Below are 115,343 nucleotides of genomic sequence, written 5' to 3'. Positions count from 1 at the left end.
CAATATCGCAATCAAAATAGCCACTTGAGTCACGAGTCTTAATTGTTTAATTGTTTCTCCTAAAGTTTGCGTTAAATAATCATCCGTATCTGTTATTTTTGCAGAACTAAATTTTTGTTTATACTCCTTCACTTTTTCTTGCAAATCAACATTAGACTTTAAATCTACATTTACTACATACCATAATATGTTTTCGTTATTATAAGAAAAGCTCGCTTTAGCTGTTTTCCCGCCATTTGTTACATCTTGATACATACCACTAATCGTTAGTGTTTTCTCTTTCCCATCAACAAATAAAACGATATGATCCCCTACATTCTTTTTTAATTCATTTGCGTTCATATAAGAAAGAGCAATTTCATTTTCATTTTTTGGTGCCCTACCTTTGATATAGTCTAATGGAAATGTAGTGAAGTCTCCCATTTCTACATGTAAGTTTTCATGTGTACCATCAGCGTTTACCATTTTAAATGTACTCGTAACAAATGTTGCATATTTTTCTACTTCTTTATCATTTTTTACATATGAAATAACACCCTTAAAACGTTTCTCTATATTTTCAGTTTGCTGTAAATCTATTCGAATATCACTTTTTCCTGTCCCCATATAATTTACAAACTTCGGTGACTGAATCGTATGCAAAAAGTTAACAGGTACAACAATCATAAACACAGCTATTATTAATACGATACTTAATACGCGATATAACTTAAATCTTTTTATAACATCTTGTATACCAATAAATATATTTATATTTTTAAATTTAGATTGATTGAGTGAAAAAAAGTTTCTAATTTTTCTTTTCCCTAGTTTATCTCTTGATCGTAAAGCATCTATTGCTGTAATTCCCCTAAATTTCCGTAAAATGATACGACAGAACAAGATAACGACTAAAAATAATAGTGTTGTAATTATGAATGGCACAACATTGTGTAAAATACTTTTATCTGCCGCTCCCATATAAAGAGTGATATTCGAAGTGAATATCTTTGTAACAAATAGTGAAAGTATATATCCACATATACACCCACCAGCTGAAATAACAACATATTTTGTTACATATAGTTTTTGAATATCTTTACTTGTAATGCCGATAGCTTTCATAACACCAATTTCCCGATAATCTTCTTCCATCGAAGTAATAATCGTAAATCTAATACATAACATTGCAATTAACATTAATAATGCACTTATTATGATAAGTACTGCAGCTATTATTCCATCTGTTAATGAATTGAGTGTTTTAAATAGTGAATACGTAATAGAGGGACCTTTTTGTGGTAAGTTCGATGACTTATATAGATTTTCAAATTCATTTATTTTATTTTCGTCTGTTAGCTGGAATTCAATAAGATATTCGCTTTCTCCAAAATTTCTTTTTATTCTTTCAAAATCTTTATTGCTTATTACAAATCGTTTTGAACTAACGATTGATGGGTTCATTTGAACATCACGAACAAATGCTGAAATCGTAAATTCTAGTTCATTATTATCTTTAATAACCCATATTTTATCTCCCATACGCAAATTATATTTTTGCATATAATAAATGGGTACACCTATTTCCCCTTTCCTAACATCAACCACTTCATTATTTAAATTTAATAAAAAATCAAACTTACTATTTTGTTTAACGAAACTAATGTCCATTACACTATTATGTTCTGCTTGATTTTTCTTTTTAATAAAAATGTTAGATCCATTTATTTGAACCATCTCAGCCGTTTGCTGTTTTTTTACAAACGGATTTTTTTCTACAAAGGAATCAATTGACTTTTGATTTACTTCTCCGGCATGCATTTGTACGAAGTGCGGTGCGTTTGATACTTTAACCAATTGATCCATTGAGTTCAATAGATTTATAACATTACTTGAAGCACTAGCCATTAAAAGACTTGATAACATGATAAACATAAATAAAATAGTAATTATCATTTTATTTTGAGAGAAATCTCTTTTTAACATTCTCCTAATCATATAAAGCTAGTTCCCTTCATTGGATAGTATTTTCTTCGTTACAACTGCTATTAATAACATTATGAAACTAATAACTAATATAGGTAAATAAATTTTCATACTGAATTCTTCAAACATAAAACCATAAACGACTTGCCCAATCGGTGCCATGCATTGGGATACCGCTGTTATAATTGCCATTACTTTTCCTAAGTTCTCATTTGGTGTTTTCTTTTGAACTACAGTAATCACATAGATGGATACAATTGTCATGATCATTGCAATTAAAATAGAAGAAAGTATAAAGAGGATAAATGGTGGATAGTGTCCTAAATTAAGAATAAATGGTGTAACTGATAGTGCCATCGGTATTACTGATAAAGCTATTAAAATCATCCAATAATACAATGTTTGCATCTGTAGCTTTTTCGCAAAAAAACCTATTGATAATGCACCTATAATAGTAGCAAAATCGATCAATCCCATTCCAATTCCATATAACGTGTGGCTACTTTCCATTGTTACTCGTATAATAATTGGAGCACCAACAACAAATAGCGGCGTCAGTATTAAATTTAGTAATGCGGCTAAAAGCATAGATTTCAAAATAAATGGTTGTTTTAAAACATATATAAACCCTTCTTTCATATCCTTTACAATTGTCGGTATGATATGGCTTTCTTGCACTCTCTTTATAAAAGGTATTGTAATAAACATTTCTAAAATCGCAGATAAAAAGAAAGCAAGACAACTTATTATCAAGAGCATTTTCAAACCAATTATGCCGTACAATATTCCTCCTAATACAGGGGCAACTATATTAGATAATGCTTGCACACCATTTACGATACCGTTCGCTTGTTCTAATTTTTTCTCTGGAACTAATTGCGGAATACTTGCCATTACAACTGGTGCGTACATTGCATTAACGATTGCTAGTAAAAACATAATTGTTCCAATCAATAGAATAGATACAGATCCAGTAAATAACAAAACTATAAAGCTTAATACAATCGCAGTATTTATAAAATCAAAAATAACCATTAATTTACGACGATTGAAACGATCTGCTATCGCTCCGCCAAGAGGAGCTAGCAAAAACGGAATACTCGTTATCGCATATAATCCTGCGAATATATCAGCACGCCCTGTTAAATCTAGCACATATAATGACAGAGCAAAACGTAAAAGTGTTGAACCCAAAATAGTAATAATTTGCCCACTCACCATTAAATAAAAATCTTTCATCGAAGGTTTTATACTAATAGATATCATAATCACACCCTTCCTTTAATTTAGACCGACTGTCGGTCTATAATAAACAAACAGAAAAAATATTATTTCTGTTTCATTAAAACCTCCAGCATATAATTAAAGGATCCTTCTTTCGCTCCAACAGATACTTCCATCATTTTAATATAAGCTTTCACTCTCCTCATCATTTCTTCCGGCTTCCATTGGAATAACCCATCATCAAATATGACTTGCGCTGATGATAGTAATAGTTCAATCGTTTCTTGTGGATATGAAGTCGAAAATATCCCTTCTTCAATTCCTTGTTCTAAAATTTCTGTTAATACAGGAGATAAATGAATAATAGATTGTACTAAACTTTTTTGATGCATTTCTGCATTATTTGGTTGATGAAATTGCTCAATCATTTTATCTTTTACATCCCCTGATTTTGGCGATTGCTCCATTAAAACTCGAAATAACTTTTCTAATACTGGTATATTTGGATTAGAAACGATTACTTTCGCTTTAGCAACATCTTCTTTAATAATCCTCATAATAATCTCATCCATTACTTCTTCTTTCGATTTAAAATAGTGATAAAACGTCCCCTTTGCTATTCCTATCTCTTTTAAAATGTCATTCACTGTTGTTTTCGTATAACCTTTCGTAAGAAATAATCGTTCAGCCGTTTCTAAAATTTCTTTTCTACGCTCCTCATACTCCTTAATTATTCGCATTCACGTTCTCCTTCCAACCAGACCGACTGTCGGTCTATTTTAATTATATGTTTAATTAGTAAAAAGTTTCCTATTTTATACATATACAACATCCTACTTCCAATTTCCTTTATAAATTTTTATTTCTTAACGTCCGTTCAATTTGTTTAAAACGTATCTCACGCTTCTTATCATCACCTTTCATTTTAGGAAAAAAGGTTTTCGTATTGGTTAACACCACAAATTACATTGATTAAACAACTACTTATATCTTTACGAAAAAATAGAACAGCATGTACTAACATCCAAAAGCAATTCGAAAAAATTTTAATTAATCCCAAAGCTTAAAAGATTACATATATTATCAAATATTTTTTAATATTGTTGTGATCGAAGAGCGTTCCCTTAGGTGCTCTTTAATTTTAAAATAATGATTTGATTAAGCCTTTTCACCTTTTAATCGGACAAGCATATATTATTCTATGGAGGAATCCACTCATAAAAATCTACTTTTCTTGTCAAAGAGTATGCTTATATGCGTGCTCTTTTTTATTTGGTTTTCTTTCATTTCTAAATAACATTTTCAACTCTATTCATACTATTTTTTCAACTTTAGGTTACAAACTATTTCTGTAAGCGTAGTGTTTCTTTTGTACTAGAGGCAGTTAGTTTTATCCATAACAGTACACCTCTGCACTATTCACTATAAATTTTCATATATTATATTGTGCTTGTCCAAAACGTGTGGTTATCACTCACGCAATATAAATGAAAGAAAGGAGTGAAAATATGCGATCATCTAGTCGTAAGCTCACAAACTTTAATTGTAGAGCACAAGCCCCCAGTACACTACCAGCTCTCGGCTTTGCTTTTAATGCTACTTCACCTCAATTTGCAACACTATTTACGCCACTACTACTACCTAGTACAGGCCCAAATCCAAACATTACTGTCCCTGTAATCAATGATACAATTAGTACAGGAACTGGTATTAGAATTCAAGTAGCTGGTATTTATCAAATCAGTTATACATTAACAATCAGCCTCGATAATGTTCCAGTAGCCCCGGAAGCAGCGCGCTTTTTCTTAACACTAAACTCATCAACTAATATTATTGCAGGATCTGGAACCGCAGTCCGTTCTAATATTATTGGCACTGGTGAAGTAGATGTATCCAGCGGTGTCATTCTAATAAACTTAAACCCTGGTGATTTAATTCAAATTGTACCCGTTGAAGTAATTGGTACAGTAGATATTCGTTCTGCCGCTTTAACAGTTGCACAAATTCGTTAATAAAAACAATATGCTTAACTAATTAACATTCAACATTTAATATTCCTTATACATTCCAAAATATATGTTATAGATTTAACACACATTTATATTAAACAAGCATATTTTATTGTATGGTGACTATGTAGTCACACAAATCTAAAGCGTTCATAAAAGCACACTTATATGTGTGCTTTATTTTTTATGAAAATCAAGCTTTAATATAACTATTTTGTATCACTTTATACTCATCACTCTTTTAAACATTTACCTTTTTATTGTTATATTTGCTCATTGTTTTTCTCTTTGTTTTACTAATTAGCTGATTAATCTCACAACACCATTTATTAAACATGTTTCTTCACCCCTTGAATATTTTTTAAATAAAAATACATACTATTTTCAAGCCGCCGTGTCCACGGCTAATACTTCTTTCTTTTGTTACAGCAGAAGCAGGTAGGTTCTTCACTTATCTGCTTTCTCTGTATATTTTTTAAGAAATCGAAAATAATACCAACAAGCTGTTTGAACTAGCAGCTTCACTCTTCTCGTAATGGGGATGCAATTTATTACAATTAGCTAACTCATTGAACTCACTGGCAGACAACCAAAATCGTTGTCTGCTTTTTGTATGAGATTTTTTGTTTTACATATACTACTTTTGAACCTGCAGACCAATACGAGCCATTTTGGTGCTTGGGAGTTCCCTTCCGGGGATAAGTATTTTTTACTTATCCCTTTTTTTGTATAGACACGTATATTTATGGCAAAACTAATTACAAGCAGATTTTCTGTTTATGCGTAGTTCTAAACAAGATTACTTTTTCTCCTATTAAAGGACGGCAGGTACGACTGCTAGTCCTTTTTTCTTATTTCGCATACTATCCTATCCCTTTTGTTAACTTCACACTGCATTATCTTCATCGTCGTAGTAAGCAATTTCCCAATAAGGATGGCAGTTGTGCATCTCGAGTTCCCATCGAACAAAACTAACAAAGTTACAAATTTCTTTTACCAAATCGGCCAATTCTTTGTTTGCAAAAGATGTTTTCATATCGTTATACCAATTGATTTTTTCATAATTCGTATCATCATCAGAGGAGCTAGTACGAATTGCTTGCTCTCGATTTTTTCCGATTAAATATTGTCCATACGTAAGTTGCACTTGTTCTTGAATTACGACATGGTTGTAGTACCCTTGTTCTACTGGTTTTGGACTATAAAATTCCCCTTATAAGTTTTAAATACGGTGAATGAAATTTTTGTTTTTTTCTTGCCATCATCCTTGTTCTATACAAACAAAAAAAGAGCCACAATATTTTGCGACTCTTTACAATTATAAATATTTAACGGCCACGTCTTTGCTGCCCTTGCTTTGTACTACCTTTTTTATTACTTGGCTTATTAAATGATCGGTTGTTTTCATTTCTTGAACTATTTCTTGAATCGTTTCTTGTGCGACCTTTAGAACCACTTCTTGAACCTTCACGGCTATCTCTTTGACGATACTCGCCTGATTTCTTCGGAGCCGGCTTTGGTACCGGTTTTCCATTTTCATCTACACGTTTTATCTTCGGTTGTTCGATTATTTCTCTTTGTATTGGTGCACCAAGCGTTTTTTCAATTTCTTCTAAATGTTTTTCATCTTTCGCTGCAACAAACGTAATTGCAAGACCTGATCCACCTGCGCGTCCTGTTCGGCCAATGCGGTGAATGTAACTCTCTACATCTTCAGGGATATCATAGTTAAATACGTGCGTTACACCATCTACATCAAGTCCACGAGCTGCTACATCCGTTGCGATTAAGTACTGAATTTTAGCTTCGCGGAAACTCTTCATAACTCTTTCACGTTTCGCTTGAGGTATATCACCATGAAGTTCAGCACAATTATAACCTAGTCCTTTTAAATTATCATACAATTTACTTGCTCTAACCTTTGTACGACAGAAAATAACTGCTAAAAATGGCTGATCACGATCCATAACAAAACGAAGTGCATCTGGCTTTGCACGATCTGTCGTCTCAATGACACGCTGCTCAATTGTATTTACCGTTACTTCTTCACTTTGTACTTGAATCATTTGCGGCTCATCCATATAACGTTTCGCCAATTTTTTAATATCTTTTGGCATAGTTGCTGAGAATAACATCGTTTGTTTACTACCAGGTGTCTCATCTAATATATCTTCAATATCATATAAGAAACCGAAATAAAGCATTTGATCCGCTTCATCTAATACAATCGTTGACAGATTACTTAAATCAATTGTTTCACGTCGTATATGATCTAATAATCGTCCTGGTGTCGCAACAACTATATGTGTATTTCCTTTTAATTTTCTCAATTGCTGTGCTACATCTTGTCCACCATAAATCGCTAATACATTAATATCTTCTCTTTGAACAAGCATTTTTTTAATTTCAGTTGTAATTTGCAGCGCTAGTTCCCTTGTTGGTGCAACAATTAAAGCCTGAACATCGCTACATTCTGGATCGATTTTTTCTAAAATTGGTAACACAAATGCTAACGTTTTACCCGTTCCTGTTTTCGCCTGCCCAATAATATCTTTACCTGACAGTATAACAGGAATTGCCTGCTCTTGAATTGGGGTTGCTTCTGTAATTCCATTTTCACGTAATGTATGATTAAACGTTTCACTAATTCCTAATTCTAAAAAGTTTTTCAAATAGACCACTTCTTTTCCTTATTTTTCACATTAGCTTTCATTGTACCATTTGTTTCGCCAAATATGAAAAATAAAAAATTTCTTATCTTCTTTTTTTATATTCGTCGTGTACTAGATGAACAAATTCTTTTTGCTTTTTCTCGGATTTTATTAATGTTTCCATTTTGTTAATTTGATATAACTATAAAACAACATAATATTCCATCCACTCGATTCGTTGTATAAGATTTTCTACTTTACCACTACAAAAATTCTTATACGCAGTTTGCAAATTGAATTACGCATTAGCCAATGCTAATGAATCGACCTCTTTCAACTATTCATAATAAAAAAAGTATGTGGAAAGATACCACCGCTATACTGAAAGACATCGCGAAGGAAAAAAATATTAGTGAGGTTGTATTCTTGAGGGATTTTGAGCTTGAAGATACATACGGAAATAAGAAAAATAAAAATGTCATGAAGATTAATTACAATCGTAAAACAATAAATAAATTTAATTTTGATAACTTTTCATCTAATACCATCCCTACTACAGCCAAACAATAATGGCAACATTCTGTTGTAGAAAACAAATAAAGCCGACTCATAGAGTCGGTTTTTTATTTTGATTATCGTTTCAAGGACTAATTTATTTGCATATCGATATAATTCGCAAACGCAAAAGCACAAGTTATCATTTTGTTCTCTCCAGTTCCTTCTCTTGTACCTTGAATTGTACAATTTTGAAGATTAACGCTTGTAACCGTAATTGTTATTGCATTGTTTGGAGTTTCATCATATTCCAAATGTACACTCACGTTGAAACCAGCTGCATTCAAATCACTCGCTAATTTTAAATTACTCGCTATTGCATTGCACAAGCTATTACAATTGTTAGTATTACCTCCACCTGGTGGTTTTGGTGGTTTTGGTGGTTTTGGCAACTTCTCATCAAATCCTTTTCTAATAAATTTTATATTCAATACATAATATTCTTTCTCAAAAGAATTGATTATGGAGTTTGTCCCATAAAAAATTAAAAATTTTATGAGTTTCACATATGGTATTTTACAAACAGGATTTAAACAAAAAAATGCCCCACAGGACGCCTCTTTTTTCATTCATTCTCTTGTATAATGTTTACGAAACATTTCCATAATGCTAGTGGCGGTGTTAGGTGATAGATGAGTATTTTAATAATGGAATGGAACTTTTACTCGATAAAGATTCCTTTTTAGAAAAATATGTTTGTATAAAAATAGAGTATAGAGAATATGTGAACCAAAGATATTATATTTATGCTTTTAATAACGACCTGCCAGAGTGGCATTTTAATATGGGCAAGTTAATCATAGTTATACAAGATAAAGAAATTATAGATTCAATAAAATCACAAGTATTCTCTCTTGAAATAGGGATTTTTTTGCAAATAATGTAAAAAAAGATTTAGAAAGACCGTCTAACACATAATATACCAAATACTGGATTAGTGAATTTTGGAAGCATATACCTGAAAAAACTAAATAATTGATTGTCGCTTTACGAATTGTACTATTTGTTCTCATGATTGCATCAGCTAGAGTAGCGGCTGTGACAAAAAGAAAAAGCACCACCTTTTTGGCAATCAATTCCTTTAAAACCAACTTTACTTTTTAATTTCCCGCTGTATCCCGCTGCGAATACACCTGCAATATAGTCGATGGCTACTATAATAACGAGAACTTTTAATGTCGTATCCCACTCTCCTAAAAAGTACTCGCAATAGCCACCAAAAGCAGTAATAAAAAATTTTAACAATATATTAACACGTTCCATTCCATCTCTCTTTTTTTACAACTGGGTAAAATTTTTTAATCGATTGCCAAAATTTCCAGATTACCAACCGTTGTTTTCCCTTTTATTTTTTTCAGCTTGCTTAATTCTTCTTTATCCTGTTTTAACGCTTCTACTAAAGGAGAATTATCATCAATGATATCATTAGCGATTTCCATAAAACTAATAATTTTATGATAGGTCAGATTATTCTCCTCGCAATATTTTTCTAAACTAAAATAGGATAACTTATTTAAGTCATTTAGCATTTTTATCGTTTCTAAAACTTTAGCCCATCCTAAAATACTCATTTAAAACAACTCCTTTAAGTTTATTGTTAACTTATTTCCCCCCAAAGAACCATATTTATTCTTTCAAAAATAAAAAGAGAGACTATAATAACGCCTCTCTTATTTTTTATTAGTTTAAAATAATAAACTCATCTTCTCCTATAACCTTTATTTAAATATATAGGTCTCTTATACATATATATTTAAATTTTACGGAAAATCGTTTTTTAATTGTTTTATAGAGAAAATCTTCCTCCATGATAGCAATAATACTGTGCTGCTTTAAAACTTTTAATCCTATTTAAAGACTGTTTCGCTTTTTCTATATCTAAACAAAAATTCGGATTAGCTATTACTAACTCACGATTCTCATGAACAGCCGCATCTCCCGTAATTACACAATCTAAATTCGGAAAATATAATGAAATATGTCCCGAAGTATGTCCTGGGGTTGCTACTATTTGACATTCATTATTCAAAATCATTTGATCATCATGTACTTTTTCATCGACGGAAATATGTTTTATATTTTTTAACTGTTGTATAAACCATTTACCAAATTCTTTTTCTTCATTTGGCATACGTTTTAACATTTTTTCAGCTTGAGCCAACCTCTCTGATTTTATATCACCACTAATATAGTTAGATTCAATTTCACTAGCAATAATATTAATGTGAGGATATTTCACTTTGAAATCATATAAAGCCCCTAGATGATCAGCATCATAATGGGTAATAATTATATTCTTTAAGTTTTTCATCTCATACCCATGTTTTAATATTGCATTTTCAATTAAAGGTAAAAAACTTGGATATCCTGTATCGACTAACGTTAATTCATTATGTAATATAATTAAACTTGGATAAACACATTGTGTTTGCCCGTTAAATTCGAATTCAATTGGTAGTTCTATTATTTTCATTTTGCTTCCCCCATACCGCTTATAAAATGCATAATAATAACTAAATCATCCACATACATTTTACAATATATATACTATGTAACGGAACACTATGAATCGTTGCATAATCCACATTATATTATTTTGAACAGATAATCCCCTATTTTTATGGAAATATATAATTAAGAAAAACAATAAAATTGATTAATCTCTCACTTCTTTGTCCATCCTTTTAAAAAATCTATGTTTTTGTAAAAGGAGTGTTTATATGGAGAAACAGACAATTTGGAAAAAGTTCAAAAAAAGCTCTGTAAACCTCGGTAAATCTAGCGTATATGAAAGTATTATTTTATTCTACACAATGAAAAAGAAAGAATTACCTACTAAGGCGAAATTCATAATATTAGCCGCTTTATCTTATTACATATTAACAATCGATTTCATTCCAGATATAGCTGCTATTATTGGGATTGGCTTATTAGATGATGTTTTAGCAATCGCTGTAGCGCATAAATACGTTATGAGACACGCAGATGCTGAAATTCGAGAAAAGAGCAAAGTAAAGATGGAGTCATTATTTACTTCAGCACAAGCATAATGAAATTATCTAGTCATTTACCTACCTTTTTACTTTCAAATAAAGCTAACTGTAATTAATAATAGTTCCACCTCACTGAATATTACCCTTCACCATGAGAGCATAGCAGAATAAATTCCTAAACAAAAGCATTTCCCTTAGCTCTCAAACCGTAAACAAATCGGGAATCAGCACTTGTTCCTAAGTTCTGACTCCCTTTTATTTGTTCTTATATCTATCTGTTATACAGTTTCATGCATTCCCTTATACAAAACTGACATTGCCGCTACTATAAGAATCATACCCATAAAAGCAGGTGCGGCATGACCAAGTGATACATAGATTTGTCCTCCAATAATCGGACCAATCATTCTTGCTAACGCTTGAATAGATTGGCTTCCACCTTGAATCCTTCCTTGTTCACTAGAACTGACAGACTTTGAAAGCATCCCGTTGAATGAAGGCCCAAAAATTGAATCCCCAAAACCAAACATTAGCATTCCAACGATAAGTAGTGGATAGAGTGAAAACAAAGCTGATGCCGCAATAAAACTGTATCCTATAATCTCCGAAACCATCCCAAGAATAGCTATTTGTTTATCACTAAGCTTGATTAAAAGCTTTGGCATTATAAAACTTTGTGAAACAATGTCTTGAAAGCCCAAAATTGAAAACATAAGTCCGATTAATGCAGGTTTCCAACTGAAAGTATCCATTGTAAATTGCGTGAAAATTGCTTGTAAAGATCCGTTAGGTATCCAAAGTAAAAACGCTGAGATAAGTAACCATTTTAGATTTTTCATGGAAAGTATATTTGCTAGCTGTGCAAAAGGATTTAACCTTACAAAAGTAATCTCTTTTAACCTGTTATTTTTGTCAAGGCTCTCTTGCATGTATTTCATACCATATAAAACATTTAATAAAGTTATGAACGCTCCAAAGTATAAAGGTACAGAATGACCAAACTTTGCAAGTAAGCCCCCAAGAGTTGGTCCAATAATAGTTCCCGTACCTACAACTGCACTCACCCATCCAAAGTATTTCGTTCGCTGCTCTTTCGGAATGATGTCTGCAAAATATGCGAAGATAGTACTTATGCTCCCACCTGTTATACCTTCTATTATGCGTCCAGCAAATAATACCCATAAAGCGCCTCCTATGCCAAAAACTAAGTACCCAATTGCAGAACCAAATAAGCATATTAAAAGTAATGGACGACGGCCATACTTATCGCTGAAAGCCCCGAGTGCTGGAGCAGCTAAAAACACGCAGGCCGCATATACAGAAGTTAGTAGTGTAACAACTAATGCTTGTTCTTCCGGATTACTTGTATATGGCTGTACTAAGAATGGGACTACAGGCATGATGATACTGAAACCTATACCACAAAGAAATACAGAAATAAGGCCGAATATTAAAGCATGTTTATCAATGTTTTTTTCAGTTTCGCTTTCATTTTGTGATTTTAAAATAGACATTTAACTTCTCCTCCTTAAATTTCGTTGCTTTGTCAACAAAACAATAACTCTATTTTGTTGAATCGTCAACAAAAATACATTAATAAAAAAGCAGCCTATTCTCATTAAAGTAAGGCTGCCATTTTATTATTAAAATGTATTACGATTTAATATGTATACCTTGTTTCTTTATTTCCGTATCCAAATGCTTACTATATTTTTCCACAAAGCTAATTATACTGTCGAATTCTTCTTCAGTTACTTGCTCAAATACGACTTTATCCCTCTCTTGAAACTCTTTGTGCAAGTCTTCATGGATTTTATAAATTTCTTTCCCTTGTTCAGTAAGCCTAAAATAAATTTCTTTTTTATTTTCCGACTTTTGATAGCTTTCAATAAGGCCTTTTTGTATGAGCTTCTTAGTCATTCTACTTATTGCACCGCGAGTCACATAAAAAGCCTCCGCAAGTTGTGTCACGTTAGAATCTGCATTGTTTTCAATATATTCAATGCAATGTACTTCAGAAGACTTAAAACCTTTAAGACCTTCTTCCATCTTATCTTTATTAAGCCAAACTAGCTTATTATATAATTCCCTGAAACCATTCATGACCTGTTCTTCCTTGTTCATGTTCTATCCTCCTAACAGCTCATTCATACGCTAAAACCATTATATTAAATTTATGTTTCCGTTTCGACAATATTGATATAATTATTTGAGGTATCTTTGAAAATAGACGATTAACATATGATAATTCACTATACAGTAGACAAAAAGTAAGAGCTAAGATTAGTTGCCTTAGCTCTTCTTCCATAAAATTTATGTTTTTTAAATACTATTTCACTTCATTCGCCACAAAAAATTGTTCACAAACACTCGATATGCGCTGTAAGTCTACATTCCCACCAGATATAACCGCTACTACTTTTTTCCCCTTAATATATGTATCCACTTTCCCTGCAAGTAGAGCAGCAGTAGCTAATGCCCCCGCCCCTTCTACAACAGCTTTCCCACGCTGTAATAAGTCTTTCATCGCTACTTCTAATTCGCCTTCTGATACTGTTACAATATCATCTACTAATTCTTTTACAACTTCAAAAGTTAAATTGCCTGGTATTTTTACTGCGCAACCATCTGCTATCGTAGGTGCCTCATAATGTTCTATAATTGTACCTTTGTCATAAGATGCCTTCATCCCATGAACATTTTCTGCTTGGACACCAATTATATGAATCGACGGATTAAAAGATTTTAATGCAACAGCAATTCCAGAAATAATTCCTCCTCCACCAATTGGTACAATGACCGTATCAACATCCCACATATCATCAAGAATATCTAATCCTATTGTACCTTGACCAGCCATTACTTCTACATCGTCATATGGATGTAAGTATGTTTCACCCGTTTCTCTAATAATCTCCTCACATTTTGCCTTCGCATCATCAAAGGTTTCACCATGTAAAACCACTTCAGATCCATATCCTCTCGTTGCATCAACTTTCGCTTGAGGGGCAGAAATCGGCATTACAATTTTACTTTTAATACCGAGTAAATGAGCAGATAAAGCAATTCCTTGCGCATGATTACCAGCAGAACAAGCAATTACTCCTCTCTCTTTTTCTTGATCTGTCAGCTGTGACATTTTATTAAACGCACCACGGAATTTAAACGAACCTGTTAATTGCATATTTTCTAATTTCAAGTGAATTTCTCCACCCGTTTTACTAGTCAAATAAAATGATTTTACTAATGGAGTTTTACGAACATTTCTGTCCAAAATAGTTTGAGCTTTTTTAATATCATCTATATGCAATGGTAGTTTTTTAGTTATCATACTAACACCTCTTCCAATGTTCTCTTCCTAAGTTTTCGTAAGTCGCAGCTCCTTTATACGAAATGAAAAAGTCTTTATATATGTACCCCACTCTGTAATACATACATTTGCAAGCAATTTAACATCCTCTTCATATCACGTTCTTTATAATGATTTAAGCATGCAATTTGGATCCAATTATTCTTTCGTAAATACGCTGATTCATAATGGACAATATATCCTTGTAACGCTAACGCATCACCGACCGCTTTAGAAGAAAGCCCTCCATTTAATTGAATCGTAAGTATAATTGGCGCGGCATATTCTTTAGGTGAAACAAGTTTTAACCCTATACTAGTAATAGCTTCTTCCATATAATCATATGTCTCTTTAATTTTTACAAATGCTGTTTCATCTTCAAATCTCTTCAACGCTTCTTGCAGTGCATAAATTAAATTCCATGAATGAGAATACGGAATACTTTCATTTTCTTCGTACATACCAATGTCCATATAGGCTGGTAATGTCTCGTTTACTTTTACATTGTGATTATAAAAAACGAAAGATAATCCAGTAAACGATTTCATTGCTTTTCCGCTAACACCGCTTGCAAAATATACATCCTTTAGATCTATCGGTATTGCTCCAATCGAACTGATACAATCTACACAAAGTTTCATTTCGTACTTGTTACAAAAGGTGTTCAGCTCATCTAAATCATTTAACATTCCAGTTGATGTTTCATGGTGAACAAACCAAAGCCATTCATAATTTCCAGTTCCCATTATTTTTTCTAATTCTGTATAAATAAACGGTTCTCCCATTTCTTTTTTATACGTATCAAAATGTAACTCTGCGCGCGTTGCATGTCCAACTAATCTATTACCAAATTCCCCATTTGTTAATACGAGTCCTTTTCCTTTTAAAGAACGTAACTGTAAAGCAATGGCATCATTTGCTAACGTCCCTGTTCCTAACATGATTTGCACACGTTTTGCTTTTGTCATTTGTAGCAAACGTTTTTTCACATTTTCCATCGTCACTTGAAATGACTTAGAGCGATGTGAAATAGGCTTAGTAGAAAATGCCTTTCGAACATTCTCTTCAATATCTACTGGGCCGGGTAAAAACGTATACTCTTTCGTCATAATTCCCCCAACACTCGACGCTTCAAACATAGCAGGGGTAACATACATTGGCTGGAATGCTGCTGCTTCTGTACCAACTAACGAATGGAAAGATTTGAATCCCATTTGCTCATATAAAGGTAGTTCACGTGTTGTTGCAGAAATGAGTGCCAATTCATATCCATTTAGAAGCAAATAACGATGTAAAAAGCGAATTAAACCTAACAATGCTCTTCCATTTCGATATTCACGTTCTACTGAAAGTAAACGAATTTCATATACATTACCCCCATGTTTTTCTAAATGAAAATCTAGGTTTGAAATTTTATAGTCTAATGAGAATGGTCGTTTTCCTCGCAATGCAACCATACCTACTAACTTATCGTCATCTAAACAAATTAAATATGTATTTTCTTCATGAAAACGATCTATACGAACACGATCTTTCGTTTCTTCATGTTGCGGAATTTCTTCTACAAATGTTTTATAATTCAATTTATGTATACTGTCAAATTCCCAATCTTGATCAGCAACTTTATAAATTAACCCCATGCCTTCACTCCTTTATGCATTTAATAAAAATGATAAGTGGAGATTAACTCCACTTATTAAAAATTCAGTTCATTCGCGATTTACATATAAAATAAGTACAATGATAAGTGCACTTAAAATAGTCGTACCAATAGAGTAAGAATACAAAATTATGCAAACTGGGAAACAAGCGATTGTAATTAACCCTGGCTTAGTAAATCCTTTAAAGATTAAATAAAATATAATGAAAACAACAATAAGAGTAAGCGCTATCAAGTAATCAAATGCGATTAATCCTCCAATAAATGTTGAAATTCCTTTTCCGCCCTTACCTTTAAATAAAATGGGAAAAATATGTCCAATTATAACAGCTAGTAAAGCTAACATTACAAATGTAGAATCTTCAAAAAGGTATTTTGCCATAGAAACAACGATTGCCCCTTTGATCGCATCGCCTAAAAATGTAGCGACGAAATACCCTTTTCCATACACACGGCCCATGTTTCTTGCACCAGGATTACCACTTCCTTCATCACGAATATCAACGTTATGTCTCCATTTCGTTACTATATAAGCGGTCAATATGTTTCCAAATAAATAAGAAGCGACCAAATACAAAAATTGCATACTATTAATCATGTAATCATTCACTTTCTACGTAGGAGTACTTATACAATATTCAAGAACAATGTATATTGTACGTTTCTATTCACATCTCTTTATACATTTTAACATCATATATTTACAAATCATACAAAAATTCTCATACAGCTATTTTTTAAAATATGTATTTTTCATTAAATAATATGTTCCTTTCACTGCAGATTGTGATTGTGATATAAATGTAACTTTTCCTATGCTTTTCTCACAGCATTTCTTAAATTCATCATATATTTCAGGAACGAAACGCAATATGCTGCCACTTACTGCAATGGAAGCTGATAAATCAAACTGCATCTTGTTATAAACATCTATTGTAATCCTTGCTAATTCCTTTCCAGCTTGCATCATAATTTCATGTGCAGCATCATTCCCATTTCTAGCTTCCCGAATAACTAATGGTGTGATTGCTGCAACTTTATCTTTTGCAGATCTATAAACTAGACTTTTTATATGAGACGATGTCAAAAGTTGAAACTCATCTTGAATTCTTAAGCTTAATGGACAAAGTGTAACCCCTTGATCCAATTGATTTACCATTCTCTTTAAAGCTTGTAATGCAATCCAATATCCGCTTCCTTCATCTCCTAAAATATGTCCCCATCCGCCGCTATACTCATGTACTTCTCCTTTTCTCCCTAGACAAATCGCACCTGTGCCACCAATCGTTAAAATTCCATCCTTTCCTTCTAAAGCGGCTGCATGTGCTATCATTGCGTCATTAAAAACTTCAATTTGTATTCCATACTTCTTTTTTAGACGTAATGTTAATTCATTTATATTTGCTCCGCTTATACCTGCTAATCCTAAACAAATACAAACACAATGCTCTTTCACTACACTTATCTGGCAATGATCAATCGCTTCCATAATATGCACAAGAGCTTCTTCAAAATCTATTAATATGCTTCCAAATCCACTAGTAGCTCTTACAAGTTCATTTCCGTCTTTATCAAATGCAATTGCTTCTGTCTTCGTTCCCCCGCCATCTATTCCAATCATATACTTCATATACGTTCTCCTCATTTTCTTCATATTGAAGGGTACGTTACATTCCCTAAAACTACAGTTTTCTTTGCACCTGTTGCACTCGGCACATTACTCGGATTACGATGATACGTTTCGTTTGCTAAAATGGCAAAGGCGATTGCTTCTTTCGCCTCTGAAGAATAGCCTATATCTTCTTGAATGAATATTGTACATTTTTCATCCTTCAATCCATACCGTATCATTTCAACAAGTGTGTTATTATAACTGCCGCCACCGCCTAAAATTACCTCATCAATTTCATAATACGGCAGAATAAACTCCTTATAATGATGAACAATTGAACTTGCTGTAAACATCGTGACAGTCGTTAATATATTTTCTTTACTATGCTTTTCATACCGCTTCAATAACTGACTTACAAACTCTTCACCAAACTGTTCTCTACCAGTTGATTTCGGTGGATTCATTTTCAAAAATGGATGATTCATACAATATGTCAAAATTTCATCTACAACTTCACCCTGTTCTGCAATTTCACCATTTTGATCATATGGCAACTGAAATAACCTTTGACATACTTCATCAATTATCATATTACCCGGACCAGTATCAAAAGCTATAACGTTCTGATCACTTTTTTGACTTGGTATTACTGTAACATTACCAATCCCACCAATATTTTGTAGTAGTCTATTTTTACTTGGATCACGATACAAAATAACTTCTGAATATGGTACAAGTGGTGCACCTTGTCCTCCTGCTGCCATGTCCATCGTTCGGAAATTTGAGATAACCGTCGTGTTCGTGTCATATGCTATTACTGCAGGCTCCCCAATTTGCAATGTGGAAGCTATCATATTCCCTTCTGGCTTTGGTTGATGGTAAATCGTTTGTCCGTGAGAACCTATCAAATCTAATTGTTCCAAAGAAAAATTGGCCTCTTTACAAACTTCTTTTACAGCGTTGGCGAAACATAAACCTAACTTAAAATTTAAACTACATATGAGTTGGACATTTGAATTTTCTATTGATAATGCTTGTTGTATTTCACTTTTTATATCATTACGAAATGGAACTGTAGTAAAATGGATGAGTTTAACCTTAGAATCTACACCACTCCCTTCTATACGAACGAGCGCTACATCTATTCCATCTAATGACGTACCGGACATTACACCTGCAATATACATAACATGCGTGACCTCCTATTTATTAAAAAACAATCATGTAAGTTACAAACGTACAACCGATCGAAAAGAATATAAATCTAAAAAACAACTGAGCTTTCGATGCAAACGATCCATCAATGAAAGAAACAACTACTGTAAGCAAAATGCTTGCCGCAATGCTTGTAACAAGCCATATACTGTGTATTTGTGATAGATGTAGCATTCTTAATAAAGGCACAAAAAGTAAATTCGCACATATCACTCCAAATAATAATAAAAATACACCTTTATAACTAAATTTTATATTCATTCCATTTCATCCTCTCTGGACTTCATGTGAAAGAAGTGATAGGCAAAATACCTATCACTCATAAATTAAAGCATAAAGATTATGGATTAACAGATTCGCCTTCACCATTCTTCTCAATTTCAAGCATATTTTTGTCGTACATTTTAAAGAATGGTAAATATATAAGGAACGATATTGCTATATTTATAAAAACTAATACAATCGCACGCCAATCCCCACCTGTTGCTAAATAAGCACCAATTGGAGCAGGTAATGTCCATGGCGGCATAATATGCGTTGGTGTTACAAATCCCATTGCAGTTGCAGAATATGCAACAGTTGCCGTTACAAGTGGTGTAATGATAAATGGGATAATTAAAATTGGATTTAGTACAATCGGTAATCCGAATATGACTGGCTCATTTATATTAAAAATACCCGGAACAATACAAGTTCTTGATAATGCTTTCGAATATTTTGATCGACCAAATACAATCATAGCTAATACAAGCCCTAATGTCGCACCAGAACCGCCAATCCATATAAACCATTGATATAACGGCTCTGGTGAAATAAATGGCAACTGATCTGCTCCACTAGCAACTGCTTCTCCATTTTTCCCTAGATATACTTCCCATAATGGCCGAGCAACAGTTCCAACAACCGACACACCATGGATTCCGAATGACCAAAAAAACGTAATTAAAAACACTGGAATCATTACACCGAAGTAACTATCGCCAGCTTTTACTAATGGTGCTGCTAGTTTATCAACAACATGGTGTAAATCAATGCTAAAAACGACAGTTACTAGACTCATTATAATAATAACGAATGCAGCAGGTATAAGTGCTTCAAACGAACGCGACACAGATGGCGGTACTTGTTCTGGCATTTTAATCATTACATTTTTCTTCTTACAAAACCTTAAAATCTCTACGGATAAAATAGAAACAATCATCGTCACGAATAATCCATGACCTCCGAGGTTTGTCATCGGAAGCATAAATCCTTTTTTATCAATTAATTCAGGAGTTAATGTTAATAGCAGTGAACATACTGCAAGCTGTGCTCCTGATAAAGCATCTAGTTTATAACTTTTCGCCAAATTATATCCTATTCCAAATGCTATATATAAAGACATAATAAACATCGTTAACCGATATGGTATTAATATACTTGTTTGATTCTTTAATGCCCAAACGGATATGAAACTATCTTTCGGTAAAGGTGGAAATGCTACGATTAAAAAGAAACTTCCTACGATGATAAATGGTAATGCTGAAATCACTCCATCACGGATTGCTTGTAAATGTCTCTGTTCAGAAAGTCTTGCCATCGGTCCAGATAAGTTTTTATCGAGAAACGTGACAAACTTATTCATAACGGTTCCCCCTAACGAATTAAATCATTTACAGTCTTTAATAAAGTCGGTCCACCAAGAGGTGTATATGCTTGCGGCGGTATAATACCGCACGGGATAGATTCCTCTTCTGCGAATTTTTTAACAGAATCAAATCGATGTCTAACTTGAGGTGCAACCATTACAACGTCCCAGCCATTCTTTACTTCTTCCTCTACCTCATTTGTTCCAATCGCATGCACTTCCATGTTCATACCCTTTTTCTCCGCCTCCTTTTTTAAAGCGTTTACAACAATTGCGCTGGACATTCCTCCAGAACAAACGAACAAAACCTTCATTTATGAATCCTCCTATACTTATAATTTATTCCCCTTCAAATGAAAGGAAGTTTCACTTTACTAACAAGCATATGAAGTAGTAAATGAATTTAGTTATACTGAAAGTAAATTTCATTAAAAATATTTTTCCTATTAAATTAATGTTTCAATATACAATTTTCTCTATTGCAAGGCCAACCTTGCCTCGTATATTATCTTAGATAATCATATGATAAGGAGGCGTATACATGATCGTTAAACGTTTATTTATGATATGTTGCATCGTCATCTTGTTCATCCCTTTCTCTTTCATTTCCCCTCACTTTACTTATGCTGAAGTAACTACTACGTACAAAAAACACGAATTACGTGCTGTATGGATCGCATCTGTTCTTAATATTGATTGGCCCTCAAAAACTGGCTTACCAATTGAAAATCAAAAACAAGAATTTATTAAATTATTAGACGATGTAAAAAACACTGGTATGAATGCAGTCATTGTACAAATAAAACCAACTGCTGATGCCTTTTATCCTTCCAATTACGGCCCTTGGTCTGAATATATTACCGGTACACAAGGAAAAGATCCCGGATACGACCCACTAGCATTTATGATTGAAGAAGCACATAAAAGAAATATAGAATTTCACGCATGGATTAATCCATATCGAATAACGATGAATCACACTGATATAAATCGATTATCAAATAATCACCCTGCAAGACAGCACCCGGATTGGGTTGTACCTTATGGCGGAAAATTATATTACAACCCCGGTATTCCAGAAGTAAAAAAGTTTATAACTGAAGGTGCTTTAGAAATCGTACAAAATTACGATGTTGATGCATTACATATGGATGATTATTTTTATCCATATAAAGTGGCGGGTGAACAATTCCCCGATCAAAAAACGTATGAAACATATAATAACGGTAAATTTACAAATATAGAAGATTGGCGACGTGACAACGTAAATGAGCTTGTAAAAGATTTAAATGCTACTATCAAACAAGAAAAATCATACGTAAAGTTTGGCATTAGCCCATTTGGCGTATGGCGAAATATAGCTGATGATCCGACTGGCTCAAACACAACTGCCGGCCAAAGAAACTTTGATGATCTTTATGCTGATACACGTGAGTGGATACAAAAAGGTTATATTGACTACATTACACCGCAAATATATTGGAATATAGGTTTCACTCCCGCTGCATATGACATATTAGTAGATTGGTGGGTAAAAGAAACAAATAATAAACCGATCCACCTATACATCGGTCAGGCGGCCTATAAAATTAATAATAATTCTGTCCCAGCTTGGTCTAATCCAGAAGAATATCCAAGACAAATTGAATTAAATCGGTTATATCCTGAAATAAAAGGTAGTATGCATTTTAGCTTGAAAGATATTAATAACAATCCACTAGGAATTAAAGATAGACTCTCAAAAGACATATATAAATATCCTGCATTAATCCCCTCTATGCCTTGGCTTGATCATGATCCACCAAAACAACCGACTTTAAAAGGTGCAATTCCAAGAGATGAAGGTATTGCTTTAGGTATCATTGATAATAGAGAGAATGATTCTGCTTATTACGCTATTTACCGCGCGAATGGAAAAAGTGAAGTGAATATAGAAAATCCGAAAAATTTACTTACTACTGTAAGAAAGACAAAACCTGGAGAAATTTATGTAGATAAAACGGCTATCCCTGGAGAAACATATACGTATGTAGTAACTGCGGTTGATCGATTGCATAATGAAAGTGTTGCATCTATTCATACTACCGTTACAGCAAAATAACAGGTAATAAAAAACGCCTTAAAGCTAAGTATTATAGCTTTAAGGCGCCTTTTTTATTTATTCTTAAACTTCTCAGTCGCTACTCTCATCTTCACATTCAAATCGTGATCAATCGAGTCACGAATATCTCGCTCTACTTCTTCCATTTCTTTTTGGAAATTTTGCAAGTAGACTTTTAATTCCTCTTCTTTTTCTGGCCGTTGTGAAGGTGGTAATTGTACGACTAACGATAGCATCGCTATTAAATCTTTCATTAAGAACGTTTCAAGTTTATGTTGCTGTTCAAACATACGCTGCTCTTGATAATATGGCAAAGCATTTAATACTGAAATTGTAATATCATCAACCGTTCGTTGTAATGAAGGATTTATTGAGCGTTTATACGCTTGAATTGTATTTAATGCATCTGGATATCGATCATAAAAATACAATTTATAAAACGATAAATCTGTCGGTTTTACTGTTTGCTGCGTTTCTTGTCTTAAAAAATCTTTTATTTTCATCGCTGCTACATCAATATCTTCATTAGTAAGCTTTTTCGTCGTTTTTGCCATTACATGTACTTTTTTCTGTTTTTCTTTCGGTAACATTGAGAATACTTGCTCTCTCGTACGTTGACCTGATGCACAGAAAAGCGTATTTAATATATGTTGTTCTTTTTTTCCTTCCGTACGAATCCAACGATAAAAGAGTGGATGTTGTGTAAATTCTTGTAGAAACGGTAATGATTTATTCGATAACTTATCTAAAGAATCGTGTGCTCTTTTATATGGCTTCGTCCACGAAAAATACAGTTTACGTCCGAAATATACAACTAAAACAACGACAGTAAATGCGATTAAAAACAATGTACCTAGTAGTAATAATACAGTTTGAATAAAACTCATTTTTTCACCTCCTCTAAAAGTCTGCTATTTTCTTGGGCGCTGAATGAGTTTTTGTTTCATTTCATCATTAAATGTGTCTAGTTCAATAACAAACTTCTTACTTGACTCGATAATACGTTCTGACGATTTTTCAGAAGCTTCAATTGCAGCAAATACGTTTTGGAATGATTCACGTAATTTATCCATGCTAATTGCAGGATTTTCAAGTAATTTCGTTGTTTCTTCTGTATTTTGTTTTAATGCCTGAGAATTACTTAATACCATAGACTCAATTGCTTCATTTGTTGCATTCACTGCATCAATTGTTTTACGCTGATTTGTTAATGCTAACTGGATAGCAGCAGAAACTGTTACAACGTTTTGCGTCATCGTAATTGCATTACGAATTGCCTCTGTTAACTTTTCATTATTTTTCTTAATAATGTCTACTGATGCGATAGATTGTAATAACACACTTTTCGCTTGCTGCATATTGCGCGTACGCACTAAAATCTTTTCTAATGCATCATTAATTAATGGAATATCCCTTTGACGTTCTGGATTTTGTTTCTCAGCTTCCAGCATGCCAGCAAGTTTTTTCCCTAAGTATACTTGCTTATCAAGCGCGTGAATTTTATCGTGTGATTGCTCTTTAAGCATTTCAAGACCGACTGTATCTTCTTGTAAATTATCACGACCAATTAGAAGCGATCTTATAATCTCCTCAATTTGCTTATCTATAGATTGATATTTATGCACGTATGTTTCAAGTGGATTTTTCTTGAATACTTTAAACATAATTTTTTTCATACCACTTGCTTTTAATGAATTCGGATCAAGCTCTGATACCACTTTTCGTAACTCTAACAATGTATTTGGAATTTCTTCGTTCTTTCCATTCATCATCGCTGTGACAGGACGTTTTAATGCTGATAACGTTTGTCCTGCTGCTTGTTGCTCTTTATCCCCTAAATCTCCTAGCTGAGACAATACTTTTGATAAATCTGTATTTTGCTCGCTATTTAACTTTTGTACATAAAGATCAGCTTCTTTATTCAGTTCCTCTAATTCTTCATCTTTTATAACTGTATCCACTACTACTTCTACATTATTATCTTTCACAACCGATACAGGTTCTTTTTTCTCGAGTTCAGTCAACAAAATCGCTCCTTTATTTATATGTGCGAATTTATATGCACTATATTTCATCTATTATATCGTATTTCATATGCATTCTGACTGCTTGAAATTGATTTTTTTAGAAATGTCTGTTTATGCAGTCATTCCCTGTTTCTTACTATAAGTATACCTGTAATCAACATAATTTTCCTCAGACTTAAGACCTAGAGAACAACATGCTGAAGGCCGATTCTTCGTATGTTATATAAATTATGTTCTTCCTATCCTTCTGTACTCAATATTTTGACATACACCTTTTACAATGTGATAATTATATTACGCTCAGTCCTATTTCTTCTTGCGCGCTACAAACGCTCCATTTTGGAATGCCAATAACACCGTTTCAAACATTTCATCTTCTTCAATCATTTTTCTAAACTCGGCTAATTCACTTGCATGAGAGGTTGCATTATCAACAACTAGAAAACCTTTTGGTTGTAAAATGCGTTTTATATGCTCAAGCCACCACATGTATTGCGTACGCTCTGAATCTAGGAAAATAAAATCAAATGAATGATCTAGTTGCGCATCTAAAAATGCCCCTGCTTCTTGATTATGAACATCAATCCTTTGCAACAAGTTTGCCTTTTCAAAATTGACAAGTGCCTCTCCAACTCGTTCTGAAGAAAGCTCCACAGTTGTTACATTTCCATTTGTTTCTTCTACCGCATTAGCTAACCACAATGTAGAATAACCATTAGAAGTTCCAATTTCTAAAATATTTATTGCGCTACACCCTTTTACTAAAATTGATAAAAACTGCCCCATCTCACGAGAAATATTCCGTAGTTTTTCTTCCCGTGTTTTTTTATTTCGATCATGCTCTTCTCCATATTGTTCAAGTTGAAGTAATAATGAATCTAACGTATCCATTCTTTTCATCGCCTTTCCAAAGCAATATGATGAGAAAGCTCTCGTTGCCCGTCTACTTTCATTATATGCGAAACGAAAACCTTTTTCTCGTTATATGATAAAGATTTGCAATTTTTTATAGCATATTGTTTCGTTTTTTGGTAAAGTTAATTTCTACGTGCAATTATTCCATTCATACTATTTTTATTTCAATTGCAGTTGTTAAATCATATAAACCTCATTTAAATGAATCGGTATTTCAAATTCAATTAAGCGCCCTTTCCGGACGCATTTTCTTTTGTTTATATATTTATTAGAAGAAAGGATGCTTACAATGAACGTGATTAGCTTAGATGCCGCTCGAAAGCGAAAGCAACATAAAAAATTAATGATTACTATACCGATTATTTCACGTATTTATGAAGAAGACGGGGAAATTAAATTTGAGGTAGCTGGCGAAAAAGACGTACCTCTTGAAATGTTAGAGAAATAATAAAAAGACGCACTTCTAAAGAAATGCGTCTTTTTTATACTATTCTATTTAAGTGCATAAGTTTTTCAGGATTAACCATCATATAAATATTTGAGATTTTCTCATTCTCAAATGTGAATGAAAGTACATAAGTCACTTTGTTTTTCACTTTAACAATAACACCTGGGGCACCATTTACTATCTTATAATCAACATTGTACGCTGATGGGAACTTACTTCTAATTCCAGAGAATAAACGAATAATTCTATCTGCAGAATAAATTGGATGAATTGCAGTTGTAACTTTGCCACCACCATCAGCTTTCAATATCGCATCTGTTTTTAATACTTCTAACATGCCTTGCGCATCTCCACATTGTAATGATGATACAAACTTTTCCACATAAGCAGCCATTTGTTTCGTACTTAACTTTGACTGCTTCGGCTTATCTAAAATACTTTTTCGTGCACGTTGAAAGATTTTCCGGCAATTCGCACTACTCCTATCAACAATCGAAGCGATTTCTTCGTACTCATAATCGAAAACTTCTCTTAATATGAAAACAACCCTCTCTACTTCAGACAATTGTTGTAAAAGTAATAAATATGCCGTAGAAATTGATTCTTTCATTACAAATGACTCTGATGGGTCATCAGTCTCTTCCACAAATGGTTCTGGTAACCACATTCCGACATATACGTTCCGTTTATGTGCTGCTGAACGTAATTTATCAATTGATCGATTTGTTACCATTTTACATAAATATGCTTTCATATTTTCTATAGATTGAACGTCCTCTATTTTATTTAACGAGATAAAAACGTCATGAACGATATCCTCAGCATCCATAACACTCCCAAGAATTCTGTATGCTAATGAAAATAATAATGGTTGATATGCTTCATATAAATGCTCCGTTTCCATGATGAACTACCTCACTTTCGGAATGCTTTAAAATGTGTAAAGCTGCACGTTTTCCGCTTGCCACTGCAGCATCAGCTAATATTTCATCATGCCCTACCCAATCTCCTGCTACATAAACACCTGGCATTTCAGGTATATTAGGACCTGGTTTTTCAACTCGGTTTATATGAAGAAAATCATATACTACTGTTATTTTCGGTAAATATTGCTGTGCAACAACTTCTCTTTTCCAATTTGGATGTAGCAAATCCATTGTACTTTCTAACAGTTCTTTATCTTCATGAGTATGTTTCATCTCTAGTACAGGATTATGGTACTTAATTAAACTCACTGTAATTGATCCATCATCACTTAATTTAGCTGCTCTTGATTGATTCGTAAAAAATATAGGCTGATCTAACCCTAATGCAAATTGATGTGTCGGATTAGGTAATCGTCTCAAACCAATATCTAATGCAGCAACGGTAACCGGTACTGATTGTTCACTCCACCTTTGCAAACTTGTTCCTTCAGCACCTCTTATCATTTTACAAGCCTCTTTCGGTGGGGTTGTTACAATAACTGCATCTGCTTCAAATACTGCATCGTCAAAACAGTATATTCTTTGTTCACCTTCACAATGCTCTATTTTCAAAACATGCTTTTTAGCTAGAAATTGCACACCATTCGTATTCGCTATATCCCTTAAAGTTGTTATTATCGTCTCCCAACCACCATCTACATAAAGTACTCCTTCTTTCATAGAAAGCTGTATCTGCTTTAGTACTGAAGATGCTAATTGTATTGTAGGAGCATACGTATATGTCGTTGTTCGGCATAATGCATAAAATATATTTCGAACCATTGGATCTTTAATTTCATTTTCTGCCCATGTAGTTAGACTCATTTGGGGAACTTTTCCTACATCTAAATTTCCTAAATGAATCATAAGACGAGAAAACTGAGTTTTTGCAGACCATGAAAGTAACGGTGTTGATAAAATTGAGCGAAAATCTGTTGGGATGGTGAAAATATCTCCTTTCCATATTCCGTGTGTTTTTGTAGATGGGATTCCACCTGGAAGATTTATACCTAACTCATTAAAAGTTATAAACGCTTCCCCTCCTCTATATAAAGCATGTGCACCAAGGTTCATACAAATGCCATTTTTATTTATAGTCATCCCTCGACCACCTAAATGATTAGACTTTTCTAATACAATAACTTTCTTTCCAGCTTTCGCTAAATATATAGATGCTGCTAATCCAGCAAGCCCACCACCAACAATGGCTACATCAAATTTCTTCATAATAAAATCCCTCCTTATCGTTCTACATACAAGACGAACGATTAAGGAGGGATGTGACATAAAAATATATTTTTACTCATCTATTTTATTTCATTATTTTTTTATTCGGTCATATTGCATACGAAATAACTCAATTGCAAATGGTATATCCTCTTCACTCTTTATATAATAACTTATCCATCCTGATTCAGGTAATACGTGATGTGGTTTGACCAATCCTTGTTTTACTAATTCATCCCGCTTTAACTTTGGAAATGGTAAATCAACTAACTTATCTCCATGCAGATGACCAAGTTCTTTCTTGCCATAATTTATTTCAATGCCGCCAAATCGATGCGGTTTTTCAGAGACACCTGCCCAGCCAAGCACTTCATTTCTAATCATTTCACTAAATGACATGAACCTTCACTCCTTATAAATAATTGATGTAATTTTAAATTAACATTTTCATTACTTTTTTCCATCAATCCAAAGTATGAATGGGAATACGAATATAGTTTGGTCTTAACACCTTATTCTTTATGGAATAAGTGAATTTATTAAGCTACCAACAACAGCACAAAACAAAGACTAGACACATATCCTAATTTTGTAACCTAACTTACCTATAGAAAGGCGGATAATACAATTGACTGCCAACATCGACTATACCTCCCCCTCAACCAATTTTACTTATGATTTAAATAAAAGTAATTTTTTTCGGAAAGATGCCCAAAACTATATAAATGTACTTGGTATTAAACAATTAAATACTTTAGAAAATACTTCTTTATTAGATATTTATTTAAGTACAGGAAATGTTGTAGAACCACATATTCATCAAAATGCAGCTGAACTTGTTTATTGTATTTCAGGGTCTGCTGTTGTTTCTTTACTTAATCCATTTACGAATCAAATATTAAACTTACCGATAAAACCCGGGCAAGTTGCCAACATTCCACAAGCGTGGTGGCATTATGAAATTGCTACAGCAGATAATACTCATTTATTAGCTATTTTTAATGCTCCAACTCCAGAAGTTATTTTCGGCTCTGACATTTTAAGGTTAACTCCAGCTCATATGATGGCCCATACTTACTGTCTCAATGAACAACAATGGAAACAAGCGGTTTCCCCTATTCAATCCACTACAGTAATTGGTCCTCCGGCAAACTGCAATCAAAACCGTGAAATGAAAAATTATCCAACCCAGCCCCTCGCTCAACAACATAATCCGTATCACCAAGATTCTTACTACTTTCCTCTTTACTGGGGCTATTAATTTGTAAATTTTCAAAAGAATCATCATTTATCTCCTAGGAAAATGCCGAGGAGATTTTTTTATTGTATCTTCTCTTCCTATTAAAAATAGTAACAATTGATAGTGTACATACATATAATATTTATATATTAAATTGGAGGTGATAGTACTATGAGTAATTATAACTATCGAAAAAACTACTCTTATAATAAAAATAGTAGCTCTTCAGCATCCTCTCAATCTTCCAATTCTCAATCTTCCAATTCCCAATCGCAAAGAGACTTAACTCAGCAAGGCTATGTAAAGAAAAAAGGATGTAACTGTAATAAAAATAAATAGTTTATTTTATGGATGAATTCTTTTAAAAGAATTCATCTTTTTTGCTGATTGGAAATTTTTAAAGTTACATAACTTATTCCTTAAATGAGATAGGGTAAATTATACTTTTTATACGAACTTAACAAAGAGTAATTGTTCAATTTATTTATTACTTATTTTCCCCAAAAAATATAGTCCTTCCTAAATTTATTAGGAAGGACTATATGCAAACCCCTGTTTAATTTCCTACTAAATGTAACAAATTAAACGATATTAATACCTGCACTTACAAATCCAGCAACTGCAGCTATTGGACTTGCTGCTGTTAATGAAACATATACTAATATTTTATCCCCAGCAACTACTGGAACATTATATGCTTGGATTCCTGTTGCTGTAGTACCAATTGCTATTGCTGGTAATGTTGGTGTTAATAATAGAGGTGGCGCTACTGGTGTAAACGTATTACTTGCAGCAGGTGCGATAAATATTTGCATCTGAATTTGAACAGGTGCTAATGGAGCTAACGCCGCTGTTGCACTAAAGAATCCTGCTAATGACGTGATAATTCCATCACGTGGTGCTACAAATGCATAATCACCTACAACACCTGGTAGTATTGTGAGAGTTCCTCCCACACCTGGAGCTATGCCAGGCTGACTAAATCCAAATCCAAGAAGAGTTCCTGTATTAGCTAATGCCGCATTAACTAAGAGAGCTGGTGTTGTACCTGAAGCGAATGGAATAATAGCTCCGCCACCAGTTGCACCAGTTGCTCCTGTTAAACCTGTTGCCCCCGTTGGGCCTGTTGCTCCCGTCGGGCCTGTTGCTCCTGCTAAACCTGTTGCTCCTGTTGCTCCTGTGTCTCCTGTTGGACCTGTTACTCCTGTTAAGCCTGTTGCTCCTGTTGGACCTGTTGCTCCTGCTAAACCTGTGTCTCCTGTTGGACCTGTTGGACCCGCAAGACCTGTATCCCCTGTTGGGCCTGTTGCTCCCGTCGGGCCTGTTGCTCCGCCTCCTGGACCTGTTGGACCTGTTGGACCTGTTGCTCCGCCTCCTGGACCTGTTGGACCTGTTGGGCCTGTTGCTCCTCCTCCTGGAGTAGCACCAATTAATTGAGTTAATAAGTTTAATAAAAGTTGTAAACTTGCAGGGTCAATAATTAAAGAGAAGAAGAATGGTGCAAGAGCACTGTAGAATTGTTGTAATAAAGAAAGTAATTGACCTAGATCTGGGTTAGGAGATTGTAGTAAATTAATAATACTTTGAATTAATTGTTTTAAGAAATTCCCTTCTGGAGAAGGTGCTAATTCATTTAGTAAGTTCAATAGTTGAGTAAACAAATTGAGTAAAGCTAATCTGTTTGCATCACTTGGATTTGCAAAAAACGCTGCAATAGCCGCTATTAAAGAGTTTAGTAAAGTAATTAATCTACCTAATTGCTCACTAGTAATTGGAACTGTTTGTGGATTGTTACAGCAATCTGGAGTGAAAACAATCGGATTATTGCAGTGGTTATGACCGAAACAATTATTGTTTGTCATTTATGTCCTCCTTACTTGTTTTATATTTGAGTGTTTTCCTATTATAAGAACTATAAAATTGTGTATCGGTTTCATTCACTTAAAATAGGAAACATGAATTATAATTAAACTGAAAGAACGATATTTAATTATGTTCATGACTCACATATTAATTATATGTTTTTAATAATTGACTGCTTAGATTAAACACCTAAACTTAAAAGTTTATTTTATTTTTCCACGTTTATCTCTTAGGTTTAAAAGCACATTTTAATATTAAAACTAAGCATTAGCATATAACCAATAACTTACAAATAATAAGTAATAACACCACCTTTTCAAATAAATAACAATAATATCTTTACTTAAATTGTGTTCCCTCTATTATCATAAAGCCGTTTCTATTATCAAAAACTCTCATACAATATAGTGGACAAGTTATTGTATACTTCGTTCCCAAAAAACAATATAGGGAGTGAGAATTAATTGCCAATTATTCAACCATTTATGGCATCTAGAAGATTTACATCTACATTAGGAGCTGGTACAGGAACAGGTGCAGCTTTTGCAATTGCTGCTACAGCTTGTTTAAACGATGCTGGCACTACTGCAACTGCTTTTCCGACTTTTACGTATTACAACTTATATGTAAACGGCATTCTTCAACCTAGTGTGAACTCCAGTGTTACTACTGGACCTACTGGTGCTATTACAATTCCTGGCGGAGATGCATTAGACGGTGGAATTCCAATTACAATCGAATTTATCGTCACTTAGTTTTAACTATTTTAATGTAGAGCAAAAAGACAGATCCTTCTTATTTAAGAATCTGTCTTTTTTAATTAATAATGATAAATTGTAAAATAATTGAAGAACCTTGTGGTGGTGGTTGATTATCTAATAAAGTTAGCTGGCCAGTACTAACCTGATATAATGGCTGTGGTTGAAGTATTCCATTAATAAACAAATTAATGTACGAAACCTCATCAGGAGATAATATGTGAGTTGTACCATATTGAGCTAGCCCATCTGAATCTGTATATGTAAGTTTTTCTCCATCTGAAAAAGTGTAAAATAATAAATTAGTTGTTGTTATGGGGCCAATAACGCCAGTTGGACCTGTTGCCCCTGTTACTCCTGTTGCTCCTGTTGTCCCTGTTGTCCCTGTTGTCCCTGTTACTCCCGTTGCCCCTGTTACTCCTGTTGCTCCTGTTGCTCCCGTTGTCCCTGTTGCTCCTGTTACTCCTGTTACTCCTGTTGCTCCTGTTGCTCGCGTTACTCCTGTTGCTCCTGTTGCTCCCGTTACTCCTGTTGCTCCTGTTGCTCCTGTTGCTCCTGTTGGAATATAAATTGGCGGAAGAACCGGAAAAGTAGGTCCAATATTCTCTGGTCTTACCATCCCTTTATTCAAAGATAATTTTTCATTACTGTTCAATTTACTACCTCATTCCACATTTTGTTTACTAATTAACAAAATAAAACCTCTATCATTTTAGTAAAATTCCATAACTACTTTTTCATACTCAAATGATTTTACATAAAGTAAACTTTTTACCGTTACTATAACTAGTAGTATTAATATAATAAAATGATAGTTCCATTCCAAAATACTAAATCGGTTACATTTTAATTTGAAAATGAGGTGATTTATATTCAAGATAAGAATGAAAAAATGAAAAAAGGACTATTATCAATAGCTCTTGAAATTATACTTCCATACAGGCTTACAGGTCCTACTGGGCCTACAGGCACCACTGGACCTACAGGCATCACCGGGCCTACAGGCATCACCGGGCCTACAGGCATCACCGGGCCTACAGGCATCACCGGGCCTACAGGCATCACCGGGCCTACAGGCATCACCGGGCCTAATATTACAACAAACTCCATGTTCGCTAATAATACGTCAGGTGGTCCCATTTCAGTTATATTAGGCGGAACTAATATTCCACTTTCTAATAACCAAAGTCTCGGTAATTTTACAGTGAATGCTTCAAATGATATATTTACAATTCCTGTTACCGGGAGATATTATTTAACCTATCAAGTTAATACAACAACTGCACTACTTGCTGGTACAAGGCTACTATTAAACTCTTCGACTCCACTTTCCGGATCTATTTTTTCTCCCGCATTATCAACTTCAAATTATAATAATAATTTAATAATTAATTTAACTGCTGGTAATACAATTTCACTTCAACTATTCGGCGTATTATCCATAGTTAATTTAGTTGGAGGTGGTTCAACAGGTGCCTCTTTAACAATTATACGAATCGATTAAAAAATGATTCATTCTTTTTATAATAATCATTCTTAAATGCTAAAATAGTAACTACTAGGTCATTCCTTTAGTTTATATTTTAATAACTTCACGTAAGTGATTATGCAATAAGAAATACTTTGTACTATATTCATAGTACAAAGTATCTATACTAAATTTTCCGTATATACATTATCAATTTACACTCCTCACCGCTAATGTTACATTGAACATGAAGATAGTTTCTCAAATGCGAACCATCTCAAAACATATTTGAGAAACATACTCCAATCCTATACGCGAGAGCAACACTATGTTGACACTCAAATGAGTGTCTTTTTTTGTGGATTATAAAAAATAAAAACCATCTCTTATAGATGGTTTTATCATTACGCCTTTCTTTGTTTTTCAAGGTAGCTGTAAATTTATGAAGTTGAATAATAAATAGTCATATTTAACCGGGTTTGCGTTCTTCCAAAATTACGATAGGAATGCGGTCTATCCGCCTTAAAGCGAATTGAATCCCCGCTATTTAATTTATACTGACAATCATTTATTTCAATTGTCAATTCCCCTTCAAACACCGTTATAAATTCTTCAGTCCCTTCTTTATGACCTTCCGAATTTAACTTTCCTTCTGTTTCAATTTCAACCGTATAGATTTCAAAGTTCCTATCATCTTGGAAAGGAAAAGAAGGATACACTTTATATCTTCCATTGTCTTCTGATAATACTTGAACATCATTTCGTAAAACAACTTTCGTATCCGGTTGCGGATTATTGATTAAAGAAGTAAAAGACACTTTCAAACCATTCGCAATTTTCCATATCGTTGTTAATGTTGGACTTGACTCTCCACGTTCAATTTGTCCAATCATCGTTTTACTCACACCTGTTAATTGGGAAACCTTTTCTAAACTTAATTTTTCTTTTTCTCGAATTGTTTTTAAATTTTTCGCCAGAATAAGTTGAATTTCTTCCATAAGAAACACTCCTACACTATATACAATATAACGACCGTTATGTATAATAAAAAGCACACGTTATATAGTTCTTTTCAGTCATTATAACATACAAAATACTTAGGGGGTTTTGAAATGCCTATATTTTCTTTTTTGTTATTTGTTTTTATAAGTAGCTTCACACCTGGACCTAACAATTTTTTAGCTATGACATACGCTAATCAACATGGTTTAAAAAGGAGTATGCAATTTTGCTTCGGAGTAGCTTTCGGTTTTTTCATCCTCACTTCCTTATGTAGTTTCTTTAATATTGTATTAATTAAAATCCTACCTATAATCGAATTCCCTTTAAAAATCTTAGGTGTAGCATATATGCTATATTTAGCTCTTAAAATACTCACAAGTAAAACTAGCATAAATCCCGATGAAAAATATAATAAAAATTTATTTACAGTTGGGATTTTCCTTCAGTTTATTAACCCTAAAGGAATACTATTCGGACTAACTGTAGTATCAACTTTTATTCTTCCTTACTACAATTCATATTCAAGTTATCTACTTTTTTCATTATTTCTAGGTGTAGTTGGATTAATGAGCACATTTAGTTGGACATTATTCGGTTCCATGTTTCAAAAAATTTTGTTGAAGCATACTAAATCATTTAACATCATTATGGCCGTTTTATTAGTTTTCAGTGCGCTTTCCATTATAACCAATTAAATTTCCTTTATTAAAAAAAGAGGATTACTCAATAAAAGTATCCTCTTTTTGAGGCCGAGTGATTTTTCTGTTTCACTAAAATAAAATTTTTACTTAACTTCATACCACCAGCCTCTACGCTCAAGGTAATCCGTCATTCCTTTAAGTTACAGCCTCTACTTTTTATCATTCATTTTAAAATCTCTTTATAATAATACAGAAAAATACGCTATAATATAAGTTATTGTTCTTTAGGAGGGGTTTAATGGCTGATAAGTATAAATTTTTAATTCTTGTTGTTACAGCATTTTTTTCTTTCTTTTCCTTAATAAAAGATTTCCGTAACACTTCAAAAAGTTTCTTTTGGGGAAGCTTTGCAATCCTAACAAGCTTTATATTATTATTAACACACGCTTTAGAGTTAACTCCAAGACTTCTCCATTCAGCCCAGATGGCTCTTGAGATTATTACAATACCTCGTAAATTATTGTTCCCGTCTGGCACTGAAGTTGCTAGTATTTGCTAACAATTCGTGTATCTAAAAAAATTCAAGTCTATATTTTTAATTATCTTTATAAATATAAAAATGCGGTTTCTCCTTTCTAGAGAAACCGCACCCTATCAAAAATTCTTCTTAAAATTTAAACTGACTCGTATACAGATCAAAGTAAAATCCTCTATCTTCCATGAGAGATTCATGGTTCCCTTTTTCCAAAATACTTCCATCTTTTATAACAAGGATTTGATCTGCTTTTTCAATCGTTTTCAGTCGATGAGCGATTACGAAACTTGTTCGACCTCTCATTAAATTGTTTAGTCCTTCTTGTATTTGTAATTCTGTTCTCGTATCAATATTAGATGTTGCTTCGTCGAGAATTAATATATCTGCATCTGCTAAAATTGCCCGTGCGATCGCAAGAAGTTGTTTTTGTCCTTGACTTAAATTCGATCCTTCTGAAGCAATTTTCGTTTCATATTGATTCGGTAAATGTTTTATAAAAGAATGTGCAGATGCTGCCTTAGCTGCATTGATTACCTCTTCATCACTAGCATCTAATCGGCCATAACGTATATTATCCATAATCGTCCCAGCAAATAAATACGTATCTTGTAAAACGACTCCTATTTTACTTCGCAACGAATTCATATCATATTCTTTTATGTTTTTTCCATCAATATGAATTTGCCCTTGCTGTATATCGTAAAAGCGCGTTAGCAAATTAATGATTGTTGTTTTACCCGATCCAGTTGGTCCTACCAAAGCAATTGTTTCCCCTGGCCGCGCTTTCAGACTCACTTCTTTTAAAATCGTTTTATTTTCCTCATATCCAAATGAAACATTCTCGAGTGCAACATGGCCTTGTAAATTTTGTACAACGAATGCATCTTTTTTATTTTTGATTTCCGGTACTTCATCCATAATTTCAAAGACACGTTCCCCACCAGCAACTGCCGCTTGAATCGTATTCATTAAAGTTGCGAATTGACTAAGTGGTCTTGAGAACTGACGAGAATAATTAATAAAAGCTGCAATGACACCTACAGTTGTCATTCCATTTAAAACCATTACTGATCCAGTTCCAATTACAAGTCCCATACCTAAGTTGTTAATAAAGTTCATACTTGGAAAAATAAAAGCTGAAAATGTATCCGCCTTCGTTGCTGAAACTCTTAGTTGTTCATTAATTTTATTGAAATTCTGTACGGTTTCTTTTTCTTTCCCATATAACGTTGTAACATCCGCTCCTGTTATAGCTTCCTCAATAAATCCATTTAATTCTCCTAAATCTTTTTGACGCTTTGCAAAGTTTTTACCACTATAAGCAACTAATTTTTTTGTAACGAAAAACATAATAGGTACTGTAATTAGTGTAACAATTGCTAAAATCCAATCTAATGCGAACATCGCAATTGTTACACCTATAAAGGTTAATGCTGATGAAATAATTTGTACAACACTTTGTGTCAACGCTTGATTCAAATTATCTATATCATTTGTTACACGACTCATTAAATCCCCTTGAGAACGTACATCAAAGAACCGTAAAGAAAGTGTTTGGATTTTCTCAAAAATATCTTGTCGTATTTTTTGTATCGTTTTTAATGCAACATTAACCATTACAAATGTTTGTAACCAAGTTAAGAATACTGTTACACCGTAAATCGCGATAAGTAACAAACACATTCTCGCCGTACCGCTTAAATCTTTCGGTACAATATATTGATCGATAATTACTCCCATTAAATACGGACCTAATAACCCAAGTAACGTCGTAACAAACACTAAAAATATAACGAACGTAAGAGCAGCCTTTTGATAGCCCATATAGTTCCATACTCTCATCACAGTTCCTTTCGTATTTTTAGCCTTCCCCATCTTTGTTGCGTTACGCCCACCTTTATTAGCAAATTGTCCTTGAAAATTACGCATGTTCTTTCCCACCTTCTTTATGTAAATTGCCACCTTGGGAAAGATAGATTTCTTGATAAACCTCACATTGTTCTAACAGTTCTTCATGTGTACCATCACCAACTAATTCACCGTTATCTAAAACGAGAATTTTATCAGCATCTATTATTGATGAGATTTTAGAGGCAATTAATAATGTTGTTGTTCCTTTATATTCTCTCCTTAATGCTGATTGAATGTTAGATTCTGATTTAGCATCAACTGCTGATGTAGAATCATCTAATACAAGAATAGATGGCTTTCTCACAAGCGCCCTTGCAATGGATACACGTTGTTTTTGTCCGCCTGATAAATTCGTCGCACCTTGTGTTACATGATATTGATAAGAATCTTCCAGTTTGTTAATAAACTCAGTCGCACAAGCTGATGAAGCCGCCACTTCCAGCTCTTCCTTCGTTGCATCTTCTTTTCCATAACGTAAGTTCTCTTCTATACTACCTGAAAACAACAATGCCTTTTGAGGTACGAACCCGATTGAACCACGAAGTTTTTGTAAATTGTATGCCTTAACATTTATTCCATCAATACATATTTCACCTTGATCAACATCGTATAAGCGTGGTAACAATTTTGCTAAAGTAGATTTACCACTTCCTGTAGAACCGATAACCCCTACTTTTTCACCTTTACATATGCGAAATGAAATATCTTTTAAAACATATTCATTATTTTTCGTATAACTATAACTAACATTTTTAAAATCAATATTTCCCTCAATTTCCTTAGGTACAAGCGCATTTGTTTCGCTCGTAATATCAACCTCAGTATGTAAAACTTGCTGTACTCGATCCGCAGATGGAAATGCTCGCGCGATTTGCATAAATACCATACTGATAGACATAAGTGCCATTAAAATAATATTCAAATAATTTATAAACGCTAATATAGCTCCTACTTGAAGAGTCCCGTTAAATACTTTTTCTCCACCAATCCATAATGTTGCGACAATCCCTCCGCTTACAACTAACATTATGATTGGCATCATTAAGGAAATAAGCTGCACCGCTCGAATATTTATCTTCGTTAAATTTGTATTAACATTTCCAAACTGATTAATTTCATATTTTTGTCTTACATACGCTTTAATAACACGTACTCCAGATAAATTTTCTTGTAACTTTGTATTCACTTTATCTAATGCTTCTTGCACCTTTTTGAACGTCCCGCTCGCTTTACTCGCAATGAATATAATCGCAAGTAATAAAATTGGAACGACTACGAGTAATATAGGAAATAACTCGCGTGCTGTTACAAAAACAATTATGATACTTCCGATAAATAACAAAGGACCACGAACGAGAACACGTAATGTCATCGTCATCGCCGATTGAATAGATGTAATATCATTTGTCACTATCGTTAATAACTTTCCAGTTCCAAACGAATCACGATTTTCACTAGAAAATGTTTCTATTTTCGCAAACACATTTTTTCGTATGTCAGTAGCGAAATTAACAGCTGCTTTTGTAGAATACATCATACAGCCAAGCCCTCCAACTAAACCGAGTACTGCAGCTCCTATCATAAGAAGTCCCATTTTTATTACATAATTCATATCCCGATTTGCTATCCCAACATCAATAATATGTTGCATAATAGTCGGTTGAATTAAGTCCATCGCAACCTCAAGTACCATAAATAGTGGTCCAATAATAGCGAAGAACATGTATGGTTTTAAATACTGTAATAATTTACGAAATGATTTCATACATAATCTCCTTTTCCCATGAAATTACCCCCGAATAACTCATATCCCTCCTTATTTAAGCGCTGTAGTTTGTAATTTCTTTCTTATTCCTATTATATTATGTAAATTAATATTTAACATTATTAAATGATAAGCATTAATGACTTTACGGTCAATAAATGTGCTTTTTATTATATACATATAAAAACCGCATTCCTAATGAAAAGAATACGGTTTTTCATCTATATTTTTTCAGTTGTAAACTCTAAAAACTCAGTCTCAAATCCATTATTTTTAGACGGACTACACGTGTAAAAACCTATTTTAATAGGCTTATTTCCTATATCCTCCATCAAATGAGCGATTCTTATTTGTTCCCATTGGTGGATCTTCTTCACATATATTGTATAATCACCACGTTTACGAACAATTCGAAAACGAAGTTGCTCGTTAGCTAATTCTGTCGGAAAGTCTTGCGTGGACCAATCGGAATATCCATTATTCGTTACGACAGCTCCTAAATGAGATGGACCATCTGGAATATATTCTAATGAAGTTTTCAGCCAACACTTTTCCGAAATCATAACAAAAAGACCAGCTTGATCGAATTTTGAATTTGGATTCATACGCAATTGAACTTCAGCTTGAAAGTCTGTCATCGTCTCTGTATAAAATACATGACCATTCATTACTTCGAATCCATAATGTGTTTTAAGCCAAAAATCTGTTTCGGCTTTCGAGCGGACAATAAGCGCATGATTGTTATTAAGCTTATAATATTCAGGTACATTCATTATAGTAAGTTGCTCAATATGTTCTGGTATATGTGATATTTTCATAGTTCCTCCCTATATAAAGCATCTATATACATATTTAAAATTCTACTAATACTGGGAATTTATAACCTTTCAAATCCAACTCTCTATTACTTCGAATCATTAAATACTTACTTGACTGTAATTCTGTAAACTGTACATCCTCAACCCCTAATTGATCTGGAGAGAAGTAAAATTCGATTTCTGTAAATCTTTCAGCAATTTCCCCGCATATTTCATCTAAAACTGGAATTACTGGTGCAAACACTCCATATAATTTCAACTTTTCATTATCTACTTCATACACAATTAGAGCATCTAGCTTCTCTGAATAATACAATTTTCCATTCCATTCCGAATCATACATATTCAAATAAAACGAAGGACGGAAGTTTAATGTTGAAAAATTATTTGAAAGTCTTTGGCTACTATCTATAATTTCATGTATTAATTTTCTATCCTCTTCCATATAATAATCTAGCTCTCTAAGTAAGGAATCATTATTATTCTTTTTATCATATGGAATAGTCATCAAATACTCCTGCACAACTTTAAAACCATATGATGTATATAGTTCAGGTTTTTCCGTAAACAATAATGTGCATTCACATTTCTTATCGATTTCTTCTATCATTTTACTCATTAATTGTGTCATGAGTCCTTGTCTTCGAAAATTAGGGTGTGTCATTACCGATTGAATGCCTGCTGCATTTATTCTTTCACCATTCACTAGCAATGGTAACGAGAATACCGCAACGTTTGCAATCGCTTTATCTTCTTGTAAAAATGATAAAGCTTTATATGTATCATCCCAATAACCTCTCTCTGAAAAATCATGCAATGTTTGACTTGAAATCCCAAACACTTCTTCAAATAAAGGAAATAACTGCTCTCTTTTCGGTTCTTCTAAAAGAAGTTTTTCAAAACTTTCAACATTCCCCATGTTGTCCCTCCATATGTTAATTCCATCAAATTAGATATAGTTGTAGAACCTGCTCTTAAAGTAATAGGTCTTACCAATCAATATACTATCATAAAATATAAAAAAAAAGTCTAATTAATTTTATGTTTCGACTATTCGAAAATAAGTCGAATAAAACAATATTAGGATTTTTGAATATTAATGAGTTTATTATATAAAAATAGCGCTTTCTAATTAGCTTTTACTAATAGAAATACACTATTTATAATAAAAGATTTTTATTCTTTTATCCCTTCAAGTCTTTCCTTCGTATTAATTTCTTCTCCACTTATACGCTTTTCAAAAGACTTTCTCCAACTACTTGAAAGTGCATTTACTTCTAATATCCTTTTTACCCCTTCAATATTTTGCTTTTCCTTATGCATGATACGGTTAGCAAACGCTACTGAAACACCTTTTGGATCAGACTGTAGTCTTTTTAAAGTATCGACTGATGATACCCATCCTTCTTTTAATACACGAAAATAAAATCCTGTATATCCTGTTTCTTGAAAATATAGTGGTAACTTTGGAATATTATATTTTTTTGCTAATTTAAAACAAGGTTGCCTTGGCTGTGTTACCTGTACGATTGCCTGTCCTAGCTCAAACGTATCACCAATACAAACATCCTCTTCGCGCATACCACTAACTGTTATATTTTCTCCGAAAGCCCCATATACAAGATCTTGATTCAACTCTTTTTCCCAATATGGATAGTGATCACCAGTATAAACACAAACTGCTTTATCTACTCCTCCATGATGAACTAAGTCAGCTTGTCCATCCCCATTAAATTTTACAAAAGATAAATATACCGGTTCCTTTACTTGTTTCTTATTTATGCCTGTATGAATTACTTTTCCACCGTATGTAACCTCTTTTGGTAATCCTATATTTAAAGATAATAATTGATATTCATTAGCCATTCTATTTCCTCCTTTAAAGGTGTTACATGTATTTTCTCTCGGTTAATTTTTACAACCCTCTCTGTTATGTCAACTACCCCCACTGAGATAAAGCATTTCAGTGGGAGCTTGAGTTCGAACGCTAGGTCTTTTCGTCTATCGCTAGACAGTTTGACGCTCTAGCATTCATGCTACCTTATGGTAACACCCCAAGTCTGTTTTTGGTTGGTACTGACAACGAACGATTGTTTTCCCACTTGCACCACCCTTTCGAAAAGAGCAGTTCTCCCTTATGGAAGAAGCCACCACTCAGATGACTCCGGCGTGTGCTACAAGCCCCGACAAGTCAAGTACACATGGATGGTTGACGCACCCACTAAGCTATGCGCGAAGTAACAGCCTTACGTTTTTGCACTTCTAATAGAATCGGCGTTTTCACTTTCAGATTTTCATCCAATTCTACAACTTTTGATTTTTTCAATGTATTCAGCGCACCATTAATATCAGCATGGATACATGTTCCTGCTTTACTTTGATACAGACCACGCGTAATTCGTTTGCCGCTAAAGCGATACTGCGTCTTATCATCCTTAGACCAAACTGGAACCGGATCTTTGTCTAGAAAACTAGCTTTTGAAGTATAGCTTTCTTCTTGTTTGAAAAAGCGGATGCCTTCTTTTACACATTTATTCTCAATTGCTGCCATCAATTTTTGAAATGGGATTTGCACAAACTTTTGATTATTCTTTTTCCCCATATGAGAGTTTTGTTTCCAACCAGCGTTATACCCTATAACAATCGTATCTATATCGAATTCTTTCACTTTTTTGAACAACAGACCTACTGTTTGTGCAATGTAACCGTTTATTTGTCTTTCTCGTTTATGCCAAAGTGCGGCCATTTTATTCGTTACAATACGTTTTGAAATTCCATTGTCCATATTTTTCTGTTGGAGATTACATATCATTTTGTTGAAGTACTGGTTTATGGATTTTAGTTTTTTTCCATCAATTAAGAAGGTATCACCTGTATGGGTTACGCAACTTACTAATCTGTCTACACCTAAATCGCAACTCAAAGCGTTACTCGTAGTCGTGGATGGTTTCTTCATTTGAGAAACGTGCATTTCATATGTATAATGCACCTCAAAGAACCGACCTTTTTGCTTCGGTACAATCTCAATGTAGGAGATGTTTTTATTTCTTAAATTTTTTGGCATACGTATTTTAATAGAACCGAATTTTTTTCTGAATGCAACATTCATTGGAATGATCCAATACCCGTTCTCATCCACTTTTGGCACTTGATAGATTTCAATGATTCGCTTGTCAGTGGAACGAGAATAATTCGGAAACTTCGGACGACCTGTGAACTTCTCGGGATTTTTCTTCCACTGTTCCAATGCCTTAAAAAAGCTCTTCACTTCTGCATATAAGGCTCTGCGAATCGCTTGAACAGAGTTTGATTGAATGCCCGAGTAGTTCATATCATTTTGCATGGCAGTGTCCACTTCTTTGACAGTAGCCATCCTGTTATGATTCAAGTAACTTTGTTTCATCGTGTACAAGCCAACATTTCGCAACGCTTTTGAACTATGCGACATGCGCTGAAGTAAACGAAATTCTTTTGCAGTCAAGCAAGCCCGTCCAATATTCTGTTTCTGCGTGAATCGTTGCATGTTTTCTCTTTTCTTTTGTTTCCGTAATACTTTCATTGCTTTCTTTCTAGCCATTGTTTTCACCACCTTTCTTAGAGAGTTCATTACTTTTGATAAATCAATATTGGGAACGAAATGAAACAACATGCGAACATGTTCTTCATCGTAATTCCTTTTGACTCAAGCAGCTAAATGATAATGATAATCATCATTTAATTTCGTTGTCTTATAATCCATTCCCTCCTTATCTACGCAGATTATATCGTAAAACGAAAAAAACATTAGCACTGGGAAAATTACTATGAGCGAAACAACAGAGTTCAGCCTACCTTCTGACGGCAATTCATCTCCACCTGAATTGTTGGGTTTCACCCGTAACACAAATCAGATGGAGTTTTCTTGCCGAAAAGGATAAAGATGATTATAAAATCTCTAAAATCATTGTTCAATTCAATTATTTATATAATAATGATAGGTATAACCTATTATTATACTTGAGGTGATTCCAATCGAATTACGACAACTTGAATACTTTTTAGCTGTTTCAAAAGAATTACATTTCACAAAAGCAGCTGAGAAATTAAATATTTCCCAGCCTTCACTAAGTCAACAAATACGTGCATTAGAGCATGAAGTAGGAATGCCCCTTTTCGATCGAGTTGGTAAAAAAATATCTTTAACCGAAGCTGGGAGGATTTTATTATTACATAGTAAAACAATTTTTCATGAAGTTGAACAAGCCCGTTCTGCTATTCAAGATTTAAACGGATTACAACAAGGTTCCTTAACAATCGGATCATTATTAACCTTCGTAAATTACTTACTACCACCAGCTATTTTAAATTTTAATAATTTATATCCCAATATAGAACTTTCTGTATTAGGACTTCGCACAGGAGATATTCGTGAAAAATTATTACAAAACGAACTAAATATTGGCATTACATTTCTACCGGTGCAAGATAAAGAAATTATTTCTATCCCTCTCTACAAAAGTGAACTTATAATAGTCGTACCAACTGGTCATCAATTAGCTGAACATAATCATGTATCTATTGCTGAATTACAGAACTACCCTTTCATTCTTTTACCTAAAAATTTCTTTTTAACCGAACTAATTACATCTCATTGTCAAAAATTCAACTTTAAACCAAAACCAATTTTAGAAATTAGTACAATGGAATCTTTAATCCAAATGGTTTCAAAAGGCATGGGAATTACAGTTTTACCAAAACCGTATATAGACTTTTTACAAAATACAAACATTCAAGCTATTAAAATAGAAAATCCTACTCCAACAATAGAAATAGGGCTTATTTATAGAAAAGATAAATATATGTGTGCTGCAACTCGAGAATTTATTAAACAATTGAAACTAACCGTACATTCTTTACAAAATTAAACGAACAAAAGAGATTATCCTATGAAGTCATTTCATAACGACTTAGTAGAATAATCTCTTTTCATAATGAAATAAAGTATTAACTATAAGTTTCAGTGTACCTTTTTGGAAATTGGAATATATTTTGTAAAATAAGCCCCAACTAACAATAATACGATTGAAAATAGCACTGTCAACATACCACCGAACTGAAACCAATATGCGAACAAATTAAAAATTGCAAGTGAAAAGAAACAAATTGAAGTTAATGCACTCTTCAATCCTTTTATTTCTGCTTTTTTTCTTTTTTGATACGCAATATACATGGAAACGGCTAAAAAAATGATAAAAACAATCATTAATAAAATGTTTAGCATCGGTAATCCCTCCAGTATAAATAACCTCCTTCGGTGCTACCATATTACCCCATTTACCCTTTTGGAATCAATTTATTATTCTCTTCCCTCCAAAAGTCAGTATAAGTTTTATTTTTAAAGTTCACGTTCACCTCAGAAAACGGCATACTTCCTCCAACTTTCAATGAGTACCAGTCGTTTAAAAGTGGAGACCCGAAACAAATATTCATTGTGCATTCATGCAAATCAAACAATACGGAATGTAAAGTTCCAAACCATTCTTCATAATTATGCACCGTCAGCCCGGCAGGATATTCTTTTTGTACTAATCCTTTTAAAGACTCTATACTCACTTGTTCATTTCGATTTAAATGTTCATACAATGTGTGATATCGGTTTGTAGATTGTTCTAATCTTCTATTACTCAGTTTTTGAATAGGTAAACTGATTGCATGGTTTGTTGATACGATAAAATCTTGGCTTTCCTCATCAATTGAAGTTATTGATTTATATCCGTCAAATATTTCAATACGTGCTGCGTCTAATGAATCTGCTACTATTAAATTTATATTACTAGCAATCGGTATTTCTTCTAATAGTGACTTAGCCTCCTGCACATTTTTGCATTTCTCCAATAACAGTCGAATTACTGCAAAACATTGTAAACCACTTACTACTGGCTTTCGTAGACCTTCAATATTTCCTACTGGTTGACCACATGCTGAAAATGTAACAGCTAATCCATGCTCGTTAACCCCTTCCGTTCGGCCAAAATATTGAGTAGAAAAGCCACTATGTGCATACGCACCTTCAACATGAGTTGAACAAAAACGCATATCATCTATTTTTGGTGACAAATCATAATTTCTTAATACATAAGTATGCTTTAAATCTGTCTTTTTAGGTAAAACAGCACAATGGCTACAACCTGCTTTTAATAGTGTTTGATAATAATACATCATATTTTCAGATGGAATTTTTAATACTTCACAAAATCCTTCAATCTCTTCATTAATTCCTGGACAATAATTATGTAATATGTTCCTAGATTCTGTCCAATGCTGATGCGATATTAAATTTTCTTTTTGTATAAATTGCGGAATAAGGTAAGGATGTTGTTTTACAAATTCCCCTTGTTGCTTACCAATTTTATAATGACTTCCTTTGAGCGATGAAAAATACCCCTTTACTTGATACATCTAATTCCCCCTTATTGAATTTATCCATATCATACCAATTAAACTTTATTCATTCTTGATGTTTTTTACTGTCTTTCCTTAACACCCTCCCGTTTCAAAATCTCAACTTCATATTTTCTATTTTCTAAACCACATATGTATTTCCTCATATTATATTTCTTTTCTTTATAAATTGAAAGATTATTCTGTAAAAACCCCCATCTTTTTCAAATGCCATCCACCTCTAAGCATTTCGTTTTAAATTTATAAAAATATATGCTAGCCTAAATATAAAGGAGATGAATAAATATGAGTTTATTGCATAACGGTTTAACATTTTTAAACTTTGATGATACGTATTTATTACAAAATAAACTACATTCTTATTCACATGAAGATATTGATTTTACTCATTTAGAACACGCAAATCTATATTGCGAAAACACTTCTTTAATGCATATAAAAAGAGTATTAAATCGTAGAAAGAATAAAGGAATTACTTTTATAGGTTCTGGAAATTATCATTATGTATCTCATTTATTATTAGAAGAAATAGACAAACCTTTTACCCTTATACTATTTGATCATCATACTGATATGAACTTAAAGGAAGCAAATGAGCAGACTCTTATTTCCTGCGGATCTTGGGTATCATTTTCTCTTCGAAATAATGATAATTTAAAGAAGGTAATCATTATTGGGCCTTCTTCTCTTACAATTCATTCTAATGATTGTCCATACGTAGAAATTTTTCCAATTGATATATCACATGAAGTATCCATACATACAATACTTTCACATATTCATACAGAAACAATATATGTAAGCATTGATAAAGATGTTTTAGATCCAAAAGTTACTATTACCAATTGGGATCAAGGGCACATGAAATTATCTAGACTTTTACAATTTATTCATTCTCTAATTATGAATAAATCTATTTATGGTATTGATATTTGCGGTGAACTCCCAGTTTATCCTTCTCAACTTTTCTTACCTAAATATAAAAATGCTATTCAGAAAAATGAACAAGCAAACTTACAAATTTTAAAAACAATTTATGAAACGAACTTACATATTCAATATGCATAAAAAGAACGAGTACCTTATAAGGTACTCGTTCTTTTTATGCGCGATTTTCTTTTAACCACTTCGTAATCGCATCTAATCTCGAAACATCAAAACGACTCTCTTCACACACATGTAAACTGTTTAAGTTATTTACAATTTCTAGTTCATTCGTTTTTACACTTTTCGCTTCAATTATTTTGCAGTACCCGTCTGTAATGGCATTTAAATTTTCATAATAACGTTGAAACGATTTTGATATATGTAAATGTTTTTCAAAGTTTCTTCTTCTTTTTGTCTCGTCAAATTCTTTCCGTTTTCTAAGTTCTTCATCATTCGTATATAAATAAAAATATTGATCAGGAAAACCAATTTCCCTATTAATCAGCTTTTCTTTATAAAAGTTTTCTATTAAAGATAATGGCTGATCAAATATTTCAAAATGGAAACACCAATTATAACTAAGCGGCTGATAAATGTCTCCATCAAGTATTATTAATTTATATTGCTCTGACTTCTGCATTGCTATTTTCCAGCGCTCTACTTGTTTTTCAAAATACCATGTTCTATGTTCATTTTTTGGTCTTTCAAATAATAAATTCACTTCAGGTATAATATAAGCACCATAATTCTTTTCTAACTCACGACACGTTGTGCTCTTACCAACCGCACTCGCTCCTTCAAACGCTATAATCCCCATAGTTTCTCCCTCTTTCATTAACTAAAATCTCGTTGTTTCGATTTTCTCCCCCATAACTGTTTCCATAAAACAATTGAAGCGATGGAGAGCATTATTGTTGTAATGATACTCCCCTCAATTCCGAATGAGCCTCCATGAAAGAGCTCCGATCCGTTTGCTACAGGTCTAAAAAGTGGTGTATAATACATCTCCATTCCACTAACCGCAAAACCGAATACGTTATATTGTGCCCAATTCCAAATGGAATGCCACGCACATATACCCCAAAGACTACTGTCTTTCAAAACGTAAAAAGCTGCAAACACACCTACTAATATTATATTCGATATTGAAAGAATTGTAATACCTGGATTTAGTAAATGAAGAAAACCAAATAAAAAAGAAGTTACAACAATACCGACCCATATACGGCTTCTAACAGAAAGAACCGGAAATAACCAACCTCGAACAACAATTTCTTCTGTCCCACCTTGTATTAAAAAAGCAACTAAAGAACCCACAATTCCAAGCATAGCGGTTGGTGTAATTTGTTGCATTTGTAGTTGTACATTTCCAGTTAATAAAAGTAGCAAGACTGGTATTGAAATGAAAACAAAACCTATTAATGCACCTTTCAAATATTTTCTTATCCATTGATTCCTCCAAAAGCCAATAGATGCAATTGATCTTTTTTCTACGAATCTAATCCATAAAAAAACAAAAAATATAGCACCCCCAAATGTCAATATCATCTCAATATTGCTATAAATCGCCTTCATTAAAAGTGTTTCTGCTTTCGGTAAAAACAACATAAATAACATAAACAATTCACCTAAAGTTAAAAATAAAATTGCAAGTATAACAGCGAATACTGGATGAACTTTTCTTCTTCCTTCTTTGGCTGCTTCCAATATTTTGAATTGAGTAGACTGCAATATTCTCGCCTCCTTAATAAATCAACAATATTCTTGTACTCTATATCGTTTCCTTAATACAAATCCTCAATAAAAATGTTCTCAGTTTAGCATAAACCAAAATTAGGAATAATATATAAATAAAAGAGATGTTTTTGTGTCTTTTACCATCCTATTTTAGACTGGTATTACCAGCACTTGCTATTTCCCACCATTTGTTGTAAGATAGTAATTAAGGTCAATTTAACAGTATATTTTCTTTGCATATTATCAAGTATCAATCAGGAACATTTTATATTCCTTATGGGTTTTTGATAATATGTGAAATTTTATTTTTCATTCAAATAAGGCCGAACATATTGTAATCTTTTTAATTTTTAGGAGGCATTACCATGACATTAACAGGTAAAGTAAAATGGTTTAACAGCGAAAAAGGTTTCGGTTTCATCGAAGTTGAAGGTGGCAACGACGTATTCGTTCACTTCTCAGCTATCACTGGCGACGGCTTCAAATCTCTTGACGAAGGTCAAGAAGTTAGCTTCGAAGTTGAAGACGGTAACCGTGGACCTCAAGCTAAAAACGTTGTAAAGCTATAATTCAAACAATAAAAAGGTTGTTACCAGCACGGTTAACAACCTTTTTAATATATAACTAAAATTTTTTACATAAAAGGAGTGGTTACATGTATCGCAATCGAAAGAACGATGTAGCAGAAGTACCACCAGAACAAACCCCTGTCTGGGAATGTGAAGCAGAGGATTGTTTAGGATGGATGAGAAAGAACTTTTCATTTGAAGAAGAGCCTAAATGCCCTTTATGTAAAAGTAGCATGAAAAGCGGAGAACGTTTATTACCTAAGTTAGGTTAATTTTTTACTTAACCCCTCTTATTTAAGAGGGGTTTTTTATTATAAATTTATATCTTCAACATCCGTTCGAACTATAGAATACAATAATGCATCATGTTGCTTATTTCCTTGATGAATATATCCACGTAATAATCCTTCTTTATGAAAGCCTATTTTAGATAACATTTTACAAGAAGTAACATTTTCAGGGTATGTAATAGCACCAATTCTAAATAAGCCTAAATCTTGAAATCCATAACGAATAATTTCCCTGGCTGCTTCTGACGCATAACCATTCCCCCAATAACGAGGATGTAAGTCATATCCAATTTCAGATCGTTTACTCCATAATTGTAAATTATTTAATCCAATTGTACCTATTAAAGTATTTGTTTCTTTTAATACAATCCCCCATCGTATTGCCTTTTTCTCAAAGTAATTTTTTGAAAAAGATTCAATCATACGTGAAGCTTGTCCAAACTCTGTAAAAGAATTCATACCGTAATAACACGTTACCTCATCCAATGAAAAGATTTCATATATTTTTTGACAATAAGATTGTTCTATTTCAACTAAACGCAAACGTTCTGTTTCTAATATAGGAAATGTCATAGGATCACTCCTTTCTTTCTACTTATTCATTATAGCAGAAAACATATTTATAATTAGGAAAGTCCTCAATGTCCCATTAATCAAATATTTCAAGAGTAGCCTACCCTCTTAATTCAATACGAACTAAGAGTAACCCTTCTTGCATTTACATGATGCGAAAAATAAAGAGATGATCATAGTACACTGATCATCTCTTTATTCCATACTCACTTTTCCCCTCTAAAACAACACCCTCCCCCATACATTTATGGTAAAATATAGTCAATACATTATTTTATTGTGGAGGTGTAAATTTCCTTTGTATATATTCATTGGTTTATCCCTCTTACTCATATTACTCATATTTTTATTCGCAAAAAAGTTCACTCCAAACTCATTCATGATGACTAGTTTTAAAGGCAATAGCTTTAAAACTTTTTCAATCGGTATTTTAATTGCAGCCACTCTTTCTCTTTCATATGGAATCTATCACGCAGCAACATATCAACCTAAACATCTAGATATCACATTACAAAATCAAAACTTTACTGTTTTCGGTAACGTCGGAGAACTTGGATATTTCTCAGAAGAATTACTAAAAAAAGATAAAGAAGTTAAGCTACATTTTGCCTCTTGGGAACCAATGCAATTAAATAATCCAGAAATAATAGTAAACTATCCTTCCGGTAAACAGGAAACATGGAAACCGAACATAACATTACTTCCTGCCAATAAATTAAAAGAGAAACATGGTATAAAAGAGCTTTATCAACTCTCATCATATTCATTTAAAGAATCCGGTAACATAACATTAATGATTACTGAGAATCATACAACGAATAAAAAGATCTCAATTCAAGTGAAATAAATAAAATGTCCCTCCAGCATAACGGAGGGACATTTTATTTATATATGTATGCTATATTAATTTGTCGGTTCATTTAATGTTGCAATTATCTTATTTGCAGTGTTCTTTCCATTTCCAATACACGCACCAATACCGACACCGTAATATGAGGCACCCGCTAAGTATACATTAGGATATAGATCCGTCATTTTTTCTTGTAATGTTTGAACTGCTTGATTATGTTCTAAATGATATTTCGGCATTAAATCTTTCCATTTTGTCACTTCAACTACTTCTGGTTCACCTTTAATTCCGAGACTCTTTTCAATATCATATAAAGCGACTCGTACTAGTTCTTCTTCATTATAATTTTTAATCGTTTCATATACCGGATTCGTACTCTTATAAAACATTCTCACTAATAGCTTTTGGTTTCCAGATGTATGTTTCCACTTCCGGCTTGTCCATGTACAAGCATCACAATGTAAATCACTGTTTTCTGTTACGATAAATCCTGTGCCGTCCGCTGGTAATTGTTCATCTAGTATGTCAAATCCTAAGTAAATACTTATAAGTGATGAATTTTTAAATGTATGAAACTGCTCGTTTAACTCATTAGACTGTAATAAAGTTTCTGCGATATCATGCGGAGTTGCTAAAACAACATAATCAGCTTGGATTGATTCTTGATTTGCAAAGGAGACTTCATAGCGATTACCTTGTTTACTTACAGCTGTCGTTACAACACCCTTCTTAACAACCGTCTCAGTCAGCACTTCTTCTAAACGATCAATAATCGTAGATAATCCACCTTTAAATGATACGAACTTTTTATTTCCTGCTGATTGAAACTGCTTTTTATTCTCTTCAAAACCTTTAATAATACTTCCATATTTATTTTTATAATCCAGTAAATACGGTAGTGTAGACGCCATAGTAAGCTCATTCAATTTACCAGAATATACACCTGAAAGCACCGGAGCAATTTGTCTTTCTACTAACTCTTTCCCTAAAAAGCTTTCTAAAAATACAGCAAGAGAAGTATCTTTTGTAAACTCTTTATTTTTCGTTATGAAATCTTTTAAAGCAACAATTTTCCCTTTCGTTGATACTAGCGTACTGCTAAACAACGACTCGACACTCATCGGTATCCCAAATATAGTGTCAGAAGGAATTGGATGTAAAATATTATCAGAATATATGTAAGAAATACCCGTTTCATTATACACCATTTCTTCTTCTAAATTTAAATCTTTTATAAGCGGCATGACATGTTCATTACGAGCAACGATAGAATCTGCTCCGGATTCCATAATAAAATCCTTTTCTTCTACACTATGGATTTTCCCACCTAAGTACTCTTCTTTTTCTACAAGGATTAAATTTAAATCTATATTATAATCCTTTTTTAATTTTTCTAAATAAAACATAGTAGAAAGTCCCGTTATACCTCCACCGATGACAACAACTGTTTTCATATGTATTGCGCTCCTAACCGATACAATTAATAATTCCTTTATTATTATACCCAAAAGTCCTTATATTCGACTAGCAACTTGCGCATTCTGTAAGAAATTAGACAATATATCTGAATAAATTTTCGGTTGATCATTATGTACTAAATGACCGGCAAACGGAATAACGGCAATATGAATATTTCCGTTTAATTGTTTGAACGTTGTAGCAGCTGTAACTTCATCTTCTAAATCTCCCCCAGCAATACAGAGTGTAGGTATTTGAAGATTCGCTACATCACCAGTTTCATCGAAAGGATACCAATCTTTAACTTGCCACGATTCAAGCAATGCTTTCCAATCACTTTTTTCATGAATTTGATTCATATACGTTATAACTTCTTCATTTTTCATCAATTGCTGATGACACTTCGCTTCATACTCCAGAGACTCTTCCCAATTATCCCTCTTAACTGGAAATATACCTGAAAAAGTTAATGTTCTCACTTTCTCTGGATACTTTTTTGCAAATAATAAAGCGACTAATCCTCCTAGTGAAACACCAGCTATATGACATCTATCAATTTGTAGATGCTCTAACGTATCATATAAGTCCTTTACAGAACGTAGGAAATAGTTCTCCAATATCCCCCCTGATTTTCCATGCCCTCTTAAATCAGGGCGAATGACTTGATAATTTTGTTCTCCAAAAAGTGCTGCCTGCTCTTCATATTCTACTAAACCTGTCATACCTCCAGAGTGTAAAAGTACAATTGGTTCTCCTTCACCTGAAATGTGTGCATGTAATATCATATATTCCCCTCTCATAAAACAGAATATTCCATCTATTATTAGTATATAGAATATACATCTGAATTTCCAAATAAAAAAGAACTATAACATTTTCACATCATGTCATAGTTCTTCCTATTTTAAAAACATAAAGTAATTAATTAATTTGTCTATTTCTTGACTTAATGCCAATACTTTTTCATGTTGAATTCCGTAATCTGATACTAAATATAAAAGTTCTTCTTTCTTTATTTCAATTACTTTTTCCAATTTTACTAATTCCATGTCGTTTTATTTCTCTCTCCAATACTAAAATGTATGTATTTTAGTATAGCCTATTTACATAATTAGTAAAAGTAAAATACTCATGTAAAATCTTACATATTTTAAAATAATATACTAACAACAAATAAATTTATATTTTTGTACCTTAATACAGACCATTAGGCTTCATTACGTCTTCATAACAAATCGGAATTTCTCTAAAGTTATATCTTTATATTTTGGAGCCCTCTTAATATGATCAAAGTAACTATATGAGAATTTAAAGACATGTCCAAAATCCCAATCAATTGACAAGCCACCTTTTAAAACAGTTTTATTTTCCATCTTTTTATCCCCCGTAATAAAAATCACTTTATACTCATCCTAAAGATGGCGTCAATACAAATAAAATATGATTGGATTCATCACTTTTATTCAAAAAACGATGTTTCACATTTGGTGGAATACGTACAACATCTCCTTCTTCTAAGAAGTACTCTTTTCCTTCTAACTCCACATAAACTTCTCCTTTCATAACAACAGCAATTTCTTCTTTATCTTCATGTGAATAGTGATTTTCCGTTGTGTTTGCTTGTTTATTTAGGTCCATCATTAACATTTCAATACGCGCTTTCATAAAATCAGGTGTTAATACATCGTATACGATGTGATCGTTATTTTCTCGATATACTTTCTTTCTATCTTTCTTCTTAGAAATGAGTGAATCTGTATCAATCTCATTAATAAATAGTGTAAATAGCGGTACATTTAACGCTTTCGCTATTAATTCCAATACACTTAACGAGGGATTTGCATGTCCTCGTTCAATTTGACTAATTAATGAAGTACTAATTCCTGCATAATCCGCAAATTCGCGAATTGTCATCTTATTTTTCTTACGATAACTTAATACAGTTTGTCCAAGCCTATCATGTATCATAGTAAATCCTTCCTTCGTCCATCATAATATATATTTTATCGCTTTTGTGCTGACTTACTAAACAAAGGCAAATAATCCTTTTCTATCGTCTCCGAGACTTATATACTTACCTTTGTACATTTTATCATATTTAGTTTATTATATTAGACAATCTATCGGAGGGACAAACTTTGAAATCACCTATTCTTTCATATTGCATCTTATTTTTCGGTGTATTCGCCTTATCAACTTCAGCGATTTTTGTAAAATTGGCAGATGCTCCTGCAACTATCATTGCTTTTTATCGATTATTTTTCGCTGCATTAATTCTGTTACCATTATTACTTTTTAATCGAAACAATCGAAACGAACTAAAAACAATAACAAGAAGACAATGGGGATTCGGATTCATTTCTGGGCTATTTTTAGCTGCACATTATGTACTATGGTTTGAATCGTTACAATATACTTCTGTAGCAAGCTCTACTGTTATCGTAACGTTACAACCTTTATTCTCAATGATTGGTGGTTATTTTTTATTCAAGGAGAAGTTTGCGAGAGGCGCGATTATCGGTTGTCTCATTGCTATTTCAGGAAGTATCGTTATCGGATTGCAAGACTTCCAAATTAGTGGAGAAGCTTTATACGGAGATATTTTAGCGTTTATTGCGGCCGGAATTATTACCGCATACTTTTTCATTAGCCAATATGTTCGTAAAGATTTATCACTTATACCGTATTCGATAATTAGTTATGGGAGTAGTGCCTGTTTTCTTGGTGTATTCTCTTACATGCAAAACGAATCTTTCATCCACTACTCTACACAAACTTGGCTGTGCTTTATTGGCTTAGCATTTATTGCTACGATTTTAGGGCAAACGATTTTTAATTGGTTATTAAAATGGATGAGTGCTACTGTAATCTCCATGAGCATTTTAGGAGAAACAATTGGGACTTGTATACTAGCGTACTTTATATTAAATGAGACTATTTCTTTACAACAAGGACTAGGCATTACAGTTATTTTTATTGGTCTTGCATTATTTTTATTACAACCAAATTCTAATAAAAAAGCATGACATTATACTGTCATGCTTTCACTATCCATTATGTACAATTAAACCATCAGGTCTAAAACGACTCATCATAATTTCATTAATAAACTTTCCGTGAGCTTTCAAATTTCCTATCTTTACTCCCTCTTCTACAAATCCGAATTTTTCATATAGAGTTTTCGCTTTCGAATTCGTTTCTAAAACACCTAGTTCTACTCTCTCTAACATTAACCAATTATCAGCCAAATCAAGCATTTTTGTAAGAAGAGCTTTTCCAATGCCTTTATTATGATATTCACTATCTACCCCGATAAACAAATCACCCGAATGAGATCTACGTCCAGGACTTTGGGTTAACCCAACAAATCCTACAACTTCCCCATCATACTCTGCGACAAATTCAAATTGATTTGGTGCTAAATTTCGAATTCTATTTTCCATCGCATCTACACGCATGCTAGGTAAGAAAACCATATAAGGTAAAACGTCATCTTGTATGCATATACGGTGAATCGCTCTGGCATCTTGTATTTCTACTGCTCTTACTTTGATCGTCATATTTTCTTCCCTCCGTATTCTTAACAATACATATATTCATTCTAGCCTCCTGTATGAAATCCCTTCTCTCCTTTATTTCTTTATGTTATTTTTATATAATTATTTCGGCATAATATTAGCTTTACGAACAAACTTATCTACATTAACCGGTTAACTTTTTACTTTATTATATAATGCAAGCAGCTTTTCCATTGGAATACCATTTACTTTCATACCGGCTATATCACAATTTTCTATTTCAATATTCTTCAAGTTACTATTATGTATTACACTACCTTGTAAATCACAATTATCAAATAAAATAGGTTCCTTCTCATCTCCAAGACTTGTATCTTTAAATTGAACTCCACCTAAAGTCACCAAACTAAATTTACTGCCAGAAAGATTTAAATCTGCATATGAAGAACTTCTAAAATTAATATTTCTAAACTTGGATTGACTTACATTACAATTGCTCATATTCATATTCCTTATATTACTACCAATAAATGAACTATTTTTTAAATTTACTTGATAATACTCGGTATTTTCCAAGTTACAGTTTTCATATTGGCTATTTTTCATGTCTTCATTTTTAAATACACTTTCTTTGTTTGAGCTCGTCCCTATTCTTTTCACATAACAATGCTCATCTTCTGATTCAAAAATTGTTTGGTAACCCATCTTTTTATAAAAATGGTGATTATTAATTTGTCTACTCGATGTTTCGAGATCCCAAATCCTTATGCTTGGATACTCCGCTTCTATTAATTTAATAACATTTGATCCAATTCCTTTCCCTTGATAAACAGGCTCTACAAAAATACGATCAATCCGGCCATATGACTTACCTGAGATCGTAACTATAATTCCCCCGATTATTTTTCCATCCATTATCACTTTGTAACAGTTCAATTCTTCGATTGAATATCTCATCATTTCTACTGAAGAATACCCTGGTGGTTGGATGTTATAGTCAATAACATCACCTTGACCACATAACCATCGTTTTGCTTCTTCATCAAATGTTCTTGTCATTATTTCTGTTAACTTTTCTGTATCTAAAATTGTAGCTTTTTCTATAGATATTATTGTCATTTTTGTTTTCCCCTTTATTATTACAAGATAATATTTTTGTAAACAATACAGTTATAAAATAAAGAAAATTAAAATTAATCACTCTACTTATTATTAAACTACAAATCAACCTATATTTTCCACTGTTCTTTAGATGAATAAAAAAGAGACCATGCAATATAAACATGATCTCTTCTATTATTTATTTTCACTTGTATATAATTTAAAATTAGTTTTTATTTCAGCCACTCGTTGCAACTATTACTTAACTCCTGTAAATCTTCTATAAATCGACTCGCATGATATCCATCACAAATCGAATGATGAACTTGCAATGAAACTGGTAGCATAATCTTATTTTCTTCATTAAAATATTTCCCACAAGTTATAATCGGTAATAGAAAATCACCATCATTATTAATATTAAGATTAAATCCAGTAAAACTAGTCCAAGGTATGCTTGAAATCGGAAATACATTAGGCGGAATATTTTCTTTCGTGAAAAGACCATGAACACTAGCATAACATCTCATATCTTTTTTATAATTTTTATAGAAAATGCGAAAATCACTTGAATAATCCGTCCATATACTTGAAAAAAACTTATCATCTTTATGAAAGATTGTATAACTCGGGATCATTTCCTCCCAATAGCCTAAAGCTCCTTCATCGTTAAAACATGTTCGAAATTCTTTATGTTTATTTATTATTCTCGAAATTATATAAATAAAAGTCGGATAAAATTTAATTCCCTTTTGATGTATTTTCTTTATCAAAAGCGTAATATCAACATTTACTGTCATACTAAACGTACATTTTAATTCTAAATAGTGTTCAAAATACTGCTCTCTATTCCAATTTTCCCTATCAATTACGTGAAACTTCATTTTAATAGCCTCCTAAAATTTTCTTTTTATTTTAGGAGGCTAATTTCCTTGCTTTCACCATAATTGTTCACTCCTAACAGTTTACATTTCACCCTAATTGTTTATTTAATTATATTACATCTATAAGAATCAATTCACATATTTCTGGAAATCAATCCACATACTATAGATAAATCAAATGAAATTTGGAGGATTCATACATGAATAACAAAAATATAAATAAAAAAGAAAATGTTATCGAAAACGCTACACCTATTCAAAATAATAATACTGCAAATCTTACTATCGAAGAACAAGCAATGAACGGCTTATATGGAATGCCAGAAACCGATATTGAAGATGCTGATCATGCTGCATCTGATGATTTGACTTCAAAAAATTAATTACATTGAAAAAAGCCAAGGAAAGTATCCTTGGCTTTTTCAACTACGCATCCACTTTTTGTATCTCTTCACTCTTCCTTGAAAGTTTTCCTGGCCAAAAAGCAAAGCGGCCTAAAACGACTGTGATTGCCGGTACAAGTAGTGGTCTTACAATAAACGTATCTAGTAATACACCAATTGCTGTTACAATACCAAATTGAACGAGCACTTGAATTGGAAGTGTTCCTAATACAGCAAAAGTTCCGGCTAAAATTAAACCTGCAGATGTAATGACACTACCTGTTTGTATAACGCCATTTTTTACTGCATCCAAATGATTTTGTGTCTTTCTGTTTTTCCATATTTCTGAAACCATAAAGATATTATAATCTTCACCTAAAGCAACTAGAAATACAAATGCGTATAACGGTATTGCACCTTGAATGGCCGGTGCTCCCATACCGAAGTGAAGTAATATCCATCCGGCTCCTAATGCAGAGAAAAATGATAAAACAACAGTTACAATTAAATAAATCATCGCGACAATTGATCGTAGGTAAACAAGTAATAATAAAGCTATAATACTAATCATTACTGGAATAATAACCGCTTCATCACGTTCTGTAATTTGCTTTGTATCATATAATGAAGCCGTTTCTCCGCCAATCCATAGTCGATCTTCTGCATTACTAACTCCAGCGTCTTTTAATACTTTTTCTACACGAGTTTTCAATTTAGGGATTTGATCTAATGCTTCAATTGAGTATGGATTTTCAGCTAAAGAAACCTCATACATTTTAATTTGCTTATTTTCTTTCCCCTCTTTTGGGTCTTTCACTGTTTTTACGAAAGAAAATTTCTCTAGTTCTTGTTTAATAGGAAGCTCTTTTCCTTTCGTGTCAACAACAACTTTTACTGGCGCTAGTTCCCCAGCTGAAAAATGATCACTAATTAACGTAAACCCTTCGCGTGAAGGCATATCTTTAGGAAACGATTCTAATAAGTCATACGTGTATTGAATACGTGGTACAAATGATGCCAATCCACCTAATACAAATACAGTAAGCATAATGATTGTCCACGGTCTACGTACTACAACATCTCCAAGTTTTTTACTAAAGGCACCTTTTGATTTTTTAACTTTTACTACTTTCTTTTTCCTTCTTGCTAATTCCTCATTCATCGAAGTTGTTCTCGGTACAAACGGGAAGAATGCAGCTCTACCGAAAATTAATAATAACGCTGGTAAAATTGTTAAAGCAGCGATTCCCATAATAAATACAGCAACACTAAATGGTACTGCAAATCGATGGAAGGCACCATAATGAGCAAGTAATAATGTTCCTAATCCAAGTACAACTGTTAACGCACTCATTATTATTGCCCCGCCAGAAGCTTTAATTGCAAGTTGCAGCGCCTTATATTTGCTTTCTTTTTCTAACAAGTACTCCCGATATCTCGAAATTAAAAATAAGCAATAGTCCGTTCCAGCACCAAACAATAACACTGTCATGATTGATATCGCTTGGGCATCGACTTTAATCCATCCGTGATCAGCTAAAAAACCGAGTGTAGGACTAATAATACCGTATGCAAAGCCAACAACAAGTAAAGGTAAAATTGCTAAAATTGGTGAACGGTATAGCAAAATTAATAGGACTAATACAAGTAATACAGTAGCAACTAACAATTTCACATCTGCTTGACTAAATAAACTAACTGCATCTGTTTGAATGCCTACTGGTCCAGATAATCGAACATGTAATCCAGAATCACTTATTTTTTGTTTAAATGGATCTACATCCACCTTACTATTCACTATCTTTCTTACATCATCAAGATTTCCTTTTAATATATCTGTTCCAGCTGACTTGTTAAAGAATACTGGTGTAACAAATGATGTACCATCTTTTGATGCACTTTTTGATAATACTTGTTCCGGGATTGTATCAAATGGTGGTAACGTTGATTGTTCCTTTAAAGGACTAGCTTTTAACTCTTTATAAACGTCTTGTATGAGTTTATAATCCTGGGACTGTAATCCACCATCTCTATACCATACTACTAATAAAGGATTCCCTGCATTATTCGGAAACTCTTTTTTCATAAGTGCTTCCGCTTGCTGCGACATAGCTGTTTCAGGTAAATTTTTCGGATTCGGTTCTTTCGTACTATTTACTTGTGGTAACGTAAATGAAAGTAATAATGTAATAAGAATCCAAACCGATAAAGTGATCCATTGCGTATTCTTCCCTGCTACAAGCCTCCCTAACATATGTAACGGGTGCTTTTTCATAAAAACCCACCTTCCTTTTTTCCTCCACTATTAATTATATATACTGGTCGGTTAATTAATCAAGAAGGATTAAAAATTATGTTATAATTATTTCAAGAATACATGTCAGGAGCGAATAGATTTGGAACAAAAACAACGTCCTCTCGGAAGGCCTCGCCAAAATAAAAATACAAAATCTACAAAAGAAACCATTTTAGAAGTTGCAACACGATTATTTCTTACTCAAAATTATCAAGTCGTTTCTATGGAGGAAGTCGCAAAAGTTTGTGGTGTTACGAAAGCAACCGTCTACTATTACTTTTCAACAAAAGCCGATTTATTTACCGCTACTATGATTCAAATGATGATACGTATACGTGAGAATATGTCGCAAATACTCTCTACAAACAATACTTTAGAAGAGAGATTATTAAACTTTGCTAAAGTTTACTTACATGCCACAATGGATATCGATATGAAAAATTTTATGAAAGATGCAAAACTGTCGTTATCTGAAGAACAATTGCAGGAATTAAAAAAAGCTGAAGATAGCATGTATGAAGTGTTAGAAAAAGCACTCGCTAAAGCGATGCAATTTGGAGAAATCCAAAAAGGAAACCCTAAATTTGCCGCTCATGCATTCGTATCTTTATTATCAATTGGGAATTTTAAAGATGAAAATGACAATCCTATTCTTACAAATATAGATGAATTAGCACAAGAAATCGTTTCTTTTTATTGGAACGGATTAGGACGTTAAAATCACATGGGTTTCCTTTAATAAAAAAGCATGTTTGTATTTCTTCAAACATGCTTTTTTATCATTTAAGTGTTTTATGTATATACCAACAATTAGACTACACTTTAGCATCCATTATTAAAAAATTATTATCTTTACCTTTTACAAATTTTGAAGTTGAATCTTTATATTCCCCTTACTTAATCCCCCGTGGTAACAAACTACAGATTCAATATCTAGATTTAAATACTTCTTCAAAGACTGCCGTGCTTCCATAATATTTAAAGTTGTTGGAGCATGAACTCCTCCTAACACTCCATTCACGCTATACATCGAGTCTCCAGCGACAAGAATTTTGCTTGGTTTCAAATATAAACTAATATGCCCCGGAGTATGCCCTGGAGTATGGAGAATTAGTATTCCACCACAATACGGAAGTTCTTGCCCGTCAATCACTGTGTCACTCACTTTTCCTTTTGGTGGATTCTCTACATGTACATCTTTCAATAAAGGTAAATCTCCCTCAATATATGGCTTATCTAACTCATGCGCATATACTTTAATATCGCTTACACCATTCTCCAATACATCAGGAAGGCTACCTATATGATCTATATCCTGGTGTGTCAAAATCACAACTTTTAGCTTATCAACAGATACCCCAACTCTCTCCATCTCTACTTGTATATCTTCGAATTGTCCAGGAAAACCAGTATCTATTAAAACTGCCATTTCATCATTCCATAAAAGAATTGGGTGAATGATAAATTCTTGAAATTTAAGTTGTAACATTTCTACCCCTTTAGCAATCTCCATACAGCAATTCTCCTTTATAACTGAAGTTTGAAAATATGTACGAGTAAACTGAAAATATAAAGCACCGCTATCTCATAATATGTTTTGTCATCCCAATAGAGAATGCTTCAAACCCTATAGATTCATAATAAGATTGCAATTTTTCCACACACATAAGTTGCGGAATAACCTTGTTTTGTTCGCAGTGATGGATTAATCGTTTCACTATGTCTTTTCCGATACCAATATACTGATACTCCGGCATTACACATACACCGCAAATAACACCTGTTATTACACCATCTGATATAACACGCCCCATACCAATTAATTGTTGCTCTTTAAATGCGTATATTGCATACCAACTTTGTTTACACATTTGTTCTAATTCATTCACTGTTAATTTAAGAGAATTCCATCCTAAAGATTCATATAAAGCTAATAATTCATTAAATTTTGTAGGATGTTCACTTGTGTAGTGTATACTATTTTTCATGTAAATACTCCTTATTCTATAGTTTGTTAATGTTCCATAAAATTCCCCTTATGAAAATTGCGATTGACGTGAAAATAACTAGAACAAACTTCAATAAGAAAGATAGAATTCCTTCTCAACCTAAAATAAAAAGAAGTTATCTCACTTGAGATAACTTCTTTTATGTAAGACTCTCATTATATTATTAACCAAAAATTATACAACTACATACGATAAGCACAAACAAAACTAATAAACCATTTGAGAAATAACCCATAGAATACTGCCCCTTTATTAAATTATGTAAAAGATTTTATCATAAAATGATTTATAACATAATAACTGAAAAAGACATTGTATTCATTAGTTACGTATATTTAGTAATATTTTAATTTCTAGTCATATTCTCATTGTTTTTTATTGTACTAGAAACTAAAAAGAATTCTCTTCTCCTTTTCATCCCTCACCTAAAAGTCCTTACTAGACGCTTCTATTCTATAGAAAATTACACTTTTATAAATCCGAAAAGATTAATATATGGTAAAATGGATTAAACAACTCTACACTTTACTTTCAACAATAAGGAGACCTGCTTATGAAGGCGAATCTAAGTACAATAAAAAAATACTTAAACAGTGAGGAAAATATTCTTTCTACACTCTACTGCGTAATAAATTTTGGTTATATGAGCCGATCTGGCATTTTAGCTGCTACAAATAAAAGATTATTGTTCTGTTCTGATGCTATGTTTGGAAAAGGTCTGAAATGGGAATTCAAATATACTGAAATAGAAGATTTCAGTCATACGGATGGGGTTGTATTAGAGATGTCTGTAATTCCCTTTATCAAAAAAATAACTATGAACCATGGAGACGATTTTATTGTCTTTGATAATTTTTCAAGCCCACAAAACGTACAATCCTTTTTTAAGTTGGTTCAATCCAAGCAATAAACATATCAAGACTCTTACATATACCATATTCTTTGGCACGGTAAAGCTTATAGAATGTACAAAGAGGGGTGCATTTGCCCCCCTCTTTGTACATGTCACTGTTTTACTTTAAAATCTCTTTTTCACACATAGCTCTACTTATATTTTTTTGACTCATAATACCTTCTTAATTTTCATAATGTTTTCACCTAACTAAACGTATGATTTAGATTATCTTCATTATGCATGCTACAATCTTTCAATAGATCACATTTAATATTATATAATTTTTATAGTCAGATAATACAAATTTATTTACGCTACTTTTACAGCTTTATTCTTCAAAACAAACTTTCCAAATAAAAAACGCACAAGCGGTCCCATAATAATTAATTGTAATGGATATGCCATTATGAAATTTTTAATAAAAATCGAAAAATAAATTGAAACAAATGAATCTCCTTGTAGTCCACCATGTAAATGCATCATAGCCATACCGAAAAATGACATAAAGAACACCATTCCGATTACCATAGTTGTCGCCATTGCAACGATAATATTTATTTTCTTAGATTTATCAAATGGCAACATGAATACAAATTTTTTCGCACAAGGTCCAACAATACTTATTTCAATTAATAGCGCAATAATAAATGCAATTAGTAGTTCTAATGCGATCTCCTTAATATGAATTGGCCCTCCTAATCCATTCGTTAGTAAATTGTAAAACGTCATTACGATAACCATCCCAAGGCACATCATCATACCAAATTGGAGGTTTTCCTTTCTTGTTGTTGGCAAAATTCATCATCCTTTCTCTTTGAGTCTTTGTCATTATATCGATATTGGAAACCTCTTCGTAAGTGAACATTTTGTGAACAAATTTAAAACGCTTTCATATATTTTCTTTACTTTCAACTCAAATTCTCACTTTTACTTATAAAGGTTTTATATATTTCAATGTTGAATTACTAAATTGAAACATTACTACTAGGAGGAGAACCATGAATGAACAAGGATTTTTCGTATATCATATCGTAACAAGGAAAAAAATGAAGATCGGACAAAGCATTCAATTTAATAAAAATCAAACGAATACGCTATTCCACTTCTTTTTTGAAAGAAAACATTTAAATTCTAGTGGTGAAGATTCTATACAAATTTTAAAAGAACATTATACAAATGAAGAATTACATATAAAAAATGAAAATGCTACAGTAGTTATGAATTACATGGATCAAACAATTAGAGCCATTAGAGAAACGATTGTGGAAATGGTTAGGCTGCAAGAATATCCTAATTATCCATCAAGATTGTCTTGTTTATATGCTGCTAAAAGCTATGAAGATGCTTTAAAATGGAAAGCATTATTTGATTCTTACAATCGAGAAGTTTTGCAGATTGTTAAACTACGAGTAATCGGAAGTTCTTTTGAAGGTGACGGGAATCTTTTACCGAAAGAAGATGCTATTCCTTTTTCTCAAAAAATGGAACAAGCTAGAGAATATTGGAAAGGAAATGTGAATAACGAACTCCCTGAGCTACTCATTAATGGCGAAATTGAAGTAGTCGAAATTATTGATGACTTTTCCTCAATTCATGTTTAATTTCTAACTAAATCAAATAGGATGGAGATTACAATGATGAAAAAAGTGTACTTCAATCATGATGGTGGTGTAGATGATTTAATTTCACTATTTTTATTACTTCAGATTTAACTATTGAAAAGAGTATTGAATTAAAGTTCAATACTCTTTTTGTGCAATTTAATTATATTGGATTCATGTCGTGTCTTATTGATTATTCATTTCATAACCATTTACAAAAAACGTTATTGTTTCTAGTTCATCTTCATTTAATTCTCTATCTATGTCTCGTTTATACGCTTCCTTTATCTTCCCTTCATCGCCTTTATGTATTTCAGTATAAGTTCCTACTGTTTTTAACATACGAATCTCTTGTAAAAACTCCTCTCGATTTATCGCTTCCCCATGAGAGAGAATATATGTCTCAGCATCAAATTTTTCTAATTCATCTATTAATGCAAACGTTCTTTTCGTCGTGTAGTTCCACTTCGAGGAAAAAATATCTGCATATATACAGTCTCCTAAAAACAATATCTTTTCTTCTTTTATGTACATAACAATTGAATCATGTGCATGATCTCCGCCCACATGTTTTAACACGCAGGTCACCTCACCAAGGTCTAATTCAATTTGATCCTGGAACGTTAAGGTTGGAAGAATAATTTTAATATTTCTCGCTTTTTCTTCAAACTCTTTTTTGATGCAATCCGCACAAAATGCAATTTCCGTACCCTCTTTTACGCGTGCGTCCAACGCTTCATCTGTCCATTCATAAGATACTATTGCCTGCATTTCTTTTTTCGTTTCAGCGTGTGAAATAGTTAATGCATTCTGTAATACAGATAATCCAAAAATATGATCCCAATGCCAATGCGTTAGTGCTACAAAATCAGGATTCGATACATTTTTTTCTTTTAACATTTCTAAAAATAATTGTGCATGTTCCTCTGAATTCCCTGCATCGATCATTAAAGTTTTTTCTTTTCCAATGACCATTCCTAATATAGGTCTATCTGTTTCGGAAACGGGTGTCATATACCAAAATGAGTTTCCTATTTTTTTAATTTGTTGCATCATTTGTTCCTCCATTTACTATTACTCTCTTGAATTATTATCTGTAGAACCTTTATCAAGCACATAGGGTGAAATTATATTGCTTTCTTTAAAACGTAATAACTTTTTCTATCCATTTAAATAAGTATCCCAATCATAGTCTTCAATCTTATAAAAACTACCTTTATCATTTCTTTCATATGCACATAAAGGTGGTTCCTCAAGAAATTTCAAAATAGTATCATCTATATTCAATATGACTCCAATTGAAATAATTTGAAAGTTTTTAGGATCATTCACATAGTCATCACTTTCATAGCCACTTAAAATTGACCAACCAGAGTCACCTTCTTCTCTTGAATCTTCTTTAAGCATAAAGTTAAATTCTCTTTTTTCAAGTACATCATTACTAACAATTACCTTCGTATCAAAATAAAAATCCCAATCTTTTGAAGATGGATCGTCATATTCCGTATCACATATATTTTCAATCCCAAATGAAATTTTATCACCTATTTTTAAATCTAAGCGATATGGTTCATTGCTCAGTTCACCTACAAACTTCTTCTCATTTCTTTCAATGATTTCAACCCACATTCTTTCACCACTAAATCCATCTTCTTCCTCATTTTTAGATACAAAAATTAGCTTTACCAAATCCCCAACCTTTAATTTCTCCAAAACTTCTGAGCTAGGAAGGTAGAATGTATAGGGCGCTTCTTTATTTAATTCATAAACATTATCTAAGTACCAAGTCATTTTTTCCTCTCCTTAAAGGCTTTTCACATTCATATTTTTAAAATAATACTATTTTTTCTTCCGGCAGACTACTACCATAGAATAGCAATCTTCTCCCAACTCATTGCCTTCCCAATCATTATATATATGTAATAATTCAAAACCATTCGCTACTAATAATCTTTCTAACTCCTGCGGATATGTATAGCGAAGATCAATCGTTGTTTTTAGTTCATCTACTAGCGTATCCCCCTCATAAAACTTTCTTGTTGTTATGTAGTGCTGTATTTGCTGAATTGAATCATATGTCATTTCAGTATATAGATCACATTTCCTCCCCTTTTCATCACTAATTGTTGTCCAATATTCTTCTGTAGAGGGCTGTATTAATTCTTCTTTTGAAGGAAAACGTGTATCGAATATAAATATACCATTCTCTGCTAACACATGATGAATAGATGTTAATAACTGATCTTGATCTGTATTCGTAAGGAAATGCTGGAACCCGTGCCCCACCATAAATGCAAACGGAATCGTTTCATTCATGCTTAATTGTAAACAGTCTTGTTGTAACCATTTTACCTTCTTACAATCCGTAGTTTTTTTCTTCGCTTCAGCAAGCATGCCTTCATGTATATCTACACCAATCATTTGATATCCATTTTCTATAAATGGAATTGTAACCCTTCCTGTACCACAGGCAAGATCTAAAATCCATTCATTTTGTATATGTAGTTTTTGTGCCCATGATAGTAAAAACGGAAAATCTGATAAACTTTTATTTTCTATATCATATCGTTTTGGATTTTCATATTCAGATAAACTCCACTTCGTTTGCAAAATTATTCCTCATTTCATATTTACACTTAAATTTAATATATAAATTATAACGAATCATTAGTTTTTTCTCTATAATCAAACACAATTACTTGGACTAATCTAACTTTCCTTTTCGTAAGCTAAAAATAAGGCGGAAGAATCGGAGTGTGATACGATGGAACGATTATGGATTCCTATGATAGTTACATTTTTTTCATTTGGTGGCTTATTATTAGGCGGTGCTGTCGGCATTGCTACGCGCCAGCTAATTGAAGAAAAAATGCATCGTTTATATGCATTATGTGGCGGAATTTTACTTGGACTCTTACTACTTGAAATTATTCCTGAAACATTTTCAAGCTATGAAATGATTGGACCTATACTTGGTATAGCTATCGGTATTTTAATTATGAGCTTATTAGATAACTATTGTCACCATCCAATGATATATACAAAAGATCAACAAGCATGGCAAACTTTCCTTTTTCTCTCTTTCGCTATATTTATTCATAATTTGCCGAGTGGATTTGCTTTAGGTACTGCTTTTATTAATCATGCTGACTCTGCCATACCTTTTTTAATAGCAATCGTCGTTCACCATATTCCTGAAGGCTTAGCATTAATTATCCCCTTTCTCTTTACAAAACATAAATATATTTCCTTTTTATTAACAACTTTATTACTATCTCTTATTCTCGGTACCGGTACAGTTTTTGGCATTTTAATGGAAGGAAAAGCGCTTCATTTACAAGGACTCATTATGGGAAGTGCTATCGGTTCACTTGGCTATGTCACAATTCATGAAATGCTTTGGAAAGCAAAGAAGCAGCTCTCTTTCCTTTCATTTTTAACATGGGCATCTAGTGGATTTTTACTAATAACAGTATTTACACTATTCGCTGGTCATCATTAAAGATAATAATATTATCATTTGTATATTTTTCCTTTTTCTCCAAAACATAATAGTATCTACCTGATTATAAGGAGGAAAAATTATGTTTGGGAAAACAGCCGGTGAAGCACTAGTTGACCTATTAATTGACTGGGGCGTAGAACACATATACGGTATGCCTGGAGATTCCATCAATTCTATCATTGAAGCTTTAAGAAAAAAACAAGATAAAATTAAATTCATTCAAGTTCGCCATGAAGAAGCTGGTGCATTAGCAGCGGCTGCCTATGCGAAATTAACAGGAAAACTTGGCGTTTGTATGGCAATTGCAGGACCTGGTGCTATTCATTTATTAAATGGTTTATATGATGCGAAACTCGATAAAGCCCCTGTTCTAGCAATTTCAGGTCAAGTAGAAACCGATTTACTCGGAACGGATTTTTTCCAAGAAGTAAATTTAGAAAGAATGTTTGATGATGTCGCGGTTTATAACCAGCGTATTATGTCAGCAGAGCAACTACCTGCCGTAGTGAATCAAGCAATTCGAATGGCTTATACGAAAAAAGGTGTATCCGTTCTTACAATTCCAGATGATGTCCCGAAATTCGAAGTAAAAAATGGTGCTCGTATTACAAATACTTCTTTTACTTTGCCTGAGTTGTTTCCACAAAAAGAAGATTTAGATGCAGCGAAATTCGCAATAAATGAAGCGAAAAAGCCTGTGATTTTAGCTGGAAAAGGAACAAAACATGCGAGAGAATCTTTACTTGCATTGGCAGAACATATTGGTGCTCCAATCGTACTTACATTACCAGCTAAAGGAATTATTCCTGATGAACACCCTCTTTGTATTGGTGGATTAGGATTAATTGGAACGAAACCTTCTTATGAAGCAATGAAGCATGCAGATACTTTAATTATGGTCGGTACTTCTTATCCGTTCACAGGCTTCTTACCTGAAAAAGCAAAAACAATTCATATCGATACAGATCCTGCCCAAATCGGAAAACGTTATGCGACAGATATTGGTTTAGCTGGTGATGCTGATAAAACATTACGATGGTTAATTGAAAATGTTGAAGAACACACAGACCATTCCTTCTTAGAACATCACCAAGACATGATGAAAAAGTGGGAAGAAAAATTACACGATCAAGAAGAAGACTCTTCCATTCCAATTAAACCACAACGCGTTATGCATGCTCTGCAGCAAGTAGCACATGATGACGCAATTCTATCAGTCGATGTCGGAAATGTAACAGTATGGACCGCAAGGCACTTCCGTATGACAAACCAGCAATTTGTCATTTCTAGCTGGCTCGCAACACTTGGTTGCGGTTTACCTGGTGCTCTTGCTGGAAAAATTGCATTCCCGGATAAACAAGTATTTGCAGTTTGTGGTGATGGCGGATTTGGAATGACGATGAATGACTTCGTAACAGCTGTTAAATATAAACTACCAATCGTTGTCGTCGTATTAAACAATAATAAAATTGCGATGATTAAATTCGAACAAGAAGTGATGGGTAATATCGAATTCGAAACAGACTTAACGAACCCTGATTTTGCAAAATATGCAGAGGTATGCGGAGGTATTGGATACCGTGTTGAGAATTTAGATGAACTACTTCCCGCTTTCGAAAATGCAGTAAAACAAAATAAACCGTGCATTATTGATGTAGTTGTAGATGCTAACGAAGCACCAATGCCAGCAAAAATCACATTTGGTCAAGCCGCTGGTTATACGAAGCATATGATAAAAGAATTATTTGAAGAAGGTAAGATTGATTTACCACCACTATAAACAGAAAAAGATAGCTGAAAACAAGTTGCTTTCAGCTATCTTTTTATTTTTGTATCTCTCTATAAAAAGAAAAGTCATTCGTAGTTGGTTGTACTTGTTTCTCTGCTTGCACTTCTCTACCTTTCCGCTCTGGCCTTCTCGTATTTCCTAACTTAATCGCATCTTGCATACTATTACTAACTAGATTTCCTGCGAGAATTGTCATACTATAAAAAGCAATCGGTATAAGTACAATCCATGTATGTGTAGTTAAATGGCGGAAGTTTTGACCAATTAGGCCAGTCCATTCTTTTGTTACACTATCTGGATCCATTCCACTGAAGGTTATTGTTCCGCCAAAAAATAATTGTAACAAACCAAGATGTAAAAGAAGTAATAACGTACTTACAAATTGTTGTGCTACTAATAAAAGAAATGGTGGTAACATATGAGGCCATATATGGCGCTTCAACCTCTGCCACTTACTACCGCCGAGCACAGTGGCTGCCAACATAAATTCTTCTTTCTTAATACGTTTTACTTCTTGCGCTACATACAACATCACTGTTGGTACAACGAGACATACAAGAACTATAATTTGAAATGCCACACGCAAATATAACGGCACAACTTCTGCTCCACTATCAAACGTTAATACTTCATTTAACATAAAATAAGAAATCATAACCATCGGTACAATACTAAAAGGGTCAAAAAAGGATGAAATAACTGGAAAAGAACGTTTACCATACATACCAAGAAGTAAACCAATTCCCCCTCCAACTATAACTCGTAAAATCGCTATAATTATACTTGCACCAACTGTCCATTTTGCACCTTCTATTATTAATTGAACAAGGTCACGACCTTTCACATCACTTCCAAACCAAAATTTACTTGATGGTGCAAATGGAGCTGCCTCTAGTTCCCTTTTTTCGTTATACATCATCGTAAGTTCACGAATATTCCCATCAAAAAACAACGTATATCCAATACTAACAATCATTAGTACACTCAAAAAAGTAATACCTATCCAAAATCTCACATCTCTTTTTACAACTTGCCACATGTTACACACGCTCCTTTATAATATTTTGTAAGAACGTATGTAATAAACGAAACAGTATAAAAAGCGGTACGTATAATATTACTAGACTCACTGTAAATATTTCTAATTTCGAATTTTCTTTTACAAAAACAAACATACCGTACGTATTAAATATCCATTCAATAATATATAAATTTGATAACATAAATAAAATATTTGTTTTTGCATAATAGATCGTTGTTAACAAAACATTTCTTGAAATATGATGTGTTAAAATATGTCTTAAACTAAGCCCTTTACTTTTAGCAAATAAACTATAATCTTTCTCTAATTCTTCTTTAAACCGTAATAACAACAGTTTAATAAACAATAATGTTGTTGGTATTGTAAGACATATAATTGGTAACAAGCGTATCCTTTCTTCCCCTAATCCAGCCAGTTTGATCGGCATAAATCCTGTTTTTTGAAACATAATTACGACAAAAAGTTGCGATAATAAAATAAGTAATATATCTGGTATACTCTCAAGCGTAAGAAAAATCCCGTTCCACATTTTCTGTTTCATATGAGAACGCTGTAATACCCAAATGACAAGTATATACGCTATAAGCAAAGAGAGTAAAAAAGCTGAAAGAAATACAATCATCGTTTCAATATAATGAATCCATATTTGCGGAAATAATTTTCTTGAATCCCGAAATCCATATGTAATTTCACCCGGTTGAAGTAACTTCCCTCCAAGAAATACAATCGTATTCCAAAAACCGATTAAATCAATTTGTAATCCCTTAAATAAACGTGGTAGCGCTCCTAGGCAGATTATACATAAAATTGCAGCTACTAGTTGTAAACAAGTAATCCCACACCATTTAACAATTCGCATCAACATAACAATTTCCCCTTACCATACAATAGAATATTCAGAAATAAAAAAAACTAAATATATCACATCTCTTTAGCTACTGTATGTACTTGCTTTTGCCCACTTGGTAAAATAGCTTGATATAAACATGTAACAAACAATAATAAACCAAATAAAATAATATACAATGTATCTGCACGAATCCATTTTGGGAATAACATCGCTATCGCACCGAGAGATAAAAGCTGGAATCCTGTCGTTAATGGACTAAGTAAGCTTTGTACACGCCCCATGAATGACTCTTCTACAATTTCATACATCCAGCCCATGATTGCAACATTAATAAACGGTAAAAAGAATGTCGCAAAAGCGATACATACGTAAAAAGACCATACGTGGTTTACAAAGTAACACATACCGAAAAAGACCCCTGAGCCCGCCATACCAAATACAATAATAGGTTTGGGTGCATATTTCTTACCTACACTTGTTGCTACTATACTTCCAATTAGTAATGAAATCCCTCCAACCACACCGCCTACCATTGCTAAACTTTCATACGTTGCTGGTGCTAATTTATATTTTAATATGTAAGTTGTGGATACGCTTAAAATACCATTTAATAGTCCAAACACGATAAATCCTAAAAGTAATTTTTTTAAAGTGTCATTTTGATATATATACTTGATCCCTTCTTGAAACTCTGTTATTAACATTTTCAAATTAACTTCTTTCCATTTTGTTATACCGTTTGGCAAACGCACTTTTTCTGGAATGGAGATTGTTTGAATCAAAATACCACTCATAATAAAAGTGAGCGTATTTACTAAAATACTCCCGTATATTCCAAAAGTCCAGTACACCATCGTTGCAATTCCTACACCGAACAAAGCATACAAACTATTCACCATTTGATTCACACCTGCTGCTGCACCGTATTGGTCGGATTCAACTACACCCTGTATCATCGACTGTTCTGATGGAGAGAAAAATTGTATACATGCATTTTCCAAAAATAAAAATATAAAGACGAGTATAATCATCCCGTAATAAAGCGAAATTAGAATTCCAATATTACAGAGCGAACAACATATGTTACTTACCGTGCATATACGCTGTCTATCAAAACGATCCACTACTGTCCCTACTAATAGAAAAAAGATTAATGCAGGTAATGCCATCATAATTTGTGTCATCGTTGCGTAAACTGGTTGTTTTCCATATTGATCTAGCAAATAAAACATTAAAGAAACTCCAGCAATCATAGAACCGAGTCGCTCTAAAATATTTGCTAGAAAAAAACGTGCATACACTTTGTTGCGAAATAACTGTAGCATTTCTTTCATACTTCGTATCCTTTCTCTCGACAAAATTTTATTATTCTAGTCATTTCTTGGAAGTTATATTATATTTTTCGACTATTATCCAATCTTTTCCTTCTGTATAGAGAACATTATAAAAAAGACTCTTATTTTTTTATACAAGAGTCCTTTTTATTTGATTTCGCTTTATGTAACGATACATCTCGCTAACGTTTTTAATTCTCTATAGTTCGGATACACTTTATTTATTTACGAATGTATCGCACATCCACTCATAAAACTTTTCCTTCTCTTCAAATTGCGGATAATGCGCGGATTTTTCAAAAGTAATAAATTCTTTTTGCTCTGCTTCAATCGTATCAAAATATGTTTTTGCCGCATGAAATGAAGTATTATAGTCATATTTCCCCATAAGGAAATAAAACGGTAACTTCAGTTTCTTCACCTTAGTAGGTAATGGATTCTTTAAATCTTTTTCTAATAAGACAGTCTGAGAGTGTGATAATCCAACGTTATAACGAATTACGTCTAACAAGTTATATTCATTACTGAGTAACATCCCGATGTTATCACCATCTGGATTTTCAATGAGTCTTGATGTTCCACCATATTTCGCAACATAATTCCGCGGAGTGTATGTATCACCATTTTTAATTTTTTCAGTTAATCCATTAAAATAGGAAACTTCATCTGTATTCCTAGCATTTTGTACCTGTTCAATTACATAGTTTAAACTATCCATTTCACTTTCTACTGTATCACTCATCTGCCCTATCCCAACATACGCTTCGTATTTTTCCGGTGCTTTATTAGCAGCTTGCATTCCGATATATGTACCGTAAGAATGGCCAATTAATATTACCTTTTCTTTTCCCATACGTTTTGAAATATACTCTGTCATAGCTAATACATCCTCTACAAGAAGATCTGATGTAAGATTTGAATAGTCCTCAAAGAAATGATACGATTTCCCGCTTCCTCTTTGATCATAATTAACTACGGTGAATTTCTCCTCCAATAATTTTTGATACTTTTGAGCATATGGTATTTCTGAAGTACCTGGTCCACCATGTACAAAAATAATAATCGGATTGTTCTTATCTTTGCCACGTATCATAATTTCATGACCACTTCCATTTATCTCTATTTGTTCTAATGTACTTATACTGTTTTCCCCTTTTATTTGCGAAGTCCATGTAGGAAATACTAGCGCTACCATTAGTGTTAGTGTAGTTATGACTCCAATAAATGTTATTAATTTTTTTATCTTCTTCATAGGATATATCCTTTCTTATAAATTTGTAAAAATAACAATTTAATTCTATAAAACTACATTAATAATATCCCATACACTTCTTAACATTCCGATATATAAACTCTTAATATTTTCTTAATTTTCTATACATTAATCGTAGAAAAACTTGATCACATGTATTACAAATATAGAAAAAAGCCCTTGTTTTCAAACAAGGACTCTTTTCATAAACTATTTAGCTACTTCTTCTTTCGGCATTACCATACCTTTATAAAGTTGAACAGTTATCCAGTAATAGATGAAATAAATGACTAAGAAAATCCCAATTGGCACCCACACTTTTACAAACGGGTCAACTAATATGAAGCTAAATAAGTTAAGCCCTACTAACACGTGAGAAATACCAATGATTGCTGGGAAGATAAATAAATATGAAATTTCTTTATATATACTTTTCGTTAACATACTACGTCTCACACCGATTTTTCGTAACATTTCATAACGGCGTACATCACGAGAAGCACCTGTTAATATTTTGAACATAAGGGAACTTGCCATCATTGCTAAAAAGGCAATTCCGAGGAAAAATCCCATAAACATTGTTCCGCTCATGAAGCTGTTCATAAATTGATAAATTGTCATTTTCGTAAATAAGTCTACTTTTGCACCTGTTGTTTTTTCAATTTGTTCTTTTTGTCTCTTATCTATTTCGATCAACAACGGTTTATACTTTTTCATATCATCTACTTTTGCTAATGTTACAGTGTGTTCTGTTCCTTGAATTCCTTTATAATGTGCTTCATCTGCAATTCTTACAGGTTTTCCGTTAAATTGATTATGTGTAATTTGTATTTCTCTTACAATTGCATCTTCCCAATCTTTCGGCATACGAGGGAATTTTGCTAATTCAGGAGCCTCTAAAGCAGAGTATACAGGTTCCGTTAAAGGTTCGGCCACCCGTTTACGCGCAGGCTCTTTTAAAGTTTTCGTATCAAAGCGTTCAGAAATTAGTGGTGGTTTCGCTGTTAAATCATTACGTAAGTAATAAACCGCTTCCCCATCTACTTTATACTTGTACTTGCTTTCTTCAACAATTTCCATTTCTTTTAATGCAGCTGTTTCTTGTTCATTTGGATCATGAATTACGACATCATACACACGTGAGAAGTCTGTCATAATACCTACATTTTTTTGGAACGCCATACCTGCTGTCATCGCACCTGCCCCTAATGCAATTAACATCGCTACAGTGCCTAATACTCTCGATAAACTATTTACTCGAAAGCGTAGCTGTGCGTATGTAAAACTATTTAAGCCCGTTTCATTTCGTTTTTTATTTCCTTTAATTTTCATCACAAAAAATGGGAGCAATGAACTAAAGATAAAATATGTTCCAAGTGTTGTGACGATTGTCGCTATTATAAAACCGAGTTCAGCAAACATTTTTATATTTACGATAAAATAGTAGCCTGTACTTACTAGTAATACACCAAGTACTGTCATTATAATAATGCGAGTTTTACTTTTCTTCACTTCATCTAGTGTTTCATCTTCACGAATTAGCTCTAGTTCTGTTTTTCGTAATAAACGGATGCTATTCATTAAACCAGTAATAAAAAATAGTATTACGAAGAAAATAGCTGTAACTAGGATTGCTGGTATATATACAGATGAATAACTACCTTTTGCTGAAATTTCCATACCATTCATTAAAAAGCTTCCTGCTACACTTGCTAGTAACATCCCTACTAAAATCCCGATAATAATACTAACAATACCCATCCCGAATGTTTCAATAAATAATAATTGTGCTACTTTTTTCTTTTTCGCACCAAGCATCATGTACATACCGAGTTCTTTTCTTCTTAACGTGAGTAAGAAAGAATTGGCATATATAATATAAAATACTGTAATGAAAGATAATAGTATTGCACCTACCCAGAATACGAGTCTTATACTACTAATAAGACTATTATCTTTCGTAAATTCACTATTCATCGCCATCGTTTGGAACATGTAAAAAATGCTAATACTAATAACGAGACCGATAAGTAAAACCATATAATCTTTTAACATTTTTTTCATACTATGACGTGATAATTTGAATAACATAGTCTCTCCCCCCTACTTAGACTCAGCAGCTGAGCCCATATGAGCGAGCACACCTAAAATGTCTTGATAGAAACTTTCTCGCGTTCCTTGACGCTTTAATTCTTTATATAGAAGACCGTCTTGAATAAATAATATACGCTCACAGTAACTCGCACTAAATGCATCGTGTGTCACCATCAAAATACTTACATTGTGATTTTCATGTAAATCTTGCATCGCTTCTAATAAGCTTTTTGCATTTTTACTATCAAGTGCTCCTGTCGGTTCATCTGCTAATACAATGGCTGGATTATGTACTAAAGCTCGTGCTGCTGCTGTTCTTTGCTTTTGACCACCCGAAACAGCCGTCGGATATTTTGTTAAAATTTCAGTAATCCCTAATTTCTTCGCTACGTCATTTACCTTTCCCGTAATCTCACTTGAAGGTACGCCTTGCAGGGAAAGTGGTAAAGCGATATTTTCATAAATTGATAAGTTTTCTAGTAAGTTAAAATCTTGAAAGATGAACCCTAATTTTTGAGATCGAAAATCTGATAATGCGTTCCCCTTCATAGAAGTAATATTTGTGCCAGCTATTATCACACTACCACCCGTAGCTTGATCTAATGTACTAATCACATTCAGTAAAGTCGTCTTTCCAGATCCAGAAGGACCCATAATCCCTACAAATTCCCCTTCTTTAATACTTAATGACACACCCCTTAATGCTTTTGACTGATTCTCATTTCTTTTCCCATACGTTTTTTCTACACTTTCTACAGTAACTACATTTGTTGACATCTCTTTCACTCCATCCCTTTTGTATAAATTTAATTTCTCACATATTCCTTATTTTTTCTCATATGAATTATTAATATTTTTTAATTATTCATTCTATTAGGATTACACAGGCTACATGGACCTATTTCCTACTTCATATTCTCATTTTTCTACAACTCGTTCCTTCGATTTCGCTTACATTTACCTTACATTTTTGTAAGATAAAAAAGAAAACACACCATTATGAAGTGGTGTGTTTTTTTTCAAACTCTATTTTCGATTTTTTATTTCCTCTTTCATACTTTCCACAAATGCATCTAACATAATAACTTCCGACTTCTCTTCCCCATATTTACGTACATTTACAGCAACGTTTTCCATTTCTTTATCACCAATAACAAGAACATAAGGAATTTTTTGCATTTGTGCTTCTCTAATTTTATATCCTAATTTTTCATCTCGCATATCTCGTTCGACACGAACACCAGCTTGTGCTAATTTATCTGCAACCTCATCTGCGTATTGTACATGGACTGCATTCGAAACTGGAATGACTTTCACTTGAACTGGTGCCACCCATGCCGGGAATGCACCACCAAAGTGCTCAATTAATATTGCTAAAAATCGGTCTAAAGATCCTAATACTGCTCTATGAATGACAACTGGTCTTCTCTTTTCATTCTTCTCATCTATATAATTTAAGTCAAACTTTTCGGGCATTTGGAAATCTAGCTGGATTGTTCCGCACTGATGACTTCTATTTAAAGCATCTTTAATATGGAAGTCAATCTTCGGTCCGTAAAATGCACCGTCACCTTCATTTAGTCTATATTTACAATTCAATGAATGTAATACATTTGCTAACGCCGCTTCTGCTTGTTCCCACAACTTATCATCACCCATTGAATCTTCTGGACGAGTAGAAAGTTCTACTTCATATTCAAATCCAAAAGTTTTATATACATAATCGATTTGCGCCATTACAGATTTGATTTCATCTTCAATTTGTTCTGGAGTTACAAATAAATGTGCATCATCTTGGCAGAAAGTACGTACTCTTAATAATCCGTTTAACGCCCCACTAAATTCATGGCGATGTACTTGACCAAACTCACACATACGAATCGGTAATTCGCGATAAGAATGCAATTTATTTTTGAACATTAACATATGACCTGGGCAGTTCATTGGTTTTAATGCAAAACTTTTATTATCCACTTCTGAGAAATACATATTATCTTTATAATGTCCCCAGTGCCCTGATCTTTCCCATACTTCTTGGTTCATCATGAATGGAGTGCGTACTTCTTGATAATTATATTCTTTTTGAATTTCTCTTAAAAAAGCTTCTAATTCATTACGAATAATTTGTCCCTTCGGTAAATAAAACGGCATTCCCGGAGCCTCTTCAGAAAACATAAATAACTCCAGTTCATTGCCTAACTTACGATGGTTTCTTTTGGCTGCTTCTTCAACGAAATGTAAATACTCTTCTAATTCTTTCTGGGAAGAGAATGCAACACCATATATACGCTGAAGCACTTGATTATTACTATCTCCTCGCCAATATGCACCGGAAACGTGAGTTAATTGAAATGCTTTCAAATAACCTGTAGATGGTAAATGTGGCCCTCTACATAAATCTACAAATTCACCTTGCTTATATAGTGTTACACTTTCCTCATCAGGAATTGCTTCTAAAAGTTCTAATTTCAAACGATCATTCATTTCTTGAAATAGTTTTGCTGCTTCTTCTCGAGACACCTCAACTCGTTCTATCTTTATATTTTCATTTATGATCTTTTTCATTTCTTTTTCAATTTCCCGTAAATCTTGTACGTTTACACTACTTGGAAGATCCATATCATAATAAAATCCATTTTCAATAACAGGCCCTACTCCAAGATTTATATCACCATACAATCTTTTTACAGCTTGCGCTAAAATATGTGCCGCAGAGTGTCTTGCAATTTCTACACCTTCATCTGAATCTAAAGTAATAATTTCTACTTCCGCATTTTCCTCAATATTTCGGCGCAAATCATATAACCCATCATTTACTTTCCCAGCGACTGCTTTCTTTTTTAAACTATTGCTAATGGATCCCGCAATTTCTTCTAAAGTAATTCCTTTTACAAATTCTTTCACACTACCATCTGGAAATTTAATTTCAATCATTTGTTCTTTCATTTTTCATCTCTCCATTTCATAATAAAAAGCACACTCATCCCTACAATAGGGACGAGTGTGCTTATACCCGTGGTTCCACCCAGATTCCCATCATAAAAAACATAATGGCTTCATTTACGGTAACGTCGTTTGCACGGCACTAGATACTTCATTTCCCCAGTGCAGCTCTAAGGTGGTAAGTTATTTTTCTGCGTTAGGAAGTTCTCAGCTTTCCTTCCTTCTCTGTATAACCGGGGAAAATAACTCGTGTCCTTTTCTTCGCTTATTTATTATGAAATTGAATGCAAAAAAGCATATTCATCCCTAAAATAGGGACGAATATGCTTATATCCGTGGTTCCACCCAGATTCCCATCACAAAAAACATAATGGCTTCTTTTGCGATAACGTCGCTTACACGGCACTAGATACTTCGTTTCCCTAGTGCAGCTCTAAGGTGGTAAGTTATTTTTCTGCGTTAGGAAGTTCTCAGCTTTCCTTCCTTCTCTGTATAACCGGGGAAAATAACTCGTGTCCTTTTCTTTGCTTTTTTTAAATACATCCATTAATTGTTATTTACTATATCTTATTCATTTTATTTTTGCAAGTGTTTGGAAAAGATTTTTTATTTAATAAAAAAGAAACCAAAAAATGTTTTTGGTTTCTCCTTCTCAATTTTACCAATCTTGTGGTTCGTAATTTAAGTCTGCAAATAGACGTCGTTTCTCTTTCTTCGTTAAATCTCTCCACTGTCCAACAGGTAAATTATTCAATTCAATATTCATAATTCTCGTACGTTTTAACGTGTATACTTGATAACCTAAAGCTTCACACATACGACGAATTTGGCGATTCAACCCTTGTGTTAAAATAATTTTGAACTCATATTTTGATAACTGTGTGATCTCACAAGGAAGTGTTTTTGTACCTAGAATTTTAACACCCGCTGCCATTTTTTCTAAGAAATCAGGTGTAATTGGCTTATCTACTGAAACGATATATTCTTTCTCATGTTTGTTTTCAGCACGTAAAATTTCATTAACAATATCACCATCATTCGTTAACAAAATTAAACCATCTGAGTCTTTATCAAGACGTCCAATATGGCTAATTCGTAAAGGGTGATTCACTAAATCGATAATATTACCTTTTACTGATTTTTCACTCGTACATGTAATACCTACTGGTTTATTTAAAGCGATATATACGTGATCTCGAGCAATACGAAGTTGCTCTCCATTTACGCGTACATCATCACCTGGATTCACTTGGTCACCAATTTTTGCAACCTTACCGTTAATAATTACTCTTCTCTCATTAATTAATTTATCTGCTCCGCGTCGGGACGCTTTTCCAGCTTCACTAATAAATTTATTGATACGCAAATTAGGCACATCCTTTTCTAAAAAAATTTCAAGCTCACACTGCTTCTACCGTACAATACAAAAGGGTAAGCCTCCTATTATAACTTAAATATATTAACATGAAAGGGCATATAACGTCTTCTATTAATTACTTATTTATAAGAAAATATCTTTATTATACATTCATTTATGCACTTTTTCCGTGCTTAATATACAAACCATTCTTCCTTACATACAACTTGTTTACCTCTCATATCTTCTATATCTTCATGAATATTAGCTAGTTTATACAACTCAGGGAAAATCTCTTCTACATAATTTTGATGTGCCATTCCATCTTTCCAATAAGTTAACACGATGTAACGATTTTCATTTTGTAAAGACTTCCCAACTCCCCCACCTAGCATCCCTTTTATATTTTTCATTCCTTTATTCCAAATTGTTTCTTGTTTATGTAAAAATTGCTTTTCTTTTTCTTCCTTTACATCACATACAGCCGCCCTTACGAAGGATCCTTCTGTAACAACGTCTTTCAAAGGCACTTCTGCTATATCATACAATGTTTGAAATAATTCGATTTCACATGAAAGAAACGTATCCTCTTGATTACTATTTATATAAATTGTATCGTGAGCACCATTCATAAATGATTGATATGCATTTCTATCTTCCCATAAAGTAAATACACATGCCTCATTTTCATTCCATCCACCAAATTGTCCATAAAAACCATCTAGATGCTGTATATCACGCCATTTTTCTTGTGCTTTTGAAAACAATTCCTTTTTCTCTTCTTCCACCTTACAGTAAATTGTTTTTAGTAGCATGTTTAATTCCCCCTTTAGCATATAATTTATCTTCTTCTCACAACAATTAGTTCACATAATATTTTTATAATCACCCTATTACTCTTTATAGACATATAGAACTAATCATATTTATCACTACATCTATCAAAACATCTATCGAATTTAATTTCAAATAATTCAGAATGCGAAAAAAGATGTAACTCTTAATGAATTACATCTTTAGCTAATCTCCCTTATTCATCTTTTTCTCAAATAAATAATACGTAATTTCTCCCGGATAATGTAATACAGTTACCTTCCGCTCCCCTTTTTTAAAACTAACAGTATGCCCGTTTTCACCTAAGTTCTCCCATCCACTTACCTTTGTAATAGGCATTACACTTATATATTTATAATCCTCTTCCTTATCATCGTTAATATGTATTGCTGACATTGGTACTGGAAAATCTTTAATTTTAGATTCTTTATTCATAAATATGAATGCAATTAAACAAACTAATAACATAGCCATTGAAATATTTGAAACTAGTTTTCTTCTATTCATTTCCACTAAAAATCCTCTTTTCTTACATATTATCATCATTTTACTAACTTTAATTATTTATGTATATAAAAAAAAATATATTATATACTTTCTAACCTATTTTCTCTACTTAAAACAACATTATTGTTATATATTATAATTATAAGTTTTTTAATTTTGGAGGCGTTACATATTGCAAAAATTACTTTTTACTAAATGGACAGTTGTTATTTCTATTTTCATCATTTTCGGTACAATTTTCTACGTTACTAATGTTAAAAATAACAAAGAAAAAGCACCTGTAGAAACAACGGATACAAAAACTTTCAAAACGAAATTACAGCCTAAAATTAATGAATTGACTACTAATTATAATGATATCATCGAAAAAGATTGGTTGCCTGCCTGGGAAGAGATTAACACGAACAGTGATTCAGTAGACAGAGATAAACTATTAGTTACAATGAATGCTGTTTCAAAACAATATGAAAACATTATGAATGAAATAGACATTTTGAAAATTAAAGAAGATATATCGGAAGTACAAATACAAGAACAACTTCTTTATTTCACAACTGAATTTAAGGCTGCTTCTAAATTTATGAAAAACGCGGCAGATTTAATTATAGACGGAGCCACTAACTCTACTCTAAACAGTGCAACAATTGAAAATACGAAACATGCTTTAGGGCTTGCAGATCAACATATTGTCATCGCTTTATCTACTTTAACTGAAGTTGAAGAGAAATTAGGACTTTCGAAAAAATAGAATTCTTTACTATTTTAAAATAAAAAATGATTGCATTTCACTAATTGTATATCTATAATGTGTTTATTGATTCTATACACATTCAATACGTATAGGTTATTAATTTTATAATTCGGATGAACCATTCAGGAGAAGGTCTATTGATCTACCGACGGGGCAAAAAGTTGTTAACCGGCTTTGAAACTCTCAGGTCTTGTTTACAAGTAGAACTGCATGGGGACGAATCTCTGGAGAGACTCCCTCTCGCTTTATATAGCGTAGAGGAAAACGAGCACCGAAGGAGCAAATCCGCTACTATAGCGGATAATCTCTCAGGTAAAAGGACAGAGACAAGCGAAAGAAAATGCCGATTTGTATCGGTTTATTTTTCTATCCCTTGTTTCTCCAGAGACCATTTCATTTACTTGAAGTGGTTTTTATTTTTTCTAAAAAAGGAGAATAAAGATGGAGACAGTAAGTAAAGTATTAGAACAAATCAATCACTATGTGTGGGGATTACCAACGTTGTTGTTACTCGTTGGTACTGGTATTATTCTCACAGTGCGTTTAAAAGGTTTACAGTTTAGTAAACTATTATACGCTCACAAACTAGCTTTTAAAAAATCAGAAGATACATCTTCCTCTGGAGATATTAGCCACTTCCAAGCACTTATGACAGCTATGGCGGCAACGATTGGTATGGGAAATATAGCTGGTGTTGCAACTGCTGTGACGATTGGTGGACCTGGTGCCATCTTTTGGATGTGGATTACTGCTTTGTTTGGTATGGCAACAAAATATGCCGAAGCAATTCTTGCGGTGAAATACCGTGTCAGTAATGAAAATGGTGAATATTCAGGTGGACCCATGTACTATTTAGAACGTGGTTTAGGTAAGAAATGGCTTGCAGTTTTATTTGCTATATTCGGTACAACTGCTTCTTTCGGTATCGGTAACATGGTGCAATCTAATTCAGTTGCAGAGGCAATGCGAATTAATTTCTCTTTCCCTCCTGCTTTAACTGGTATAGTAATGTCATTTTTAATCGCTATCGTTATTTTAGGCGGTGTAAAAAAAATCGGGAAAGTAACAGGATATGTTGTTCCTATTAAAGCTTTCTTTTATATCATTGCTGGTCTTATCATTATTTTCTATCACTACGATCAAATTCCTGAAGCATTTTCACTTATTTTTTCTGGTGCGTTTAATGGTACTGCAGCTGCTGGTGGTTTTATCGGTGCAACAGTTGCATCAGCTATTCAAATTGGAATGGCGCGCGGCGTATTTGCGAACGAAGCTGGTTTAGGGAGTGCCCCTATTGCCGCGGCGGCTGCAAAAACTGATTCCCCTGCAAAGCAAGCTTTAGTTTCAATGACTGGTACTTTTCTAGATACGTTTATTGTATGTACAATTACAGGGCTAGTATTAATTACTACAGGTGCATGGAAGTCTGGTAAAACTGGGGTTGAAGCTACAACACTTGCGTTTCAATCTGTATTCGGTACTGCTGGTAGTATGATTCTTGGTATCGCAATTATTTTATTCGCCTACTCTACTATTTTAGGCTGGTCGTATTACGGTGAGAAATGCGTGGCTTATTTATTTGGAGAAAGTGCTGTTAAATATTATAAAGCAATCTTTATTGTCATGATTGCTATTGGTGCGAATTTAAAATTAGGCATCGTATGGACATTTGCGGATATTGCAAATGGACTTATGGCGATTCCAAACTTAATTGGTCTTATTGGGTTAAGTGGTATTGTTGTTGCTGAAACGAATCGCTTTTTACAAGCAGAGAAATTGAAAGAAAATAATAAAAAACAGGCAAGTTAATCTATGAAAAAAGGAATGACTCATACATGATGAGCATTCCTTTTTTCATCCCCTCTTTCACTTTATTACTATCATTAAAAATATATTTATATCAATGTTTACTCCTTTTTATTCCTCCAAAAGTTTTTCACATAAATGTCATAAATCGTATGGTCTAACTATATAGTTGAAAAGGAATGCGACATTAAAGTGTCGCTGAAAAACTCATCCAAGAAAAGGGAGGAAAAATCTTTTGAAAAACAAAATCATTGTTTTCCTATCTGTTTTATCATTTATTATTGGTGGTTTCTTCTTTAACACGAATACTTCAAGCGCTGAAACATCATCTACTGATTACGTTCCTAACCAATTAATCGTTAAGTTCAAGCAAAATGCATCTTTAAGTAATGTGCAATCTTTTCATAAATCTGTCGGAGCTAATGTCTTATCTAAAGATGATAAGTTAGGTTTTGAAGTCGTTCAATTTTCAAAAGGTACTGTAAAAGAAAAAATAAAGAGTTATAAAAATAATCCAGATGTGGAATATGCAGAACCGAATTATTACGTTCACGCCTTTTGGACTCCGAACGATCCATATTTTAAAAATCAATATGGATTACAAAAAATTCAAGCTCCACAAGCTTGGGATAGCCAACGAAGTAATCCTGGTGTAAAAGTAGCCATTATTGATACAGGAGTTCAAGGCTCACACCCTGATTTAGCTTCGAAAGTAATTTACGGGCATGATTATGTTGATAACGACAATACATCTGATGATGGTAATGGTCATGGTACACATTGCGCTGGAATTACTGGAGCACTTACGAATAACAGCGTCGGAATTGCTGGTGTTGCCCCACAAACTTCCATTTATGCTGTTCGCGTATTAGATAATCAAGGAAGTGGTACTCTCGATGCTGTAGCGCAAGGTATTCGAGAAGCTGCTGATTCAGGTGCAAAAGTAATTAGTTTAAGTTTAGGAGCTCCAAATGGTGGTACTGCATTACAACAAGCTGTTCAATATGCATGGAATAAAGGCTCTGTTATTGTTGCGGCTGCTGGAAATGCTGGAAATACAAAAGCTAATTACCCTGCTTATTACAGCGAAGTAATTGCAGTTGCTTCTACAGATCAATCAGATAGAAAATCTTCATTTTCTACTTATGGTAGCTGGGTAGATGTTGCAGCACCAGGTTCAAATATATATTCCACATATAAAGGAAGCACGTATCAATCATTAAGTGGTACATCTATGGCAACACCCCACGTTGCAGGAGTCGCTGCTCTTTTAGCAAATCAAGGATATAGCAATACACAAATTCGCCAAATTATTGAGTCAACTACTGATAAAATTAGTGGTACAGGTACGTACTGGAAAAACGGTAGAGTCAATGCATATAAGGCTGTACAATATGCGAAGCAATTACAAGAAAATAAAGCTTCTTAAGAAATAAAGTAAAACTTTAATCAGTTGATCTACCATTCATGCGGAATAAAATAGAAGGAGAGACTTCTACAACTAAAGCCTCTCCTTCTTATAAACTATATTACTCTCCCTGCTTTTTAACCATATGTAAATACAAAACAAAATCCATCATTGTCGACGAATGACCAAGTTGACGAATCATCGCTGTTATATTTCCTCTATGATATGTACCATGATTTACGACATGTTGTACTAACTCTAAAATTGAAGTTTCTAATTTTCCTACATATGGATTCTCGATAACAAATACAGCATTCACATCTTGTATTGTACTTAAAAAGTCTTTATATTGATTTGCCATGTTTTCAAATAATTTTTCTAATTCATGTAACGATTTGTTTTCCATTTGTTTTCGTAAATCTTCTCGGTCTTGTATTGCTTCATTCATACTTTTACCATGCAATATGTGTAACCACACTTGATCTGTAATATAAATATGGGCAAACGTATCCTTGATTGATGGAAATACACTCTGCATCTGTTCAGTAAAAATCGTCTCATAGTTTGGTAATTCTTTTAGTCGATTGAATAATCGTATATTAGCCCAAGCATGGTAATCCACTTGTTTTAACATGTACTCTTTCAATCGAAATCGCCTCCTTATTGTATGAAACGAATAGTTTGTTTCTTTATTTCTGATTCTCTATCAGCTTTTGCAATTCCTTTTTCTTCAATTTCTTGTTTATTTATAGTTTTATATTTTACATACGTATGAAATTCCGTTTGAAATGGAAACGGTGTAATCCGAATTGTTTCCTTGTCCACCCATTCAGCTTGTATAGGTTTCTCCTCCTTACTATTAAACATTTCTGTTCCTTCAAAACCATCTTTAAACAAATCAATTTCCTCTTCCTTTTCTACACCTGGTTTATTCATACAGACATATAAAGAAAGTTCATCGCAAAACTTTAATAATCTATAATGTTTATCGAACATCGCAAATTGTTCTTTTGTTAGCGTCGTCAATATTCTTTTTTGTCGTTCCAATTCCCCTACATAAAATGTCATCATCTCTTCATCTTCCTCATTTAATGGAAATGATAAAAAATGCTTACTACAAAGTAATGCTCCGTATGGATTGGAATCTTCAATTTCATTCAAACCAATCGTATAAAAGACAAAGCGTAATGAACTTGGACAATCCATAAATGTATATGGGATATTTTTAGCATCATTCAAAATTGGTACTTTATCAAGTTCTATCCATCCTCTATCATGCTCATATATTGCATCAATTGTCTCTTTTAAATATGTGTCATCTTCAAAAAAATCTTCTTTTATATGCTTTGCAATCTCTCCAGCTAAAAAACCATGATCATGTTGACGAATTAATGTACTTTCTTTCTCATCCTTTTCACGAAAAATCATCCGTATACTCCCCCTCATCCTCATATTATAGCGTTTTGTATGCATCATTTCTTAATTAATCCCTAATTATTAGCAGGGATTCAGTTTCCTGCAACGAAATTAACATAACTATATAGCATTCTTTCTAACAATATAAAGAGCTTTATCTTTACTATCTATTATACTAAATCATTCATTCCAAAAAATTTTTTTATGAGGTGAAAACATGAACAAAACAGAATTAATTAAAAATGTCGCACAATCAGCTGATATTTCTCAAAAGGATGCTTCTGCAGCTGTACAATCTGTATTTGACACAATTGCTACTGCATTACAGTCTGGCGATAAAGTTCAATTAATCGGCTTTGGAACTTTTGAAGTGCGTGAAAGATCTGCTCGTACAGGACGTAATCCACAAACCGGCGAAGAAATTCAAATCGCTGCTGGTAAAGTTCCTGCATTTAAAGCAGGTAAAGAGTTAAAAGAAGCTGTGAAATAAACAAGAAACCAGCCATTTTATAGGCTGGTTTCTTGTTTTAATTTAGTAATTGCTTTATATTTTCTGCATGATACACCTCGCAAATATAAAATATGCATCTGCAGTTACTTACAATTTGATATTTTCTTGTTGGATACACATGCGCCGAAACAGAGCATCCATCGAACAATTCAATAATATTCCCAGAAGGCTGATATCCTTCATATAATACGTTCCTTCTTACTTCCATCTTTTCTATAAGTTTTTCAACTGGAATGTTTCCACTCTCTAGCTCCATCTTTATTGTATTTGGTAAAAACGAGGTATCCGCAAAAATGAGATTTTCAGATAATACTTTTCCTTTATAACCAATATTGGATACACGGTAAAGAAATGTTCCGTTTTTATTAAAGAAACTCTTTGCTTCTTTCGGGATATACTGTCTATCCAGCACCTCTTGTTCTAAAACATCAAACTGAACTGTATCATTCAATAACTTTTCTAAAGCATGAATAGATGATGTATCTCCAGAAAATAAAATATTTTTAATTGCTTGTACATTATAAGTGGATTCATTTGTTCTATTTTCCGCTACTAGCATGAGGAACACCTCTTCTATAAAGTATTTTATTAAACTTATTTATAATTTAAAAGCGCTACTGCATCCAGCTGTATGATTTCGGTGACTTCTTTACTACATATTGCAATTGAAGCTATATAATCTACACTTGGCCTTAAATCTCTCATCACTGTATTTTCTACTAACTCTTGTCTACCCTGAAAAACTAACAAGTTTGGAGGATCATTTGGAGCTGATATAGTAATATCCACTGGTGGAATCATTAGACCTTCACCTGTCGCTTTGAGCACAGCTTCCTTTCTAGTCCAATATGTTAAAAAACCTTCTATTTTTTGTTCATTAGGTAACTTCATAACTTGCGCTATTTCAATGTCGGTTAATACGCCTTCTGCCATTTTCATAACATCAACATCTGGATTCATTTGTTCAACATCAACGCCTACAGGTGCAGACTTTGTAAATGCAACTACAACCCACTCACCCGAATGTGAAACCGATAACTGCGGCATCCCCTCTGGTAATTGTGGTCTACCATGTTGTAACTTACATACTGGGCACATTCGATTAATTGGAACTTGAACTGGCGACATAGAAAGCATTTTACCTAGAACTAATCTACTAATTACACAGCCTATTATAAAACGGGCACGATCTGCCGAATGATGATATGAATTTGCTTTTTCTCGTTCAACATCATTTAGTAAATTGTAATGCCATGATTGTAAATCCGAAATCCTTCCCCACCATATTTGACAATCATTCTCATTCAAAATTGGTATAGAATCTACAACTTTACTTTCTATCATGTAAACTCTCTCCTTCTAAATACCCAATGTAGATTAATTCCAAAATACTATTACCAAACTTATTCATTGACAATTTCTTTCTCTTTTTGTAATACAGGTAACGGTTTTTTCTTCTTTTTTGACATTACCTCTTTATCAGAAATACGTAAAGAAAATAGTAATGCTACGAGTAAAAATATTGCTGATCCAATTAATGCTGCTTGATATGGCAATAAATCTGAATGAGTATTATGTTGTACACTGCTATTTCCAAAACCGGCTAGTATACTAGCTAAAACAGCAACTCCTATCGCTGAACCTAATCGATTTTGCACATTAAATATAGTAGTTGCTCTCCCCATAGAAGGCGGCGTTATATTGTTAAATGCAGAAAATTGAACTGCTCCAACTGATTGGCCTAAGAAAATACCTATGCCAAACAATAATACCCGTATTTGCCAAGGGTTCGTATCGTGATTTACAAAACTTAATAAAATAAAGATAATCGCCGTACAAATTAACCCTATAGAAATTACCTTACGAGCTCCTAATTTCTTATATGACCATGGTACGATCTGTGACGATATCATTAATCCAATGGCCTCTGGGAATGTAGTAAGGCCTGATTCCAGTGCGGATACCCCTATTACATTTTGATACATAAGCGGAAAAACAAATAACATTCCTAGTAAACCAGCTGAAGAAAACAATGAAATAAGACTCATTTTTCTAAAGACTGGTTCTTTTAATAAGTTTAAATCTAGCATCGGTTGCTTTACTTTAAGTTCTACAATGATAAACAGTGTAATAAATACAATCCCAGCTATTCCAGTACTTATAACCTCTGTAGAAATCCAGCCTCTTGATGGTCCTTGACTGAGCGCATAGATTAGCATCGAAAACCCTGGTGCTGAAAGAATAAAACCGAGAGAATCAAAGCGACCAGCTGATTTTTCAATATGCTCTTTTAAAAATAGTAGACCGAATAGCAATGCTATGATTCCGAACGGTACATTAATATAAAATGCCCAGTGCCAAGACATTTGATCTACAAAAAAGCCCCCAATAATTGGTCCTACTGCCGGTGCGACAGCAATTGGCAACACAATAAATCTTGAAATTTTCGGCCTTTCCTCTGGTGAAAATGTTCGGAATAACATCGCCATCCCAACTGGTGTTAAAAGCCCCCCTCCAGCACCTTGCATAATGCGAAAAAGATTCAATGAAGTAATATCGTTCGCTATTCCACATAATGCAGACGCGGTTGTAAATACGAAAAGAGCGGCTAGAAATACCCTTTTCGTACCGAAGCGATCTCCTAACCAACCAGAAATCGGAAGGAAAACGGCTAAGCTAACTAAATACCCAACATTAACAGTCCCCATTGCAGATGGAGGTACTTGTAATTCTTTACTTATTGTTTGGAGTGCTACATTCACAATTGTTGCATCCATCGCAGCCATAAACATCGCTGTTATATATACGATGCTTACAACTACTTTTGGATTTATTTTTGCCTTCATTATCGTTTTCCTACTAATATTTTTTCGCCAACTTCATTACTTTTTGGATTCAAATCTTCCCAGTTATTTTCAACATATTGTAAACAATCATTTCTACTAGCCTCTTCATGTACAATATTCCAACCAATAGGTACATCAAGAAAGATAGGCCAGAGAGAATACTGGCCCTCCTCATTTTTTAATACTCTATATGTGTAATTATCATTTTCAAATGGATTCGTCATACTGTACTTACCCCTTTCTTATTCTGCAAATATTTTGCTAATACTTGTCCAATTTCTGTAAGTGGTTCTGGTTGACATAAATCTTTATGTCTACAATCAATATCGTATTGCACAATTTGCCCATCTAAATAATTTAGCCACGTATTTGGAGAAATAGGAGTAAACCAGTCTGGTATAACAGTAGATCTAAAGAATAAAATATCTCCGTTATAAACTTTCGGTACATATTTCCCTAACAATCCTACTGAATTTACATATGTTTCTTTCAAGTTCAAAATCGTCTCTTCTTCAAGACTTGCTAATGCACTTCCATCTTTACGAAGAATTTCAACTGCACTTTCCATCGTAAGTGGTTTACCATCCATGTTATCTGGATCGTATCCCCCTAAAGCAAGTAATGCGATTAATGCTTCTTCTTCAGTAGGTGCTTCCGTATTCGGTAAAAAGTGACCAGGATAAGAATCTAGCATAACGAGTAAGTCTACTTCTTCCCCTTCATTTTGCAGTTGCGCCGCCATTGCATGCACAACATTTCCTCCAAGTGACCAACCGAGTAAACGATATGGTCCGTGAGGCTGTACTTCACGAACGTGTTTTAAATAATCCGCTGCCATTTCCTCTAAACTTTTTGGAAGTTCTTCATTTTTAGCGATACCACGTGCTTGTACACCGTAGATTGGATAATTTGTTCCTAAAGATTTCATAAGTCCTGCATAGCACCAACTTAATCCACCTGCTGGGTGTACACAAAATAGTGGCAATTGGTCTCCGCTTACTCGTAACGGAAGCAACACATCGAGTGCACTTTGTCCATTTCCCACTTCAAGTCTTTCAGCAAGGCCTGCGACAGTAGGTGCTGCAAATAAAGTTCCGATATTTAATTCGATCCCAAGTGCTTCTTTAATACGGCTCATAAGCTGCACTGCAAGAAGTGAATGGCCACCTAGATCAAAGAATCCGTCATCAATTCCAATTTGCGGCACACTTAAAACTTCTGTAAACAAGTCACATAACATTTCTTCTTGCGGTGTTCTTGGCCCACGACTAGAAGCTGATGCGATAAATTCTGGAGCCGGCAATGCCTTTCTATCTAATTTACCGTTTGGAGTTAATGGCAACTCATTTACTACTACAAAAGCGTATGGAACCATGTAATCTGGTAAACTACTTCCAGCAAATTGGCGCATTTCATTCGTATCAATCATTTCATTATTTGATGCGACGATATAAGAAACTAATCGTTTATCCCCTGGTTGATCTTCCCGTACAATAACGGCTACTTGCTCAACTGTAGGGTGTTTCATTATGACTGCTTCTATTTCCCCTAATTCAATTCGGAATCCGCGAATTTTTATTTGATGATCTGCGCGTCCTATATAATCTAGCGTCCCATCTTGACGCCAACGTGCTAAGTCTCCAGTACGATACATTCTTGTACCCGGCTTGCCAAATGGATCTGCAATAAAACGTTCTGCAGTTAAACCTGCTCTTCCTAAATATCCACGAGCAAGCCCAGCACCTGCAACATACATTTCTCCAACTACTCCAGGTGGCACTGGTTGTAAATAATGATCTAATACGTATACTTTAAGGTCAGGTATACTGCACCCAATTAAACTATTTGCTCGTAAAGAAACGGTACTCTCATCTAGCTCAATATAACTAACATGTACTGTCGTCTCAGTAATACCGTACATATTAATAAGCTTCGGTGCGTTATGAGGATGTCGACTATACCAATCTTCTAATCGACTTAGCTCAAGTGCTTCACCTCCAAAAACAACATATCGTAAAGATAATTGTTGGCCAATTTCTTCATTTTCACGATCTGCTTGCATCAATTGATAGAATGCTGATGGAGTTTGGTTTAAAACAGTTACCTTTTCTTTAACAAGAAGCTGTAAAAATTCTTTCGGCGATCGACTTACAGTATGTGGAACTACAACTAAACACCCTCCGTATAATAAAGGTCCCCAAATTTCCCAAACCGAGAAATCAAAAGCATATGAATGGAACATCGTCCACACATCGTTTCCATCAAACTGGAACCAATGATCAGTTGCTCCTAAAAGTCTTACTACATTTTGATGAGGTATCATAACGCCTTTCGGTCTACCTGTTGAACCTGATGTATAAATAACGTAAGCAATATGTGATGGAGTTAATGGCTTCACGCGCTCCATTTCATCAATATTGTCTTCACTATGTTTCTCAATTTCTTCTATTACTTTTACATTATCAACTAAAACTTTTAGTGCTTCATTACATTCAATTTCCACTTCTGAATTCGTTAAAACACATGATGGTTTCGCATCGTGTAGCATAAACGAAATACGGTCTGCTGGGTAATCTGGATCTAACGGAAGGTATCCAGCACCAGCTTTAAGAACAGCTAATAAGTTTACAACCATATTTAATGATCTTGGCATCGCTAAAGCAACGAGTTGATCAGGACCAATTCCTTTTGCTATTAGGAATCGAGCTATTTTATTTGCTTTTCTATTTAACTCTTCATAAGTTAATTTCTTATTTTCAAAGACGACAGCAATAGCATTTGGATTAATATGAACCTGCTTTTCAAATAATTGTGGCAATGTCATGTCTGGTGCAATTTGAAAACCACCATTCCACTTTTCTAACACTGTATTTTTCTCTGCTAAAGTTAATATTTCTAATCTGCCAATGGATTGATCTGGATTTGTCGCCGCATCATCTAATAACAAAATGAATCGTTCTATTAGTTTTTGAACCGTTTCATGTTTATATAAATCGGTACTAAACTCTAGTAATCCATGTAAACCGTTCGGAGTACCATCAACCCCGTTACTCTCACTAATTTCAAATGTTAAATCAAACTTCGCAGAGCCAACACTTTGAATTTCAAGTCTCGCTTCTATATCCGGGACATCAAAGATTGCCTCTGGCGTATTTTGGAAAGCTAACATAACTTGAAATAGCGGATGACTATTTCGAGTACGCACCGGGTTTAACACTTCAACGAGTCGTTCAAATGGAACATCTTGATTTTCATAAGCTGCAAGATTTGCCTGCTTCACTCTATTTAATAATTCTTTAAAACTTGGATCTCCTGAAGTATTTGTACGTAACACTAATGTATTTACAAATAAACCAACAATATCTGAAAGTACATCATCATTTCTTCCAGCAATCGGACTTCCAATTGGTATATCAGTGCCTGCACCTAATCTTGTAAATAGCGCACTTAGTCCTGCTTGCAATACCATAAACAAACTAACTCCGTTTTTCCGTGCGAGCTCTACTAACCTACTATGCATACCTGCATCTATATGAAAATGAATTGTTTCTCCTCTGTAACTCGTTTCCATTGGACGCTGATAATCTGTAGGTAACTCCAATTGATCTGGTAATCCCTTTAACTCTTTCTTCCAAAAATCTAATTGTGTTGAAATGAGACTTTCTTGTGTAGTTTCATCCCCTAACAATTGCTGTTGCCAAAGTGCATAATCTGCGTATTGAACTGGAAGTGTTTCCAGCTGTACGCTGTCACCTTGACATCGTGCTTTATATGCCGTTGTAAAGTCTCTCGTTAACGGTTGTAATGACCAGCCATCCCCTACAATATGGTGCAATAGAATTAGCAATACATGTTCGTTTTCATTCACTGTAAATAGTTGCAAACGAACTGCTGGCTCAACATCAAGGTTAAAGCTATATCTTATCGCTTCTGCAAGCACACTTTCTAATTCCTCTTTACATATTTTTGTTTTAATCATTTCTAGATTTAAATCTTCTATATCTAAAATTTTCTGATAGGAACTACCTAATACGTTAGGGAAAATTGTTCTCAGTGTTTCATGTTTCTCGACTACATCATAAAAGGCACCTTGTAATGCTTCCTCATTTAACTTTCCAGACAAACGAATGACTAACGGAATATTATAAGTAGGGCTTGGACCTTCTAAACAATGTAAGAACCATAACCTACGCTGTGCAAATGAAAGTGGAACTTCACTTGGTCTACTTACTTTCTTAATAGTTGGTCTAGCATTTTTTGCTTGATCCAATTGCTTCGCTAGTTCAGCAACAGTTGGCGATTCAAATAGTTTTCCAATTCCTAATTCAACACTTAACGTTTCACGAATTCTTGCCATTAAACGCGATGCAAGAAGCGAATGGCCACCCATTTCAAAGAAATTATCATCAATGCTAATGCGAGAAACATCAAGTACTTCTGCAAATAAATGACATAATATTTCTTCTTTCGGATTTCTAGCAACTCTCTCATTGTTCATGCCATTAAAATCAGGCGCAGGTAATTTCTTTCTATCAACCTTTCCATTTGGTGTTAATGGTAATTCTTCTAGCAATACAAGTGCTGATGGTATCATATAATTCGCTAAACTTTCTGAAACATAAGAACGAATTTCTGAAAGATGAATCGTTTCCTTCTCTTCGGCAACAATATAAGCAATGATTCGTTTATCATTTGGGCGGTCTTCTCGTACCATTACTACTGCTTGCTTAATATTTTCATGGCGTTGTAATACCATTTCAATTTCAGCTAATTCAATTCGAAAACCACGAATTTTAATTTGATGATCTGCGCGGTTCATGTACTCTAAAACACCATCACTGCGCCATTTTACTAGATCACCTGTACGGTACATGCGCTGCCCTGGTTTTCCATAAGGATTTGCAACAAACCGTTCAGCTGTTAACTCTGGTTTTCCTAAATATCCGCTTGCAAGTCCTTCCCCTGCAATATATAATTCACCAATAACTCCAGGTGGAACTGGTTGTAACCCTGCATCCAATACATACACTTCTGTATTGCAAATTGGCTTTCCGATAGGAGGTATCCCCTTTTCACTTTCATCAATGTTCATGAAGGTAGACCAAATCGTCGTTTCAGTTGGTCCATATAAATTAGTTATTGAGCAGCCTAATTCTCTTAATTTATTTGCTAAATGCCCTGGAAGAGCTTCACCACCAACGAGCACATTTAGCCCTTGTATCCTCTCTGGATATTCAGTTACTAACGCCTGCCAGAGCGTCGGTGTAGCTTGCATAATTGTCACTCTTTCTTCTTGTAACAGCGCCGTTAACACCGAAGGTTCTTGAATTACCTCTTTTGGAGCAATTGTTATACTTGCACCGCTAATAAGAGGTAAATAAATTTCTAGAGCAGAAATATCGAACGCAAATGTTGTAACTGCTAATAAATGATCATGTTCATGTAACGAAAACTTTTGTTGCATAGCCATTAAAAAGTTACTTAAACCTCTCATAGGAACAATTACACCTTTTGGGTTACCCGTTGAGCCTGAAGTATATATTGTATAGGCTGGGTTTAAAAGTGATACATCATTCTTACATTCTATATTCATACGAGAACATGTATGTAATGCTAGTTTCGTTTCTTGGTCATCTAATACAATTTTTTTCATATCATTTTCTATAACTAACTTAGATGAAACAGATGAATGTGTTATGATACAAACTGGTTTTGCATCATTTACTATATAATTGATTCGCTCGGCTGGATATTCTGGATCTATCGGTAAATACGCTGCACCAGCCTTTAAAACTGCTAGCATACTAGTTACCATTTCTATTGATCTTGGAAATACTAAAGCTACAAACTGATTTGGTCGTATTCCTTCTTCTACTAAATAATGTGCTAGTTCATTCGCTCGTTCATTTAGCTCTTTATACGTAAAGTTTACACCGTCACAAGTAATCGCTAGTTTATTTGGAGTTTTTTGCACTTGTTTTTCAAATGATATAGGTAGACTGATTAACTCATCGTCTTCCTTCGTTTTATTCCATTCCAATAAAACTTTATGATTTTCTTCAGGAAGAGTAATGTTTATGCTTCCAATCGACGCGTCTTTTTGATATGTACTTATCATTAATTCTAATACATTCATAAATCTCTCTTTATGCAGCGTTAGTTCCGCGCCATTATATACTTCCGGATTCGCATCAAAATGAATCATTAGCTCAGTTTCATCGAAACGTTTATAAACATTTATTGATAAATCATCGACAGGTCCGGCTGACAAATTATGTGTAATACCATGATTCCCAGCAAAGTTAAGCCCATAATCAAAAGGCATCACATTCACTAATGGCCCGAATAACCTTTGATTTTCGCCTAGTAACTTTAAATCTCTCCTTAATTCTTCATGACGATATTTATGATGACGACGTACGTCTCGGATTTCTTTAGAAACTTGCTGTAATAATTCTGCAAGAGTGATATTTGGAGTTACAGTGAGACGAAGTGGTACTAAATTCATTACCATGCTCGGTGTATAAATAGATGCTGAACCGAGACGCCCCATCATCGGTAAACCTAAAACAATATCATTTGCACCTGTTAATTTATGCATATATATACTTGTTACAGCGACAATAAATTCTGGCCAACTTGTTAAAGAAATATTAATATCTTCTAGTAAAGTTTTCGTACTAGAACTAGATAAATAAGCTGTTTCACGTAAAAATCCATTTGATGTTCTCGGTGCTCGTTCTGCCAAACTTACAACTTCTGGTTCATCCGCAAATTTTTCTAACCAAAAAGCACGATCTTCCTGAAATTGTTTAGACTCACGATATTCCATATCTTCTTGCACAACTTTTGCAAGAGAACCAAATGTCTTTTCATTCTTGTTTGTTTCTTCTATAAGTGATGTATACTCATTCGCTACCTTTTGGCTAAGAAGTGAAAATCCATAGCCATCCATCACAATGTGATGGATGCGCTGATACCAAAAGAAACGATTATTTTCAACTTGAATAAGTGCTTCAGTAAATAAAGTATCTTTTTTCAAATTGACTGGCATAGATAAATCATTTTTCATCCATGCTTTAGCAGCCTCTTCAGGATTTTTTTCTTTACGAACGTCAATAAAATGCATATGAAACTGTGATTCTTCAATAACTTGCCATGGGCCAATTTCATCCTCTTCGAAGCGAACATGAAGTGCTTCTGCTTCCATTACAACTTTACGTACAGCTAATTCAAAAATGTCTTGATGAATATTTCCGTTTATTTCTACATATTCCCCAGTATTATAAATTGGATTAAGTGGATCTAATTTTTGCGCAAACCACATACCAGACTGCGCAGATGATAACGAATGACGAACCTTTTGACTATTAGGCATTCTTCACTACCCCTTTATTATGTAGTCTATATTAAAGTACACGTTCTGTTTGCAGAGATAATAAGCGATGCCAATCAACAACCGTTGGGTTCTCTGCTAAATCCGCAAAAGTAATCTCCTTTCCTTCGCGACGCCACTTCTCTACTAAACTCATAATTCTGACCGAATCAAGTCCTCTATTTAATAAATCTTCATCAGTCCCAACACTCTCTACTGGTTCACGAAGTAATTGTGCAACTAGTTCATGTACTTTTTGTAAAGTGATTTCATCATCATCTTTTAAACCTTGTAACTCTGTTAACAAACTGTTAGTTGATGTCGTTACTGCACATCTATTAGATGCATACGCTAACGCTTGTTTATGATGCTCTAGTGAAAAATCAGCAACTGCATCTGCTACAAAGAACGGCTGAATTCCATCCATAAATGCTTCACAAGCTGTTAATAGGCAGCCAATATGCGCATAAATACCGCAAATAATGAGTTGATCTCTTCCTTGTTCGTTTAAAATTTCTAATAGATTTGTCTTTTTAAATGCACTATATCTCCATTTTGTTAGGAATATATCATCCTCATCAGGAGTAAGTTCATCAACAATTTTCTTTTTATCTGGTCCAGCAGGAATACCGTCACCCCAAAAGTCTTGTAATAACCCTCGTTGTTCTAACGTTTGTCCACCTGGTTGAGCTGTATAAACAACTGGTATACCAAGTTCCTTACATTTTTCTCTTATCACCTTAATATTTGAAATGAGTTCTACTTTTGGCGATTCTTTATCGCTATATGCATCAAGAAAATATTCTTGCATGTCATGGATTAAAAGAACCGCACGTTTTGGATCCGGCGTCCAGTTCACTTTATTTTTTGGTAGTTCGGATTCAACTGGCATTTTGTATACTGAAATAGATGGGATAGCCATCTAATCACTTCCTTCCAATTTTTATATTTTTATCGTTTTACCGTAATAAGTTTCTCAGCAATGACTTTACGTAACTCTTTTTTACTTACCTTTCCAACACCTGTTTGCGGAAATGCTTCAATAAATTCAATTCGATCTGGAATCTTATAAGCTGCTATACCGCGTTCTCTTAAAAACATTTTTAATTCACTTACAGTCGGAGCTTGTCCCCGAGCTATTACAAATGCACAAGTACGTTCTCCTAAATAGTCATCAGGCATCGATACAATTGCTACATCATGCACTGCATCATGTGCTAATAAATGATTTTCCACTTCTTCCGCGGCAACTTTCTCACCACCACGATTAATTTGATCTTTATCTCTTCCTTCTACAATGATGTAACCTTGTTCATTTACTTTCACAAGATCTCCTGTGCGATAAAATCCATCCTTTGTAAACGATTGTGCATTATGCTCTTCTGCTTTATAATAACCACGAATTGTATATGGCCCTCTTGTTAATAAACTACCTACTTCGCCAGGTTTTACATCGTTGTCATTTTCATCAACAACTCGTACTTCATCGAGTGCAGACATTGGTCTACCTTGTGTATGAATAATAATTTCTTCAGGATCATCTAATCTTGTATAGTTCACTAATCCTTCCGCCATACCGAATACTTGCTGTAACGTACATCCAAATGTAGGGCGTATACGTTTTGCAACTTCAGCACTAAATTTCGCGCCACCTACTTGAATCACTTCTAGACTCGATAAATCGTTATTACGTGAAGATGCAGCATCAAGCCATATCATTGCTAATGGCGGTACGAGAGCAGTAATCGTAACTTTTTCTTTTTCAATAAGTGCAAATGCCTCATCTGGACTACCTCCAGTTGCCAGCACTACTTTTCCACCCGCATAGAAAGTTCCAAATGTTCCAGGAGAGCTCATCGGGTAATTATGTGCTACTGGAAGAACGGCCATATAGACACTCTTTGCACTTAAATTACAAATTTCAGCGCTAACACGTAAACTATAAATATAATCATCATGCGTTCGAGGAATTAATTTAGAAAGTCCTGTTGTCCCCCCTGATAATTGGAGAAACGCAACATCACTTGGCTGAACTTCTGGTAATGGAACGGGATCTATATATAAATCACTTATGTTCACAAATTCTTCTTCTTCTCCCACTACAATTACATGTTGTAAAGTTGGCACTTTCTCTTTCACTTCTCTTGCTAGTTTTCGATAATCAAAACCGAGAGCTTTATCTGAAATAACGTAAGCACTCGCCTCACTAAACTCACAAAAATAACTAATTTCACTGCTTCGATGTGAAGGTAATGCAAAAACAGGAAGTGCCCCAATTCGAAATAGCGCAAAACATACTTCGAAAAACTCAATAACGTTAGGTAGCTGGATTACAACTCGATCCTCTTGCTTTATTCCTAAATTCAGTAGCCCTGAAGCTAATCGATCTACTTTTTTATCAAACTCACTATACGTAATATGCGTATTACCACTTACAACTGCAATTTGATCGCCATATTTTTCAGCTCGCTCTCTTAACATCCCGCCAAATGTTTCCCCAAGCCAACACCCTTCCTCTCGATAACGATCAGCAAATTCTTTTGGCCATTTTGTATAACCTGTTAGCATTCTTTCTGCCCCCCTACTTTTCATTAAGTGAACTATCATTTAATCCTAATGCTTTCAACATTGTTTGGAACTTAGCTGATGTTTCTGCTAATTCATCTTCTGGTTTTGACTCAGCAACAACGCCCGCTCCTGCATATAAACGGAGTGTATTTTCTTGTACTTCAGCACAACGAATTGTAACAATCCATTCACCGTCTCCATTTAAATCACTCCACCCTAGCATTCCTGTAAAGAATTCACGGTCAAATGGCTCAATTTTTTGAATCGCCTCTCTCGCTTCTTCCATCGGTGTGCCGCAAACTGCTGGCGTCGGATGAAGAGCAATTGCTAATTCCAAAGAAGTAGTATTCGGATCCTTTAGTTCACCTTTCACTTCAGTAGATAAATGCCACATCGCTTCACTATGAATAACGGATGGCTTTTCCGGAACATGTAATGTATGACAGTACGGACGAAGCGCTGCAGCAACTGCTTCTACTACTACCGCATGTTCATGTAAATCTTTTGGAGAAGAAAGTAATTCCTCTGCTCTTCTCTTATCTTCAACTGAATCCTCACTACGTGGCCTTGAACCAGCTAACGGATTAGAAATAACTTGCATACCATTACGTGAGACGAGTAATTCAGGGCTCGCTCCAATTAACGTCTTACTATTCTCATTTTCATCTTTCGATACATTCACAGCAAATGTATATCCATGCTTATTATGCGCTGCTAATTCTCGAAGAAGTTTTTGCTTATCAATCTTTTCGGAAGAATTAACATCTAACGATCTGGATAGAACGATTTTCTTTAAATCCCCGCCCTTTATTTTTGCAATTCCTTGCTTCACACCATTCATATACACTTCAGGCGCTGGTACAGGCCTCATTTCGAATGTTAAGTTCTCATTTATTTCAAGCTGATTTGTTGTATCCAATTGTAATCGCTCAGAAGTCCTACTATATTCTGGTACGATAAGTTGGACTTCTTTTCTACGATCAAATGGCAAAGCACCGACAACGATAGGATTCGGATTTCCGGCTTGTTTTGCATTACATAATACTGCTTGTACAAGTTCTGGGAAACTTTCAATTTCATGATGCTTTACTGTAGTAAACTCTCCTTCTGCTAATATCGTTCGAGTTGGTGAAGCGAAAAAGAATGAAGATTCAGTCTTATAATCTTCTAGTAATTTTTCTGACAGTTCCTTTACAGCCGTAAATTCCTTCATTGTATAGTAACCCCCTGAATTTTTTATTAAACGCCTAATGTAGCTCCGCCATCAACACATAAATTATGCATTGTAATATGACTAGCTTTATCTGAAGCTAAAAACAATACTGCTTCAGCAATTTCTGAAGGCTGTGCAATTTTTTGTAACGGTATACCAAGTCTATATGTACTTTGAGAACCAGCAATTATATTTTTTTCTCCATTCTCATCAGCCCATAGTAGCCTTTGCATTTCAGTTTCAGTAGAACCTGGAGAAACTACGTTACAGCGAATGTTATACGCTGCAAGTTCTAATCCTAAACATTTCATAAACATCGTCGTAGCAGCTTTTGATGCAGCATATGCAGCCATCTCCATTCTCGGCGTATTTGCTGCATTTGAACCAACTGTAACAATTGTCCCTGACTTTCTTTGCATCATATGTTTACTTACTGCTCGGGACATATAGAAAACTCCTGTAGAATTTACAGAAAATGTTTTATTCCAATCTTCATCACTTAACGAGTGAATCGCTCCCATACGTAAAACCCCTGCAACATTTACTAATATATCTATTGGCGCTATTTCATTTTCAATATCATTTACCATCTGTTCAACTGCGGTACTATCACTCACATCTAAGCAAAACGTTTTCAAATGTATTTCATTTAAGAGTTCGTTTAATCCCTCTTCATTTTGATCAACCGCAATAACTGTAGCTCCTCTTTCTAAAAACATTTTAGCAACAACACTACCTATACCTTGAGCTGCACCTGTTACTAAAACAGTTTTCCCATCAAATTCCCCTAAGTTCATTTCCTCTATCCTTTCATTTAAAAATCAATCTAATTAAACAAATAATGATAATGATTATCATTATCGATGTAAAAAATAATACACTTACTAAACTAATTGGTCAAGTGTACTTTTCATTAAAATATTATTCATTGATAATGTTTTTCATTTAACGTTCTTACACCGAAATGATAATCTTTCTCAATAAACTTGTCAACCTATTTTTATTTTTCAGATAAAAACTTTAGTGCTTTTCAATACAATTACATCTAAAAGTATTAATAAATACTTTAATTCTTACCCCTCTTTGTAAAAATTGAAGATGATAAACTGAAGATCTCTTCAGTTACAAAGCCTTAACAAAAAGTCGAGCATTTATTTTCTCAATATTTGTCTGAAAATATATCTTGCAAACATCAATTCATATTTTCTTTATTATTTAAGATTTAATACATATTTCGAATACGATGTATCGATTTATTATATTCCAATATAATCCAAACGGATATTTCACTCACTTTTATATCAAAAAAAATAAAAAGTAATTTAACCTTGTTAAAATAACTCAAAAAAGCACCCTATTTAACAGGATGCTTTTTCGTAACTATAGTGTTATAGAAGATTTATATACTTATGCTACGCTGCGATACTCTTCTTCTTGTTCTTTTTTCTGTTTAGGTGCTCGAATTAAAATTGCGATAATGAATGACACGACACATAGTACACCAATCACCATAAAAGTTGGTTTGAATCCACCTAGAAGTGCACCGATAAAGGAACCTGCAAGCGCTCCAAATCCAAATCCTTGATACACAATTCCGTAATTCTTACTATGGTTTTTCATACCGAAGAAATCACCAACAATAGCTGGGAAAATAGTAATATTTCCACCAAAGCAAAACGCTACACTTGCTACACATACGAAGTAGATACCGTAATTCAAATCTACGAAACTTAGAACTAATACCGAACTCGCCATAACCACAAAAGTACCCGTAACAATTTTCAAACGACCAATCTTATCTGATAACGGTCCTAGAATAATACGACCTAATGTGTTAAATATTGCAACCATAGCCACCGCATTAGCTGCTGTCGCTGCACTAAGCCCTACAAGTTGAACACCAATGTCTTTTACCATACCAATTAAGTATAAGCCACTCATACATGATGAATAATAAGTATACTTGTTTTGTGCCTAACATTTCTTTCATTGTATATTCATGAGTGTTTGTTTCTTGAACTGCACCTTGATCAGCAGCTTGATGGATTAAACAAGCTCCAAGGACAATCATGGCTGTAACAATTAAACCCCAATATATAAACGCTTGCGATACACCAACGGAATCAATTAACTTTGCATTTATATATTTGAAAATTAAGCTACCTGTACCATATGCAGCTACAGATATACCAGAGATTAAACCTTTACGTTCAGGGAACCACTTAATTAAATTAGATAGTGAAGTAATATAAGCTGTACCATCTGCGTAACCTACAACAACTCCTGCTAGTACATAAAGCAATATTAACGAAGAAGCTTGTGAACTAAGTACTAATCCTAGTCCTAATGCTAGTCCAGCTATCATAATAAGTTTACGAAGTCCCCATTTTTCTTGCAATTTACTTGCAAATAAAGTTGAAAATGCTAAGGAAAGACTAGTAATTGAGAAAGTTATCGCAACCGCGTTAAGACTCCAACCGTATTTACTAACTAAAGGCTGATTGAATAAACTCCATGTATATATCGTTCCAAGTCCCATTTGAACTATTACTGTACCAAGGACAACAAGCCATGGATTAACCTTTGATTTTTTCATACCTTTCCGCCTCCTCTTTCTATTTTAATGCTTTTCGCTAAGTCTTGTTTTTTTATGTTCATTTTGGTCATCTCTTTTGATTTAACACCTTCATTGTATAAGATGTTTTCAGTTATGTAAGCACTTACAAGACAAGGCGTCAAAAACATGGAATCAGTTACAGAAAACGAAGGATGAAATACAAAAAAATGTTTTTTAAATACGTAATAGTTGTTCATATTGTTTTGTATAAGTTAAATTTATATATGTTTTTGAATCCTTTTTTCAATAGTAAAACAATAAAACCGTCTCTTTAATAAACATTAAAGAGACGGTTTTATTAAATTAATTCATAAGCCTGACTTTCTTTATACATTTATAATTGTTTCTTCAAATGTAATAATTGGCTCTACAAATTCCATCATAATGAAAGCGTTTTTAATACGTCTTGTTAAAACTTCTTTTAATTCTGCACACATAGACTACAAATATTTTTTTGATAAATAAAACTAAATATTCACTAATATACTTATACGTGGTTTAATATATATAATAAAAAATATTTCTGTCTTTAATGAGGAGGTACTATGAAAGCAAACGTAGGGGATACTATACTTTTTCAACGAAACAATTTAAAGATTACAGGATCTGTACTAAAACTTTATACTGAATCGGTCTTAGTTGAAATTACAAATGTAAGCGGTGGTACTTTTGAATTTGAACGAACAATTGTAAATCATAAAAACTATAAAATATTAAATACGAATACATAAAGTGAAACTTTAATCAGTGGGGGTTTTGTTCATCCCCCACTGATTATTAGTTGAACCAATCAGACGTTTACGGACAGCCTGACTCCCACCTAACTTCTTTGCTCCAACTGAATTTTGAGGTGGGAGTTTTACTGTCGGTTAACGCGTGATAGAACAACACAAAATAGCCCCTGCTCACCAGCAGCGGCTATTTTATATGAAAATACTTCATTAGTTTATATATCCTAAAACACTTACAATCTTACTCGCTTTTAAATTATTAATATGATAATAAATTTCTAAACCTCTTCTCTCAGCTCGTAACACTTTACCTTTCATTTTTGATAAATGTTGCGAAACAGTCGATTGTGGAATATTTAGTAATTCTGTTAGTTGTGTTACGTTACAAGTTTTTCTCGTGCTTAATTCATTTACAATTTGTAATCGGATTGGGTGCGCCATAATTTTTAAAATATCTACATCTTCTTCTGAAACTAAACTTTTTCTCATTTCACTCGTATATGTTGTCATAAGACATTCCCCTTTTATATGAATTCCTTTTATTTAGATCTATTTCCAAAATATTTAAAACTCCGATGTGAAACCTTTATATAAAAATAATAGAATTTTAAATTTTTAAAAACAGAACGAAATACAATTCACTTTATTTATTTGGTACATATACATAATACAATGTTAATATGTGCTCTATGTGAAGTTAGCATAAATTTATAATGAAGATTTTTCAAATAATTCACATCTAACTATATACTCCCTCATAACACTATCCAGTGATTTTAACATATTTTAGGCGTTTGTATATACTATATACAAAATAAATGTTATTTAGGGGGAATTCAAATGCCTACAATGTTACAAGAAGAAGTTGAAGAAGCGCGCGAAACATATGTCAGTCGTATCATTTTGGTCGGTGGATCGGCTTTATTTTTAGTAGGTGGTGTTATCTCGGCAATTTCGGCTTTTAAAGCTTATAATCGTTTGGAAAATACGCCTCCTTCTACAGATAACTCATAGGTGAATTATCTAATTTTGAATAACAAATAAAGAGGCTGTCCCAAAAGATGCTTTTTAGCCAAAATCGTATAAAAAGTGAAAGGCAGAAATGTTGATTTTATAACATTTCTGCCTTTTCGATTTCATGTGATCTTACTTCGAAAGAGACTTATGAGACAGTCCCTTTATTTTATCAAAAGTTCTATACTAAAGAATCGCAAATAATATGAATTACAATTGAACTTACTTCACCACAAACCGTGTCTGACTACACCCATCCTTCTGCTTCGTTACTTCTAATACAGCTGGCATTGCGTTTTTCAGCTCTTGAACGTGTGAGATTACACCAATAAATCGACCTGATTTTTGTAAGTCAATTAAGGCGTCAACCGCTTTTGTTAATGACTCCTCATCTAATGAACCGAATCCTTCGTCGATAAACATCGTTTCGATTGAAATACCGCCTTCATACGCTTGAATGACGTCTGCCATGCCGAGCGCTAAGCAAAGTGAGGCATTGAATTTCTCGCCGCCAGATAATGTTTTTACATCGCGTGTTTGGCCAGTATATGCGTCGTATACATCTAACCCTAATCCACTTTGACGATTTCTCTTTTCAACTCGTTCACTTCGTTTTAAATAAAATTGTCCATTTGATAATTTACGTAATCGTTCGTTTGCAATTTGAACAATTTGTTCTAAATACTCAATTAAGATGTAACGTTCAAATGATATACGGCTTTCGTTATCACCTTTCATTACTTCATATAAGTCAACAAGTTCTTGGAAAGCTTTTTCTTCCTCATGAATTTGCTCATCAATACGTCTAATATTTTCATGTAAATCAGAAATATAAGTTACCGCATTTTGCGAACGTTGACGTTTTTCTTTAATGATATCAAGGTTAATTTCTAGTTCTTTAATGTGTTCACCTAACGCCGTAATATCCATATACTCTTTATCTTTTAATTCAGCATGTAACTCTTCAATTTGTTTTGCAAGTACTTCAAGAGATGAATAATAGCTTTGAATTTCTTTTTGTAACATATCCATCTCGGCATCACTTAATTTCGCTTCTTTATACGTAATTTGATCTGTAAATCCACTCTGTTCAAGCTCTTTCATAAAGCGCGTGAAAGTCTCTTCTTTCTTCGATTTTGCACTTTCAAATTGATTAGAAGCACCTTCCTGTTCTGCTTGAATACGTATATTTTCATTTTGCCAATGTTGATACGCCTCCTGCACTTTCTTCCATTCGTCCTCCATTAATTTGAGCTCATGCATAGCTTGGTCAAACTGGACTTTCCAAGCTTGGACTGTTTGTAAGTTTTCAGGAATGTTTTTCTTATCATGTTCATATGACGTACGAAGCTGCATACAATCCATTTCTATACGGTGCTGTTCTGTTTCTACCTCATGTTTTTGTTTCTGAAGTGCATCTACTTTTTCTTCTATGCTTTTTATTTTCGCAGCTGTTTGCTTACGCGTTTCTTCACTTGCTTTTAACGTATTCACTTCAGTTGCTAATTGTTTTCCTTTTTGAACAAGCGCACTATATGTTTCAGCTAATTCTTCTGAGCGATAGCCTCGCTTCTTAACCTCTTCTATTACCTGTTCATATTGAAGATGATAGAAATTCCATTTCTCCTCTAATTGAACAAATAGTTTTTCAGCAATATTTTTCTTATCTCTTAAATCATTTAACTCTTTTTCATCGATCGCACCACTTTGCTCTGTAGCTTTTTTCGGATGGGTCGTACTACCACATACTGGACAAGATTCGCCATCATGTAGATGAAGAGCCAATATACCAGCTTGTTCACTTAACCAGCGGCGTTCCATATTTTCATATGCGTTAACTGCCAATTGCATCTTACTATATGCTGCTTCTTTTTCTTTCTCGAATTTTTGTTTTTCTTGCCATACATCATATGCTTGCTTTAAAACTTTTGCATCTTCTCGCATATTCGTTAATTCTTCTACTTTATCTACATATTGTTCAAGCGCTCGCTCTAATTGCTGTAATTCACCAGTCATTAGCTGTTTTTGATTTGTATGCTCTTCTAATTGTCGATTTAAGTTTTGCATACTTTCTTTTAATTTTCCGATTTGAATTTCTGCATTTTGTAAATTCAGCTGTTTCTCAGCTAATGATGCAATAATCGGTTGTAACTCTTCTAATCTTTGAACAAGTTTTTTGACATTTTCTCTCTCAGGTTCTTTATTCTTTACTACTTCATATTTCTTCTGAGCAAGTTCAAAATTATTCATTATATTTTCTTTTTTGGCGATAATTTGTTTTAACAAACTTTCAGCTTTCTGCTCATTTTGCATCGCTTCTTCGTGCCATTGTTCAAATGGTAATAAGCGCTTCGCTTGTTCCGCACGTTTAAAAGATGTTTCTTTCATTTCAATGACTGTACGGTTTTCTTGTAATGTATTATATTTCTCATTCTTTTGTTGTAAATCTATAAATTTCTCATTTACAGACTTCGCTGCATGAAAACGTGTTTCAGCATCCTTTAATTGCTTCGTTTGAATATCTTGTTCTACTTGTAATTGCTCCACCTCTGTCTTATACGCAGCTGTCTCTTGTTCTAATGCCTCTACTACTTGATGCGTATTTACATGGTCTTGTTCCACTAATGTCTCTAATAATGCTCCATCACGAATTGGTAATTTAAAAACATTACGGAAATATAACTCTCGCTCTTTCTGTTTTTCTTGTAAGACGTCTTTCCATTGTTTTCGTTTTTGGTCAAGTAACTCACGCATTAACTTATAACGATCTGTTTTAAAAATACGACGCAAAATCTCTTCTTTGTTTTCTGTCTCAGATGTTAATAGTTTTCGGAATTCCCCTTGCGGTAACATAACAATTTGGCTAAATTGATGTTTACTTAAACCAATTAAATCTTCTACTTTTTTATTTACATCCGTTACATGGAAACGATCAACAGCCGGAATCTTCTCTTCATCAATTACTTCATATAATTCTACTGCATGTCCCGTAATCGTCTTGTTCCCTTGTTTTTTATGTCCCAGTTGTCGTTTTATTTCATAACGTTTCCCTTTTAACTGAAAGGTTAATTCTACGCTTGTATACACATTATCATCAGCAAATTGACTGCGGAGCATGCTCGTATCACTTCGTTCTTCTCCGCTTGCCTCACCATATAAAACATAACAAATCGCATCAAAAATCGTTGTCTTTCCGGCGCCCGTGTTTCCAGAAATGGCGAAAATACGATGCTCTCCCAAATCGTCAAAATCAATTACTTCTTTCTGTTTATATGGGCCAAATGCCGTCATAATAAGCTGAATCGGTCTCATCCTCGTTCACCTTCCCGTTCTTGCACTGTTTGTAATACTTCTACAAATAGACGTTCTTTCTCTTCTGATAAATCTAAGCCTTTCATTTCTTTATAAAAAGCCTTTAATAATGATAAATCATCCATTTTATGTCTTGAAACAGTTAATTCATTTGACTCAGTGAACTCTCGTCTTTGAATGGCTCTTTCAACATGCATTGCATTTGGATAAACAGAGCGTATTTTTTCCATTGGCTGCAAGACAGGATTTTCATCTAATAATTTTACAAACACGTAATCTTCACTTACTGGATGTTGTAACAATTCATCTACTTTCGCTTCTACTGTTCGCATTTTACGGCGTGGTGTAAGTAACCTTTTTTCAATTGTTACTTCACCTTGCTCGTCCAATTCCACAATATAATATCCTTTTTTATGTTTTTCTTCAGAAATAGAATAGGCAAGTGGAGAACCTGAATACCTGATTGTCTCATTACGTACGAAATGCGCTTGATGTAAATGTCCAAGCGCTGTGTAATGAAACTTATCAAAATAATGACTATTCACGTATTCAGCACCACCAATTGAAAGCGGTCGTTCAGCATCACTTGTATTCTCTTCCGCTTCGCCCGCAGAAGTTACAAATGCATGACCAACAAATACATGTCTAGCTTCTTTATCCATCGTTTCAGAAAGTTCATTCATAAAAATACGCATCGCATCATCATGAGAACGTACGTCTTCGTTTTTCAATACATGTCTCACTATGCTTGGATCCGCATAAGGAATGAGATGGAAGTGAACCTCCCCATATTCATCATTTAATATAATTGGCTCATATGGAAATTGAAATTGCCCCACAATAAATAATCCTTGTTTCTTCATTAAACTACTTCCAAAATGAATACGATCTGGACTATCATGGTTTCCTGCGACTGCAATAACTGGTGTTTGTAAATCAATCACTATTTTTTGCAGCACATCATTTAATAAGTCTACTGCTTCCGTAGGTGGAATTGCTCGGTCATATAAATCCCCTGCAATAATTACGGCATCTGGTTTTTCTTCTTCAACAGCTTGTACAAACTGATCTAATACAATCTTTTGATCTTCAGTCATATACACGCCATGAACAAGCTTTCCTAAATGCCAATCGGCTGTATGAAATAACTTCATGGTTTCCTGCTCCTTTTAATTTACTGAATTTAGTGATACAAGTTGATAGTTTATTGTAGTTTTTCCGTTCTCCCATTCTAACTTTTGTATCATTGCACTACCGATTCTTTCTTCATTTGATTTATATAAAGGTAATATTTCTTGAACTGTAAATAAGTGATAACCATCCAATTTTAATTGAAATATGTTTTCTTCTATATGTAATCTTACTTCTTTTTCATTTGAAATAATTTTTGTGTGCATCTCAAATTTCATGATAGATACAACCCCTTTTTCTAATCTCTACACTATTAATAGTATATTGGCTATGCAAGATTGACAAGTAAATACACGGTAAAGTACATACTTTTCTATTGCGATATGTTTTGTTAATTTTACATATAATACGGTATGTGAAATTTTATTCTTTCCAAAAATAAAAATGTCTCATATGACATCTTTATTTTTGGATAAATTCTTTCATTACATAATATAAAACTGTAATGAAAACAATCGCTACAAAAAATGAAAATACTGCAACAATGTACCCATCTTTATTTAATAAAATGCAAAAAGAAATAGATATGATAAAAATCGGAAATACAAGTCGTACTTTATCCTTCACTTCCTCTGTCGTATCTGTATGATGAAAATATTGCGTTATCCCTATCATTAAAGAAGACAAAATAATCACCGACAATAGTAAAGGTACTGGCATTTCGATTTCTCCTTTCTCTATTTCTAATGAAAAGCAATTTTTCTTTCATTATAATCACTTCAAATACTCTTTTCGAAGTGATTATGTACAATTTACACATATATAATAGCGTGTTTATCATGGTAACTTCAAATAATTACAATTACAGTAATGTTGTAATATTCATTTTCAACCTCCAAAATCCTGCAAATATAACTCGTCAAAATATGCAGTGGATAAATTAACATATACCGCCAACTTTAGACAAAATTTATAAAGGACATTTCAGTACGTATAAAGAATTAAGAATAAGAAGATATGTAAGGGAGGATGAATCATGACTGAACACGTTTTATTTTCTGTTAGCGAAAACGGCGTTGCATCAATTACTTTAAACCGCCCAAAAGCACTTAATTCTTTATCTTATGACATGTTGCAACCAATTGGGCAAAAACTGAAAGAGTGGGAACATGATGAGCGAATTGCGCTTATCGTATTAAAAGGAGCTGGCACAAAAGGTTTTTGTGCAGGTGGCGATATTAAAACTCTTTATGAAGCACGTTCAAATGAAGCTGCATTGCAGCATGCGGAACGTTTCTTTGAAGAAGAGTATGAAATTGATACATATATTTATCAATATAAAAAACCGATTATCGCTTGTTTAGATGGAATTGTAATGGGTGGTGGTGTCGGTCTTACAAATGGTGCGAAATACAGAATTGTAACTGAGCGTACGAAATGGGCAATGCCAGAGATGAATATCGGCTTCTTCCCAGACGTCGGTGCTGCTTATTTCTTAAATAAAGCTCCAGGGTATGCCGGCCGCTATGTCGCTTTAACAGCATCTATTTTAAAAGCTGCTGACGTATTATTTATAAACGCTGCTGATTATTTTATTGCATCTGATTCATTACCAAATTTCCTTACTGAACTGGAAAGTGTAAATTGGCCTAAAAAAGATGATGTACATACTCATTTAAAAGAAGTCATTCGTACATTTGCAACTGCTCCAACATTAGAAAGCGAGCTTGCTCCTTCATTAGAAGAAATTAATTCACATTTTGCATTCGATACAATTGAAGAAATTATTCATTCATTAGAGAAAGATCAAAGTTCCTTTGCTTTAAAAGCGAAAGAAACGTTATTATCAAAATCTCCTATTTCACTAAAAGTAACATTAAAACAGTTTATTGATGGACAAAATAAGTCCGTTGAAGAATGTTTCGCTACTGACCTTGTACTTGCTAAAAACTTCATGAGACATGAAGATTTCTTTGAAGGAGTACGATCTGTTGTCGTTGATAAAGACCAAAATCCAAATTATAAATATAAGCAGTTAAGTGATGTTTCAGAAGAAGATGTAAATCGGTTCTTTAACTTACTTAATGCGTAAAGTGAGAATTTAATAAGTAGGGTTTATCTCCCTCTTATTATTAGTAGAAGCAATCGCCCTTTCATACGGGATTAAATTGAGGCTATATAGTCGTATAATTACACGCCTATATAGCCTTTTTCCTATTTAATAAATTTTAATAAAATTTAATTTTATTAAATCGAAATATGTGCTACACTATTTTTAATCAAATATTCTAAAAATAAAAAAGGAGGAGCGACTATGATTGAAAATTATTTTCTTTTCATCATTATGTCTATTTGTCTTATCATTTTACCCGGCCCTGATACTGCAATAGCTACGAAAAACACATTAGTTGCTGGTAAAGTGGGCGGGGTGAAAACAGTGTTCGGTACATGTGTTGCACTATTGATCCATACTTTAGCAGCAGTAATCGGCCTTTCTGCACTTATTGTAAAGTCAGCTCTTTTATTTTCTATTTTCAAGTACGTTGGAGCTCTATATTTAATTTATATTGGTATTAAAGCCCTTTTAGCAGTAAGAAATAAAGAAGGCGTCGATACGAACGATATTTCTTTGCATAATGAAGACGAACACACTTCTTGCTTTCGTCAAGGGTTTCTTACGAATTTATTAAACCCTAAAGTTGCAGTCTTCTTTTTAACATTTTTACCGCAATTTTTAAATCCAAATCATAATACGTTTATCCAACTTCTCATAATGGGCCTTACTTACCTCATTTTAACAGTTATATGGTTCGCTTTTTATATATTTTTAATTGATAAAATTAGTGCTTTTATGAAAAAACCGAAGACGCAACGTTATATTCAAGGGTTAACAGGAATTGTCTTAATTGGTTTTGGTATTAAACTAGCTTTTGAAAAAAGTAATTAACAAAAGAGGTTGTCCCAAAAGGTCGTTAAAAACGAACTTTTGGAGACAACTTCTTTTATTTTTCCTGTATATGGATAAAAACCCCAATCATAAGTAGAAAAACAATGGGTTTTC

The 115,343-nt window shown here is 33.6% G+C and carries 109 protein-coding genes, 4 pseudogenes, 1 riboswitch and 2 other annotated features (1 of these 116 running past the window's edge); of the genes and pseudogenes, 31 read left to right on the top strand and 82 right to left on the bottom strand.

All coding sequences use genetic code 11. The features are described 5' to 3' along the window. The 3 genes from MR070_RS07970 to MR070_RS07960 all read right to left on the bottom strand — a co-directional run. Window positions 1-1,977: the 5' portion of an ABC transporter permease gene (locus tag MR070_RS07970; RefSeq protein WP_044791808.1), read on the bottom strand. It extends 363 nt beyond the left edge of the window; 1,977 of the gene's 2,340 nt are visible here — the first part of the coding sequence; it begins with the start codon at window positions 1,975-1,977; the stop codon falls past the left edge of the window. A 6-nt stretch (window positions 1,978-1,983) separates the two neighbouring features. Beyond that, complete coding sequence (locus tag MR070_RS07965; RefSeq protein WP_138321999.1) at window positions 1,984-3,231, bottom strand: MFS transporter; 1,248 nt, start codon at window positions 3,229-3,231, stop codon at window positions 1,984-1,986. Window positions 3,232-3,293: 62 nt separating this feature from the next. After that, window positions 3,294-3,929: a TetR/AcrR family transcriptional regulator gene (locus tag MR070_RS07960; RefSeq protein ID WP_001220171.1), complete on the bottom strand. Its 636-nt coding sequence runs from the start codon at window positions 3,927-3,929 to the stop codon at window positions 3,294-3,296. 768 nt (window positions 3,930-4,697) lie between these two features. Between MR070_RS07960 and exsF the strand changes: the two genes are divergently transcribed. Continuing rightward, window positions 4,698-5,201, top strand: a complete 504-nt coding sequence (gene exsF / locus MR070_RS07955; protein ID WP_001257912.1) for an exosporium protein ExsF — start codon at window positions 4,698-4,700, stop codon at window positions 5,199-5,201. An 883-nt stretch (window positions 5,202-6,084) separates the two neighbouring features. On the opposite strand, the gene MR070_RS07950 is transcribed toward exsF, so the two are convergent. From MR070_RS07950 to MR070_RS07940, 3 genes are all read right to left on the bottom strand, one after another. Then, window positions 6,085-6,345, bottom strand: coding sequence for a hypothetical protein (locus tag MR070_RS07950; protein WP_070806023.1), 261 nt, complete (start codon window positions 6,343-6,345; stop codon window positions 6,085-6,087). A gap of 181 nt (window positions 6,346-6,526) precedes the next feature. Continuing rightward, entirely contained in the window at window positions 6,527-7,879 is a 1,353-nt protein-coding gene (locus MR070_RS07945; RefSeq protein ID WP_242261002.1) for a DEAD/DEAH box helicase, read from the bottom strand. Between the two features lie 617 nt (window positions 7,880-8,496). Next, window positions 8,497-8,973, bottom strand: a complete 477-nt coding sequence (locus MR070_RS07940; protein WP_065212738.1) for a hypothetical protein — start codon at window positions 8,971-8,973, stop codon at window positions 8,497-8,499. Window positions 8,974-9,029: 56 nt separating this feature from the next. On the opposite strand from MR070_RS07940, the gene MR070_RS07935 reads away from it, so the two are divergent. Beyond that, window positions 9,030-9,290 (top strand): hypothetical protein, encoded by a 261-nt coding sequence (locus tag MR070_RS07935; protein ID WP_242261181.1) that lies wholly within the window; start codon window positions 9,030-9,032, stop codon window positions 9,288-9,290. A gap of 79 nt (window positions 9,291-9,369) precedes the next feature. On the opposite strand, the pseudogene MR070_RS07930 reads toward MR070_RS07935, so the two are convergent. From MR070_RS07930 to MR070_RS07920, 3 genes and pseudogenes are all read right to left on the bottom strand, one after another. Beyond that, window positions 9,370-9,667, bottom strand: a pseudogene (locus tag MR070_RS07930) (phage holin family protein); the annotation flags it as partial. 35 nt (window positions 9,668-9,702) lie between these two features. Next, window positions 9,703-9,975, bottom strand: a complete 273-nt coding sequence (locus MR070_RS07925) for a hypothetical protein (protein WP_242261001.1) — start codon at window positions 9,973-9,975, stop codon at window positions 9,703-9,705. 215 nt (window positions 9,976-10,190) lie between these two features. Beyond that, entirely contained in the window at window positions 10,191-10,877 is a 687-nt protein-coding gene (locus tag MR070_RS07920) for an MBL fold metallo-hydrolase (RefSeq protein WP_242261000.1), read from the bottom strand. A 247-nt stretch (window positions 10,878-11,124) separates the two neighbouring features. Here MR070_RS07920 and MR070_RS07915 point away from each other — a divergent pair, with 247 nt between their 5' ends. Beyond that, window positions 11,125-11,454 carry a YkvA family protein gene (locus MR070_RS07915; RefSeq protein ID WP_242260999.1) on the top strand — a complete coding sequence of 110 codons (330 nt, stop codon included), beginning with the start codon at window positions 11,125-11,127 and terminating at the stop codon, window positions 11,452-11,454. 221 nt (window positions 11,455-11,675) lie between these two features. On the opposite strand, the gene MR070_RS07910 is transcribed toward MR070_RS07915, so the two are convergent. The 10 genes from MR070_RS07910 to MR070_RS07865 form a co-directional block, all read right to left on the bottom strand. Then, window positions 11,676-12,911 (bottom strand): MFS transporter, encoded by a 1,236-nt coding sequence (locus tag MR070_RS07910; RefSeq protein ID WP_000025585.1) that lies wholly within the window; start codon window positions 12,909-12,911, stop codon window positions 11,676-11,678. A gap of 139 nt (window positions 12,912-13,050) precedes the next feature. After that, on the bottom strand, window positions 13,051-13,521 hold the full coding sequence (locus tag MR070_RS07905) for a MarR family transcriptional regulator (protein WP_001030899.1): 471 nt from the start codon (window positions 13,519-13,521) through the stop codon (window positions 13,051-13,053). A 205-nt stretch (window positions 13,522-13,726) separates the two neighbouring features. Next, window positions 13,727-14,728 carry a bifunctional threonine ammonia-lyase/L-serine ammonia-lyase TdcB gene (gene tdcB / locus MR070_RS07900; RefSeq protein ID WP_000628917.1) on the bottom strand — a complete coding sequence of 334 codons (1,002 nt, stop codon included), beginning with the start codon at window positions 14,726-14,728 and terminating at the stop codon, window positions 13,727-13,729. Window positions 14,729-14,802: 74 nt separating this feature from the next. Next, window positions 14,803-16,386, bottom strand: coding sequence for an aminotransferase class V-fold PLP-dependent enzyme (locus MR070_RS07895; RefSeq protein WP_000523030.1), 1,584 nt, complete (start codon window positions 16,384-16,386; stop codon window positions 14,803-14,805). Between the two features lie 69 nt (window positions 16,387-16,455). After that, window positions 16,456-17,004, bottom strand: a complete 549-nt coding sequence (gene plsY / locus MR070_RS07890) for a glycerol-3-phosphate 1-O-acyltransferase PlsY (RefSeq protein WP_042515140.1) — start codon at window positions 17,002-17,004, stop codon at window positions 16,456-16,458. A 132-nt stretch (window positions 17,005-17,136) separates the two neighbouring features. After that, window positions 17,137-18,036 (bottom strand): BadF/BadG/BcrA/BcrD ATPase family protein, encoded by a 900-nt coding sequence (locus tag MR070_RS07885; RefSeq protein ID WP_242260998.1) that lies wholly within the window; start codon window positions 18,034-18,036, stop codon window positions 17,137-17,139. Window positions 18,037-18,056: 20 nt separating this feature from the next. Further along, window positions 18,057-19,205 carry an anhydro-N-acetylmuramic acid kinase AnmK gene (gene anmK, locus MR070_RS07880; RefSeq protein WP_242260997.1) on the bottom strand — a complete coding sequence of 383 codons (1,149 nt, stop codon included), beginning with the start codon at window positions 19,203-19,205 and terminating at the stop codon, window positions 18,057-18,059. Between the two features lie 22 nt (window positions 19,206-19,227). Beyond that, complete coding sequence (locus tag MR070_RS07875; RefSeq protein WP_242260996.1) at window positions 19,228-19,494, bottom strand: hypothetical protein; 267 nt, start codon at window positions 19,492-19,494, stop codon at window positions 19,228-19,230. 79 nt (window positions 19,495-19,573) lie between these two features. Then, window positions 19,574-20,857, bottom strand: a complete 1,284-nt coding sequence (locus MR070_RS07870) for a PTS sugar transporter subunit IIC (protein ID WP_001032281.1) — start codon at window positions 20,855-20,857, stop codon at window positions 19,574-19,576. A gap of 11 nt (window positions 20,858-20,868) precedes the next feature. Beyond that, window positions 20,869-21,174 (bottom strand): PTS sugar transporter subunit IIB, encoded by a 306-nt coding sequence (locus tag MR070_RS07865; protein WP_000865887.1) that lies wholly within the window; start codon window positions 21,172-21,174, stop codon window positions 20,869-20,871. A 227-nt stretch (window positions 21,175-21,401) separates the two neighbouring features. Here MR070_RS07865 and MR070_RS07860 point away from each other — a divergent pair, with 227 nt between their 5' ends. Then, window positions 21,402-22,961: a glycoside hydrolase family 10-like protein gene (locus MR070_RS07860; RefSeq protein ID WP_242260995.1), complete on the top strand. Its 1,560-nt coding sequence runs from the start codon at window positions 21,402-21,404 to the stop codon at window positions 22,959-22,961. Between the two features lie 53 nt (window positions 22,962-23,014). Here MR070_RS07860 and MR070_RS07855 read toward each other — a convergent pair whose 3' ends face one another. The 3 genes from MR070_RS07855 to MR070_RS07845 form a co-directional block, all read right to left on the bottom strand. Next, window positions 23,015-23,848: a DUF3974 domain-containing protein gene (locus tag MR070_RS07855; RefSeq protein ID WP_242260994.1), complete on the bottom strand. Its 834-nt coding sequence runs from the start codon at window positions 23,846-23,848 to the stop codon at window positions 23,015-23,017. A gap of 24 nt (window positions 23,849-23,872) precedes the next feature. Continuing rightward, complete coding sequence (locus MR070_RS07850) at window positions 23,873-24,985, bottom strand: toxic anion resistance protein (protein WP_000137416.1); 1,113 nt, start codon at window positions 24,983-24,985, stop codon at window positions 23,873-23,875. A gap of 309 nt (window positions 24,986-25,294) precedes the next feature. Continuing rightward, on the bottom strand, window positions 25,295-25,888 hold the full coding sequence (locus MR070_RS07845; RefSeq protein ID WP_041184107.1) for an O-methyltransferase: 594 nt from the start codon (window positions 25,886-25,888) through the stop codon (window positions 25,295-25,297). A gap of 304 nt (window positions 25,889-26,192) precedes the next feature. Between MR070_RS07845 and MR070_RS07840 the strand changes: the two genes are divergently transcribed. Continuing rightward, on the top strand, window positions 26,193-26,351 hold the full coding sequence (locus MR070_RS07840) for a hypothetical protein (RefSeq protein ID WP_001100983.1): 159 nt from the start codon (window positions 26,193-26,195) through the stop codon (window positions 26,349-26,351). A 34-nt stretch (window positions 26,352-26,385) separates the two neighbouring features. Here the strand turns inward: MR070_RS07840 and MR070_RS07835 are convergent, their stop codons facing one another. The 3 genes from MR070_RS07835 to MR070_RS07825 all read right to left on the bottom strand — a co-directional run bounded on the left by MR070_RS07835 (window position 26,386) and on the right by MR070_RS07825 (window position 28,942). Continuing rightward, window positions 26,386-27,255: a sigma-70 family RNA polymerase sigma factor gene (locus MR070_RS07835; RefSeq protein WP_000447082.1), complete on the bottom strand. Its 870-nt coding sequence runs from the start codon at window positions 27,253-27,255 to the stop codon at window positions 26,386-26,388. Beyond that, window positions 27,233-28,543, bottom strand: coding sequence for a phytoene desaturase family protein (locus tag MR070_RS07830; RefSeq protein WP_242260993.1), 1,311 nt, complete (start codon window positions 28,541-28,543; stop codon window positions 27,233-27,235). The genes MR070_RS07835 and MR070_RS07830 overlap by 23 nt, the downstream gene beginning before the upstream one ends. 93 nt (window positions 28,544-28,636) lie before the next feature. Then, a complete protein-coding gene (locus MR070_RS07825; protein ID WP_000010316.1) occupies window positions 28,637-28,942 on the bottom strand; it encodes a luciferase domain-containing protein in 306 nt (101 codons plus the stop codon). 229 nt (window positions 28,943-29,171) lie between these two features. Here MR070_RS07825 and MR070_RS07820 point away from each other — a divergent pair, with 229 nt between their 5' ends. Next, window positions 29,172-29,804: a cupin domain-containing protein gene (locus tag MR070_RS07820; RefSeq protein ID WP_242260992.1), complete on the top strand. Its 633-nt coding sequence runs from the start codon at window positions 29,172-29,174 to the stop codon at window positions 29,802-29,804. Between the two features lie 560 nt (window positions 29,805-30,364). On the opposite strand, the gene MR070_RS07815 is transcribed toward MR070_RS07820, so the two are convergent. After that, complete coding sequence (locus MR070_RS07815; RefSeq protein ID WP_242260991.1) at window positions 30,365-31,645, bottom strand: exosporium glycoprotein BclB-related protein; 1,281 nt, start codon at window positions 31,643-31,645, stop codon at window positions 30,365-30,367. A gap of 465 nt (window positions 31,646-32,110) precedes the next feature. Between MR070_RS07815 and MR070_RS07810 the strand changes: the two genes are divergently transcribed. Further along, window positions 32,111-32,401 (top strand): DUF4183 domain-containing protein, encoded by a 291-nt coding sequence (locus MR070_RS07810; RefSeq protein ID WP_001121647.1) that lies wholly within the window; start codon window positions 32,111-32,113, stop codon window positions 32,399-32,401. Between the two features lie 61 nt (window positions 32,402-32,462). Here MR070_RS07810 and MR070_RS07805 read toward each other — a convergent pair whose 3' ends face one another. Continuing rightward, window positions 32,463-33,059 carry a DUF4183 domain-containing protein gene (locus MR070_RS07805; protein ID WP_242260990.1) on the bottom strand — a complete coding sequence of 199 codons (597 nt, stop codon included), beginning with the start codon at window positions 33,057-33,059 and terminating at the stop codon, window positions 32,463-32,465. A 207-nt stretch (window positions 33,060-33,266) separates the two neighbouring features. Here MR070_RS07805 and MR070_RS07800 point away from each other — a divergent pair, with 207 nt between their 5' ends. After that, entirely contained in the window at window positions 33,267-33,908 is a 642-nt protein-coding gene (locus tag MR070_RS07800; protein ID WP_070806007.1) for a BclA C-terminal domain-containing protein, read from the top strand. A gap of 404 nt (window positions 33,909-34,312) precedes the next feature. Here the strand turns inward: MR070_RS07800 and MR070_RS07795 are convergent, their stop codons facing one another. Continuing rightward, window positions 34,313-34,927, bottom strand: a complete 615-nt coding sequence (locus MR070_RS07795; RefSeq protein ID WP_116777243.1) for a helix-turn-helix domain-containing protein — start codon at window positions 34,925-34,927, stop codon at window positions 34,313-34,315. 57 nt (window positions 34,928-34,984) lie between these two features. Between MR070_RS07795 and MR070_RS07790 the strand changes: the two genes are divergently transcribed. Then, a complete protein-coding gene (locus tag MR070_RS07790) occupies window positions 34,985-35,569 on the top strand; it encodes a LysE family translocator (RefSeq protein ID WP_242260989.1) in 585 nt (194 codons plus the stop codon). Window positions 35,570-35,658: 89 nt separating this feature from the next. Here the strand turns inward: MR070_RS07790 and MR070_RS27190 are convergent. Then, window positions 35,659-35,715, bottom strand: a pseudogene (locus MR070_RS27190) (N-acetylmuramoyl-L-alanine amidase C-terminal domain-containing protein); the annotation flags it as partial. A gap of 98 nt (window positions 35,716-35,813) precedes the next feature. Here MR070_RS27190 and MR070_RS07785 point away from each other — a divergent pair. Next, entirely contained in the window at window positions 35,814-36,074 is a 261-nt protein-coding gene (locus MR070_RS07785; protein ID WP_044791133.1) for a hypothetical protein, read from the top strand. A 108-nt stretch (window positions 36,075-36,182) separates the two neighbouring features. Here the strand turns inward: MR070_RS07785 and MR070_RS07780 are convergent, their stop codons facing one another. The 6 genes from MR070_RS07780 to MR070_RS07755 all read right to left on the bottom strand — a co-directional run bounded on the left by MR070_RS07780 (window position 36,183) and on the right by MR070_RS07755 (window position 44,121). Beyond that, window positions 36,183-37,979 (bottom strand): ABC transporter ATP-binding protein, encoded by a 1,797-nt coding sequence (locus MR070_RS07780; RefSeq protein WP_001243540.1) that lies wholly within the window; start codon window positions 37,977-37,979, stop codon window positions 36,183-36,185. Next, complete coding sequence (locus MR070_RS07775) at window positions 37,972-39,726, bottom strand: ABC transporter ATP-binding protein (RefSeq protein ID WP_242260988.1); 1,755 nt, start codon at window positions 39,724-39,726, stop codon at window positions 37,972-37,974. Before MR070_RS07775 ends, MR070_RS07780 begins: the two co-directional genes overlap by 8 nt. Before the next feature lie 221 nt (window positions 39,727-39,947). Beyond that, on the bottom strand, window positions 39,948-40,544 hold the full coding sequence (locus MR070_RS07770; RefSeq protein ID WP_242260987.1) for a DUF1349 domain-containing protein: 597 nt from the start codon (window positions 40,542-40,544) through the stop codon (window positions 39,948-39,950). A gap of 34 nt (window positions 40,545-40,578) precedes the next feature. Then, window positions 40,579-41,463 (bottom strand): GNAT family N-acetyltransferase, encoded by an 885-nt coding sequence (locus MR070_RS07765; RefSeq protein WP_139896395.1) that lies wholly within the window; start codon window positions 41,461-41,463, stop codon window positions 40,579-40,581. Between the two features lie 257 nt (window positions 41,464-41,720). Next, window positions 41,721-42,410 carry an MOSC domain-containing protein gene (locus MR070_RS07760; RefSeq protein WP_087963848.1) on the bottom strand — a complete coding sequence of 230 codons (690 nt, stop codon included), beginning with the start codon at window positions 42,408-42,410 and terminating at the stop codon, window positions 41,721-41,723. 355 nt (window positions 42,411-42,765) lie between these two features. Beyond that, window positions 42,766-44,121, bottom strand: coding sequence for an RNA-guided endonuclease TnpB family protein (locus MR070_RS07755; RefSeq protein ID WP_242260986.1), 1,356 nt, complete (start codon window positions 44,119-44,121; stop codon window positions 42,766-42,768). 424 nt (window positions 44,122-44,545) lie between these two features. On the opposite strand from MR070_RS07755, the gene MR070_RS07750 reads away from it, so the two are divergent. Further along, on the top strand, window positions 44,546-45,448 hold the full coding sequence (locus MR070_RS07750; protein WP_242260985.1) for a LysR family transcriptional regulator: 903 nt from the start codon (window positions 44,546-44,548) through the stop codon (window positions 45,446-45,448). Between the two features lie 92 nt (window positions 45,449-45,540). On the opposite strand, the gene MR070_RS07745 is transcribed toward MR070_RS07750, so the two are convergent. Both MR070_RS07745 and MR070_RS07740 read right to left on the bottom strand, forming a co-directional pair. Next, complete coding sequence (locus MR070_RS07745) at window positions 45,541-45,804, bottom strand: hypothetical protein (RefSeq protein WP_000932119.1); 264 nt, start codon at window positions 45,802-45,804, stop codon at window positions 45,541-45,543. 53 nt (window positions 45,805-45,857) lie between these two features. Next, entirely contained in the window at window positions 45,858-46,982 is a 1,125-nt protein-coding gene (locus MR070_RS07740) for a C45 family autoproteolytic acyltransferase/hydrolase (protein ID WP_242260984.1), read from the bottom strand. 288 nt (window positions 46,983-47,270) lie between these two features. On the opposite strand from MR070_RS07740, the gene MR070_RS07735 reads away from it, so the two are divergent. Beyond that, window positions 47,271-48,053: an arginase family protein gene (locus MR070_RS07735; protein WP_242260983.1), complete on the top strand. Its 783-nt coding sequence runs from the start codon at window positions 47,271-47,273 to the stop codon at window positions 48,051-48,053. 34 nt (window positions 48,054-48,087) lie between these two features. Here the strand turns inward: MR070_RS07735 and MR070_RS07730 are convergent, their stop codons facing one another. Together MR070_RS07730 and MR070_RS07725 are read right to left on the bottom strand one after the other, a co-directional pair. Beyond that, the gene (locus tag MR070_RS07730) at window positions 48,088-48,747 is read right to left on the bottom strand and encodes a nucleoside/nucleotide kinase family protein (protein WP_130983644.1); all 660 of its coding nucleotides are present in this window, start codon (window positions 48,745-48,747) and stop codon (window positions 48,088-48,090) included. Then, window positions 48,747-49,643: a CPBP family intramembrane glutamic endopeptidase gene (locus MR070_RS07725; RefSeq protein ID WP_242260982.1), complete on the bottom strand. Its 897-nt coding sequence runs from the start codon at window positions 49,641-49,643 to the stop codon at window positions 48,747-48,749. The genes MR070_RS07730 and MR070_RS07725 overlap by 1 nt, the downstream gene beginning before the upstream one ends. Before the next feature lie 371 nt (window positions 49,644-50,014). On the opposite strand from MR070_RS07725, the gene cspD reads away from it, so the two are divergent. Both cspD and MR070_RS07715 read left to right on the top strand, forming a co-directional pair. Beyond that, window positions 50,015-50,218: a cold-shock protein CspD gene (gene cspD, locus MR070_RS07720; protein ID WP_000176368.1), complete on the top strand. Its 204-nt coding sequence runs from the start codon at window positions 50,015-50,017 to the stop codon at window positions 50,216-50,218. A gap of 86 nt (window positions 50,219-50,304) precedes the next feature. Further along, window positions 50,305-50,490 carry a cold-shock protein gene (locus MR070_RS07715; RefSeq protein ID WP_000286198.1) on the top strand — a complete coding sequence of 62 codons (186 nt, stop codon included), beginning with the start codon at window positions 50,305-50,307 and terminating at the stop codon, window positions 50,488-50,490. A gap of 39 nt (window positions 50,491-50,529) precedes the next feature. Here MR070_RS07715 and MR070_RS07710 read toward each other — a convergent pair whose 3' ends face one another. After that, window positions 50,530-51,081 (bottom strand): GNAT family N-acetyltransferase, encoded by a 552-nt coding sequence (locus MR070_RS07710; RefSeq protein ID WP_044791107.1) that lies wholly within the window; start codon window positions 51,079-51,081, stop codon window positions 50,530-50,532. 298 nt (window positions 51,082-51,379) lie between these two features. On the opposite strand from MR070_RS07710, the gene MR070_RS07705 reads away from it, so the two are divergent. Then, a complete protein-coding gene (locus MR070_RS07705) occupies window positions 51,380-51,928 on the top strand; it encodes a hypothetical protein (RefSeq protein WP_138322014.1) in 549 nt (182 codons plus the stop codon). A gap of 56 nt (window positions 51,929-51,984) precedes the next feature. On the opposite strand, the gene MR070_RS07700 is transcribed toward MR070_RS07705, so the two are convergent. The 5 genes from MR070_RS07700 to MR070_RS07680 all read right to left on the bottom strand — a co-directional run bounded on the left by MR070_RS07700 (window position 51,985) and on the right by MR070_RS07680 (window position 55,357). Further along, the gene (locus tag MR070_RS07700; RefSeq protein ID WP_044791104.1) at window positions 51,985-53,385 is read right to left on the bottom strand and encodes a protoporphyrinogen oxidase; all 1,401 of its coding nucleotides are present in this window, start codon (window positions 53,383-53,385) and stop codon (window positions 51,985-51,987) included. Window positions 53,386-53,445: 60 nt separating this feature from the next. Then, a complete protein-coding gene (locus tag MR070_RS07695) occupies window positions 53,446-54,174 on the bottom strand; it encodes an alpha/beta fold hydrolase (RefSeq protein WP_242260981.1) in 729 nt (242 codons plus the stop codon). Window positions 54,175-54,288: 114 nt separating this feature from the next. Then, the gene (locus tag MR070_RS07690; RefSeq protein ID WP_000424361.1) at window positions 54,289-54,438 is read right to left on the bottom strand and encodes an aspartyl-phosphate phosphatase Spo0E family protein; all 150 of its coding nucleotides are present in this window, start codon (window positions 54,436-54,438) and stop codon (window positions 54,289-54,291) included. A 168-nt stretch (window positions 54,439-54,606) separates the two neighbouring features. Next, the gene (locus tag MR070_RS07685; RefSeq protein ID WP_167495102.1) at window positions 54,607-54,762 is read right to left on the bottom strand and encodes a hypothetical protein; all 156 of its coding nucleotides are present in this window, start codon (window positions 54,760-54,762) and stop codon (window positions 54,607-54,609) included. Between the two features lie 34 nt (window positions 54,763-54,796). Continuing rightward, a complete protein-coding gene (locus MR070_RS07680) occupies window positions 54,797-55,357 on the bottom strand; it encodes a helix-turn-helix domain-containing protein (RefSeq protein WP_000581022.1) in 561 nt (186 codons plus the stop codon). A 170-nt stretch (window positions 55,358-55,527) separates the two neighbouring features. On the opposite strand from MR070_RS07680, the gene MR070_RS07675 reads away from it, so the two are divergent. Continuing rightward, entirely contained in the window at window positions 55,528-56,415 is an 888-nt protein-coding gene (locus MR070_RS07675) for a DMT family transporter (protein WP_242260980.1), read from the top strand. A 21-nt stretch (window positions 56,416-56,436) separates the two neighbouring features. On the opposite strand, the gene MR070_RS07670 is transcribed toward MR070_RS07675, so the two are convergent. The 3 genes from MR070_RS07670 to catA all read right to left on the bottom strand — a co-directional run bounded on the left by MR070_RS07670 (window position 56,437) and on the right by catA (window position 58,892). Then, window positions 56,437-56,949, bottom strand: coding sequence for a GNAT family N-acetyltransferase (locus MR070_RS07670; protein ID WP_242260979.1), 513 nt, complete (start codon window positions 56,947-56,949; stop codon window positions 56,437-56,439). Window positions 56,950-57,099: 150 nt separating this feature from the next. Then, window positions 57,100-58,026: a GNAT family N-acetyltransferase gene (locus tag MR070_RS07665; RefSeq protein WP_242260978.1), complete on the bottom strand. Its 927-nt coding sequence runs from the start codon at window positions 58,024-58,026 to the stop codon at window positions 57,100-57,102. A 215-nt stretch (window positions 58,027-58,241) separates the two neighbouring features. Continuing rightward, complete coding sequence (gene catA, locus MR070_RS07660) at window positions 58,242-58,892, bottom strand: type A chloramphenicol O-acetyltransferase (RefSeq protein ID WP_242260977.1); 651 nt, start codon at window positions 58,890-58,892, stop codon at window positions 58,242-58,244. A gap of 200 nt (window positions 58,893-59,092) precedes the next feature. Between catA and MR070_RS07655 the strand changes: the two genes are divergently transcribed. After that, on the top strand, window positions 59,093-59,275 hold the full coding sequence (locus MR070_RS07655) for a DUF4021 family protein (RefSeq protein WP_001060594.1): 183 nt from the start codon (window positions 59,093-59,095) through the stop codon (window positions 59,273-59,275). Window positions 59,276-59,318: 43 nt separating this feature from the next. On the opposite strand, the gene MR070_RS07650 is transcribed toward MR070_RS07655, so the two are convergent. Beyond that, complete coding sequence (locus MR070_RS07650) at window positions 59,319-61,550, bottom strand: MMPL family transporter (protein WP_242260976.1); 2,232 nt, start codon at window positions 61,548-61,550, stop codon at window positions 59,319-59,321. Window positions 61,551-61,671: 121 nt separating this feature from the next. Here MR070_RS07650 and MR070_RS07645 point away from each other — a divergent pair, with 121 nt between their 5' ends. Then, on the top strand, window positions 61,672-62,289 hold the full coding sequence (locus MR070_RS07645) for a TetR/AcrR family transcriptional regulator (protein ID WP_242260975.1): 618 nt from the start codon (window positions 61,672-61,674) through the stop codon (window positions 62,287-62,289). 141 nt (window positions 62,290-62,430) lie between these two features. On the opposite strand, the gene MR070_RS07640 is transcribed toward MR070_RS07645, so the two are convergent. Both MR070_RS07640 and MR070_RS07635 read right to left on the bottom strand, forming a co-directional pair. After that, window positions 62,431-63,084, bottom strand: a complete 654-nt coding sequence (locus MR070_RS07640; protein WP_242260974.1) for an MBL fold metallo-hydrolase — start codon at window positions 63,082-63,084, stop codon at window positions 62,431-62,433. 67 nt (window positions 63,085-63,151) lie between these two features. Beyond that, on the bottom strand, window positions 63,152-63,559 hold the full coding sequence (locus tag MR070_RS07635) for a GNAT family N-acetyltransferase (protein ID WP_000797950.1): 408 nt from the start codon (window positions 63,557-63,559) through the stop codon (window positions 63,152-63,154). A gap of 574 nt (window positions 63,560-64,133) precedes the next feature. Between MR070_RS07635 and MR070_RS07630 the strand changes: the two genes are divergently transcribed. Next, entirely contained in the window at window positions 64,134-64,490 is a 357-nt protein-coding gene (locus MR070_RS07630) for a PH domain-containing protein (protein WP_000646626.1), read from the top strand. Between the two features lie 294 nt (window positions 64,491-64,784). Here the strand turns inward: MR070_RS07630 and MR070_RS07625 are convergent, their stop codons facing one another. After that, window positions 64,785-65,270: a DUF2798 domain-containing protein gene (locus MR070_RS07625; protein WP_242260973.1), complete on the bottom strand. Its 486-nt coding sequence runs from the start codon at window positions 65,268-65,270 to the stop codon at window positions 64,785-64,787. A gap of 203 nt (window positions 65,271-65,473) precedes the next feature. Between MR070_RS07625 and MR070_RS07620 the strand changes: the two genes are divergently transcribed. After that, window positions 65,474-66,076, top strand: a complete 603-nt coding sequence (locus MR070_RS07620) for a DUF2441 domain-containing protein (RefSeq protein ID WP_044791087.1) — start codon at window positions 65,474-65,476, stop codon at window positions 66,074-66,076. A gap of 33 nt (window positions 66,077-66,109) precedes the next feature. Next, window positions 66,110-66,184: pseudogene (locus tag MR070_RS07615) on the top strand (nucleoside hydrolase); the annotation flags it as partial. A gap of 78 nt (window positions 66,185-66,262) precedes the next feature. On the opposite strand, the gene MR070_RS07610 reads toward MR070_RS07615, so the two are convergent. The 3 genes from MR070_RS07610 to MR070_RS07600 form a co-directional block, all read right to left on the bottom strand. Next, the gene (locus MR070_RS07610; protein WP_242260972.1) at window positions 66,263-67,129 is read right to left on the bottom strand and encodes an MBL fold metallo-hydrolase; all 867 of its coding nucleotides are present in this window, start codon (window positions 67,127-67,129) and stop codon (window positions 66,263-66,265) included. Between the two features lie 108 nt (window positions 67,130-67,237). After that, entirely contained in the window at window positions 67,238-67,867 is a 630-nt protein-coding gene (locus MR070_RS07605; protein WP_138322038.1) for an immunity protein Imm33 domain-containing protein, read from the bottom strand. Window positions 67,868-67,915: 48 nt separating this feature from the next. Further along, window positions 67,916-68,686 (bottom strand): class I SAM-dependent methyltransferase, encoded by a 771-nt coding sequence (locus MR070_RS07600; protein WP_277931261.1) that lies wholly within the window; start codon window positions 68,684-68,686, stop codon window positions 67,916-67,918. Window positions 68,687-68,840: 154 nt separating this feature from the next. Here MR070_RS07600 and MR070_RS07595 point away from each other — a divergent pair, with 154 nt between their 5' ends. Together MR070_RS07595 and MR070_RS07590 are read left to right on the top strand one after the other, a co-directional pair. Continuing rightward, window positions 68,841-69,578, top strand: coding sequence for a ZIP family metal transporter (locus MR070_RS07595; RefSeq protein WP_242260971.1), 738 nt, complete (start codon window positions 68,841-68,843; stop codon window positions 69,576-69,578). Between the two features lie 82 nt (window positions 69,579-69,660). Then, complete coding sequence (locus tag MR070_RS07590; protein WP_000467229.1) at window positions 69,661-71,361, top strand: pyruvate oxidase; 1,701 nt, start codon at window positions 69,661-69,663, stop codon at window positions 71,359-71,361. A 43-nt stretch (window positions 71,362-71,404) separates the two neighbouring features. On the opposite strand, the gene MR070_RS07585 is transcribed toward MR070_RS07590, so the two are convergent. From MR070_RS07585 to MR070_RS07540, 10 genes are all read right to left on the bottom strand, one after another. After that, on the bottom strand, window positions 71,405-72,409 hold the full coding sequence (locus MR070_RS07585) for an ABC transporter permease subunit (RefSeq protein WP_242260970.1): 1,005 nt from the start codon (window positions 72,407-72,409) through the stop codon (window positions 71,405-71,407). Window position 72,410: 1 nt separating this feature from the next. Continuing rightward, on the bottom strand, window positions 72,411-73,277 hold the full coding sequence (locus tag MR070_RS07580; RefSeq protein WP_000929006.1) for an ABC transporter permease subunit: 867 nt from the start codon (window positions 73,275-73,277) through the stop codon (window positions 72,411-72,413). A 56-nt stretch (window positions 73,278-73,333) separates the two neighbouring features. Then, the gene (locus tag MR070_RS07575; protein WP_000661752.1) at window positions 73,334-74,596 is read right to left on the bottom strand and encodes an MFS transporter; all 1,263 of its coding nucleotides are present in this window, start codon (window positions 74,594-74,596) and stop codon (window positions 73,334-73,336) included. A gap of 217 nt (window positions 74,597-74,813) precedes the next feature. Next, window positions 74,814-75,848: an alpha/beta hydrolase gene (locus MR070_RS07570; RefSeq protein WP_242260969.1), complete on the bottom strand. Its 1,035-nt coding sequence runs from the start codon at window positions 75,846-75,848 to the stop codon at window positions 74,814-74,816. Between the two features lie 210 nt (window positions 75,849-76,058). Continuing rightward, a complete protein-coding gene (locus MR070_RS07565) occupies window positions 76,059-77,939 on the bottom strand; it encodes an FtsX-like permease family protein (protein ID WP_242260968.1) in 1,881 nt (626 codons plus the stop codon). 12 nt (window positions 77,940-77,951) lie between these two features. Next, on the bottom strand, window positions 77,952-78,719 hold the full coding sequence (locus MR070_RS07560) for an ABC transporter ATP-binding protein (RefSeq protein WP_070805974.1): 768 nt from the start codon (window positions 78,717-78,719) through the stop codon (window positions 77,952-77,954). A gap of 249 nt (window positions 78,720-78,968) precedes the next feature. Then, complete coding sequence (gene thrS, locus MR070_RS07555; protein WP_242260967.1) at window positions 78,969-80,888, bottom strand: threonine--tRNA ligase; 1,920 nt, start codon at window positions 80,886-80,888, stop codon at window positions 78,969-78,971. Window positions 80,889-80,932: 44 nt separating this feature from the next. Then, window positions 80,933-81,156, bottom strand: a binding site (T-box leader). Window positions 81,157-81,195: 39 nt separating this feature from the next. Beyond that, window positions 81,196-81,419 (bottom strand) — a binding site (T-box leader). A 124-nt stretch (window positions 81,420-81,543) separates the two neighbouring features. Further along, entirely contained in the window at window positions 81,544-82,251 is a 708-nt protein-coding gene (rluF, locus tag MR070_RS07550) for a 23S rRNA pseudouridine(2604) synthase RluF (RefSeq protein WP_001222167.1), read from the bottom strand. Between the two features lie 185 nt (window positions 82,252-82,436). Continuing rightward, window positions 82,437-83,057: a YdbC family protein gene (locus MR070_RS07545; RefSeq protein ID WP_044791072.1), complete on the bottom strand. Its 621-nt coding sequence runs from the start codon at window positions 83,055-83,057 to the stop codon at window positions 82,437-82,439. A gap of 205 nt (window positions 83,058-83,262) precedes the next feature. Then, the gene (locus MR070_RS07540) at window positions 83,263-83,622 is read right to left on the bottom strand and encodes a hypothetical protein (protein WP_396021574.1); all 360 of its coding nucleotides are present in this window, start codon (window positions 83,620-83,622) and stop codon (window positions 83,263-83,265) included. Between the two features lie 133 nt (window positions 83,623-83,755). On the opposite strand from MR070_RS07540, the gene MR070_RS07535 reads away from it, so the two are divergent. From MR070_RS07535 to MR070_RS07525, 3 genes are all read left to right on the top strand, one after another. Continuing rightward, on the top strand, window positions 83,756-84,331 hold the full coding sequence (locus MR070_RS07535) for a hypothetical protein (protein ID WP_001170886.1): 576 nt from the start codon (window positions 83,756-83,758) through the stop codon (window positions 84,329-84,331). A gap of 217 nt (window positions 84,332-84,548) precedes the next feature. Beyond that, a riboswitch (glycine riboswitch) is annotated at window positions 84,549-84,668 on the top strand. A gap of 107 nt (window positions 84,669-84,775) precedes the next feature. After that, complete coding sequence (locus MR070_RS07530) at window positions 84,776-86,143, top strand: alanine/glycine:cation symporter family protein (protein WP_000451019.1); 1,368 nt, start codon at window positions 84,776-84,778, stop codon at window positions 86,141-86,143. 232 nt (window positions 86,144-86,375) lie between these two features. Then, on the top strand, window positions 86,376-87,569 hold the full coding sequence (locus MR070_RS07525; RefSeq protein WP_242260966.1) for a S8 family peptidase: 1,194 nt from the start codon (window positions 86,376-86,378) through the stop codon (window positions 87,567-87,569). A 100-nt stretch (window positions 87,570-87,669) separates the two neighbouring features. On the opposite strand, the gene MR070_RS07520 is transcribed toward MR070_RS07525, so the two are convergent. Both MR070_RS07520 and MR070_RS07515 read right to left on the bottom strand, forming a co-directional pair. After that, the gene (locus tag MR070_RS07520; RefSeq protein WP_242260965.1) at window positions 87,670-88,194 is read right to left on the bottom strand and encodes a DinB family protein; all 525 of its coding nucleotides are present in this window, start codon (window positions 88,192-88,194) and stop codon (window positions 87,670-87,672) included. Between the two features lie 14 nt (window positions 88,195-88,208). Further along, window positions 88,209-88,976: a DUF3891 family protein gene (locus MR070_RS07515; RefSeq protein WP_242260964.1), complete on the bottom strand. Its 768-nt coding sequence runs from the start codon at window positions 88,974-88,976 to the stop codon at window positions 88,209-88,211. 205 nt (window positions 88,977-89,181) lie between these two features. Here MR070_RS07515 and MR070_RS07510 point away from each other — a divergent pair, with 205 nt between their 5' ends. Then, window positions 89,182-89,454 carry an HU family DNA-binding protein gene (locus MR070_RS07510; protein ID WP_001043907.1) on the top strand — a complete coding sequence of 91 codons (273 nt, stop codon included), beginning with the start codon at window positions 89,182-89,184 and terminating at the stop codon, window positions 89,452-89,454. A gap of 37 nt (window positions 89,455-89,491) precedes the next feature. Here the strand turns inward: MR070_RS07510 and MR070_RS07505 are convergent, their stop codons facing one another. From MR070_RS07505 to MR070_RS07460, 10 genes and pseudogenes are all read right to left on the bottom strand, one after another. Then, the gene (locus MR070_RS07505; protein WP_242260963.1) at window positions 89,492-90,034 is read right to left on the bottom strand and encodes a cold-shock protein; all 543 of its coding nucleotides are present in this window, start codon (window positions 90,032-90,034) and stop codon (window positions 89,492-89,494) included. A gap of 35 nt (window positions 90,035-90,069) precedes the next feature. Then, window positions 90,070-90,819 carry a 4'-phosphopantetheinyl transferase Sfp gene (sfp, locus tag MR070_RS07500; RefSeq protein ID WP_044791060.1) on the bottom strand — a complete coding sequence of 250 codons (750 nt, stop codon included), beginning with the start codon at window positions 90,817-90,819 and terminating at the stop codon, window positions 90,070-90,072. 59 nt (window positions 90,820-90,878) lie between these two features. After that, window positions 90,879-92,321 (bottom strand): MDR family MFS transporter, encoded by a 1,443-nt coding sequence (locus tag MR070_RS07495; protein ID WP_000644785.1) that lies wholly within the window; start codon window positions 92,319-92,321, stop codon window positions 90,879-90,881. Then, window positions 92,321-92,545, bottom strand: coding sequence for an MbtH family protein (locus MR070_RS07490; protein WP_000184076.1), 225 nt, complete (start codon window positions 92,543-92,545; stop codon window positions 92,321-92,323). The genes MR070_RS07495 and MR070_RS07490 overlap by 1 nt, the downstream gene beginning before the upstream one ends. After that, a complete protein-coding gene (locus MR070_RS07485) occupies window positions 92,542-99,699 on the bottom strand; it encodes an amino acid adenylation domain-containing protein (RefSeq protein WP_242260962.1) in 7,158 nt (2,385 codons plus the stop codon). The genes MR070_RS07490 and MR070_RS07485 overlap by 4 nt, the downstream gene beginning before the upstream one ends. Before the next feature lie 31 nt (window positions 99,700-99,730). Beyond that, the gene (gene dhbB / locus MR070_RS07480) at window positions 99,731-100,618 is read right to left on the bottom strand and encodes an isochorismatase (RefSeq protein ID WP_242260961.1); all 888 of its coding nucleotides are present in this window, start codon (window positions 100,616-100,618) and stop codon (window positions 99,731-99,733) included. Window positions 100,619-100,647: 29 nt separating this feature from the next. Then, window positions 100,648-102,264 carry a (2,3-dihydroxybenzoyl)adenylate synthase gene (locus MR070_RS07475; RefSeq protein ID WP_139895479.1) on the bottom strand — a complete coding sequence of 539 codons (1,617 nt, stop codon included), beginning with the start codon at window positions 102,262-102,264 and terminating at the stop codon, window positions 100,648-100,650. 13 nt (window positions 102,265-102,277) lie between these two features. After that, window positions 102,278-103,477 (bottom strand): isochorismate synthase DhbC, encoded by a 1,200-nt coding sequence (gene dhbC, locus MR070_RS07470; RefSeq protein WP_242260960.1) that lies wholly within the window; start codon window positions 103,475-103,477, stop codon window positions 102,278-102,280. Window positions 103,478-103,503: 26 nt separating this feature from the next. Next, window positions 103,504-104,274, bottom strand: coding sequence for a 2,3-dihydro-2,3-dihydroxybenzoate dehydrogenase (gene dhbA / locus MR070_RS07465; protein ID WP_001048424.1), 771 nt, complete (start codon window positions 104,272-104,274; stop codon window positions 103,504-103,506). Window positions 104,275-104,884: 610 nt separating this feature from the next. Further along, window positions 104,885-106,073: pseudogene (locus MR070_RS07460) on the bottom strand (L-lactate MFS transporter). A gap of 566 nt (window positions 106,074-106,639) precedes the next feature. Here MR070_RS07460 and MR070_RS07455 point away from each other — a divergent pair. Then, window positions 106,640-106,825 carry a YkvS family protein gene (locus tag MR070_RS07455; protein ID WP_000646794.1) on the top strand — a complete coding sequence of 62 codons (186 nt, stop codon included), beginning with the start codon at window positions 106,640-106,642 and terminating at the stop codon, window positions 106,823-106,825. A gap of 210 nt (window positions 106,826-107,035) precedes the next feature. On the opposite strand, the gene MR070_RS07450 is transcribed toward MR070_RS07455, so the two are convergent. Next, window positions 107,036-107,335, bottom strand: a complete 300-nt coding sequence (locus MR070_RS07450; RefSeq protein WP_000214798.1) for an ArsR/SmtB family transcription factor — start codon at window positions 107,333-107,335, stop codon at window positions 107,036-107,038. 330 nt (window positions 107,336-107,665) lie between these two features. Here MR070_RS07450 and MR070_RS07445 point away from each other — a divergent pair, with 330 nt between their 5' ends. Beyond that, window positions 107,666-107,839: a hypothetical protein gene (locus MR070_RS07445; protein ID WP_001142746.1), complete on the top strand. Its 174-nt coding sequence runs from the start codon at window positions 107,666-107,668 to the stop codon at window positions 107,837-107,839. 222 nt (window positions 107,840-108,061) lie between these two features. On the opposite strand, the gene MR070_RS07440 is transcribed toward MR070_RS07445, so the two are convergent. The 4 genes from MR070_RS07440 to MR070_RS07425 form a co-directional block, all read right to left on the bottom strand. Beyond that, window positions 108,062-111,151, bottom strand: a complete 3,090-nt coding sequence (locus MR070_RS07440) for an AAA family ATPase (RefSeq protein ID WP_242260959.1) — start codon at window positions 111,149-111,151, stop codon at window positions 108,062-108,064. Further along, window positions 111,148-112,305 carry an exonuclease SbcCD subunit D gene (locus MR070_RS07435; RefSeq protein WP_242260958.1) on the bottom strand — a complete coding sequence of 386 codons (1,158 nt, stop codon included), beginning with the start codon at window positions 112,303-112,305 and terminating at the stop codon, window positions 111,148-111,150. The genes MR070_RS07440 and MR070_RS07435 overlap by 4 nt, the downstream gene beginning before the upstream one ends. 15 nt (window positions 112,306-112,320) lie before the next feature. Further along, on the bottom strand, window positions 112,321-112,560 hold the full coding sequence (locus MR070_RS07430) for a DUF2584 domain-containing protein (RefSeq protein ID WP_000667348.1): 240 nt from the start codon (window positions 112,558-112,560) through the stop codon (window positions 112,321-112,323). Between the two features lie 184 nt (window positions 112,561-112,744). Next, window positions 112,745-113,002, bottom strand: a complete 258-nt coding sequence (locus MR070_RS07425; RefSeq protein ID WP_001145041.1) for a hypothetical protein — start codon at window positions 113,000-113,002, stop codon at window positions 112,745-112,747. A 316-nt stretch (window positions 113,003-113,318) separates the two neighbouring features. On the opposite strand from MR070_RS07425, the gene MR070_RS07420 reads away from it, so the two are divergent. Together MR070_RS07420 and MR070_RS07415 are read left to right on the top strand one after the other, a co-directional pair. Continuing rightward, on the top strand, window positions 113,319-114,374 hold the full coding sequence (locus tag MR070_RS07420; protein ID WP_242260957.1) for an enoyl-CoA hydratase/isomerase family protein: 1,056 nt from the start codon (window positions 113,319-113,321) through the stop codon (window positions 114,372-114,374). A 222-nt stretch (window positions 114,375-114,596) separates the two neighbouring features. Further along, window positions 114,597-115,229, top strand: coding sequence for a LysE family translocator (locus MR070_RS07415; RefSeq protein ID WP_242260956.1), 633 nt, complete (start codon window positions 114,597-114,599; stop codon window positions 115,227-115,229). The last annotated feature ends 114 nt before the right edge of the window (window positions 115,230-115,343 follow it).

It is taken from the genome of Bacillus cereus group sp. BfR-BA-01453, from assembly GCF_022662915.1.
Taxonomy (GTDB): Bacteria; Bacillota; Bacilli; order Bacillales; family Bacillaceae_G; genus Bacillus_A; species Bacillus_A paranthracis.
The sequence above is the reverse complement of the archived record's forward strand: the minus strand, read 5'-3'. Positions and strand labels throughout refer to the sequence as shown.

Bases quoted from the DNA above. Each gene is read 5' to 3' on its own strand.
- MR070_RS07965 (WP_138321999.1), bottom strand. From the start codon at position 3,231: ATGATATCTATTAGTATAAAACCTTCGATGAAAGATTTTTATTTAATG.
- MR070_RS07960 (WP_001220171.1), bottom strand. From the start codon at position 3,929: ATGCGAATAATTAAGGAGTATGAGGAGCGTAGAAAAGAAATTTTAGAA.
- exsF (WP_001257912.1), top strand. From the start codon at position 4,698: ATGCGATCATCTAGTCGTAAGCTCACAAACTTTAATTGTAGAGCACAA.
- MR070_RS07940 (WP_065212738.1), bottom strand. From the start codon at position 8,973: ATGAAAAAAGAGGCGTCCTGTGGGGCATTTTTTTGTTTAAATCCTGTT.
- MR070_RS07925 (WP_242261001.1), bottom strand. From the start codon at position 9,975: ATGAGTATTTTAGGATGGGCTAAAGTTTTAGAAACGATAAAAATGCTA.
- MR070_RS07920 (WP_242261000.1), bottom strand. From the start codon at position 10,877: ATGAAAATAATAGAACTACCAATTGAATTCGAATTTAACGGGCAAACA.
- MR070_RS07915 (WP_242260999.1), top strand. From the start codon at position 11,125: ATGGAGAAACAGACAATTTGGAAAAAGTTCAAAAAAAGCTCTGTAAAC.
- MR070_RS07910 (WP_000025585.1), bottom strand. From the start codon at position 12,911: ATGTCTATTTTAAAATCACAAAATGAAAGCGAAACTGAAAAAAACATT.
- MR070_RS07905 (WP_001030899.1), bottom strand. From the start codon at position 13,521: ATGAACAAGGAAGAACAGGTCATGAATGGTTTCAGGGAATTATATAAT.
- tdcB (WP_000628917.1), bottom strand. From the start codon at position 14,728: ATGATAACTAAAAAACTACCATTGCATATAGATGATATTAAAAAAGCT.
- MR070_RS07895 (WP_000523030.1), bottom strand. From the start codon at position 16,386: ATGGGGTTAATTTATAAAGTTGCTGATCAAGATTGGGAATTTGACAGT.
- plsY (WP_042515140.1), bottom strand. From the start codon at position 17,004: ATGATTAATAGTATGCAATTTTTGTATTTGGTCGCTTCTTATTTATTT.
- MR070_RS07885 (WP_242260998.1), bottom strand. From the start codon at position 18,036: ATGAAGTATATGATTGGAATAGATGGCGGGGGAACGAAGACAGAAGCA.
- anmK (WP_242260997.1), bottom strand. From the start codon at position 19,205: ATGTATATTGCAGGTGTAATGTCCGGTACGTCATTAGATGGAATAGAT.
- MR070_RS07875 (WP_242260996.1), bottom strand. From the start codon at position 19,494: ATGAATATAAAATTTAGTTATAAAGGTGTATTTTTATTATTATTTGGA.
- MR070_RS07870 (WP_001032281.1), bottom strand. From the start codon at position 20,857: ATGAATAAGTTTGTCACGTTTCTCGATAAAAACTTATCTGGACCGATG.
- MR070_RS07865 (WP_000865887.1), bottom strand. From the start codon at position 21,174: ATGAAGGTTTTGTTCGTTTGTTCTGGAGGAATGTCCAGCGCAATTGTT.
- MR070_RS07860 (WP_242260995.1), top strand. From the start codon at position 21,402: ATGATCGTTAAACGTTTATTTATGATATGTTGCATCGTCATCTTGTTC.
- MR070_RS07855 (WP_242260994.1), bottom strand. From the start codon at position 23,848: ATGAGTTTTATTCAAACTGTATTATTACTACTAGGTACATTGTTTTTA.
- MR070_RS07845 (WP_041184107.1), bottom strand. From the start codon at position 25,888: ATGAAAAGAATGGATACGTTAGATTCATTATTACTTCAACTTGAACAA.
- MR070_RS07840 (WP_001100983.1), top strand. From the start codon at position 26,193: ATGAACGTGATTAGCTTAGATGCCGCTCGAAAGCGAAAGCAACATAAA.
- MR070_RS07835 (WP_000447082.1), bottom strand. From the start codon at position 27,255: ATGGAAACGGAGCATTTATATGAAGCATATCAACCATTATTATTTTCA.
- MR070_RS07830 (WP_242260993.1), bottom strand. From the start codon at position 28,543: ATGAAGAAATTTGATGTAGCCATTGTTGGTGGTGGGCTTGCTGGATTA.
- MR070_RS07825 (WP_000010316.1), bottom strand. From the start codon at position 28,942: ATGTCATTTAGTGAAATGATTAGAAATGAAGTGCTTGGCTGGGCAGGT.
- MR070_RS07815 (WP_242260991.1), bottom strand. From the start codon at position 31,645: ATGACAAACAATAATTGTTTCGGTCATAACCACTGCAATAATCCGATT.
- MR070_RS07790 (WP_242260989.1), top strand. From the start codon at position 34,985: ATGCCTATATTTTCTTTTTTGTTATTTGTTTTTATAAGTAGCTTCACA.
- MR070_RS07785 (WP_044791133.1), top strand. From the start codon at position 35,814: ATGGCTGATAAGTATAAATTTTTAATTCTTGTTGTTACAGCATTTTTT.
- MR070_RS07780 (WP_001243540.1), bottom strand. From the start codon at position 37,979: ATGCGTAATTTTCAAGGACAATTTGCTAATAAAGGTGGGCGTAACGCA.
- MR070_RS07775 (WP_242260988.1), bottom strand. From the start codon at position 39,726: ATGAAATCATTTCGTAAATTATTACAGTATTTAAAACCATACATGTTC.
- MR070_RS07770 (WP_242260987.1), bottom strand. From the start codon at position 40,544: ATGAAAATATCACATATACCAGAACATATTGAGCAACTTACTATAATG.
- MR070_RS07765 (WP_139896395.1), bottom strand. From the start codon at position 41,463: ATGGGGAATGTTGAAAGTTTTGAAAAACTTCTTTTAGAAGAACCGAAA.
- MR070_RS07760 (WP_087963848.1), bottom strand. From the start codon at position 42,410: ATGGCTAATGAATATCAATTATTATCTTTAAATATAGGATTACCAAAA.
- MR070_RS07755 (WP_242260986.1), bottom strand. From the start codon at position 44,121: ATGGCTAGAAAGAAAGCAATGAAAGTATTACGGAAACAAAAGAAAAGA.
- MR070_RS07745 (WP_000932119.1), bottom strand. From the start codon at position 45,804: ATGCTAAACATTTTATTAATGATTGTTTTTATCATTTTTTTAGCCGTT.
- MR070_RS07740 (WP_242260984.1), bottom strand. From the start codon at position 46,982: ATGTATCAAGTAAAGGGGTATTTTTCATCGCTCAAAGGAAGTCATTAT.
- MR070_RS07735 (WP_242260983.1), top strand. From the start codon at position 47,271: ATGAGTTTATTGCATAACGGTTTAACATTTTTAAACTTTGATGATACG.
- MR070_RS07730 (WP_130983644.1), bottom strand. From the start codon at position 48,747: ATGAAAGAGGGAGAAACTATGGGGATTATAGCGTTTGAAGGAGCGAGT.
- cspD (WP_000176368.1), top strand. From the start codon at position 50,015: ATGACATTAACAGGTAAAGTAAAATGGTTTAACAGCGAAAAAGGTTTC.
- MR070_RS07715 (WP_000286198.1), top strand. From the start codon at position 50,305: ATGTATCGCAATCGAAAGAACGATGTAGCAGAAGTACCACCAGAACAA.
- MR070_RS07710 (WP_044791107.1), bottom strand. From the start codon at position 51,081: ATGACATTTCCTATATTAGAAACAGAACGTTTGCGTTTAGTTGAAATA.
- MR070_RS07700 (WP_044791104.1), bottom strand. From the start codon at position 53,385: ATGAAAACAGTTGTTGTCATCGGTGGAGGTATAACGGGACTTTCTACT.
- MR070_RS07695 (WP_242260981.1), bottom strand. From the start codon at position 54,174: ATGATATTACATGCACACATTTCAGGTGAAGGAGAACCAATTGTACTT.
- MR070_RS07690 (WP_000424361.1), bottom strand. From the start codon at position 54,438: ATGGAATTAGTAAAATTGGAAAAAGTAATTGAAATAAAGAAAGAAGAA.
- MR070_RS07685 (WP_167495102.1), bottom strand. From the start codon at position 54,762: ATGGAAAATAAAACTGTTTTAAAAGGTGGCTTGTCAATTGATTGGGAT.
- MR070_RS07680 (WP_000581022.1), bottom strand. From the start codon at position 55,357: ATGATACATGATAGGCTTGGACAAACTGTATTAAGTTATCGTAAGAAA.
- MR070_RS07670 (WP_242260979.1), bottom strand. From the start codon at position 56,949: ATGACGATCAAAGTAAGAGCAGTAGAAATACAAGATGCCAGAGCGATT.
- MR070_RS07665 (WP_242260978.1), bottom strand. From the start codon at position 58,026: ATGACAATAATATCTATAGAAAAAGCTACAATTTTAGATACAGAAAAG.
- catA (WP_242260977.1), bottom strand. From the start codon at position 58,892: ATGAAGTTTCACGTAATTGATAGGGAAAATTGGAATAGAGAGCAGTAT.
- MR070_RS07655 (WP_001060594.1), top strand. From the start codon at position 59,093: ATGAATAACAAAAATATAAATAAAAAAGAAAATGTTATCGAAAACGCT.
- MR070_RS07650 (WP_242260976.1), bottom strand. From the start codon at position 61,550: ATGAAAAAGCACCCGTTACATATGTTAGGGAGGCTTGTAGCAGGGAAG.
- MR070_RS07640 (WP_242260974.1), bottom strand. From the start codon at position 63,084: ATGGAGATTGCTAAAGGGGTAGAAATGTTACAACTTAAATTTCAAGAA.
- MR070_RS07635 (WP_000797950.1), bottom strand. From the start codon at position 63,559: ATGAAAAATAGTATACACTACACAAGTGAACATCCTACAAAATTTAAT.
- MR070_RS07630 (WP_000646626.1), top strand. From the start codon at position 64,134: ATGAAGGCGAATCTAAGTACAATAAAAAAATACTTAAACAGTGAGGAA.
- MR070_RS07620 (WP_044791087.1), top strand. From the start codon at position 65,474: ATGAATGAACAAGGATTTTTCGTATATCATATCGTAACAAGGAAAAAA.
- MR070_RS07610 (WP_242260972.1), bottom strand. From the start codon at position 67,129: ATGCAACAAATTAAAAAAATAGGAAACTCATTTTGGTATATGACACCC.
- MR070_RS07605 (WP_138322038.1), bottom strand. From the start codon at position 67,867: ATGACTTGGTACTTAGATAATGTTTATGAATTAAATAAAGAAGCGCCC.
- MR070_RS07595 (WP_242260971.1), top strand. From the start codon at position 68,841: ATGGAACGATTATGGATTCCTATGATAGTTACATTTTTTTCATTTGGT.
- MR070_RS07590 (WP_000467229.1), top strand. From the start codon at position 69,661: ATGTTTGGGAAAACAGCCGGTGAAGCACTAGTTGACCTATTAATTGAC.
- MR070_RS07585 (WP_242260970.1), bottom strand. From the start codon at position 72,409: ATGTGGCAAGTTGTAAAAAGAGATGTGAGATTTTGGATAGGTATTACT.
- MR070_RS07580 (WP_000929006.1), bottom strand. From the start codon at position 73,277: ATGTTGATGCGAATTGTTAAATGGTGTGGGATTACTTGTTTACAACTA.
- MR070_RS07575 (WP_000661752.1), bottom strand. From the start codon at position 74,596: ATGAAAGAAATGCTACAGTTATTTCGCAACAAAGTGTATGCACGTTTT.
- MR070_RS07570 (WP_242260969.1), bottom strand. From the start codon at position 75,848: ATGAAGAAGATAAAAAAATTAATAACATTTATTGGAGTCATAACTACA.
- MR070_RS07565 (WP_242260968.1), bottom strand. From the start codon at position 77,939: ATGTTATTCAAATTATCACGTCATAGTATGAAAAAAATGTTAAAAGAT.
- MR070_RS07560 (WP_070805974.1), bottom strand. From the start codon at position 78,719: ATGTCAACAAATGTAGTTACTGTAGAAAGTGTAGAAAAAACGTATGGG.
- thrS (WP_242260967.1), bottom strand. From the start codon at position 80,888: ATGAAAGAACAAATGATTGAAATTAAATTTCCAGATGGTAGTGTGAAA.
- MR070_RS07545 (WP_044791072.1), bottom strand. From the start codon at position 83,057: ATGCTACTAAAAACAATTTACTGTAAGGTGGAAGAAGAGAAAAAGGAA.
- MR070_RS07540 (WP_396021574.1), bottom strand. From the start codon at position 83,622: ATGATGATAATATGTAAGAAAAGAGGATTTTTAGTGGAAATGAATAGA.
- MR070_RS07530 (WP_000451019.1), top strand. From the start codon at position 84,776: ATGGAGACAGTAAGTAAAGTATTAGAACAAATCAATCACTATGTGTGG.
- MR070_RS07515 (WP_242260964.1), bottom strand. From the start codon at position 88,976: ATGATTTTTCGTGAAAAGGATGAGAAAGAAAGTACATTAATTCGTCAA.
- MR070_RS07510 (WP_001043907.1), top strand. From the start codon at position 89,182: ATGAACAAAACAGAATTAATTAAAAATGTCGCACAATCAGCTGATATT.
- MR070_RS07505 (WP_242260963.1), bottom strand. From the start codon at position 90,034: ATGCTAGTAGCGGAAAATAGAACAAATGAATCCACTTATAATGTACAA.
- sfp (WP_044791060.1), bottom strand. From the start codon at position 90,819: ATGATAGAAAGTAAAGTTGTAGATTCTATACCAATTTTGAATGAGAAT.
- MR070_RS07495 (WP_000644785.1), bottom strand. From the start codon at position 92,321: ATGAAGGCAAAAATAAATCCAAAAGTAGTTGTAAGCATCGTATATATA.
- MR070_RS07490 (WP_000184076.1), bottom strand. From the start codon at position 92,545: ATGACGAATCCATTTGAAAATGATAATTACACATATAGAGTATTAAAA.
- MR070_RS07485 (WP_242260962.1), bottom strand. From the start codon at position 99,699: ATGCCTAATAGTCAAAAGGTTCGTCATTCGTTATCATCTGCGCAGTCT.
- dhbB (WP_242260961.1), bottom strand. From the start codon at position 100,618: ATGGCTATCCCATCTATTTCAGTATACAAAATGCCAGTTGAATCCGAA.
- MR070_RS07475 (WP_139895479.1), bottom strand. From the start codon at position 102,264: ATGCTAACAGGTTATACAAAATGGCCAAAAGAATTTGCTGATCGTTAT.
- dhbC (WP_242260960.1), bottom strand. From the start codon at position 103,477: ATGAAGGAATTTACGGCTGTAAAGGAACTGTCAGAAAAATTACTAGAA.
- dhbA (WP_001048424.1), bottom strand. From the start codon at position 104,274: ATGAACTTAGGGGAATTTGATGGGAAAACTGTTTTAGTAACAGGTGCA.
- MR070_RS07455 (WP_000646794.1), top strand. From the start codon at position 106,640: ATGAAAGCAAACGTAGGGGATACTATACTTTTTCAACGAAACAATTTA.
- MR070_RS07450 (WP_000214798.1), bottom strand. From the start codon at position 107,335: ATGACAACATATACGAGTGAAATGAGAAAAAGTTTAGTTTCAGAAGAA.
- MR070_RS07445 (WP_001142746.1), top strand. From the start codon at position 107,666: ATGCCTACAATGTTACAAGAAGAAGTTGAAGAAGCGCGCGAAACATAT.
- MR070_RS07440 (WP_242260959.1), bottom strand. From the start codon at position 111,151: ATGAGACCGATTCAGCTTATTATGACGGCATTTGGCCCATATAAACAG.
- MR070_RS07435 (WP_242260958.1), bottom strand. From the start codon at position 112,305: ATGAAGTTATTTCATACAGCCGATTGGCATTTAGGAAAGCTTGTTCAT.
- MR070_RS07430 (WP_000667348.1), bottom strand. From the start codon at position 112,560: ATGAAATTTGAGATGCACACAAAAATTATTTCAAATGAAAAAGAAGTA.
- MR070_RS07425 (WP_001145041.1), bottom strand. From the start codon at position 113,002: ATGCCAGTACCTTTACTATTGTCGGTGATTATTTTGTCTTCTTTAATG.
- MR070_RS07420 (WP_242260957.1), top strand. From the start codon at position 113,319: ATGACTGAACACGTTTTATTTTCTGTTAGCGAAAACGGCGTTGCATCA.
- MR070_RS07415 (WP_242260956.1), top strand. From the start codon at position 114,597: ATGATTGAAAATTATTTTCTTTTCATCATTATGTCTATTTGTCTTATC.